The organism is Niabella terrae (assembly GCF_054783135.1).
Genome location: NZ_BAAGRD010000003.1, coordinates 519,043 through 634,385, shown reverse-complemented (window position 1 = coordinate 634,385; position 115,343 = coordinate 519,043). Strand labels below are relative to the sequence as shown.

Annotated in this window: 77 protein-coding genes (2 of these 77 only partly in view); 22 read left to right on the top strand and 55 right to left on the bottom strand. The window is 48.3% G+C overall.

The features are described 5' to 3' along the window. Both ACYVI9_RS05410 and ACYVI9_RS05405 read left to right on the top strand, forming a co-directional pair. Nucleotides 1–608, top strand: the 3' portion of a protein-coding gene (locus tag ACYVI9_RS05410; RefSeq protein WP_460761679.1) for a M20 metallopeptidase family protein. Its footprint begins 580 nt before the window's first position; only the last 608 of its 1,188 coding nucleotides appear in the window; the start codon falls outside the window, past its left edge; the stop codon is at nucleotides 606–608. Between the two features lie 40 nt (nucleotides 609–648). After that, entirely contained in the window at nucleotides 649–924 is a 276-nt protein-coding gene (locus ACYVI9_RS05405) for a hypothetical protein (protein ID WP_460761677.1), read from the top strand. Here ACYVI9_RS05405 and ACYVI9_RS05400 read toward each other — a convergent pair. Continuing rightward, nucleotides 921–2,414 (bottom strand): S41 family peptidase, encoded by a 1,494-nt coding sequence (locus ACYVI9_RS05400; RefSeq protein WP_460761675.1) that lies wholly within the window; start codon nucleotides 2,412–2,414, stop codon nucleotides 921–923. The two genes, ACYVI9_RS05405 and ACYVI9_RS05400, sit on opposite strands and share 4 nt — an antisense overlap. A 121-nt stretch (nucleotides 2,415–2,535) precedes the next feature. Between ACYVI9_RS05400 and rfaE1 the strand changes: the two genes are divergently transcribed. The 3 genes from rfaE1 (at nucleotide 2,536) to ACYVI9_RS05385 (ending at nucleotide 5,063) form a co-directional block, all read left to right on the top strand. Beyond that, on the top strand, nucleotides 2,536–3,525 hold the full coding sequence (rfaE1, locus tag ACYVI9_RS05395; RefSeq protein WP_460761672.1) for a D-glycero-beta-D-manno-heptose-7-phosphate kinase: 990 nt from the start codon (nucleotides 2,536–2,538) through the stop codon (nucleotides 3,523–3,525). Between the two features lie 26 nt (nucleotides 3,526–3,551). Further along, nucleotides 3,552–4,010 (top strand): D-glycero-beta-D-manno-heptose 1-phosphate adenylyltransferase, encoded by a 459-nt coding sequence (rfaE2, locus tag ACYVI9_RS05390; RefSeq protein ID WP_460761669.1) that lies wholly within the window; start codon nucleotides 3,552–3,554, stop codon nucleotides 4,008–4,010. 78 nt (nucleotides 4,011–4,088) lie between these two features. After that, complete coding sequence (locus tag ACYVI9_RS05385; protein WP_460761702.1) at nucleotides 4,089–5,063, top strand: glycosyltransferase family 9 protein; 975 nt, start codon at nucleotides 4,089–4,091, stop codon at nucleotides 5,061–5,063. Nucleotides 5,064–5,102: 39 nt separating this feature from the next. Here the strand turns inward: ACYVI9_RS05385 and ACYVI9_RS05380 are convergent, their stop codons facing one another. From ACYVI9_RS05380 to ACYVI9_RS05340, 9 genes are all read right to left on the bottom strand, one after another. Beyond that, complete coding sequence (locus ACYVI9_RS05380) at nucleotides 5,103–6,338, bottom strand: MFS transporter (RefSeq protein WP_460761667.1); 1,236 nt, start codon at nucleotides 6,336–6,338, stop codon at nucleotides 5,103–5,105. 60 nt (nucleotides 6,339–6,398) lie between these two features. Continuing rightward, entirely contained in the window at nucleotides 6,399–6,818 is a 420-nt protein-coding gene (gene aroQ / locus ACYVI9_RS05375; RefSeq protein ID WP_460761664.1) for a type II 3-dehydroquinate dehydratase, read from the bottom strand. Between the two features lie 186 nt (nucleotides 6,819–7,004). Next, nucleotides 7,005–8,156 carry a hypothetical protein gene (locus tag ACYVI9_RS05370; RefSeq protein WP_460761662.1) on the bottom strand — a complete coding sequence of 384 codons (1,152 nt, stop codon included), beginning with the start codon at nucleotides 8,154–8,156 and terminating at the stop codon, nucleotides 7,005–7,007. Nucleotides 8,157–8,316: 160 nt separating this feature from the next. Next, a complete protein-coding gene (locus ACYVI9_RS05365; RefSeq protein ID WP_460761659.1) occupies nucleotides 8,317–9,843 on the bottom strand; it encodes a sulfatase in 1,527 nt (508 codons plus the stop codon). Nucleotides 9,844–9,899: 56 nt separating this feature from the next. After that, nucleotides 9,900–10,502 (bottom strand): histidine phosphatase family protein, encoded by a 603-nt coding sequence (locus ACYVI9_RS05360; RefSeq protein ID WP_460761657.1) that lies wholly within the window; start codon nucleotides 10,500–10,502, stop codon nucleotides 9,900–9,902. An 8-nt stretch (nucleotides 10,503–10,510) separates the two neighbouring features. Further along, nucleotides 10,511–11,950, bottom strand: coding sequence for an FGGY-family carbohydrate kinase (locus tag ACYVI9_RS05355; RefSeq protein ID WP_460761654.1), 1,440 nt, complete (start codon nucleotides 11,948–11,950; stop codon nucleotides 10,511–10,513). Further along, nucleotides 11,951–13,396 carry an FGGY-family carbohydrate kinase gene (locus ACYVI9_RS05350; RefSeq protein ID WP_460761651.1) on the bottom strand — a complete coding sequence of 482 codons (1,446 nt, stop codon included), beginning with the start codon at nucleotides 13,394–13,396 and terminating at the stop codon, nucleotides 11,951–11,953. It abuts the gene before it with no gap. Between the two features lie 10 nt (nucleotides 13,397–13,406). Beyond that, nucleotides 13,407–14,375: an NAD(P)-dependent oxidoreductase gene (locus ACYVI9_RS05345; protein ID WP_460761649.1), complete on the bottom strand. Its 969-nt coding sequence runs from the start codon at nucleotides 14,373–14,375 to the stop codon at nucleotides 13,407–13,409. Nucleotides 14,376–14,435: 60 nt separating this feature from the next. Then, a complete protein-coding gene (locus tag ACYVI9_RS05340) occupies nucleotides 14,436–15,698 on the bottom strand; it encodes an MFS transporter (protein WP_460761646.1) in 1,263 nt (420 codons plus the stop codon). 106 nt (nucleotides 15,699–15,804) lie between these two features. Here ACYVI9_RS05340 and ACYVI9_RS05335 point away from each other — a divergent pair, with 106 nt between their 5' ends. Continuing rightward, on the top strand, nucleotides 15,805–16,566 hold the full coding sequence (locus tag ACYVI9_RS05335; RefSeq protein ID WP_460761644.1) for a DeoR/GlpR family DNA-binding transcription regulator: 762 nt from the start codon (nucleotides 15,805–15,807) through the stop codon (nucleotides 16,564–16,566). An 86-nt stretch (nucleotides 16,567–16,652) separates the two neighbouring features. Here the strand turns inward: ACYVI9_RS05335 and ACYVI9_RS05330 are convergent, their stop codons facing one another. The 7 genes from ACYVI9_RS05330 to ACYVI9_RS05300 all read right to left on the bottom strand — a co-directional run bounded on the left by ACYVI9_RS05330 (nucleotide 16,653) and on the right by ACYVI9_RS05300 (nucleotide 26,994). Continuing rightward, the gene (locus ACYVI9_RS05330; protein WP_460761641.1) at nucleotides 16,653–17,759 is read right to left on the bottom strand and encodes a metallophosphoesterase; all 1,107 of its coding nucleotides are present in this window, start codon (nucleotides 17,757–17,759) and stop codon (nucleotides 16,653–16,655) included. Between the two features lie 103 nt (nucleotides 17,760–17,862). Beyond that, a complete protein-coding gene (locus tag ACYVI9_RS05325) occupies nucleotides 17,863–18,780 on the bottom strand; it encodes an endonuclease/exonuclease/phosphatase family protein (RefSeq protein ID WP_460761638.1) in 918 nt (305 codons plus the stop codon). 43 nt (nucleotides 18,781–18,823) lie between these two features. Further along, complete coding sequence (locus ACYVI9_RS05320) at nucleotides 18,824–20,200, bottom strand: FAD-dependent oxidoreductase (protein ID WP_460761635.1); 1,377 nt, start codon at nucleotides 20,198–20,200, stop codon at nucleotides 18,824–18,826. Continuing rightward, nucleotides 20,178–21,446: an MFS transporter gene (locus ACYVI9_RS05315; RefSeq protein ID WP_460761632.1), complete on the bottom strand. Its 1,269-nt coding sequence runs from the start codon at nucleotides 21,444–21,446 to the stop codon at nucleotides 20,178–20,180. Before ACYVI9_RS05315 ends, ACYVI9_RS05320 begins: the two co-directional genes overlap by 23 nt. A gap of 109 nt (nucleotides 21,447–21,555) precedes the next feature. Continuing rightward, nucleotides 21,556–23,220, bottom strand: a complete 1,665-nt coding sequence (locus ACYVI9_RS05310) for a RagB/SusD family nutrient uptake outer membrane protein (RefSeq protein WP_460761630.1) — start codon at nucleotides 23,218–23,220, stop codon at nucleotides 21,556–21,558. Nucleotides 23,221–23,243: 23 nt separating this feature from the next. Next, entirely contained in the window at nucleotides 23,244–26,261 is a 3,018-nt protein-coding gene (locus ACYVI9_RS05305) for a SusC/RagA family TonB-linked outer membrane protein (protein ID WP_460761627.1), read from the bottom strand. Between the two features lie 298 nt (nucleotides 26,262–26,559). Further along, the gene (locus ACYVI9_RS05300; protein ID WP_460761624.1) at nucleotides 26,560–26,994 is read right to left on the bottom strand and encodes a hypothetical protein; all 435 of its coding nucleotides are present in this window, start codon (nucleotides 26,992–26,994) and stop codon (nucleotides 26,560–26,562) included. Between the two features lie 17 nt (nucleotides 26,995–27,011). Between ACYVI9_RS05300 and recN the strand changes: the two genes are divergently transcribed. From recN to ACYVI9_RS05285, 3 genes are all read left to right on the top strand, one after another. Beyond that, the gene (gene recN, locus ACYVI9_RS05295; protein ID WP_460761622.1) at nucleotides 27,012–28,667 is read left to right on the top strand and encodes a DNA repair protein RecN; all 1,656 of its coding nucleotides are present in this window, start codon (nucleotides 27,012–27,014) and stop codon (nucleotides 28,665–28,667) included. Between the two features lie 202 nt (nucleotides 28,668–28,869). Next, nucleotides 28,870–29,685 (top strand): phosphatase PAP2 family protein, encoded by an 816-nt coding sequence (locus tag ACYVI9_RS05290; RefSeq protein WP_460761619.1) that lies wholly within the window; start codon nucleotides 28,870–28,872, stop codon nucleotides 29,683–29,685. 123 nt (nucleotides 29,686–29,808) lie between these two features. Next, nucleotides 29,809–30,624 carry an enoyl-ACP reductase FabI gene (locus ACYVI9_RS05285; protein ID WP_460761616.1) on the top strand — a complete coding sequence of 272 codons (816 nt, stop codon included), beginning with the start codon at nucleotides 29,809–29,811 and terminating at the stop codon, nucleotides 30,622–30,624. Between the two features lie 163 nt (nucleotides 30,625–30,787). Here the strand turns inward: ACYVI9_RS05285 and ACYVI9_RS05280 are convergent, their stop codons facing one another. The 16 genes from ACYVI9_RS05280 to ACYVI9_RS05205 all read right to left on the bottom strand — a co-directional run bounded on the left by ACYVI9_RS05280 (nucleotide 30,788) and on the right by ACYVI9_RS05205 (nucleotide 61,635). Then, nucleotides 30,788–33,169, bottom strand: a complete 2,382-nt coding sequence (locus ACYVI9_RS05280) for a TonB-dependent receptor (RefSeq protein WP_460761615.1) — start codon at nucleotides 33,167–33,169, stop codon at nucleotides 30,788–30,790. A gap of 196 nt (nucleotides 33,170–33,365) precedes the next feature. Then, nucleotides 33,366–36,740, bottom strand: a complete 3,375-nt coding sequence (locus ACYVI9_RS05275) for a glycosyl hydrolase (RefSeq protein WP_460761612.1) — start codon at nucleotides 36,738–36,740, stop codon at nucleotides 33,366–33,368. Between the two features lie 50 nt (nucleotides 36,741–36,790). Next, nucleotides 36,791–40,045, bottom strand: a complete 3,255-nt coding sequence (locus ACYVI9_RS05270; RefSeq protein ID WP_460761699.1) for a glycoside hydrolase family 2 TIM barrel-domain containing protein — start codon at nucleotides 40,043–40,045, stop codon at nucleotides 36,791–36,793. A gap of 32 nt (nucleotides 40,046–40,077) precedes the next feature. Beyond that, nucleotides 40,078–41,433, bottom strand: a complete 1,356-nt coding sequence (locus tag ACYVI9_RS05265) for a bile acid:sodium symporter family protein (RefSeq protein ID WP_460761610.1) — start codon at nucleotides 41,431–41,433, stop codon at nucleotides 40,078–40,080. A 10-nt stretch (nucleotides 41,434–41,443) separates the two neighbouring features. Next, the gene (locus tag ACYVI9_RS05260) at nucleotides 41,444–42,106 is read right to left on the bottom strand and encodes an aspartate/glutamate racemase family protein (RefSeq protein WP_460761608.1); all 663 of its coding nucleotides are present in this window, start codon (nucleotides 42,104–42,106) and stop codon (nucleotides 41,444–41,446) included. A 33-nt stretch (nucleotides 42,107–42,139) separates the two neighbouring features. Continuing rightward, a complete protein-coding gene (locus ACYVI9_RS05255) occupies nucleotides 42,140–43,513 on the bottom strand; it encodes a four-carbon acid sugar kinase family protein (RefSeq protein ID WP_460761606.1) in 1,374 nt (457 codons plus the stop codon). Next, the gene (locus ACYVI9_RS05250) at nucleotides 43,461–45,020 is read right to left on the bottom strand and encodes a RagB/SusD family nutrient uptake outer membrane protein (protein WP_460761604.1); all 1,560 of its coding nucleotides are present in this window, start codon (nucleotides 45,018–45,020) and stop codon (nucleotides 43,461–43,463) included. The genes ACYVI9_RS05255 and ACYVI9_RS05250 overlap by 53 nt, the downstream gene beginning before the upstream one ends. A gap of 60 nt (nucleotides 45,021–45,080) precedes the next feature. After that, nucleotides 45,081–48,197: a SusC/RagA family TonB-linked outer membrane protein gene (locus ACYVI9_RS05245; RefSeq protein ID WP_460761601.1), complete on the bottom strand. Its 3,117-nt coding sequence runs from the start codon at nucleotides 48,195–48,197 to the stop codon at nucleotides 45,081–45,083. Between the two features lie 99 nt (nucleotides 48,198–48,296). Next, nucleotides 48,297–49,595 (bottom strand): ribulose-bisphosphate carboxylase large subunit family protein, encoded by a 1,299-nt coding sequence (locus ACYVI9_RS05240; RefSeq protein WP_460761599.1) that lies wholly within the window; start codon nucleotides 49,593–49,595, stop codon nucleotides 48,297–48,299. Nucleotides 49,596–49,637: 42 nt separating this feature from the next. Continuing rightward, nucleotides 49,638–51,653, bottom strand: coding sequence for an aceric acid hydrolase (locus ACYVI9_RS05235; RefSeq protein WP_460761596.1), 2,016 nt, complete (start codon nucleotides 51,651–51,653; stop codon nucleotides 49,638–49,640). A gap of 36 nt (nucleotides 51,654–51,689) precedes the next feature. Continuing rightward, on the bottom strand, nucleotides 51,690–53,924 hold the full coding sequence (locus ACYVI9_RS05230) for an alpha-L-rhamnosidase-related protein (RefSeq protein ID WP_460761594.1): 2,235 nt from the start codon (nucleotides 53,922–53,924) through the stop codon (nucleotides 51,690–51,692). Between the two features lie 25 nt (nucleotides 53,925–53,949). Continuing rightward, on the bottom strand, nucleotides 53,950–55,524 hold the full coding sequence (locus ACYVI9_RS05225; RefSeq protein WP_460761591.1) for a sodium:solute symporter family transporter: 1,575 nt from the start codon (nucleotides 55,522–55,524) through the stop codon (nucleotides 53,950–53,952). A 44-nt stretch (nucleotides 55,525–55,568) separates the two neighbouring features. Beyond that, entirely contained in the window at nucleotides 55,569–56,657 is a 1,089-nt protein-coding gene (locus ACYVI9_RS05220) for a Gfo/Idh/MocA family protein (protein ID WP_460761588.1), read from the bottom strand. A 19-nt stretch (nucleotides 56,658–56,676) separates the two neighbouring features. After that, on the bottom strand, nucleotides 56,677–59,199 hold the full coding sequence (locus ACYVI9_RS05215; RefSeq protein WP_460761586.1) for an L-rhamnose mutarotase: 2,523 nt from the start codon (nucleotides 59,197–59,199) through the stop codon (nucleotides 56,677–56,679). Between the two features lie 184 nt (nucleotides 59,200–59,383). After that, entirely contained in the window at nucleotides 59,384–61,138 is a 1,755-nt protein-coding gene (locus tag ACYVI9_RS05210; protein WP_460761584.1) for an aromatic amino acid hydroxylase, read from the bottom strand. An 89-nt stretch (nucleotides 61,139–61,227) separates the two neighbouring features. After that, nucleotides 61,228–61,635 (bottom strand): EVE domain-containing protein, encoded by a 408-nt coding sequence (locus ACYVI9_RS05205; protein WP_460761581.1) that lies wholly within the window; start codon nucleotides 61,633–61,635, stop codon nucleotides 61,228–61,230. A gap of 150 nt (nucleotides 61,636–61,785) precedes the next feature. On the opposite strand from ACYVI9_RS05205, the gene ACYVI9_RS05200 reads away from it, so the two are divergent. Beyond that, entirely contained in the window at nucleotides 61,786–62,898 is a 1,113-nt protein-coding gene (locus ACYVI9_RS05200; RefSeq protein WP_460761579.1) for an NAD(P)/FAD-dependent oxidoreductase, read from the top strand. A 142-nt stretch (nucleotides 62,899–63,040) separates the two neighbouring features. Here the strand turns inward: ACYVI9_RS05200 and ACYVI9_RS05195 are convergent, their stop codons facing one another. After that, nucleotides 63,041–65,119 carry an erythromycin esterase family protein gene (locus ACYVI9_RS05195; protein WP_460761576.1) on the bottom strand — a complete coding sequence of 693 codons (2,079 nt, stop codon included), beginning with the start codon at nucleotides 65,117–65,119 and terminating at the stop codon, nucleotides 63,041–63,043. A gap of 536 nt (nucleotides 65,120–65,655) precedes the next feature. Next, entirely contained in the window at nucleotides 65,656–66,546 is an 891-nt protein-coding gene (locus ACYVI9_RS05190) for an OmpA/MotB family protein (RefSeq protein ID WP_460761574.1), read from the bottom strand. Between the two features lie 302 nt (nucleotides 66,547–66,848). On the opposite strand from ACYVI9_RS05190, the gene ACYVI9_RS05185 reads away from it, so the two are divergent. Next, complete coding sequence (locus ACYVI9_RS05185; RefSeq protein WP_460761571.1) at nucleotides 66,849–67,925, top strand: NAD(P)/FAD-dependent oxidoreductase; 1,077 nt, start codon at nucleotides 66,849–66,851, stop codon at nucleotides 67,923–67,925. 171 nt (nucleotides 67,926–68,096) lie between these two features. Further along, nucleotides 68,097–73,424, top strand: coding sequence for a CHAT domain-containing protein (locus ACYVI9_RS05180; protein WP_460761570.1), 5,328 nt, complete (start codon nucleotides 68,097–68,099; stop codon nucleotides 73,422–73,424). An 86-nt stretch (nucleotides 73,425–73,510) separates the two neighbouring features. On the opposite strand, the gene ACYVI9_RS05175 is transcribed toward ACYVI9_RS05180, so the two are convergent. After that, nucleotides 73,511–74,359 (bottom strand): hypothetical protein, encoded by an 849-nt coding sequence (locus ACYVI9_RS05175; RefSeq protein ID WP_460761567.1) that lies wholly within the window; start codon nucleotides 74,357–74,359, stop codon nucleotides 73,511–73,513. Between the two features lie 234 nt (nucleotides 74,360–74,593). On the opposite strand from ACYVI9_RS05175, the gene ACYVI9_RS05170 reads away from it, so the two are divergent. Continuing rightward, nucleotides 74,594–76,498, top strand: a complete 1,905-nt coding sequence (locus tag ACYVI9_RS05170; RefSeq protein ID WP_460761565.1) for a sensor histidine kinase — start codon at nucleotides 74,594–74,596, stop codon at nucleotides 76,496–76,498. Here the strand turns inward: ACYVI9_RS05170 and ACYVI9_RS05165 are convergent. Together ACYVI9_RS05165 and ACYVI9_RS05160 are read right to left on the bottom strand one after the other, a co-directional pair. Next, nucleotides 76,490–77,167 carry a response regulator gene (locus tag ACYVI9_RS05165; RefSeq protein ID WP_460761562.1) on the bottom strand — a complete coding sequence of 226 codons (678 nt, stop codon included), beginning with the start codon at nucleotides 77,165–77,167 and terminating at the stop codon, nucleotides 76,490–76,492. The genes ACYVI9_RS05170 and ACYVI9_RS05165 overlap by 9 nt on opposite strands. A gap of 61 nt (nucleotides 77,168–77,228) precedes the next feature. Beyond that, entirely contained in the window at nucleotides 77,229–77,936 is a 708-nt protein-coding gene (locus ACYVI9_RS05160) for an endonuclease/exonuclease/phosphatase family protein (RefSeq protein WP_460761560.1), read from the bottom strand. A 199-nt stretch (nucleotides 77,937–78,135) separates the two neighbouring features. Here ACYVI9_RS05160 and ACYVI9_RS05155 point away from each other — a divergent pair, with 199 nt between their 5' ends. After that, a complete protein-coding gene (locus tag ACYVI9_RS05155; protein WP_460761557.1) occupies nucleotides 78,136–78,900 on the top strand; it encodes a DeoR/GlpR family DNA-binding transcription regulator in 765 nt (254 codons plus the stop codon). Nucleotides 78,901–78,921: 21 nt separating this feature from the next. Here the strand turns inward: ACYVI9_RS05155 and ACYVI9_RS05150 are convergent, their stop codons facing one another. Further along, complete coding sequence (locus ACYVI9_RS05150; protein WP_460761555.1) at nucleotides 78,922–80,079, bottom strand: galactokinase; 1,158 nt, start codon at nucleotides 80,077–80,079, stop codon at nucleotides 78,922–78,924. Nucleotides 80,080–80,111: 32 nt separating this feature from the next. Between ACYVI9_RS05150 and ACYVI9_RS05145 the strand changes: the two genes are divergently transcribed. After that, nucleotides 80,112–81,149 carry an aldose epimerase family protein gene (locus tag ACYVI9_RS05145; protein ID WP_460761553.1) on the top strand — a complete coding sequence of 346 codons (1,038 nt, stop codon included), beginning with the start codon at nucleotides 80,112–80,114 and terminating at the stop codon, nucleotides 81,147–81,149. A 50-nt stretch (nucleotides 81,150–81,199) separates the two neighbouring features. Here the strand turns inward: ACYVI9_RS05145 and ACYVI9_RS05140 are convergent, their stop codons facing one another. The 4 genes from ACYVI9_RS05140 to ACYVI9_RS05125 form a co-directional block, all read right to left on the bottom strand. After that, nucleotides 81,200–82,207 carry a GSCFA domain-containing protein gene (locus ACYVI9_RS05140; protein ID WP_460761550.1) on the bottom strand — a complete coding sequence of 336 codons (1,008 nt, stop codon included), beginning with the start codon at nucleotides 82,205–82,207 and terminating at the stop codon, nucleotides 81,200–81,202. Between the two features lie 16 nt (nucleotides 82,208–82,223). Then, on the bottom strand, nucleotides 82,224–83,006 hold the full coding sequence (gene rlmB / locus ACYVI9_RS05135; RefSeq protein WP_460761548.1) for a 23S rRNA (guanosine(2251)-2'-O)-methyltransferase RlmB: 783 nt from the start codon (nucleotides 83,004–83,006) through the stop codon (nucleotides 82,224–82,226). Between the two features lie 65 nt (nucleotides 83,007–83,071). Next, nucleotides 83,072–83,560: a DUF4112 domain-containing protein gene (locus ACYVI9_RS05130; RefSeq protein WP_460761545.1), complete on the bottom strand. Its 489-nt coding sequence runs from the start codon at nucleotides 83,558–83,560 to the stop codon at nucleotides 83,072–83,074. 5 nt (nucleotides 83,561–83,565) lie between these two features. Continuing rightward, the gene (locus ACYVI9_RS05125; RefSeq protein WP_460761543.1) at nucleotides 83,566–84,123 is read right to left on the bottom strand and encodes an NUDIX domain-containing protein; all 558 of its coding nucleotides are present in this window, start codon (nucleotides 84,121–84,123) and stop codon (nucleotides 83,566–83,568) included. 111 nt (nucleotides 84,124–84,234) lie between these two features. On the opposite strand from ACYVI9_RS05125, the gene ACYVI9_RS05120 reads away from it, so the two are divergent. Beyond that, a complete protein-coding gene (locus tag ACYVI9_RS05120) occupies nucleotides 84,235–84,828 on the top strand; it encodes a superoxide dismutase family protein (protein WP_460761541.1) in 594 nt (197 codons plus the stop codon). A 126-nt stretch (nucleotides 84,829–84,954) separates the two neighbouring features. Here the strand turns inward: ACYVI9_RS05120 and ACYVI9_RS05115 are convergent, their stop codons facing one another. The 4 genes from ACYVI9_RS05115 to ACYVI9_RS05100 are packed head-to-tail and all read right to left on the bottom strand — an operon-like array spanning nucleotide 84,955 to nucleotide 90,012. Beyond that, entirely contained in the window at nucleotides 84,955–85,626 is a 672-nt protein-coding gene (locus ACYVI9_RS05115; protein WP_460761539.1) for a porin family protein, read from the bottom strand. A gap of 53 nt (nucleotides 85,627–85,679) precedes the next feature. Further along, entirely contained in the window at nucleotides 85,680–86,699 is a 1,020-nt protein-coding gene (gene murB / locus ACYVI9_RS05110) for a UDP-N-acetylmuramate dehydrogenase (RefSeq protein ID WP_460761536.1), read from the bottom strand. Nucleotides 86,700–86,717: 18 nt separating this feature from the next. After that, nucleotides 86,718–89,216 carry a replication restart helicase PriA gene (gene priA, locus ACYVI9_RS05105; RefSeq protein ID WP_460761533.1) on the bottom strand — a complete coding sequence of 833 codons (2,499 nt, stop codon included), beginning with the start codon at nucleotides 89,214–89,216 and terminating at the stop codon, nucleotides 86,718–86,720. Nucleotides 89,217–89,238: 22 nt separating this feature from the next. Continuing rightward, complete coding sequence (locus ACYVI9_RS05100) at nucleotides 89,239–90,012, bottom strand: lysophospholipid acyltransferase family protein (protein WP_460761531.1); 774 nt, start codon at nucleotides 90,010–90,012, stop codon at nucleotides 89,239–89,241. 252 nt (nucleotides 90,013–90,264) lie between these two features. On the opposite strand from ACYVI9_RS05100, the gene mtaB reads away from it, so the two are divergent. After that, the gene (gene mtaB, locus ACYVI9_RS05095; protein WP_460761528.1) at nucleotides 90,265–91,536 is read left to right on the top strand and encodes a tRNA (N(6)-L-threonylcarbamoyladenosine(37)-C(2))-methylthiotransferase MtaB; all 1,272 of its coding nucleotides are present in this window, start codon (nucleotides 90,265–90,267) and stop codon (nucleotides 91,534–91,536) included. A 16-nt stretch (nucleotides 91,537–91,552) separates the two neighbouring features. Here mtaB and ACYVI9_RS05090 read toward each other — a convergent pair whose 3' ends face one another. From ACYVI9_RS05090 to ACYVI9_RS05055, 8 genes are all read right to left on the bottom strand, one after another. Beyond that, nucleotides 91,553–92,149: an OmpH/Skp family outer membrane protein gene (locus ACYVI9_RS05090; protein WP_460761525.1), complete on the bottom strand. Its 597-nt coding sequence runs from the start codon at nucleotides 92,147–92,149 to the stop codon at nucleotides 91,553–91,555. Between the two features lie 95 nt (nucleotides 92,150–92,244). Next, nucleotides 92,245–94,371 (bottom strand): cation:proton antiporter, encoded by a 2,127-nt coding sequence (locus ACYVI9_RS05085; protein WP_460761523.1) that lies wholly within the window; start codon nucleotides 94,369–94,371, stop codon nucleotides 92,245–92,247. A gap of 9 nt (nucleotides 94,372–94,380) precedes the next feature. Further along, nucleotides 94,381–94,968, bottom strand: coding sequence for a hypothetical protein (locus ACYVI9_RS05080; RefSeq protein WP_460761520.1), 588 nt, complete (start codon nucleotides 94,966–94,968; stop codon nucleotides 94,381–94,383). A gap of 137 nt (nucleotides 94,969–95,105) precedes the next feature. Beyond that, nucleotides 95,106–95,306 (bottom strand): dodecin family protein, encoded by a 201-nt coding sequence (locus tag ACYVI9_RS05075; RefSeq protein WP_460761518.1) that lies wholly within the window; start codon nucleotides 95,304–95,306, stop codon nucleotides 95,106–95,108. 196 nt (nucleotides 95,307–95,502) lie between these two features. Beyond that, nucleotides 95,503–95,988 (bottom strand): GNAT family N-acetyltransferase, encoded by a 486-nt coding sequence (locus tag ACYVI9_RS05070; RefSeq protein ID WP_460761516.1) that lies wholly within the window; start codon nucleotides 95,986–95,988, stop codon nucleotides 95,503–95,505. Nucleotides 95,989–96,196: 208 nt separating this feature from the next. Beyond that, nucleotides 96,197–100,489 carry a DNA-directed RNA polymerase subunit beta' gene (gene rpoC, locus ACYVI9_RS05065; RefSeq protein WP_460761513.1) on the bottom strand — a complete coding sequence of 1,431 codons (4,293 nt, stop codon included), beginning with the start codon at nucleotides 100,487–100,489 and terminating at the stop codon, nucleotides 96,197–96,199. A 97-nt stretch (nucleotides 100,490–100,586) separates the two neighbouring features. Next, a complete protein-coding gene (gene rpoB, locus ACYVI9_RS05060; RefSeq protein ID WP_460761510.1) occupies nucleotides 100,587–104,390 on the bottom strand; it encodes a DNA-directed RNA polymerase subunit beta in 3,804 nt (1,267 codons plus the stop codon). A gap of 268 nt (nucleotides 104,391–104,658) precedes the next feature. Continuing rightward, the gene (locus ACYVI9_RS05055) at nucleotides 104,659–105,786 is read right to left on the bottom strand and encodes a glycoside hydrolase family 88/105 protein (protein WP_460761508.1); all 1,128 of its coding nucleotides are present in this window, start codon (nucleotides 105,784–105,786) and stop codon (nucleotides 104,659–104,661) included. 150 nt (nucleotides 105,787–105,936) lie between these two features. On the opposite strand from ACYVI9_RS05055, the gene ACYVI9_RS05050 reads away from it, so the two are divergent. The 5 genes from ACYVI9_RS05050 to ACYVI9_RS05030 form a co-directional block, all read left to right on the top strand. Beyond that, nucleotides 105,937–108,099, top strand: a complete 2,163-nt coding sequence (locus tag ACYVI9_RS05050) for a hypothetical protein (protein ID WP_460761506.1) — start codon at nucleotides 105,937–105,939, stop codon at nucleotides 108,097–108,099. Nucleotides 108,100–108,250: 151 nt separating this feature from the next. Further along, nucleotides 108,251–111,445 (top strand): SusC/RagA family TonB-linked outer membrane protein, encoded by a 3,195-nt coding sequence (locus tag ACYVI9_RS05045; protein ID WP_460761503.1) that lies wholly within the window; start codon nucleotides 108,251–108,253, stop codon nucleotides 111,443–111,445. 37 nt (nucleotides 111,446–111,482) lie between these two features. Next, nucleotides 111,483–113,066 (top strand): RagB/SusD family nutrient uptake outer membrane protein, encoded by a 1,584-nt coding sequence (locus ACYVI9_RS05040; RefSeq protein WP_460761500.1) that lies wholly within the window; start codon nucleotides 111,483–111,485, stop codon nucleotides 113,064–113,066. Further along, nucleotides 113,053–114,300: an oligogalacturonate lyase family protein gene (locus tag ACYVI9_RS05035; RefSeq protein WP_460761498.1), complete on the top strand. Its 1,248-nt coding sequence runs from the start codon at nucleotides 113,053–113,055 to the stop codon at nucleotides 114,298–114,300. Before ACYVI9_RS05040 ends, ACYVI9_RS05035 begins: the two co-directional genes overlap by 14 nt. Nucleotides 114,301–114,326: 26 nt before the next feature. Beyond that, nucleotides 114,327–115,343, top strand: partial view of a glycoside hydrolase family protein gene (locus tag ACYVI9_RS05030; RefSeq protein ID WP_460761495.1) — the 5' portion only. It continues 45 nt past the right edge of the window; 1,017 of the gene's 1,062 nt are visible here — the first part of the coding sequence; it begins with the start codon at nucleotides 114,327–114,329; the stop codon falls past the right edge of the window.

Genomic DNA, 115,343 nt, shown 5'->3' with positions numbered 1-115,343 from the left:
TTAAAAGCAAAGGCGGCCATGCTGCTTCTCCTCATTTGACAACAGATCCGATATTAATTGGCTCCCAGCTGGTGGTAGCCCTACAGCAGATTATCAGCCGGAATCGGGAGCCCTTAAACCCTTCGGTACTTTCCATTACAGCATTCAACGGCGGCACGACGACCAATGTCATCCCTGAGGAAGTCAAGCTAAAGGGAACATTCCGGGCCATGGATGAAAGCTGGCGTTTCAAAGCCCATGAGCTGATTCGGGACCTTTCTCAAAATCTTGTGTCGGGCATGGGCGGGGAACTAGACCTTCATATCGACATCGGTTATCCCAGTGTATATAATAATGAACCGCTCACGGAAGCAGCCCATACTTTGGCAACGGAATACCTGGGTGCGGATTCGGTGGAACAAACTGAAATACGTATGGGCGCAGAAGACTTTGGATACTATACCCAACAGATTCCGGGTTGTTTCTACCGACTCGGGGTTATGGGCGACCCGGCGCATATCCGTAATGTACATACCCCCATTTTCGATATCAATGAAGCGGCTATTGAAACCGGTATGGGCATCATGGCCTGGCTGGGCATGACCGCGAACGGACCGGCCAACCCTTAGTGCTTTTTTTGCATCTTTCCGATAAGTTAAACAGCCGGTAATGAAACAACTTTTACTTTTTTTAGGATGGTGGCTGCTAATACACGCTCCTGTGGCAGCACAAACAAAAGAGCCTGCGGAAAAGTCCGCCCGGGAATACATACTCGAGCGGGAAGAGCAGCGATCGCAACCGCCTAATACTGTAAAACCCGGAGCCAAAACGATCAATTCGGCCCAAGACAGTACCTCGGGCCAGAAAGTAGTGAAGGAAAAAAAGCAAAAAAAATGCAGCTTGTTCTGCAGGAAAAAGAAAGTTAAGACCTCTACAACGGATTAATCCCTGGTAAATAACATATTGTCCATTAGCCGTTGACGGCGCTTCAGTATAAGTTTTTTAGAGACGACTGCTCTCGGAGTTGTTGTTCCAATAGTCGCTGAAATCTTCTTTCCGTCGAGATAATTCAATGCAGCCGCCAGGCACTCCTCTTTGGTATCACCCCAGGACTTATCCACCCCGTCATAAATTTTATACCGGGGTTGAAAACCCTCATAAGAGACCGAATCATTCCGGGCGTTGCGGGTCATAAAGGAAACGGTCCAGAAAGTCACTTTCTCAAACAAATCGACGGGGAAAAAGCCTACGGGTTTACCAAAAGTATTGTCATCTCCAATCAGTACCATATTAGCACTTTCGTAAGCCTGCGTCAGGTTATTAATCAGCAGCTCACTGGAAGAGGCCGTATAATTACTTATAATGACGATCAGTTTCTCCGGTTTCAACGCATCCGAAGGAAGATTGAATTTTACCACATTTCCACCCGAAGGGGCAAAATTATAATTCCCCCGGGTCTTCATCAGTGTGTACTTATTTGTCTGCAGGTTCTTGTTATAATAATACGTATACATGGTGCCGCTGGTACCACTGGGTGCCAGGTGATTGGTCAGATAATCCTGTGTGGCTGTATAGCCACCCCCATTATAACGCAAATCGAGTATTATATTCTTTATACCTGCTGACCGGAAAGTTCCCAGGGCCGCTGCCAGATCTGCTTGGGAATCTGCCAGCTTGTCAAAATAATTATAGGCCAGGTAACCTGCCTTATTACCTCCTGCACTTTCCAAAATTTCCGAATGAAGAATTGAAGTTGGGAAAAAGGAAGTATTAGAAATTGTCACTTTGAGTGTGTCTCCATTTTGCTGGATCAGCAGGGCCTCTACAGAATTCAGGGTCTGATAGTAAAACATATCATTCAACACATCAATCGCTGCATCAGTATAACCCATATTCGTATTGTTGACTTTCGCCAGCCGCATACCCCGCTTCACGCCTTTTTTACCCGCATCGGAATCGGGATAAACATAACTGACAAACCAGCCTGCAAAACTGGAAGGCTGGTAATCAGGATTAACGGAACGATCTTTCCAGGCCTCCTTGACGTCAAAACCGTATCCCTTTTCACTGGTCGCAGCGCTGCTACTGGCGGAACCCGAAGAATAATCTTCTGCATAACTGTACTGCTTTTCGTTGTCCCAGTAATTGTAGGTTCTTATCTGATCCATAACTGCCCTGGCGGTCGCCAAGGCATCGCTCTTCACATATTTACGGGGATTAAAACTGGCATAACTTACGCCTTCGATATCTTCCAGCCAGTAATAAATTTCTTTGGAAAATAAAAAAACCGAATCGGCCAGCAATTGCAATTCCTCCGCATCTGTTCCGGTGGTCGGTACGGTTTCAGTTTCTGCTTCCTGATCGGGGCCGGAAAAATCCTTTTTACAGGCAATCAAACTGGCGACCAACAACACTACGATTACAATTACTTTCATGAAAAGACGATAAAGTCCATAAAATTACAGTGTTTTAAATCGGGATACCCATTTTTAATTTTAATTTAAGAATTTTAGACTTAAAGCAAAAAAGCTATTTTAGCGGTGTTTTTCATAGCTGATGATGCATAAAGAACTGATACAGAAAATAGCAGCCTCCCGGAAACGACCGAATATACTGGTCGTAGGCGATATGATGGCGGACCGGTACGTATGGGGAACCGCCAGCCGGATTTCTCCGGAAGCACCGGTACCCGTACTTATGGCCCGGGAAGAGACGCTGTCGCTGGGGGGTAGTGCGAATGTCGCACGGAACCTCAGCCGCCTCAATGCGAAAGTGGCCATTGCCGGTATTACAGGCGCTGACCTGATGGGCGAACAGCTTACAGAATTACTTCGAAAGGAACAAATAGATACAACTGCCGTACTGGAAGACCATGAGCGGCCTACGACGATCAAAACCCGGGTTATGTCGGGTAATCATCAACTGCTGCGGGTCGATCGAGAAAGTACAGCTGAGCTTTCAGCCAACGCCAGTGCCAGATTACTGAAAAAGCTGGAACCCCGCATCCGTAAAGCGGATATCGTGATGCTTTCTGATTATAATAAAGGATTGCTGACAGCGGATTTCACACAAAAGCTGATCAAAATTTGTCATCGTCTGGATAAAAAAGTGCTGATCGATCCCAAGGGCCTGAATTATCGCAAATACAAAGGCGCCTGGCTGATCAAGCCCAATCGAAGGGAACTGGCCGAAGCAACAGTTACCGAAAAAATACAGTCCAGAAAACAAGTGACACTGGCAGCCAGAAAATTACTGGATCAGACGAAATCCACGCACCTGATTGTCACCCTTTCCGAAGAAGGGCTGGCACTGGTATCCGCAAAGAAAGTGCAATATTTCCCCGTAAAAGCCAGGGAAGTCTTTGATGTTACCGGCGCGGGAGATACCGTTTTTGCCTGCCTGGGATTCTTTTTGGCCTGCGGTGTGGAAATTGCAACAGCCTGTGAACTGGCCAATTATGCCGCGGCGATTGCCGTGAGTAAGGTAGGCGGGGTTGCCGTTACACTGGAGGAAATACTATCACTCATTGAAACCCATACATCCTGAATACGGTGGATATTCATAGTAAAATCATGTCCCAGACTGAGGCCCTGCAATGGCGAAACAGCTTACGGCAGCAAGGTCGGAAACTGGTCTTTACCAACGGTGTTTTCGATATCCTTCATGCCGGTCATCTTCAGTCGCTGATAACCGCCAGAAGCTTCGGAGCGGCGCTGATGATTGGGTTGAATACAGATGCTTCGGTCAGAAGACTCAAAGGGGAAAGCCGGCCAATCATCGGACAGCAGGACCGTGCCTTGTTACTGGCAGCTCTCGAATGTGTTGACGCCGTCGTTCTTTTTGACCAGGACACCCCGCTGGAACTTATCAGCAGTCTGTTGCCGGATGTATTGGTGAAATCTGCAGATTATAAAGTAGCAGATATTGCGGGCGCCAGTGAAGTGATCGCTGCCGGTGGCGAAGTCAGAATTACGCCTTTCACGGCCGGCCTCTCGACAACGAATATTATTCAGAAAATTAAAAATCAGTAATCCCCTGACTGGCTATGATTTGCCAAGCCTGGAGATGCATCCTATCTATTAACATTGTTCCGGCCTAAGAAAATATTGGTGATCCGTTTCAGCTCCATGGGCGATATCATTTATACGACACCGGTGGTACGTTGTCTCAAACAACAATTACCCGATGTCGAAATTCATTTTATTACCAAGCCACAGTTCAAATATATTTACGAAGGCAACCCCTACCTCGATAAATTACTTTTATTACAGGAAAGCCTCGGGGCCACCGTTGCGCAGATCAAGAAAGAAAACTATGACTGCCTGATTGATTTACACAGCAATCTGCGAACCCGAATCATTAAACTCCGTACTGGCATCCGTTCTTTCACCTATCAGAAACAAACCCTGAGGAAATGGCTGAGTCTTAAACTAAAGAAGCAACTACTGCCACCCATACACCTGGTAGACCGGTACCTGAAAGCGGTGGCGCCACTGGGCGTCGTCAGTGATCAAAAACCGATCGATTACTTTATTAAGGAAAATTATCAGATCGAAGACCTGCTGCCTGCCAGCCATCACCCCTCTTATATAGGCTTTGTGATCGGTGCCGCTCATTTTACCAAACGCATGCCCAACGAAAAAATAATTTCGCTCTGCCGTCAACTCGATCAGCCGGTTGTTTTGCTGGGCGGTAAGGATGTGCAGGAGAATGGTCAAATTGTGGCCGAAGCCTGTGGAACACAGGTATATAATGCCTGTGGCCGGACAAGTCTGGATGAATCCGTATTTCTGGTATCCCGGGCCCGGACGCTTATCGGATTCGATACGGGGTTGACCCATATCGCCGAAGCATTTAACCTGCCGATCGCTTCTATATGGGGCAGTACAGTGCCTGAATTACTGGGCGTGCAGCCTTATAAGGTCGACCAGGCCCTGGTCGCGGGAGTACCACTACCCTGCCGCCCCTGCTCTAAATACGGACTGGCCAAATGTCCGCTGGGTCACTTCAAATGCATGTATGAAATTAACGAGAAGGAAATTGTCGATTTTTGTGAAGACCCGCTGATCAGGCCCGACAGATAAACAGCGTTGACCGGGAACCTGTATTCCGTTTCTCTGCAATCAGGACTCTTCGAAGTCCAGGTCTTTGTGAAAGGTTTCCCGGGAACCGATGACCGCAACCGTAGAAATAACCATCACGATGATGCAGGTATACATCGCACCGTTTACATAGCCGATACCAGGCTGTTCGCGCAGAAAATTAAACAGTAGCAGCACCAGTGGAACTGTTCCCCGGACCATATTGGGAATGGTGGTAGCCGCTGTCGCTCTCAAATTGGTACCAAACTGCTCGGCGCCGATGGTAACAAAGATCGCCCAGAATCCTGAGGCCAGTCCCAGCGCCGTGCACAACACATACATCATCATCGCCGTACTGTTCCAGAGGAGGGTAAAATACAGCAACATAAACAAAGCGGTGAGCCCATAAAATATATACAATGCTTTTTTCCGGCTTTTTAACCATTGGCTGACGAGTCCGATCGACACGTCCCCCACAGCCAGGCCGAGATAGGCAAACATAATGGCTTTGCCCGGATCTATCGGTTCCGCTATGCCAAAAGCTTCCCCAAATTCGCGGCTGAACATCACCAGAATACCAATGACCAGCCAGGTAGGTACGCCGATTAGTATACTTTGGATATAGCGCTTCAATCGATCCGTATTGCTGATCAGCATCCAGATATTTCCCCGCGAAACCTTCTTGGTTTTCATGTGCCGGAACATGCCCGACTCCAGTACCGAAACCCTTAAAAGCAACAGCAACAGGCCCAGGCCACCACCGATAAAATAGCAGGTACGCCAGGCAAAATGTTCCTTGATGAAAAAAGCGACGACCGCCCCTAAAATACCGAAGCCAGCCACAATGGAAGTACCGATACCCCTTTTATGCCTGGGCAATTGTTCTGCCACCAGCGTAATGCCCGCACCCAGTTCTCCAGCCAGCCCGATACCAGCCAAAAAACGGATCCATTTATATTGTTCCACGTTCTGCACGAACCCATTTGCGATATTAGCCAGGGAGTAGAGCAGAATTGAGCCAAATAAAACACTGGAACGCCCTTTCCTGTCTCCCAGCACGCCCCAGAGAATGCCGCCCAGCATGAGGCCGGTCATCTGCCAGGACAAAATGGCCTCACCATCAATGGTCAGCTCTTCTGCCGTAAGCCCCATCTCTTTGAGACTCGGTATGCGAATGATACCGAATAATAGTAAATCATAAATATCTACAAAATAACCGAGGGCGGCGACCACTACGGTCAGCGTGAATACAGAAGTCGCTTTTTGAGTATCCTGCATATATCGAAGTTATATTGCTTTGAGGGTATGATCATTGTAAGGGGTGCACCCGGTCCTGGTTCATGAACGAATCAGATGCTCCAGCGCCAGACGGTAACCGTCCAGACCCAGTCCACATATGGTACCATCGGCTTTGGCACTGACATGGGATAATTTTCTGAATTCTTCCCGGGAATGAATATTACTGATATGCACTTCCACAACGGGCGCCTTGATCGCTGCCACACAATCCCCGATGGCCACCGAAGTATGGGTATAAGCAGCAGGATTCAAAATGATGCCGTCGGCTTCGCTCCCATATCGCTGCAGCGCGTCCACCAGCTCGCCTTCAATATTACTTTGAAAATAGTGAAAGTCGATATCAGGATAGTCGGTTTTCAGGCGCTGAAAATAAGCTTCAAAACTTTCCGAGCCGTAAATGCCAGGTTCCCGTTGTCCGAGCAAATTGAGATTAGGGCCGTTTATTATTGCAATGGTCATCCTTTTTGATTTTTGGGAAGTAAGTTCGTCAGGGGGGATTCGCCCCAAGACCGAACCTTCCGATTCCTATATTCAGGCTAATATAGGTCAATTGTACGAAGAATTTTTCAACACCTATAAAAATCCATCGACATCCGATGACAAGAAAGTGCCACTGGCTCTGGCGGGATGCGATGGAGCAGGCAATTAAGGTTTGGGACGCACAAAAGATTGTTTGTCTTTTCCGATCCACTTATAGGTATATAGGGTAGACTGTTGCTGCTTATCCGGTGTTTTTTCATTATGTGAAATATAAAAAAGGCCCTCCCCCAGCGGACAGAGGCCTGTAGCGCCCCAGGGGAACCGCCAGCCCCGAATTCCGGTCGCCGGATCCCGTAGACCGGCCTGGAGTAGTGACAATGCCTGTACCTTAACCTTTTTCTCCCCGTTACTGATCCGGGTTCGGTAGGGCGCGCCCAGCCCATCAATCACGAAAAGATCATAATTGGGGTAGTTAGTCTTCTTTCCTTTATAGACAGCCGCAAAAAAATTCCCTGAGCTCTTATCATAAGCCAGGCTCTGAATACCGTAATTGGTGCTGCCGGTAAATACAAAATATTTATTGCGGGGCCGGGCAGGTCCTGAATGATGCAGATGCTCCTGTGACAGCGGCTTCTCCAAATTTTTCCAGTCACGGAAATCATACTGCAGGATGACCTGATGATCATTATCGGTCCGATCGGTATCCCCATAGACCCCATAAGCTACATACAAATACTGCTGTTCCTTACTCCTGTGACCTATGGCTGGACCAAAGGTCAGGCCATCGATACCTGAACAACCATACCGGTGCGGGATCGTCCTTCCGGCTGCCTGGTATTCATCCTCATAATCTTTAGCTACTTCCGGCAGATAGACGGTACGCAGCAGGTCATCCTTTTCGGCATCCATATCCGGGCGGTTGATGCGGGATCCGTCAAAAATGGCTATATAGAACCCGTTTTCCGTATTCTGCTTCTTCCCCAGGGTTTTCAGAATCCCTTTTCCGATTGCATCGTTCTTGTATTCCAGCGAGCCATAGATTCGGCCATCTGCTTCATTAAAATCCAGATCACCCAGATGCCCGATAAATCCGGTTACACTGCCTATCAGCCTGCCTTCCAGATCCATCTTGATTAGTTTGTCAGTAAAAGAAAAATACACAAACCCATGCGCCTGGTCCACCGCAACTCCCTGCACATGAAAAGACCCTTGTTTACCGGTAAATATAGAATCCGGCCAGTTCCCGGATGCAGTCTGGCTCCGGCAAGCCAGTATCGTAAAAATCATAAGTAAAACCGCTAAAGAAATATGCTTCATCCTTTACATTTAATATTCAAACTGAAATTATCGTTTCCATGTACAAGTTTCCAGAAGGTTCTGTCCCAATATAGGAATTTTGAACACGCTGGAGTTTAATCCATTGATCCGTTCACCACCCCATTTTAAGAACGGGACAATATTCTTAAAAAAGGCTTCATCATAAGGCATCGGGCAGGGCTACTGATTTTCCAGTATTCCTTCGGATCGGCATAGGCGCCTGCCATTGTCTGAGTTGTTGGCCGAGCGCCCCTGCCAGTGCTTTTACTTTTTCGGGATACCGACCGGCCAGGTTATTTTTTTCGCTGATATCCGTACTGAGCTCGTATAATTCCAGTTCGCCGGTAAGCATTCTGTAGACCAGTTTCCACTTGTCCTGCCGAATAGCAGCAAGATAATCGATATCGCTCAGGTCTTTTTTCTTCCATTTATTGGGATAATGCCAGATGAATTGTCTGTGTGGATAGACATCCGGCTGTCCTTTCAGAATCGGAACAAAGCTCCTGCCATCTACCTCTTGTACCGGTTTGGCATCTTTCACACCGGCGATTTCCAGCAGGCTGGGGAAAAAATCTTCAATTATTACCGGCTGATCGTTTACTGTGCCCGCTTTTATTACTCCGGGCCATTTTACCAGCATGGGTTCCCGGATGCCTCCTTCGTACACCGAGGCTTTGCCCTCTCTCAAGGGTGCATTTGCGGTATGTGGCTGATCTCCTTTGGCAGGCGAAATGCTATTGCTGCCATTATCCGACATAAATAAGATTACGGTATTAGTGTCGACCTTCATTTCTTTCAGGTAGTCCATGATATCACCCAGGCTTTTATCCATGCCCTCGATCATACTGGCATATTTGGCCTGGCCGGAATCCAAACCGGCTGCCAGATATTTGTTGAAAAAACGCTGATCGGCATAGACGGGCAGGTGGACGGCATAATGTGCCAGGTACAGAAAAAAGGGTTGTCGGTGGCGGATGGGATAGTCCAGGGCCTTGAGCGCTTCCAGGGTCAATGCTTCCGTAAGGAAAGTATCAGTACCATAATATTCGGTCATATTCTGCACCGCATAATAGTTAGACTTACCCGGCTGGTTCCCATAGTGCTCCGTTCCCCAATAGCTTTGGGGCATGCCGGCCACATTACCGGCAATATTGACCAGAAAACCCATATTATAAGGACTGGCACCGGGTGTACCGGCCGCCGCCCAGTGTGCCTTACCCACATGTATGGTAAAATATCCGGCATCCTTCAGCAACTGACTGACTGGCGTTGCGTGGACCGTATGTTCGACACCCGCAACCGGACTCATCCCGTTGATATTCCAGTCAGGCCGGAGCAGTGTACTGTTTTTATTCTCATAATCCGAAGGAATATTCTTGAGTACCGATGTCCAGTTGGTTACACCATGGTGGGCTGCATTCATACCTGACATCAGGCTGACCCGCGAAGGGGTACATACAGGAGCGGCGTAAGCATTGGTGAATTTCATTCCCTGACGGGCCAAACGTTCCATATTCGGCGTTTGGAATCGCAGGTTCAAGCCCTCTTTCTCTTTCCCAAAAGGTACGGAACTGTCCATCCAGCCCATATCATCTACCAGAAAAACAATAATATTCGGCGGGCCCTGCGCCGCTGCGATTAGATTCAAAAAAAGACCGGTCAACAGAAGAGCTTGCTTCAGCATCATGATTCGTTTTTAAATGCCGAATCCACTTCAGTGTCGTGCCGTAAGTCAGGCACGAATCAGAGGGAAGCGGCGTTGAGTTTCTTTAAGATCATTGTCCCATCGTTTTCAAATTCCAGCAATGTAATCGCGGAATTTTCCTGCACCAGCGAACGATAATTACTCAGGGGCATCCCCAGCATGGCTGCCATAAACAGGCGGTTGACCCCATTATGGGCGACAACCATAATAGTCTGTCCCCTGTGCCGCTGCTGCATCTGTTGAAAAAAATCACTGACCCGGTCTACAACCTCCTGGCCATTATCACCGCTGCCACCTGCACGGGCTGTCGCAGGATCCTGCATCCATTGTTCCCAGAGCACCGGATTCTGTGTAATAAATTCTTCCTTGGTAAGCCCCTCCCAGGCACCAAAATCAAGTTCAATCAGCCGCTCATCCGTGATCACATCCCTGCCGCCCGAGGCGATAGATGCAGTGGTGCGCGCCCGTTTCAAAGGGGAGGCATATACGGCATCTGGCTGCAGGTCTTTTAAAAGTTCAGCGACCCGTTCCGCCTGAGACAGTCCTTTGGGTGTCAATTCGATATCGGTGTGTCCGCAGTAGCGGTTCCCATCGGCATTATAGGCGGTCTCTCCATGGCGGAGTAAAATTACTTTCAGCATAATTTTTTTTATTGGATAAATTGATGTGTCCGCATGGCCTCGATAAAAGCACCATACTGGTCTTCGTACTGTTGCCGCAGAAAAGCCCGTGGATAAGTCCATTTCTGTGCCTGGGTCAACGCCTTCGTCGCCGCAGTTATATCGGGGAAAAGGGTACCTGATGCCGCGACGATGGCAGCGCCCACTGCGCCTAAAGTGTGTCGCATTTTACAGATCGGCCGCTGCATCAGATCACTGCGGATCTGTAACCAGCTCTCACTGTTGCTGGCTCCACCTGCAGTATAGATGACCGTAACCGGTTCTTCCGACAATGTTTCAATCATTTCGTAAGCATATCGTTCTGCACAGGCGACTCCTTCCATATTCGCCGTATACAACTGTTCCCTGGAAACAGCCGCCGGCCCAAAACCTAAGGCATCAGGTGCAGAAAATGGAAATCGCTCCCCTTTTTGCAGCAGCGGATATGCCACCAAACCGGTTGGCGTCAGCGCTGCCGCAGCAGCATTCAAGCTTTCCTTATCCTCATTAAAATCCCGGCTCACCCAATCGGCACCAATATTGCCGGCTCCCCCAGGCATCCAGTAGCCGGCCGGATGTCGATGACTGTACAGACGTTCCTGCGGATCGATCAGTTCCTCCCGGGTAACCCCCTTGATCACCAGGGTTGTCCCGATGGTTGTATTCCATTGTCCCGGTTGCATCGCCCCTGACGCAACCTGAGAGGCGCAACCATCGGTAATCCCGGTCGTAATCCGGACTTTTTCAGACAATCCGAGACGTTGGGCCAACCCGGGCAATAATTGTCCGATCACCACACCGGAAGGCTGCACTTCGGGCAGCCATTCAGGTTGAATATCCAGATCCTTTGACAAATATTCCGGCCAGCGCAGTGCAGTTAAATCATAACCGGATTTCAGGGCATTGGTATAATCGGTCACACCCCACTGCCCGGATAACTTTCCGGTGATAAAATCGGCCGCATGAATCCATTTGTAAATCTTATCCGCAGCTTCTGGAAATTGCTCCATATACCACACCATCTTTGCCAGACCGGTAGAAGTACTAAAACCCGTAAATCCTTTCTTTACATGGTTTCGGGCGACCTCAGTACATTTTTTTGCCTGCCGGGCACTGCGTTGATCACTGTACATGATCGCCGCATGAAGCGGTTGACCCGCCTGATCGACAGGCAGTACGGTCCCCGAAGTGGAATCCACGGTAATGGCCGTTATTTGTTGCCGCTGTGCCGGCGTCAACCGGGTAGCTATTTCTTCCAGACAATCCAGACAATGCCGCCACCAATCTTCAGGATCCTGCTCCTCCCGCATCTTGGCGGAGAGCGGAAAACCCTGCTCACTGGAGGTCACAATGGCACCGGCTGCATCCAGAACGATGACCCGAAGTCCCTGTGTTCCCAGATCAATACCGATAAAAAGTGCTGAATCCATCTAAAAAATATCTTTTAATAAGGCCCTGGTTTCTTTCCAGCGTTGATAATGTTGCTGATGGTTGGCTCCCGGATCCGGCAGGACCTGATCATAGGGATCCTCTTCGCCAGAGGACATTCCCAGGGCCTGGTTACAAATCATCATACCGCCCATGACTGAAGCATGCGGGTAACTTTTTCGGAATCGGACCGGACAACCGGTCAGATCAGCAATACATTGCTGCAACAGCCGGCTCTGCAGGCCACCACCACAGGTCCAGATAAATGGCTGGTCATTGGCAGAAACGGCTTCCAGGGTTTTATAATTCTCATAAATACTACAGGCGATATCCCAAAGTGTCGCCCAGACCAGACTGGCCCGCGTCAATTCATGGTTGACCGGCGTTTGAAATATAAACCCTCCTTTGATCAATGGCTTTCTTTCATCGGCCACCAGGGAACCCAGTGCTGCCACGCACTGAAAATCCTGCAACCCGGCCAACTCGGCCTCAATCACCTCATAACCTTCGTTGGGATAGAATATCTTTTTTAGTCTTTGGTAGTTCAGGCCGGTCACCCCGGCATTGGTTTCTACCATATAACTGTTTTCATCGATATAACGCCCCGTCCAGGTACGCTGTTGCCCGTCGAGGTCATAAGTCGAAGACAATTTAATAATAGGCGTAGTGGTTCCCGAAACAATCACCATTTCTCCGGCGCCTGCGCGGGTACTGTAAACTGCGAGTTGGGTATCGGCGCCGCCCACGATAACTTTTGCATCCGGAGGGATGCCGAGCCCGGCAGCCAGTTCCGGTTGTATATTACCCAGAACCGTTCCCGAATCTGCCAGGGGCGGCAGCATGGACCGATCTAGGCCGAAGCTATCCAATAACTCCTGCGACCAGGATTTCTTTTCAATATCATAGACCAGGGTCTCTGAGGCCTGTGAATGTTCATAGTGCCTTACGCCGCTGAACATGTATTCGACCCAGTCACTGATACTCATCATGCAATCGGCTTTTTTCCACCACTCGGTCTGAAGCTCCCGGAGCCCTACCATTTTCATGGCAGAGAACAAAGAGGTAGGATAACGACCCGTCAGGTGATAGATCCTAGATGGATCGACAATCAATGATTCAAAGTCCCGACCGCGGTGATCAATATTGGGCATACCCACCAGCGAGCCACCTTCTTTGTCCAAAAGCACAATGCCTTCCCGCTGACTGGTGGCAGTAATCCCTGCTATCCGGACAGCCCCTGCTATTTGCAAAGCGGTCCGGGTGAGCGACAGAATACGGTCCCATAATTGTGAGGGTTCAAAATAAATCGAATCCTCATAACGGGTATCCCGCTGATAAGGTATGTCCTCTCTGGACACGCCCAATAATTCACCCGCGGTAGATAGTACTGCTACGCGCAGGTTACCGGTACCAAAATCTACGACAATATGTGCCTGTTTTTCCATCATTGCGAAAGGGTTACATTAATTTTTCAATGGCCTTTTTATTAGCCCAGTTCATTAATTGCTCATGCAGAATGTCCACATGATGGTCTTCGACCTCATCTGTTGCACCGGCCGTGTGTGGCGTAGCGAGCACATGAGGGTGGTCGATCAACCGATAATCGATTTCATCGGGTGGCTCATGATCAAACACATCCAGGATGGCGCCCCGGATCTTATTCTGCTCAATCGCCTGCAACAAAGCTTCTCTTTTCACAACACTGGCCCGGGCGGTATTGACAAAGATGGCATCGGATTTCATGCGACTGATCAGCGATGTTCCCACCATGCCAATCGTCGAATCATTGACAGGTAAATGGATGGAAACGATATCCGCCTGTTCAAATACCTGCTCGAGCGACAATTTTTGATATTCTTCAAACTGATCCTCCACAAAAGGATCGTAGAAAATGATCTTACAGGGAAAGGATTTCACCAGTCTGGCGATCCTGCGCCCAACGGCACCAAATCCCACCATACCAATGGTTTTTCCCGCCAGCTCATTGCCTTTGAACTGCAGATAGGAAAGATGTGCGCCCTGCTGCCAGTTGCGCTCTTTCAGCCACTGTACCGAAGGTATCGTCTTTCTCAGAAAACTGATTACATTAGCGATAAACATTTCTGCTACTGCCTGCGCATTTCTGGCAGGCGTGTTGAATACAGGAATACCCAGCTCTCCGGCTACTTCTACTGCCACATTCGAAGGCGTTCCCCGACAAACGCCGATAAAACGAAGCCCCGGATGACTGCGAATAACTGACTCACTTACTTCGTCATGTTCCGTGATCAGGGCATCCGCTCCCGTTTCGTCCAGAAGCGCGGACAGTTCAGCCGCCTGATACGCCCTGCCATGGTCTTTCCATACTTTATAAATCACCTTACCGAAATCTGCTTCCAATTGCTTTCTTCCCGCCTCATGATAAGGCGCCGTTACTAAGATCGTCATATATTGCTTTTGTTTTTCTTTATTTCATGTTGTAGCGTTCCCTGTTCCTTTCTGAGCGCATCAGGTATTCAAGACCAGTTCTGCTTCCTCTGGCTGCTCTCTGGGCAGGGTAATCATACGGGTTAGTATGGCACTCAGCAGGTACAATCCTGCCAGAATCCAGATTACACCGGCATTGCCCATCGGACCGATAAAAGCCCGGACGATAAGCGGTCCTGCGAATACCGAGAGGCCGGCCCCCAGGTTCAGGAAGGCCATCGCCGCTCCCTTTCCTTTAGGGACCAGGGAAGGGACCAATGCCGACAGCGGCACATAGCCCGCCAGGAAGGCACCCCAAAGCACCCCACAAATCATCACGATGGTAAAACTGCCATCGAACCATTGCGGTGCATAAAAAAACAGTAAAGTAGTCAGGGCACATCCTACGCCGCCAAAAATGGAAATGGTATTGCGCCAGCCAAACCAGTCGCCCACATAGCCGAAGATCAGATTAAAGGCAATATTGGCGGTAAAAATGGCACCCCAGATCTTCAGCCAGTCACTGGTGCTGAAACCGAAATTTTCAAAATACAGGGGCATGAAAACCGGAAAGGCAAACTGCGCAGTCGTATTGATGGTACGGACAATCCCCCCCAGAAATACTTTGGGTTCATTCACGGCAATCTTAATACTTTCGGTCAGCTCCTTCAGTTTATTCACACTATTGGATTTGATCACTTTATCCCTGTTAATAATCAGGGTAAAAACGGCACCAAGGGATACCCAGAAAAGGGAGGTCCATAGGGTATTGATATGCCCCAGTCGTTCAATCGCCCAACTGGAATAGTAGGCGCCGAATACATTCAGCCCGCCGGTAAACACGAACCAGAACCAGCCCACGGCAGTCCCGAGCCGGTTTTGCGGTGTCCGGTAGGTTATCCAGACCAGAAAAGTGTAGGCAAATAAAGGGTAACCAAACCCCCGAATGGCATAAGTCAGTAACATCACACCGAAATTCAGGTCCTGCAGGCCAAGGCCCACAAATCCGAAAGTTCCCGCAATAAAAAGAAAGAAACCGGCCCACATCGCTTTTCGGATGCCCAGGCCATCGGCCAGAATACCTGACAAAAAAGAAGATAGCGCTACTGTGAGACCGTAAACGCTGAAAAGCGTGGCGGACTGCTCGATGGTAAGGCCTCTATCATGTATTAAATAAGGGCTGAGCCAGCCCTGCTCAACACCATCACCCATCATAAAAATCAAAACGCCCAGGTAACCCCAGGCTAAATTAGATGGCAATCCGATCTTTTGAAAAAATTTTTCATTGGACGAAGCTTGGTTCATATAAAAGTTGTTTGAAACAAAATTAAAGGAAAATAAATATAATTAAATAAATTAAATTATTTATTTTTCAGCTTAAAAACCACATCTTTAACCTAAAACCAAGTTTATGACGATTACGGAAAGGCATGAGTATCTATTGAGTAAAATCAATAAGGAAGGCAAACTCACGATCGATGACCTTGTAAAAGAGATGAAAGTATCGGGGGTCACCATCCGTAAGGACTTAAAAATGCTTGAAGAGAAAAACCTCCTGTTCAGAACCAAGGGAGGGGCCTCGGCCAATAATCCTTATGCCACTGATAAACCGATCAATGAGAAAGAATTCATCAACATCGATGAGAAGAAAAAGATCGCCAAAGCTGCGCTTGGATTGATTAAAAATGTAGATTCCATTATGATAGGGTCCGGCACCACCGCCTTTGCCCTGGCCACAGCCCTGCACCCACCGACCAAGATTACGGTAATTACGCCGGCCCTGAAAGTGGGCCTGGAACTCAGTAACCGGACGAACGTGGAAGTACTGCAGCTGGGAGGTGTCATCCGCCCGAATTCCTCATCAGTTGCAGGAGGTTACGCTTTCCAGGTACTGGAGGATATTTCCTGTGAACTACTGTTCCTGGGTGTCGACGGCATCGAACCCGATCATGGCGCCACCATATCCAATCTGACTGAAGCAACCCTGAACCGCAGAATGATCGAGGTATCCCGGAGCCTGGTTCTGCTGGCGGACAGCAGTAAGTTCAACCGACGCGGCGTGGGTAAAATCTGCTCGATAGAACAGGTAGATTATATTGTAACAGATGATAAAATTTCTGATCGTATCGCGAAACAATATGAGGATAAAGGCATCAGAATCGTTATCGGATAATCAAGGTTGAGTCTGAAAAATACTATAGCAAATGGCTGCTTTCACAGGCGGCCATTTGCTATAATGCGTACTACCACCGTACCCGGTTAATCAAAACTCAGGGTATATTCATTACGGGCATCTTTTCTCCAGGCCAGATGCCGGGTGGATGGAGAGATACCAAACAGCGGTGAAAAAGTGCTGACTTTTACGGTTTTGTTATCCGGAAAAAATTCCAGAATCCTGATCCAGCCATCTCCCCCATTGCCATAGCGGTGTCCTCCGCCTTCGGATTGAGCATCGAAAAGGATCTGATGTACGGTTTTACCCGCCTGATTCTTGTCCTTGCGATAGCCCTCACCGGAAATATGGCCGCATAAAACCATTTCTATATTTGAAGAAGGTTGGACCAGCTTTTGCCAGATCTGAGCGCCGTTATTGGCATGGGGAATCGTGACCCTGGGACCTTTTTGAATCTGGTTGTCAATATTATAGGGTTCCCAATACAACCATTTGATGGCCGAAGTTGTGTGTTCATCCTTATTACTGATATAATTATGGGTCAGCAGAATGGTCCGGTGGTCCTTGTATTGCGCTAAACCTGCTACTTTCTCCGCCCAGTTTAGCACCGTATCCCTGGCACCGTATTCCACCGTCATGAACAGATAATCTTTTCCGTTGAGATTTTTGAGTTCGTAGGCAGCATTCTCAATGGTAGGCTTGCCCTGTTCATTGCGGGTATTCTGTACCAGGTATTGCTGATTGAGATAATTGGTTTCAGGTTTAAAGAACTCACTGTACCGGGAACTACGGTTGCCTTTGGCATCTGTACTGTAATCATGATTACCTGCAGCAGCGATATAAGGAACTTTCCCATTCAGGCGTGCGAAACTGTTCGCCGCAAAGGCCCACTGCTGGTCTGTAGTCTGATCTCCGTCATAATCATTAGTGATCTTTTCATTGTTTTCCACCAGATCTCCGGTGCAGACCACCATTTTGATATTTAAGGAATCAATATGGGTCTCAATCCAGGACATCATAATATCCATAATGCCCTGGTTTCTTTTCCATTTCACATAGTTCTGTATATCCGGGACCATGATCAGCGTCCAGGATTGCGCCTTCTCGAGTTGGGGTGACTGATATGCTTCCTGCGCCTTAATGGGGCCGGTCAGCCCCCCAAATACAGCGATCAACAGAATAATTTTCTTCATGGTAATGATGCTTTTATTTTTTTAGTTTTTGTTTGCTCTGGATCCTGCTGCCGGTGGCTGGCGGCAGGTTTGGAAATAATTTTACATTCAAGTTCAAGGCACACTAGCGCTTAAATACAGCAAGTACCGGATAATGATCTGATAGTCGGTCGGTAACCGTATCCTGGAGGATATCGGCTTTTATCAAACGGGGGGCCAGATTCTCATTTACCCATATATAATCTACACGCCTTAAAAAAGAATTCTTTTTCATACGACTTTTTACCGGCACACTGTTTTTAAAGCTTTTGTGCAGCAGGTAATATGCGTCCTGGAATCCTGCGGCCAACATCTGGTCGGTTACAGAAAAATCTATTGCACCCTTATTCAGGTTATTGCGATAAATAGTCTTGTACTTTACAATGGCAGTTCCGCTTTTTGGCTCCAACCTTCCTTCTAAACGTGCCATGGACTTTCGCAGGTCCGCACCGTAATGGCTGCTGTCAAACCGGGCAAAGGCGTTGAAGTCTCCAGCAATCATCAGCGGGGCTTCTCGGGGAAGGCTGTCGATACGTGCCAAGATCCTTGTGATATCTTGTTGCCGGTCTTTGAGGGTAAAAGGCGCCAAATGCGTCACCAGACAATAGATACCCGCCACTTTGGCGAGCAGGTAGCCATGCCACATATTCTCATTTGCCATTTCCAATTCCTGGATGGGGTAACGAGAACTGATAGCCAGCGGATGCGTTACATCATGTCCGGTTTCGGGACTCATAATAGCCGAAAAATGATGACCAAACCCGGCAGCAAATTCCCGGAGCTCGTTTACAGAAAATCCAATCATCTCTTCGAAGACGACGAGGTCAGGATCCTGACCCTTTACCCATTTTGTAAATTTTAACCGGGTCGCACTGTCTGACGCAAACCCATGGAGCGTATTATAATTTATTACTTTAAAAGTCTGGTTTGATGCCTGGCTCCGGCAATGATGAAAGCTCATCAGACCCAGCCATATAAAACCGCAAATTAATTTCAATCGCATAATGCCCATTTAAGTGGTAAACGAGATCAGTTAAGCGCTACGCTCAATTGCGCAGGTAAGCGCCCGTATCCATTAATTCTTTCTGTAACAATTGCACATCAATATCAGATGGCTGTTGTTCATACTTAAGTGCCATTTTTGCTGCCCGACCCGCAGCTTCGCCCATAGCCATGCAGGGTGCCATCACCCGGATCGCTGACATCGCTTCATGGGTAGTGGAAATGGCCCTGCCTGCCACTATCAGATTTTTAACCTGCTGTGGAATCAAACTGCGGTAAGGAATATCATAACAATCGCCGCACCATTCCAGGGTACAGCCACCACCTATCGGGTGATGGATATCCAGGGGATAGCTGGCAACGGCTATCGCGTCATCAAAATGGCGACAGCTCATAATATCCTCCCGGTTCATTGTATATTGCCCATGAATTCTTCTGGTTTCACGGATACCCAGAAAAGGAGCCGTCTTGAGAAAATAAGCCTGCTGAAATCCGGGTACATATTTAATCAGGTAAGCCTGGACATTTTCGATCTGTTGACGCCCCTGTATTTCCCCATCCGTCAGACTGGCGGGATCCGTACCATTTACGCCGTTAACGCGGGTCATGTTCACCCAGACTTCGCCTTTTCGCAGACCGGTAATTAAAATCGTCCGCTCGGTCGGCAGTGTTAATCCTTCCTGCTGTGCCTGTTGAATCAGATTCCGCATACCGACCAGTACAAACTGATTGTTTTGGCCGAAATATTCCGCCGGTATAAAATCTGTCAGATAAGTCCGGGGTTCCTCAGCGATGCTAAGCCTTAATTTTTCGGTGTCGACGCCGCCCATACAAAACATCAGCGTCGGAGGTTGTACCCCACCCTGTTCATTCCCGTATGCACAAGGAACGCCGGCACGGAAAGCGACATCGGCATCCCCCGAACAATCAATCACCAACCGGGCCAGTAACGCTTCCCTGCCCGCCTTGCTTTCGATGATGATCCCCTTAAGTGCATCGCCATCCATGATTACATCTGCACAAAAAGTATAAAACAGCACTTCAACACCCGCTTCCAGCAGCATTTCCAGGGCTACCGTCTTCACCGCTTCCGGTTCGACAAGGGTCAGACTCATATGTAAGGGACAGGGGCGGTGTTCGCTGGCAGCCTGTACGACTTTCAGCCGATCAATAAACTTTTGAGGTAACCCTTTGATGATCTGATTCCCTTTCTGACCTAGAAAGCCGAGTATCGGAAGTCCGATGGTCATATTACCACCTACAAAGCTCCTGCTTTCTACCAATAACACTTTATGACCTTCCTGTGCTGCAGCAATAGCTGCCATGATACCGGACGGACCTCCGCCTATAACCAGCACATCGACATCCTGTCTTACCGGAATCTCCCGGGCAGGTTCTTTAATAGTCTTTTGCGATTTCATTTTTTAAATCATTTATTTTATGGGGATTTTCTTTTTTCACCATGGTCCATAATAAAAGTACCGCAACCGGATGTAGAAAAGCCATCATCAGAAATATCTTTTCCGCACCCAGCGTACCAATAAACTGTCCCACAAAATAATTGAACAGGACAGCTCCTGCTGCTCCAAATCCCCCGGAAATACCCAGTACGCTCGCTACATTTTTTACGGGGAATACTTCACTCATGACCACGGGTGTATTGAATACCCAGGTCAGACACATCAAAGCAACCACGCTGAACAACAGGATCGTGAGTGCAGCATTATTTGAAACATAGGGGATGATGAGACATAAAGGAGCGGCAATCGAAACAGTGGTGAGCATGATTTTCCTGGCTTTCAGAGAACCGATACCCTTTCTTACCAGCCTGTCTGACCAGGCAGAAGTTCCCACTGCACCGAGATCCGCAAACAAAAAAGGAATCCAGCCAAACATGCCTACCTGAGCCAGGCTCAATCCGGAATTCTCCTGCAGGTATCCCGGCAGCCAGAACAAACAAAAATACCAGACAGGATCACTGATAAAACGTATCAGCAGAATTCCCCAAAGGCTGCGGGTTTTCCAAAGGCTGGCCCATTTAAAAGTTCCGGTAGCCACCGCGGCTGTGGCTTGAGCAGGCTGCACAAAACCAGCGGGCGGATCCCGGTAAATCAGTGCCCAGAGTAAAACAATCAAAAGCCCCACGGCACCAGATACTATAAATGCCATATGCCAGCTGTGTGAAAGGGCCAGCCAGGCTATAAAAGGTGGGGCGATAATGGCACCTACTGAGCTGCCCGCAACACAGAGACTGTTGGCAGTAGCCCGCATCCGGTCCGAAAACCAAACCGTTACCACCCGTATCTGTGCCGGAAAATTAGAAGGTTCCGCTACGCCCAACATCCCTCTAAAAAACGTAAACTGTCCCAGCGTTCTTGAAATCCCGCCGCCGAGACAGGCCACTGTCCAGGTCAATATCCCGTAAAGCATGACTTTGCGGGGTCCAAAACGATCCACCAGCCATCCCGAAATCGGATACATCAGGGCATAACAGATCGTAAAAACATTCAATATAAAGGCATAGCCGTCATCACCGATTTGAAACTCATCTTTGAGCATCGGTTTTAGAATGGAAACAATCTGCCGGTCTACATAATTAAAAACTATGGCCAGAAATATGATTCCTACAATTAGCCAACGTCTTTTTTCAGGCTTCAGTCGCATCATTGTTACATCTGTTAATGGTCCCAAAGTTATCAGTTCAGATCTTTTTGAACACATTCCTTTCCGACCTCGGTACTATTAAAAAATCCTTCTGTTCTCAGTCACGGCATTTTTACCACTTGTCGTTCTGAATCAGCGCCGTGTTGGTCTGCAGCTCCACAGGATGAATGGGCCATAAATAATGTTTTGCTGTATCAAAAACCATAGTTTCTATTACTCGAAGAATATTTTTATTAGAGATGGTTGAATAATCCGGTGAAGTATTCTCATCTAATTTTGGCGGCGCATTCAAAAAAGTGGTCTTGCTGTTTCCATAACGTGCTCCATTCATCACCTTTCCGGCAATCCGCCAGCGTCGAATGTCAAATAAGCGTCTTCCCTCCATTGCCAGTTCAACTTTTCGTTCCCGGCGCAATACTGAGCGCAGAAAAGCCTGTGAACTTCCCTTGGGAACTGCCGGCATATTCACCCGACCCCTAACCGCATCTAAAGCATCATAGACAGAATTATCGATTTCATTGGCTTCTATTTTAGCCTCCGCATAAATTAAAAGGAGATCGGCATATCGCATAAGTATAATGTCACCTTCGCACTCCTGAGTATAATTAAGATCATTGATGTCCATCCATTTACGCCACAGATAACTGGTAAATGTTGCATATGTATTTGTGGCATCGGTATTATTAATACGAGCAGGAGGACTTGCATTAAAGTTCCAGATTTTTAAACTATCCGGGTGGGTTTCAAACTGAAACCCCATGTAGACAGTACCCGGAACCGCGATCGTCATCTGAAGACGGGGATCTCGGTGCTCATATGGGTGGGTGGGATCATACATATCAGATTGATCAATTGGCTTTCCATCCAGGCATTCATATGAGTCAACCATAGCCTGGGTGGGAACCTCATTCGAAACCCCTGCGGCCAATCTGGAACCGAACTGACGGAAAATGATGTGGGTATTTACGCCGCGCGTATATTGCATTGTAAATATCCGCTCGAGGGAATTTTCGCCAGCATAAGTAAACAACTCTGCGTAATCTGGATGTAATTTATAGTGACCCAGATCAATAGCCTGCTTTGCTGCCTGGGCGGCAACATTCCATCGGCTGGCGCATAATGCCGTGTAAGCTTTCAGAAAATACGCCGCAACGCTAGTCGCCCGTCCCGAATGCCCTTCATAATACAAGGGAAGATTCGGCGCCGCTGCGTCCATCTCACTCAGAATCCAGTCCACAATTTCGGACTTGGGTGTGCGGGGCATTTTGGCTTCCTCAAGAGAAATACTTTTGGTAATCAGGGGTACATCGCCAAAGAAGCCGGTCAAATAGAAATAACTATAAGCCCGGATAAAACGCGCCTCGGCCACGACTTGATCTATATAACTATCGTCAACCACTCCCCGCGCGTTTTCTATATTATCAAGTAGAAAGTTGGTCCGGGCAATCACCGCATAGAAATCCCCCCAGGCATTTCTGGCACTGGCATTATCACTGGCAGCGGTTCCATTGCCTAAAGCACCGATCGGCGAAGCATCGCGATTCCAGTTGATATCCGTAGTACAATCAAGCGATACAATCCAAGGCATGGCACCTTTAAGTCCGATCCGGCTCACGATTCTCTGATAGCAACCCAGAATCCCCATTTCTACTTCAGTTTGATCATTAAAAAACGAGGCCGAAGAAGGACTATCCAGTGGAAGCTTATCCAATAATTTCTTACACCCGGGTCCCAGTAACAAGACCGTAACTATAATAAAATAAAATACTCTTTGCATGGTTCTCTGTTATTAATCGTTAGTTAAAACTTTAAATCAACACCTACACTATATACCTTTGTCATAGGATAATTCGTTCCGGTACCTACCGGAGTCTCAACATCAAAGCCGTCCCAGAAGCGATCTATAGTTAAGAGATTTTGTCCATTCACGTAAATACGTGCCTGTTCGACTTTCACCCTGTCCAGCAATTTCCGGGGAATATTATACCCCAATTGAATATTCTTCAGCCTAATATAGGAGGCGTCTTTCATCCAAAAACTAGAATGCTGATAATTGTTACCTGCATCTCCCCATGTTAACCTGGGAAAAGTGGTTTGTCGGTGCTCCGGTGTCCAGTAATCCTTATGTTGTTCATATGCTGAAGCACCGCTGTAAAAAGGTTGAATGGCCCTTCCATATAGATATCCGTCGGCTTTACCCACTCCCTGAAAAAATGCGTTAAAGGTAAATCCCTTAAAGCCCGCATTCAAATTCAGGCCATAAGTAAATCTGGGTATCGTGCTACCGATAATGGAATAATCATCTGCATTAATTAAATTATCTTCTTGCGAGTTTTGGTTCACGTATTTAATATCACCTGGCGCCAATACACCGATCTGTTCTGCATGAGCCTCGATCTCCTCTGTCGATTGAAAATATCCGTCCGCTTTGAGCGCATAGATTGAATTTATTGGGAAGCCCTCCCTGCTAACCAGTAAACCTGATTGGCTAACTCCCCTGAGATCCAATACTTCGTTCTTCACATCCGAGATGTTAAAATCAACACCATAATTGAATGCTCCAGTCTCTCCTCTATAGCCAATACTCGCCTCCCAACCTCGATTTCTTACCTTGCCGGCGTTCTGGTAAGGTGCATTCAAACCTATACTTTGAGGAATATCCAATTTCAGTAGAATGTCGTAAGTAATCTTATCGTACCAATCAAACTTCAAGGTTAACCTTTCCTTTATCGTCATGTCCAGTCCCAGATCAAGCATCTCCGAAGTTTCCCACGATATCAGTTCATTGCTCATATCATTCAGAGCGGCAACTTGAACAATTTCTCCACCAAGAGAATAAGACCCGAGACTTAATGTTGATGCAAAAGGATAGGTCCCAATATTCTGATTCCCCAGTCTTCCCCACGAAGCCCTCAACATCAGATTGGTTAATCCGGGAATAGCCTCCATAAAAGTTTCGGATGATAATCGCCAGCCCAGCGATACAGAAGGGAATATACCATATTTATGTCCTTTTGAAAAACGGGAGGAACCATCTCTTCGCACGTTGGCTTCTAACAGGTATCTGGAATCGTAATTGTAATTCAGTCGGGCAAAAATTGACTGCAGGGCCCATTCCGATGCAGATCCACTGGCTTGTTGATTTTCAAGTTCTCCAGCATCCAGCACCCGGTAATCTGGAAACGTAAATCCATCCCTTGAAGCTCTGAAGTTTTTTGTAACAAAGGTTTCCAGCGAGGAACCGAGCAAAAATTTCACTCCATGCCTGTTAAACTTATGATCTGCTGTTAGATATCCATAGAAATTATTATAAAGATTACGGATACTGCGGTTGGCCAGTGTACTTCTTTCCGGCCTTATGAACAGAGGGCTACCATCCAATTGATAAGTTTGAATCGCTTTATCAAAATTGTCATTATACAGTTCCTCATATCTGGGCTGGGCAAGTAATTGCGCACTCAACCATTCAAAGGGTTTATAATTTAAAACAAAGCGACCGATCAATTTTGTAATCTCTTCCACCTGAGAACCACCATCGGGCCCTGAAAATGCGATAGGATTCTCTCCATTCCAGCCTTCACCGAAAAGCCCGTTGGAATACTTGCCAGGCTGTATGGCGGGAATCCGGTTCATTTGTAAAAATACTGAGCTCAATCCTGGCCCAGGTTCAGTGGTGTGTTCTTTAATATATTGAACATCCACCTGCATGCTGAGTTTGCGATTGAAATTTATATCTGTGTTATTTCTGAACGAATACCTTTTATAGCCTGAAGTTTCAATAATTCCTTTTTGATTGAGATAACCCGCAGCAGTCAGGAATCTGACTTTACCGGTGCCCGAGCTTACTGATATATTATTATTATGCATAAGTCCTGATCCCCGAAGTACCTCTTTCTGCCAGTCTGTATTGGGATATTTATCGGGATCCGAGATCATATTGGCAGCATACTCAGTGATATAATTCTCAGTATACAAAGGATCTGCCCCGGAGTTTTCGAGCGCCAGGTTTATCATATTCATATGATCTATGGCATTCACTTTTTGGGGCAAATCAGTTGGACGCTGCACTCCGACATAGGCGTTATAGTTCACTTTTAATTCTCCGGCGGCTCTTTTGGTTGTAACGATAATAACACCGTTGGCGGCGCGGGAACCGTAAATGGCTGCCGACGCAGCATCTTTAAGAATACTAATTGAAGCAATCAGATTGGGATCAATAGCGTTCATATCCCCCTCTACACCATCAATCAACACTAAGGGATTAGCATCATTCAGGGTACCGATGCCTCGAATACGTATTGCTCCCCGGCTACCTGGCGCGCCTGATGAACGGGTTACTGTTACACCGGAAGCTACTCCCTGAAGGGCACTTGATGTATTAGCAAACGGTCGAGATGCGAGGTCTTTGGTTTCTATTACTGCAACTGAACCCGTAAGGTTCACTTTTTTCTGGGTACCATACCCAACCACAACGACTTCGCCCAAACTACTAGCATCCGGCTTTAAAATTATATCAATAAAACTTGTATCGCGTACAACATATTCCTGAGTAATATAACCTACTCCCGAAAAAAGCAAACTGGGGGAACCTTGCTTTGTGAATAACTCAAAACTACCGTCTGCAGCAGTAGCCACTCCAGTCGTTTCTCCTTGAGGAACTACATTAATGCCTTCTATTGGTTGGCCATTTTCATCACCTACCCTGCCCTTGAGCAATCTTTCGTTCTGACAAAAAACCGATAAAGCAGATCCGAAACATATTACCAGCAAGAACAGACTGACTCGATATTTCCGTGAAATTTTGACACTTATATTCATAACAGAGAGTTTTTAACTGCCCTACAAAGCGTTTTAAGCAGTTTCTATATGAACCCAGCTACTTAATTAAGTTTGCAAATAAATAAAACCTATTTAAACAGATATTTAATATAATAATATCAAATTATTAAATCCAGTTACGAACGCTATAGACGAGAGATTGTCGTATAGCTTGGCATAATCGTTCCAATCTTAAAACTAATACAGCACGAATATAAAGAATAATTAATAAATAAAAATATATTATTTAAGTTATTTTAAGATAATTAAACCATAAATGTGCTAATGGCTAAAAAAATCATCTTCGGTTCCGCATAAGAAAGGCCATCGGTTTATAAAAACCCAGTAGATCCCAGATCCAGCGGTTTCGGTCTTTAGGGGATTCCCCACATTCGATAATGCAGGAACGATAGGCAATCAGTCGGAATAGGCCCCGTGGAAAATATTTTCTGAGCACCAGACAAAGCCGGTAAGTATATACATGGCCGAGAATTTCAATAATCAGTGAGTTTTGATTGATTTGCAGTGCTTCTTCATACAGGGCCTGGTAGATAACCAAAAGCTTTGCAGAAAGCTGTTCCACAGCCGCCCAGTCCTTTCGAACCAGTTCCCGGAGGGCATGGTCCGCCTTCAGCTGAAGGATCCCTTTCCTAAACCGGACCCGGATTAAAACATCCTCCATCTGAATTAGCTTTTCCACATAGCAATAATACAGTTTCCCGACTAAATCCATATCATTAAATTTGTCGCGTGTTGCAACATTTGTCCATCGTCAATTACGCGATTATCAGCGAACTGGAGATCACTTTCTCTCCGGGAATGAATATCATTACGGGTGAAACCGGTGCGGGTAAATCCATCATCATCGGCGCCCTGAACCTGATCCTCGGAGAAAGAGCCGACAGTTCCGCCCTGGTCGACAAGTCCCGAAAATGCGTGATCGAAGGGCTTTTCAGTTCCGAAAACAATGAAAAAATCAGCCGGTTTCTGCAGGAGAATGATCTGGATGAACAGCAGCAATTACTGGTTAGAAGGGAAATCACCAGCAATGGCAAAAGCCGGGCCTTTATCAACGACACCCCGGTTAATCTCTCCCAGCTACATGCATTGAGCCAGATGTTGGTGGACCTGCATCAACAATTCGATACCCTTTCGCTTAGTGACCGTGATTTTCAAATCAATGTACTGGATGCGCTGGCCAATAACCAGCAGCAGTTGCGCAGTTATAAAACAGGCTATCAACAGTGGCAGGAGCAGGTCAGGAACCTTGCCAACCTGAAATCCCAACAGGAGCAATTCGAAAAAGAAGCCGATTATAACAGGTTTCAATATGAGGAACTGGCTGCACTTCAGTTAAAGGACAATGAGCTCGAGGAACTGGAAGCCGAATTAAAATTACTGTCGAATGCCGAGGGGATAAAATCTGCGCTGGATCGCAGCTATGCAGCGCTCTCAGAATCAGAACAGCCGATCACGCAACAACTCAGGAGTCTGCTTCATTTATTGAACGGATATCGTGATTATCATACCGATCTGGCAGAAGTCATCGGACGCCTGGAAAGCGCCCAGATCGAACTGGACGATATCGCCGGTGAACTTAGCCGCCTCAACAATAAAATTGATTGGGATCCGGAAAAGTTAGACCAGTTCAACGAAAGGTTATCTGCGGGTTACAAACTGCAGAAAAAACACGGGGTAAGCTCTACCCGGGAATTATTGGACCTGCAGCTGAGCCTGGAAGAAAAACTGCAGGCGGTGCTGCAGATCGGTGATCAGATCGAAGGTCTTGAAAAGGCGACAGCCGAACAGCAAAATCTGGTACTGAAGCAAGCCCAGGCAATTTCAGAGGCCCGTAAAAAACAAATTCCTTCACTCGAGAAAAAGGTCAATCAGTTGTTACACCAGGTCGGCATGCCCAATGCCCGCCTTAAAGTAGATTTACAAATTGCCGCTGCGGGTCCGACGGGTATCGATGAAATCTCCTTCCTCTTTGATGCCAATAAAAGCGGGCAGTTTAAACCGGTAGGAAAAGTGGCGAGCGGCGGCGAACTCAGCCGGCTGATGCTTTGCATCAAAAGTCTGGTTGCCCGGAAAATGGATCTGCCCACACTCATTTTTGATGAGATTGACACCGGCATCTCCGGAGAAGCCGCAAGGCAGGTGGGTCTGATCATGAAGGACCTTACTGCCAACCGACAGATCATCTGTATCACACACCAACCACAAATAGCCGGAAAGGCGGATGCACATTTCTTCGTATACAAAGAGTTAAAGGCCGATCAGGTAGCTACCCTGATCCGACAACTGGACGAGGAACAGCGGGTGACGGCGATTGCCAAAATGCTGAGCGGTGAACAACCCACGGCAGCCGCAATACAGAACGCCAGAGAGATGATAACCGGATGAGCCAGCGCAGACCGGACAGTTTCGATTTCATTTAACGGTCGTCTCTTCAACGGCAGGCACGTAACAGATTGTAGACAATGCTTAGCTTCATTTTGGTGATTTTTTTGTTGCAGCAGGGTTCTATGTTTATATTGCGGGCTCACCTTTTTCGAAAAACTTGAAAATTCAGGATATTTCCAGCTTCAGATTTCGCTGCAGCATAATGCTGTTTGTATTGGTTCTGAACCTGCCCCTTCAGAGCCAGGCGAAAATTTCGCTGCCTGTAACTCATGCCCTGCCATTGTTATCCGTTGCCTCAGATACCGTTCCGGCGGCAAAAACAGACAGTCTGGCGCCTGCCCGATTGAATAAAGATTATTTCATCAACGGAATTCAGGATTTTGAATATACCCTCACCCGGCCAGTCCATTGGCAGAAAAAAGACTGGTTCAAGTTTTCAGCTATTTCCGCCGGCATCGGAACCTTGATGCTACTAGACCCCTCAATTAAAACATTTAGCGACGATCACCAAAGCCGCTGGCTCAATACGGGGGCAGATATTATAAAGCCACTGGGGGACTATTATGGGATGGCCCTGTTTCCCGCGATCTATGTTGCCGGACATTTCTCCCACAATGAACGCCTCAGGTCGCTGGGGCTGAACGGTAGCAAAGCGGTGGCTATTTCTTCCCTGATTACCCTGACCGCAAAAAACCTGATTCGACGGAACCGCCCCCTTGCGACCGACAATGCCTATGACTATGCCCTGCCATTCAGTAAGAATGGATTCACCTCCACGCCTTCGGGACATGCGGTGATTGCCTTTACCCTGGCCACCAGTCTTGCAGAGGAATTTCCTGAGAAGAAATGGGTGGCGCCGGTCGCTTATAGCATTGCTACCCTGATTGCCGGATCCAGGATTTATCAAAATAAACACTGGTCCAGCGATGTACTGTTGGGCGCTGCGTTGGGTCATTTTGTTACCAGGGCTGTCTATGCCAGCAGTAAAAAGCGCCATCGATTGAGGCGAACTTTCTAACAGATTCCGCCGATAGACATCCGCTATCCCTGAGCCCGCCTGGTACAGAATTCCTTTGTTGCGCTGGAATAACCCCCAAAATCAAAAAATCATCCTTACTTTTACCCCATTAAAGAAAAACGTATGTCTTATAATCTTTTAAAAGGGAAAAAAGGAATAATATTCGGTGCATTGGACGAGAAATCCATTGCCTGGAAGACCGCACAGAAATGTTATGCGGAAGGAGCTGAAATCGTATTAACCAATGCGCCGGTTGCGCTCAGAATGGGGACCATCAACCAGCTGGCGGCTGAATGTGGCAATGCACCGGTCATTGGTGCCGATGTCACCAATTTGGAGGACCTGAAAAACCTGATTGAAAAATCAACCGAACATTTCGGTGGTAAACTGGATTTTATACTCCACTCTGTGGGTATGGGGCTTAACGTAAGAAAAGGCAAACCATATACCGATCTCAATTACGACTGGGAACAGAAAACCTTTGATATTTCTTCTGTCAGTCTCCATAAAATACTGAAAACCTGCTGGGACCTGGATGCACTTAACGAACATGCCAGCGTCGTAGCCCTCACTTATATTGCCGCACAAAGGGTATTTTCAGATTACAGCGAAATGGCGGATGCCAAATCCCTGCTGGAAAGTATCGCCCGTATGTTTGGCTATTATTACGGTGAAAAAAAGAAAGTGCGGGTAAATACAATTTCCCAGTCTCCTACCCCCACTACGGCAGGCAGTGGTGTAAAAGGCTTTAACAGCTTCATCAGTTACGCAGAAAAAATGAGTCCCCTGGGCAACGCAACGGCCGAAGCCTGTGCGGCGTATATCTCAGTAATGTTTAGTGATCTTACCCGCTATGTCACCATGCAGAACCTGTTTCATGATGGCGGTTTCAGCTTTACCGGCGTAACCGATAAGGTACTGGCAACCATTACCGAATAGTTATCCAGCGGTGTAAAATTATATAAAAAAGGAATGGCCATCTGACCATTCCTTTTTTGTTGTGTTTTGCAAAAAAACCATTCACCAGATAGCATGCATTAAGTCGAGAATCGATTTCTGTTTCTATTATGGGAATATTTTCAAATACCCTTTTGAAGCCTGTTTATCTCCTGCGACCACCGGAATATGTCATGGCTTCTCCTTTACCAAATCCAAAGCTCAGGCCAAGGCTCATAAAGCGCCCCCTGAATCCTCTCCGATACTGGTAAAAATCCTCACGATCAATCTCACTTTCCGAAATCCGGGAACCAAAAACATCATTTACTGCCAGGCTGGCTACCAGCCGGCCTTTCCAGAGTTTTTTGCGTAATCCCAGGTCCATATAGGAGTAGTCCTTATTGTAGTCATTTACGGTTTCATAAGCAGAACGGTAATGTCCGCCTATTTCCAGATCAAACTCTGCCGGCAAATCCAGTTTGGCAACCAGGCGGGCGGACCAGCGGTTGCCGTCAAAATCAAAAACCCGGGACTCAAACTGTCCCTTGCGGTTGAAATAGCTGTAATTAAAATCTCCGTTAAAAGAAAGCCATTTCAGGGGATCGTACTTCCCGTTCAGCTCCAGCCCGGTAGATGCCCGGGTGCCGATATTATAGGGGCGGTTCGTCGTAATATTGTCTTCAAAAGTAGATACGTCCTCGATAACATCGCGGGTAAAACGGTGAAAAAGACTGGCGCTGAAACTGGTTTTGGGCACTTTGAATATGCCGGTCAGTTCATAAGCGTCACTGTATTCAGGATCGAGTTCTGGGTTACCGGTGCGGATATTATAATTGTCCCGCATATTCAGATAAGGATTCAGCTCCCAGAGCCTGGGTCGATAGATCCGGCGTGAGTAACCCAATTGCAGTGATGCCGCATTACTGAACTTATAGGAGGTATGTAAAGTTGGAAAAAAATCGGTGTAATTCCTTTGATTGTCTACACCGGTATTGATCAGTAAGGTAGACAGGTCGGTATTTTCCACCCGCAATCCGGCTTTCACACCCCATTGATTCAATTCATAACTACCTGTAGCGTAGACGCCGAGTACATTCTGATCAAATCGAAAATCATTGGTCAGGTTTTCATTGACCACCCACTGGTCTTCCTGCAGGTCTTTGACGGTGTAGTCATTACCGACCTCACTGATCAGGTATTGGGCGCCGGTTTCCAACGTAACCTGGTCCCCAAAAGGTTGGGTATAATCGAGCTTAAATGTATAATTAGCTTCCTTAAAATCTGTGACTGCCTGCTGATCGGTTTCATCGATAGCACCGGTACCAGCCAGATTGGTAAATACAGAGGACTGGTCCTTTCCAAAGAAACTTCCGATAGCACTTGCAATCAGATTATGCTTTTTATCATCACTAAACTGTTTTTCATAGTTGAGTTCATACTGCCATTTAGGATTGGTTGCTTCCGTTGTTTCCTTTCTTTTCCATTCCGAAACCAGCGCATCCGCCTCATAGGAACGATATTGCGTTGTAGCAGGCTGGTCCTCGATTTCATAGGCAAAACTACCTGATAGGGTAAGCACATTCAAAGCATTGATATGGTAGTCCGTACCCAGGGTAATATTATAAAACTTTTCGTTCCGGTAATTCGTTCCGGAGCTATAGAGTTCCGTTCCCGCAATCAGGTTTCGCCGATAAGTTTGATCATGACGGGGTAAGGAGCGCCGGCCCAGACCCAACTGGGTAAACAAATTAAACTTATTGGCCCGGCGGCTCATGCTGACGCCGACACTGTGGTTGTCTGGAATACCGGTGTTCAGCGATATGGAACCGTTAAAATCCTTTGATTGCTCCTTTTTTAAAATGATATTCAAAATTCCGGCAGTACCTTCTGCCTGATACTTGGCCGAAGGATTGGTGATCACTTCAATGCTCTCAATCATATCAGCGGTAATGGTTCCCAGTGCATTACTGCTTTCATCCGCAAGCACGGAAGGTTTACCATTGATCAGTATCTGGACGCCGCTACTGCCCCGCAGGCTGATCTGGCCATCGATATTAACCATCACAGATGGTACATTATTCAGCACTTCCAGGGCACTCATACCGGTGGAACTCAGGTCCTGTCCGACATTAAATACCCTTTTATCAAGTTTGAATTCTGTACTGGATTTTTCAGCCCGCACCACTACTTCCTCCAGGGTAATATCAGCTTTCGACAGTAAAACGGTACCGAGATCAATTTGCCCGTCTGCACCTGCTTTACCGTTTATATTTTTTGTGGTGTGACCTATAAAACTAATGCGGACCATTATATCAGACTCGGATACATGGGTACTGAAAACACCGGAAGCACCCGTATTAACTGTGGACAGCAGGTCTTTACTGGTTTGACTGCGTATTTCCACCACGGCGTGTTCCAGGGGCCTGCCCTCCTTTTCATCCACTACTTTTCCATTCACCGAAACCTGTGCTTCCGCCCAGGCGGTGAGCATCACTAAAATCGCCAATAGTTGCCATTTCTTCCATTCTGTGCTCATAATTTCTTCCATTATTCGCCCCTTTTTACTGATAATTAGGGGGCTGAAGCCTGATTAAATACTGTCTATGATGCTGTGATTTCCGGAGCTGAAAACATCCACCGGATTGACCTGCATTCGGAACGTCCTACTGCTTAGACGTCAATAAGCCTGGACAATTGCGGAAAAAGTCTACAAATCTGATCAATTTTAAAATGGCGCACCTGTCCTATCGTTGCATGATCAGGCGAATGGGGCCCTGTAGGCCCGCAGGAGCCAGCGGCTGGCCTTCCAGAAAATTCAGCGGTGCCGTGGTCCAGCTAATCCTTTGGCGCTCTGGCAGCTGCAGATCGCCGATCAACCGATTGGCCCAGGTATTGGTCACCCGGATTTCAATGGTATTTTTACCTGTTTTCAGCGCGGCACTAATATCGAGCCGATAGGGTCTGGTCCAGAGTGTACCACAGTCCCGGCCATTTATACGTACGGAAGCGATATCGTAAATATGGTCTATATCCAGGTAATAAGTACGTTTCCGGTTTACAACGGGCAGCGTGAAATTGTTTCGATAAACAGCCGTTCCCGAGTAATACCGGATGGCATCCAAATGATGTTTGTTCCATAGATTCAAGGTAGAAAACGACTGCGTGGTCCGGGGACCACCCATAGCGGTGTCAAACTGCACTTTCCAGTTGGTATTGATGGCCAGCAACTGTTTTTCCTTTAAAGGAGGCTGATGAACAGATCGGGTCCGCGCTTTCCTGCGAAAAACTACAAAAACAGCAGCGGCGCCATCCAGCTTCAAAGACATAAAAGTCCGTCCCCCGCGCTGCTGCCAGTTACGGGCATCGATCTGTCTGCCCGTCACAGGATCCCAGATTTCCGGCATACGTCCTGAAACCCGGAAAGAAAGTTCAAAGTGTTGCGGCAACGCACGCTGATTGGATATAAAGTAGATATCTGCTGCTGCTGTGCTGCGATGGGTCCAGGCAATCGCATTCCCTGAACTGCCTGCATCCAGATCCCTTTCCAGGCCCATAGCGCTAAAATCGCCAGACCAATAAGGTAGCGGTACCAGACTTTTATGGCCTCCGCTTAGCAGCTGTTTCCAGATATCCCGTAAAGCTGCTTCGGACTGGTGGAATCCGATGGGTTGCTTTTCGGTCGTATCAATAAGTATATGGGCACCGGCCCGGGCCAGTTCCAGCACCTTCCGGGCGACCGGCAATGACATCCGGGTATTTTCCGGCTGCATCAGCAACTGTCCGGGAAAGACCAGTAACGCATAACTGGCACCGGAGGCAAAAACGACACGCCCATTGACGACCCGGGCATCTTTCAGCACATCGGGATTGAAGCAATCGTATTTATAGCCCCGGAGGCCGTTGGTCCAATCTTCAGGGTCGGCCATATTGGCCGAATGGGTCACGCCCACAGGAACCGTGCGCTGAGGCTGGCCGGCATTCGCCAGCCGCTTCGTTTCCTGCAGTAAACGTTCTTTACCGAATAGGCCCGGGAGGCTGCTGACCAGCCTGTCCGGCAGTATCGAACGACGGGGAATTTCTTCACCGGTAAATACAGCAATATCGGTAACCGGCCGGCCCAGTTGTAACATGGCCGAGCTCCGGGCCATATAATCTATCCAACCCTTGCTCTGACTGAACCAGGTCTGATCCCGTTGATAAAACAGACCGATACTGCCCAGGGTCATGCCGGGCTTCCGGTCCAGCCATGGATTATGGGTCGTCACATGAAGAATCATCTTATTGATGCCTGCCGCAAAGTTCCGGTCACCCACTATTTTGATATTCCCGGGATTTTCCGTCCAGGCCATCCGCAAATTGGTATACGCTTCTGCCTGAATACGGTTCTTACCATAAATATGCCCCCCACTGACCGCATCAAATATATCGTTGGGCTTGTCATGCGTCGGACTGTTCAACCAGAATTCCCCTGTGGGATAATCTACTGTTTTAAAATGCAACAAGCCGTCGCTGACCATTGTAGGTGCCACATTCTCGGCCATAAAATCACAGCCTTTGGCTGCGGATAGTTTTCTGAGTGTAACATAAAAAACATCATTCACCAGTTCAGCGATCGTCGTCCTTACATCATGTAGTATCTGTTCCGACTTACCGACGTTATCAATTGGGGTGCCGGTCATCACCAGCAAATAGGGCATCAGGTCATAGCCCCTTCTTTTTTTAAACTCGGCAGCAAAGTTCCGGTTCCAGTTCTGACTGCCTGCTTCCCAGCTGTCGATATAAAAAGTCTTCAACACTTCATGGACAAGCGCTGAATCCGTATTTTCGAATACCTTACCGAACCAGTTGTCAAAATGCAATTGGATGGCAGCAGCGTCGAACTTGTCACATTCCAGGCCTTTCGCCGCACCACCGGTAGCATTGGTATGACCGGTGGAAGTGTGCCCAATGCGAACCACGACCCAGTCTCCTGCAGGTGCATTCCAGTTCAATTCTCCCTGGTCATTCATTCGATCACTCAGATTGATAATAGCGCTAAGGGGTACCGCCAGACTGTCGGGTACCATGTGCTCACTGGTCCAGGCAGCTACCCGCCAGACGCTGCCATTCTTGGCTTCGATCTGATTAATGACCGGCCTTTCGCTCAGCCAGATACCTTTTACTTTCAGTGAAGGTTTCCACTTGGCCGCATCCAGGTCTTCCGAGCCCGCTTCCGTGCCGGCTTTCTCGTATACCAGTCTGAAAAATCGGGCCCTGGTTTCCGGTACGGAAAAACTATAATCCTCATCGGTATCCTGCCAACCATGACGGGGCGGTACCAACCGCATCACCGTATCGAATCGGTTCCCATCATTGCCGGCTAAAAGTATCAGCCGCCTGGATTGATAATTTCCACTGTGAATTTTTAAGGAGCGGAGGGTAAATGGTTGCGGGTATTGATATTGAATCCAGCAACTGCTGTCTGCCCGGAATGTCTCCTTGTCTTCCCCAGGTGCTGCCAGGAAACCGGCTGCGGAACCATTACTGGCTGTAACTACGGGACGGGGGATTGGCGCGCCGAACTCCTCTCCGCTACCCGCAGGAAAGGCAAAGACGGCTACGTCCTTATAATAGCCTTCATTGGTTTCTGGCTGCGCCAAATGAATCGGTAAGGTACCACCGGCAGCAACAAGGGTCCTTGTCCAAACCAGCTTTTGCATGGATTGCTCAGGGCGGATCCAGGGTCCGCCCGCCAGTGCAAAACCATCACTCATATGCAATGACATTTTCATATCCAGCCTGCGGCATTCCTTCATGGCATGATGAATCATCGCCCACCATTGACTGCTCAGCTGCCGCGCAGGATTTGCGAAAGGAATACTTGCGACGGTATCATAAATACAGGCCAGGTAAACACCGCCGATACCATTTTTATGTAGTCCTTCGAGATCCGCCGTAATTCCTTCCCGGGAAACCGCCCCATGCATCCAATACCAGAGTACCCAGGGTTTTGCTGCATCCGGCGGGTTAGCAAATACCACTTCCGGGTTTAGATTCGTATTACGGGATTGTGCCATGGTTGCCAACTGCAAAAGCAACAGGCCCAAAACTACCAAGGGATATGTAACTGAAAAACGCATGTATAGCCTAAAATTTCTGTTCGTGGTCATGAAGTTACTGATCATCAGCCTTATCGGCGGGAATTCCGCACTTTGCCGCTAACGGGGACCATGTAAAATCCATAGTGATAATTGCCTGCAGGAATCTGGTATTGCTCCAGGGGCGCCGCTACCGGGCTCCAGCTGTCATTACCACCCACGCCCATTTGCAGCAGGTCAATATTCAAAGTAATCCGACCGGCAGGCTGCAGGTCTATTGTATGACGGGCCTCCTGAATATTGGCTTCCGTATAAGGCCAGGCACTCATACTAAGTAAGGAATCTGCCACTATCCGCAGCCCCCCGCCATAGGCGTCACTGAGTTGCATCCAACGGATATCCGTGCGGTTTCCATTCTCCTGTGGTACTACATAATGTTCCATAAACTCCTGCAGGTCCATTTGATAGTGCCCCAGATCGGCACCGTATCTTTTGTCGATATAATTTTCCATGGGTCCCAGCCCCAGCCAGCTGACCTGATGGCAATCCGCATCGATTCCCATTTGCATACCAATTTTTGGAATATGGGGTAAACTGGTATCGGCCTTGAGCTGATAATCCACGAAAAGGATTCCGTTTCGGTCTGCCGCATAAAAGACATCGACCGCTACGCTGTCACCGAGCATCGTATAGCTGGACAGCAGGCCGGATTTTCCATCGCGCGAAGCAGGCTGAACTGACTGCAGCTGCGGCTGATGATCATACCATTGTTTCAATAGTCGCTGCGGCTTCCAGCCCCGTTTATCATTATCAGTGAGTGGTCGGGTGAAATGGGGCAACAGGGGCGCTTTTACCAGTTGCCTGCCCTGAAACAGATAAGAAGACAAAGCCCCGGTTTTTTTATCGATCCGGATACTGAAAGCCTTACCCGCGGCTGTAAACGCATCCATTGATTCGATAAACGGCATGCCGGAAAACACGGGTGTCTGATGCTGATCGGCCAGTACCAACTGATTGGATGCCACAACAAAACCTTTTTCTGCCCAAGAACGGTCTTCCTTTAAACTAAAGGATATGGTTGCCGTATACAGTTTCTGTTTTTTGAATCCTGGAAAATACCGGGCAATATCCAGCTCCATACTGTCTGCAGGTGCAATCTCGATACCTGCCAAAGCCCGGCTGAAGACCGGCCGGCCATCCTCCCGGATCGTTAATTCCGCTTTATATACGTCGCTATTTATTACCTGCGAGCGGTTATTGATCCTGATTCGCCCCTTACTGCTGTCTGCCCAACTGACCTGTATGGGTTGAAAAATTCTTTTGCATTCATACATGACTCCCTTGGGCGTACCATCAGCATTTACAATGCCCTTGATGGTAAAATTATCGAAGTAGCGCTCCCCAAAATCCCCTCCGTAGGCATAGTAAGATTTACCGGTAGCCGAATCCAGTTTCAGTAGTCCCTGGTCCTTGAACTCCCAGATACAACCGCCAATTACCCGTGGCAGGCTGCGCCACTGATCCCAGAAATCCTTTAGGTTGCCACCACTGTTACCCATCGTATGGGCATACTCACAAAAAAAGATCGGCCGGTGGTCGCCATTTTGCTGGTTGACCAGGAGTGGCGCGGTATACAGGGCAGGATACATCCGACTGATCACGTCAACATAATACTGATCACGGGGATTCTGTATCCGGTGTGAATGATCATTGGATTTCAAATAGCGGGGATCCGAAGGGTCAATATAGCCGGAATCTTTTGGACTACCCATCGCCGGCTCGTAGTGCAGGGGTCTTGTGATGTCAAAATCCTTGATCCAACCCGCCATGGCAGCATGATTGGGACCACTGCCGGCTTCATTGCCCAGGCTCCACATAATGATGGAAGGGTGGTTTTTATCCCGCAGTGCCATCCGACTGATCCTTTCCAGATAAGCGCCGGTCAAACGGCTGTCATGACTTAGTTTACCGCCCAGTCCATGGGTTTCGAGATTGGCTTCATCTATAACCAGGATTCCGAAAGCATCACAGAGATCTAGTAAATAAGGGTCACTGGGATAATGACTCAGCCGGATGCAGTTAAAATTGAATTGCTTGATGGTTTTGACATCCTGCAAAATATCTTCGCGACTCAGGGCTTTTCCTTTAGTGGGATGATGATCGGGACGGTTGACACCATATAAATAGGTCTCCCGGCCGTTGATCAGCAGTTTGGCATCGCTGTCCCGGAATGCAATACTGCGAAAGCCCAAACGGCAACTTTTAGCTTCCAATACCGCACCCATACTGTCTTCCAGACTCAGTACCAGGGTATAGAGATAAGGCGACTCAGGACTCCATTTTTTCGGATTGGCAATGGTCGTTTCCAGCAATCCGAATTTAACACGGTCCAGCCTTGGATGTATTTCATTAATTACAGCATCCGCTGCGATGGCCAGGGGCTGCTCCAATACCGGTTGCCCTCCGGCATCAAATAATTGGGCGATTAACTGATAGCCCTTCTTCGCCTGGCCGGATAGGTTTTCCAGCCTTGGCCGGATACTTAAGGTCGCATCCTGATAATTTTTGTCCAGGCGGGTCTGATAGAAAAAATCAGCAATCCGCAAACGGGGCTCTGCCATCAGGTATACTTCACGGTGGATGCCGCTAAGCCGCCACTGGTCCTGATCTTCAAGAAAGCTGCCATCACTCCAGCGTATGACCCAAACAGATATGATATTCTCACCCGCTTCGAGATAGGGCGTGACATTAAACTCCGAAGACATAAAAGCATCTTCACTATAACCCAGGAATTTACCATTAATCCAGACCTTGAATGCAGAACTCACCCCGCCAAAATGCAGGGTAATATTCATATCCTTCCAGGTATCGGGTATAACAAAACTTCGTTGATAACAACCCACTCCATTGTAATCCTTGGGCACATTAGGCGGACTGACGGGCCGAAACGGATAAACGGCGCTTTTATAAATCGGGCGATCGTAGCCCTGCATTTCCCAATTCGAGGGCACCGGAATTTTTTCCCAGCCACTAACCCGGGTCTTATAAAAATCCACCGGCGCGTCCGCCGGTCTGGAGGCAAACCGAAAATCCCAGTTTCCATTTAGTGAAAGAAAACGACCGCTCTGTTCCCGCTGCTTATTCAGGGCATCAGCCACGGAAGCATAAGAATAGGCGGTAGCCCGCGAGAGGTCCCGGTTGATGCCACTGACCAGGGGATCTTCGTAAGGTTCCCTGTCATACACCGAAGGAATTTCGGGAATGGGTGCCGGTGTTTTATCCACCAGCTGGGCATTGGCCCTCAGCACCATCAACATAACCATCAGTATCCATACGATCCTTTTCATTCGTTTCACCTCCATTGCTTTAAATAGCTGTTTCAATGCCGCGCTGCATCTACCGGGCTATGATCCCCGGTGGGTTTCGATTCCTGGAAAGATGCGGCCGATACCTCAGTTACCGATTCGCGCACCGGATGCCGGCGCCAGTAATTCGCCAGGATACTGCCACTGATGTTCATCCAGGGGCTGAATACCGCCGGAGCCAGTCCAACGGTGCCCAACTTTCCCATGGCACCAGCCAGACCGCTGGCCATACCCCCGTTTTGCAACCCTACTTCAAAAGCGATGGTACGACTGTCCGTTTTATTCATACCCAGTATCCGGCTTAACCAGTAACCAAAAAAATAGCCGGCTGCATTATGGATCACGGAAGCAAGAAATAACAGAAATCCGATTTGCATCAGGTGATCCCTGCCCGCAGCCGTCGTAACAGTAGTAAAATAAATAATGCCGAACATCGATATCAGCGGCATCCATCGGTCCAGTCGTGGTAATGCTTTCCATAAGCGATGATACAAAAGACCAGCTACCAGTGCGGCGGCCAAAAATCCGGAAAGTTCCAGCGACTGCAGCGAGGCCGTTGACAGCTCCGCCTTTACGGCAGCTCCATAGGCCCAGAATGCTACTATCGATGCATATATCGCAGCGGCCAAAGCAGCCCATCCGATACGCCGGCTCACTGCCTTGCCGGCTGTTTTCAAATAATCGTGCAAGAGTGCAGCGCCTATGGGCACCAACACAATTTTTATGATTTCAATCATCATATCGGTGAACCTGACTTCAATCAGGGCGCCGGCAAAAGTCTTCATCAGCAGCGGCGTTAAAAAAGGAGCCGCCAGGGTAGCCATGGCAGTAACGATTACAGATAAGACCAGGTTCGCCCGGGCCAGGTACACCATGACATTGGAAGCCAGCCCGCTGCTGCAGCTACCGATCAAAATGATGCCGGCTGCAATCTCCGGTTCAAATTCAAATATACGGGTCAGCAACAATCCCATCAGTGGCATAATGGAAAAATGACAGAACAAACCCACTGCGACACCTTTTCCGGTACTGGCCAGTCCTTTAAAATCCTTCAGGCTCATATGGGTACCCATCCCGAACATAACCAGCTGCACAATCACCAGAATTAATACCTTATCCCGAAGATTGACCGGCCCCCATTGCATAAATGCTTCCGGATAAACCATACCCGCTACCACGGCGACGATGATCCAGGCGGTATATTGATACCCCTTGAGGCCCGGGCGACTGCCGAGGCCCAGCGCTAAAAATATGGCCGTCAGTACCGCCATTATTTTACTGCCCGCATGAAAGCCCGCAAAAACCATTATCAGTAATACACATGCGGCTACCGGCAGTAGCCAAAAAGCCCATTTGTATAATTTCAGCATACGCTATTATTTAAGTCAGTACGGTTGACAGATATTCCATGGCCAGGGGCGGACTTGCCAGTACGGGTATGGCAAGTTCTCCTGCCGCACCGCTTTCCACTACCCGGGCCATCGAAGCCTGTGCCAGTACAATCACGTCAACATCATGCGACAACGACTGCAGCGCGGCTGCCACCAGCCGGTCGTGGGTTGCCGCATCGCCACTCATCAGGGCTTCAAAAGCACCTTCACATAGTTTGCTGGTCAAACTGATCTCCTTACCGGCTGCTGCCGCTCGTCTTTGTACCAGATCTGCAGTAGGTTCCAGGGTCGTTGATAAAGTTGCGATCACACCGATTTTCTGCCCCAGGCGCACTGCCTGGTCTGCCATTGGCTGATCTACCCGAAGCACCGGAACCTCGCTCAACCCCGCTGCCGTTTCGACAGCACGACCAATCGAGGAACAGGTAAATAAAATATAATCGGCCCCTGCATCCCGGGCTGCTGCAGCATAGCCCACTACCCTTTTAGCAGTCTGTGGTGTCAGACTGCCACAGGCAATGGTATTTTTAATCAGACTATCATCTACAATATTGAAAATCTGTATCCCCGGCAGGTACTGTTTGCACAGGGCTTCAAATACGGGAACCAATGTCGCTGAAGTATGTACCAGTCCCAATGTTTTTTTTGCCATAATTTATCGTTTTTGATGGAGCAGGATGGCGCATCACAAACTGCCCCTGCTCAGTATTTCAAAATAATTTTCAGGACCCAGCTGACCGCCCTTAAAATTTACCTCCAACCCGTTAACCGCAGGGTCCCGGCTAAATGCCACGCATAAGGGGGCACCGGTTATCAGTGGCGCATGCATTTCCAGCGCTTCAATACCCATCGCCAGTGCAGTATAGCTACTGGTATCACCACCGGCAATGACCAGACGTTTAAGGCCCGACTCCTGAACAGCCCGAAGCGCTATGCTGCCCAACAACCTGCCCAGTTGATCGGCCGGTAAAGCTTGCTGCTGACGGTCACCTGTATGTACTATCAGGTGCTGACCGGTTTGCAGCCGTTCGGCCACCTGCGCATGGATCGCCTGGTCTTCAAGACCCGTTCTGAGTTGTTCCGGATCCAATACCAACTCTTGAAATCCATGGGCCAGGGCCCAGCTAATCTGTGATGCGGTTACCGGAGAACAACTACCCGATACCACCAGGAGCGGTTGGGCAGGACCGGGTGGGGGCCAGTCGCTACGCGGCTGCAGCTCTCCTGAAAGGTTCCAGCAAGTACCCAGTGCTTTCTCAACTGCCGAAGCACCGATGGAAAAAACACTGCCACCAACTTCCTGTTGGAGAAGATTCAGCCAATGCCCAATTTTCAGTAACTGCGCTTCATCGAGCGCATCGAGCAGGACCGCCTGGGATTCTATTCCGTCCAGCCAGTGTTCCATTTCCTGTTCCTGCTGCAGAAAATCAATCAGGCCAATCGGCCTTTCAGTTTGCCGGCCCAGATGAATTCTCAAATCGCTTTCGTCTGCGGGCGTAACCGGGTGTTGCCGCATAGATGGATGGCGGTCGAGCCGGTAGATGGCGCCTGCCGTTCCGATCCCCATACGGGCGAAAAGATTGCCGAATACACAGTAGCGCCCCAGGGAAGGTGTGCCGCCCAGTATGGGTATCACCCCCGTACTGCAGTTGTCCGCCATGAGGTCAATAACTTTCCCGATACTGCCACGCTCCAGTGAGGAATCAAAAGTCGAACATACTTTGTAATGGATATGACGGGCGCCGGAGCTTTGCATCTGCTTCAGGGCCGGCAGTAAAGCCTGCTCCATCTGTTCCGGCAGCAGGGCCCTGGTGGTACCTGCGATACCGTAGACATTCATTCCCTGAAAGGAACCGAGCAGGTCCGCATCAGGTATACCTGTAAACAATACCGCACGAGCCCCCGAGCGGCTGATGAATTCCAATGCATCCGTAGAACCGGTAAAATCATCACCGTAAAATGCCAGTAATATTTGATTCTGATCAGAAATAGCGTCTGTTTTATATTTACTTTTTATAATCAGCGTTCTGTTCCAGGCTCGGGTTATTATCCAATTCACTCTGCTGGAAAGGTAGCAGATAATTCTTCATCTCAAAAACCAGGGGTGTGCCGGAGGGCGTTTCCAGTGTCGGTAATTTTACATGCGCTATCTTCCAGCGTTTAAGATCATTGTACCGCTGCCCTTCAAATGCAAACTCCACGCGTCGCTCATGCTGGATATAATTTCGAAGACTGGATTGCGAACCATACAGAGTCCGGTTCACCGGCGGCATATTAATGCCTGCCCTGCCACGCACGGCATCGATAGCGTTGTAAACGGAAATATCCGGACCGCTAAGTTCATTTTTGGCCTCTGCAAACATCAGCAATACATCCGCATATCGTAAATGTATAAAGTCCTGATCGGTTTGCGTTGCCGTAGCTGCTGTAAAAGGCGCCCGGCTGAGGTCCACATACTTTTGCACCAGATAGCCTGTAAACGAATTATAACTACCACCCCATACCTCCCCTGTTTCAGGGTTTTTCCAGACTTCGTCCGTCAGTTTCACCGTAAGATCCAGCCGGGGATCCCGGTTGACAAATGGATGTGCGGGATCATAACCAGCTGCATCGGCAATAGGCACACCATTCTTCATTTCATAGTCATCAATCAGATCCTGATAGGGTTGCATCAGCGAATACCAGCCCAGCTCAATATCCATTCCTGCGGCACCGGGACTGGTACGCTGGGGATTACTCACTGCCAGATACTGCGTGGAAAACATGATCTCTGTATTCACCGCCGGATCGGCCTGGCCATCTGTGGTGAAAAGTGCCCCATAATTATTGGAAAGGGCAAATTTACCGGAACTGCCCGACATCAATTGTTCCAAGAGGGTTACCGCTTCCTGCCATTTCTGTCGGGTAAGCAATACCCGGGCTTTGATACCCATTGCCGATCCCCTGACCGCATGTCCATTGTATTTCACATCCGGCAAATGCGCCATGGCAAAATCCAGATCTTCTTCGATAAAGTCATACACTTCGTCCTGGGTACTTTTCGCGATTTTGGATTCATTAATGGTACTGGGGAAATTCCGGTACAGCGGCACCCCTCCAAAAGTCTGTGCCAGATCAAAATAACTTAATGCCCGGACAAAACGGACTTCCGCCTTATAGACTTCCAGTCTGTCGGTCGGCACGGGGGCTTTATCCACATTGTCGAGAAAATAATTACAGGAAATAATGGCCCGGTAGGGTGAACTGTACATATTGGCCATGGCGCCGGACAGCTCAGGTGTAATGCCACCGGTCGTCATCAATACAAAATTAGGCTGATTGGTATTGTCCCATAAAAAAGCATTATCAGAGAGGCCGTCCAGATATACCCGTTCGTAGCCCAAAAAATTCTGCTGAAGACGGGAATAGACACCAGCCAGTGCACTTAAAACATCATTTTCACTGGCCCAGAAAATAGAGGCCGCAACAGCATCCTCAGGATTCTTCTCCAGAAGGTTCTTGCCGCAGGAAGACCAACCGACACTCAGCACGACGAACAGCAGCAATAATTTATAGTTAGATTTCATACGAATAGTATTTAATTTATTAAAATCGGGTCCAAAAGGATGGCGGCTAAATTTCATCGTTTAGAATTTAAGGTTGAGTCCAAAATTGAAAATTCTTGCCTGAGGATAACGAACATAATTTCCGGTCACGCCCTCACGCTCCGGATCCGATCCTTCGTATTTAGTAAACGTAATCAGATTGTCTGCTGAAACATAGACCTGGATGGCCTGACTTTTAATCCGGCTGATTAATGTTTGGGGGAGATTATATGACAACATCAGGTTCTTGAGCCGGAGGTAGGATGCATCTTTCAGGTAGTAAGTTGAACCCCCATAAGCCGATACACCGGTGTATCCGGCAATATACAGCGCAGGCAGGGTATTAGATCTGTTTTCAGGGGTCCAGGCATCTCTCCACTTGGTGGTAGGCGCTGTGCCCTGCATAAAAGGGTCTATCCCCCAGTTATTCTCCCTGTATTTGAGGCCTTCTACTCCCTGGAAGAATCCCGTCAGTGCAAAACCTTTGAACTCCAGATTTAACCCAAAAGAATACATCAGATCCGGATAGGCGCCACTCACCACCTGCCGGTCATCGGCATCAACATCACCGTCCTGATCGATGTCTTTCATTTTAAGATCGCCAGGTTTGGGATTGGGATTCAAAGCATGCTCAGGTACATTGGGATTATCAATATCTTCTTCCTGAAAAATACCGTCCCAAATATAGAGGTAGTGCGAACCGTAGGGCAACCCTACTTCATTAATGGTGGTACCGTAGCCAGGAACACGGATCTGCACGACCTTATTCCTTGCAGTGGACAACTGCGCGTTTACACCATAGTGAAGTTCACCAATCTGATTTTGATGACGCAGTTCCAGTTCAATCCCTTTTACCCGCATCTGACCATTGTTAAAGACGGGCGCCGTAAGTCCCAGACTGGCAGGCACCGGTTGCGTAGCCAGGATATCATATGTATTTTTATTGAACCAATCGAAAGTGAGTCCGAACAATCCTCTTTTAAATTCCAGATCCAGTCCAAAATCCAGTGTGGTGGAGGACTCCCATTGAATACTCTGATCCCTGTAAGAGTTCAAAACTGCAGCCTGTGCAGGCGTCGTATTCCCAAAAGGATAACTGCCGCTGACGGTAATTACATTCTGATAAGCGTAATTGCCAATATCCTGATTACCCAGTGTACCATAAGAGGCACGCAGTTTCAAAACACTGATATCACTCAACTGGTTCCTGAAGAAATCCTCAGAGGAAATCAGCCAGCCGGCAGAGACCGAAGGGAAAAAGCCCCAACGATAACCGGGAGAGACTTTCGAAGTACCATCATAACGCATATTGGTTTCCAAGAGGTACTTTCCCATATAATTGTAACCGGCCCGGGCAAAATAAGACCTCAGTCCCCATGCGGTCGGCTGGGGCAGCGAAGGCAAACGGGGGTGCGTTGCATTGATCGCTTCGCCGGTATTATTATAGCCGGCCAGTTCTGTAATTGCTGAAGAAACACCGTTAAGCCGACGTCCCCGTAATCCCTGCATTCTATAGTATATCTGTTCATAGCCCAGTAAGCCAGTAATATTATGCTTGCCTCCCAGCTGGGTTTCATAATTTAAAACAGAATAAATTGTCGGATTAAGTTGTTTTGAATATTGATCCGTTACCCCCAGATAATCCGGCCCAAAGAACGCCGTGGATCCCGTTTGATAATCCCCGGTAGCCGGATCCATTTGTCGAAGCAGATAAGCTTCATACGGATGCTGATACATCTTATAGTATTCATCTACATAATTCAATGCTACTTTCGAAGTCCATACCAGTCCTTTGAAAATATTGACATCGGCATAGACCTGGCCATTAAAGTTGTACTCCTTTGTATTCTGCCAACCCATTTCCAAAGCTTCCTGCGGACTACGATTCCTTCCTTCGGCCTGATAAGCCCTGGAAACGATACGCCCGGATCCGTCAGGTAAAAAAGGTCCATAGAGCGGCCCGGCCGCATATACCATCAACGCAAAGTTTTGACTGGTAAATGGCGGTTCCTGGCGATCCTTATAGGTCAGGTTCATTACGGTCCCCACTTTCAACCATTGGGTTAATTTATTGGTATAGTTAAGTAACCCGTTATATCGTTTGAAATCATATCCAGGCAACATGGCCGGCTGATCCAGAAAACTTGTGGACAAGTTAAAACTGCTTTTCTCCGATCCGCCGGATACAGAAAGATTATGATTATTAACAACCGAATTTTTAAAATAATAATCTGAAAAATCAAAATTGGGATAGAGATTTCGATCGGTAGCATTCCGGTAAGCTTCAATATCAGCCGTCGGATACCGAAAGGCGACGCCGGATCGCTCCGCGGCCATATTATACATCTCCATATACTCCGCCGAGTTCGTAATAAAATCCGGTAAGGCTGTCGGCTGGTATACTCCTATATTCATTCTGTAATTGACGGTGGTCTTGCCCTTGCCTTTTTTTGTGGTAACCAGCACGACACCATTAGCGGCTCTTGATCCATAAATTGAAGCCGAGGCTGCGTCCTTCAGAACGCTCACATTCTCAATATCATCAGGAGATAAATTATTGATCGAGCCTGCCACTCCGTCAATGAGTACCAGGGGCGCACTGCTACCGCCAAAACTGCCTCGTCCCCGAATCAGAAATACCGGGTTATCACGTCCGGGTTCTCCGGAAGGCTGGGTTACCTGGAGACCCGTAATCCGACCCTGTAACAGATTACCGGCGTTGGGCGCAGGTCGTTTCGTAAGGGTGGCTCCTGATACCGAGGCAACAGACCCTGTCAAATTGATTTTTTTCTGGGTACCATACCCGACCACAACGACATCAGTCAGGGTTTCGGCATCCGGTTGTAAGGCAACGGTAATCTCTGAAATTCCCGCTACGGACCTTTCTTCCGTTTTGTATCCGACATGGCTGAATAGCAGGGTCTCAGTTCCCTGCGGAACGGAAATGCTGAAGCGCCCCGCGGCATCCGTCTGAACCGAAACGGCCGTCCCCTGCACTGTCACGGTTACGCCGGGAAGCGGCGAACCAAGGGCGTCGGTCACGGTACCTTTTACCGTTTCGAGCTGGAAATAGGCATGGTTTGACGCATCAGTCCGGGTGGGAACCAGATATAAAAAAAGAAAAACAAAAAGAAAGGGAAAAAAGGTTTGAACTTTCATATCAATCGTTTAATAGCGTAAAAATAATCAAGCATCAAACCTTGCTCAATGCCATTAACGACTGATATAATGTAAAATTTTACTACTGAAATGACAGAGCTATCGAGCGGAAAAAACGGCTACACTTTTTGAAAACTCCAAATATTTTTCAGCCGCCTGCTCCAGGCTTAGCCCTGATACGGCCCCTTCCCAGGCCTGTCGGAGTGCCACCACACCAGCAGCCGGACCCATTGGATGGGCCATTATGCCACCTCCTGCCATGTATAACAGATCCTGGGTATGGCAACGCCGCCAGGTCTCAAATGCCTGTCCGCCCCATTGTCCTGAAGATACTACCGGTAATATTTTCCTATGATCAAAGAAAGGAGCGAGACAAGCTTCGATCGAGGCCACCACGCTGTCATCAGATTCCCAGAATTTATTCTGAATCCCATTGACATGCAACTGGTCTACACCCGCCAGGCGCCATATTTTCTGATAGGCCCGGAAATCTATGCCCAGCAGCGGATGCCGGGAAAGCATTCCCCAGCCATTGCGATGGGCATGTATCGCCAGTTGGCCTTTCCCACAGATGTGCTGGACAGCACTCAGCCCCACACTGTTGATACTAATCATGGCTGCTGTTCCGCCGTGACGGACAATCGTTTCGTAGCGCTGCAGCATTTCATCAATCGTACCGCTCAGGTTAAAGGCATACATCACTTTTTTGCCTGTTCGGTCCGCATGACGGTTGATCACCTCCATCACTGCTGCTACCCGATCCTCAAATTTTGAATTCGCCGAACTGCTGAGCAGTTCATCATCTTTGATAAAATCAATACCTGCGCCGACCAGTTCCTCCACCATGGAGGCTGTCGCCGCCACCGTCAGACCCACCGATGGTTTTATAATGGTACCGATCAGGGGGGTCTCCCCAACACCGGTGAGCGCGCGGCAACCTTCGATACCGAAAGCGGGTCCCCGAAAGAAGGATCCGAAACTCTCCGGCAATTGGATATCCATCAGTTTCAAGCCGGTAAACTGCCGGATTTCATAGAGGTTGCCCTGTAAGGTAGACACCATAACCGGCAGGTTGAAGCCGAAGTTCTCCAGGTTCCAGGAAACCCGCACACGGGCACGTTGATACTTCCCATCCTTGCTGAGGGCCCCCGGGATGGCCGGCTGATCCACCGTCTCTATATAATCGACAGCTTCGACCCTGGCAGCAAATCGCTCTTTCAGGGATGCGGTTTCACCTGGTACCGCAATAAAAGTGCCACTGGATTGTTCACCGGCCAGCACCGCGGCGGCTTTTTCCGGATCACCGGGCGTTTCTATCAGATAATCTGCAATGACCCGCTCGGCCGGCAGCCTGGTATTCCCGCTTTCATCAGTAAAACTATTGTTGGTTTCCATCATCCATTTTAATTATTGTTCATAATTGATGCTGTGAACCCCGGTTCATCGCATTAAAGGCATCCAGACCGTCATATCTGAAGCACCCCGGTTGGCCCAGGCGTAATAAGGAATCAGTTTGATCGGAACCGGTACCGGTTCATTACTGATGGCCCTGTACAAAGTGTGCGACCAGCTACCGCTGTTCAGTCCGCGGGCCGCTCCGACCAGTGCCATAAACTTGCCATTATCGATTTGGTCTGCCTCAGGACGTAGTTGGATATCCGCGGGGATCGCAATATCAAAAACGTCTGCTCCTTTCAGATCAGGAGACTCCAGACAATATACCACAGGTCCTCGTTTAACCGCTACCTGATTGCGGGCAGCTTCTACCATGGGATTGGCGGCGATCAGGCTAACCGGCATATCCAAATTCAGTTCAATGCGATCGCCGGCCTTCCATTGCCGATCCAGTTTAAAGTATTGTCCACCTTGCAGGGAGGCCGCAATCTGCCGGCCATTGAGGGTAACGGAAGCCTGTTGACACCAGCCGGGGATTCGCAGGTGTAGCGGAAATTTGCCTGCCGGCGCCTGTTGCAACCGGATACTGACGGCTCCTTCCCAGGGATAATTGCTGACCTGTTCCAGGGCCAGTGTACTGCCATCTTTTAAACGGGTACGGAGTGTATTGCCACCATACATATTGAGGTATAATCCGTCTGCACCGATACTGTACATATAATTGTTAACCTGGGCGATGGTCCGCACCAGATTGGGGGGACAACAATTGGATTTGCTGATATAAGGAACCCGGCCGCCTTCCCAGCGCAGGTGATAAGGATAATCGCGGCGATGCGCCAGCGGATTGGTGTAAAAATAGTTATGTCCGTCGAGGCTGACGCCACTCAATACGCTATTATACAGTGCCAGTTCCACAATATTAAAATACTTTTCCGCACCGCTGAGCAGAAACATCCGGTAATTCCAGAGCACGTTGCCGATATTGGCACAGGTCTCATTATGTGCCGTCATATTGGGCAGCTGGTAATCCCGGCCGTAAGCCTGATGAACCTTCTGTACGGTATCGGGCTGGTAGGAAGTCCCGTCAACAGAGACCCCGTCATACAAGGCACCACAGGCGCCGGTAACATACATCTTCGTCTGAACGATATTCCGCCAGAGGGTATCCAGTGTTTCGCGCAGACGCTGGTCTCCAGCTTCCGCATAAAGATCGGCAACACCGGCCATCAGGTAATTGGCCCGTACTGCATGACCGACAATCCGTTTCATATCCCGAAAAGGCGCCCGGTCACTGTTATCGTCCGTTCCTTCCACCGTGCCCCGGATATCGATCAGTTTTTTAAGTAAGTTCAGGTATCGCTGTTGACCGGTCGTCCGGTAGAGTTCTGCGAGTCCCATATAATGGGAAGGACAGATGGCGTTGCGCGCCTGTTCAGGACTGGCCTTATCGTAAAAACCAATCAGGAAATCAGCTGCCTTCATGGCAACACCGAGCAGGCTTTTCTTGGAGGTAGCCCGGTAATGTACACAGGCAGCGGTCATCAAATGGCCAAAATTATACGCTTCAAAACTCAATTTATCATCAAACATTTTCTCGGTACCTGTCTTATGCTGTTCAATAATATTTTTCGTGTAGATATATCCGTCTTCACGCTGTGCATTCGCAATCACTGCAATTGCCTGGTCCAGCCACCCATCCAGTTGGGGATCCCTTGTAGCCGCATACATCGAAGCGACCGCTTCCAGTGTTTTATAAAAATCACCATCATGAAAAGAGGGACCTCTGAAACGTCCCGGTTGCAGTCCTGCAGCGACTTTAAAATTCTGAAATGCATAACAAATGGTATCGCTGGTATAGGTATACCACAGATCCGGTAGCATAGCATCTTTGCAAACCTCGAAACGATCGGCCCAAAATCCACGGGTCCATTGGACATCACCGAGCCCCAGATCGGAAAGCCTGGCAAAACGGCTTTGAGAAGTATTGATCAAACCTCCCTGTCCCAGCAGGGGCAATTGAAGGCTCAATAACAAGCATAAAAGTAAATACCTGGTCTTCATATTCATTTTTATTTATCTACAGTAATTGATTCTTTATCAGGTAGCCTGGTAGCTGATCTGATAGGTGCGGCCCGCCTCGATTTTCAACTCCCACCGGCCTTCACCCTTATCTATAAATTTCCCCTGGGCAGACTTTGGCGCTTTCCTGCTTTTCAGTATCAGGGTACCGGTACCTACGGGCGATAATACTTTCATCTCCCGGGTACTGCAATAAATTTCAATATTCCCCTCCGGCGTAGGCACTTTTCCTTCCATCCATTTCAAGCCGCCCAGGGCCGGTTCTATGGTATAGGTTTCATAGCCTGCTGTGACAGGCTTTACGCCAAGATAATATTTACCCAACAAATAAATCGGGCTGGCACCCCACGCATGACAGAGGCTTTTACCGTACCGTCGACCATACATGGCATAATGTTCTGCGCCTGACTTTTTCGGGTTATATTCTTCCCAGAACGAGGTGGCACCCAATCGCAGCATTCCGCCCCAATAAGCTTTCATCTCCCGGGTCACGTAATCCTGCTGCCCCAGGGCACAGAGCGCTTCTAATTCATAAAAGCGCATATAAGGCGTTGTTATGGGCGGTACCTGGTCATTCAATAATACTGCGTCTTTGATTCCATTGCGCTGCTCCGCATTCAGGTAATCAAAAAAGATCGCAAACATATTGGTATAACGGGTAATATTGGATGTAGGATGCCCATTGACCAAACTGTGTACAAAAGCCTTCTTCGACGCATTCCAGTACCGGTCAAACAATAGCTTTTTGACTTCACCTGCTAATGACCGGTACTTTTCTTTGTCCTGCTCCTTACCTACCAGATCGGCCACCAGGGCCATTGTTTCGAGGCTGCGGGCAAAGAGTATTTGTTCAAAGCTCACTGCACCCTGTTTACTCAGGCCGTCGGCCCAGTCAATAAATACCCAGTCTCCGGGCAGTCCTTCCAGCAGCCCCTCCTTATTACGACGACCCAGTACATAGGACATCAGGGATTCCATTCGATCATAATTATCTTTTACAAAACTGGTATCACCGCTATAGAGATAATAATCATACACGCCGAGAAACCAGTACAGGGTATAATCCATAATGGTATTGATATGGCTGGTGACCGGATCCTTGCCGCGAAGTGCCAGCGTCGTTCTTTTCACCGTAGCATTATCGTTGGTCAGGTAATAATTCATCAGGTAACTCTGATAGGCATCCCCGCTCCAGATCCAGCGGTCTCTTTTTATGCCATCGATGAAGAATTCCCGGCTGCATAAATGGAAAGTATATTTGGCTACTTCGTATATCCTGTTAATCTCATCGTCGTTGCAACGGAAATTACCCTTATCCTGTAAATCCGCGTATTCGTATAACATCGAGGCTTTCTCAAAACGCACCGAAGGATCAGCTACAATATTAATGTACCGGAAAGCCTTGGAACTGTTCAGGGTATAATCCCCGGAAGCCTGATCCACTGCCACCCGATCAAAAGTTTCCGTATGGGCCGTATCCAGCGCTTCTTCGCGGCTTTCCCCATAGAAAATGGTCAGCTGGCCCTGACCTTTTAGCTGGTGTAACTTTATAAAACCAAAGGTTTCCCGACCGAAATCCACCAGGGTACTGTTGGCCTTTCGTTCAGTCGCCACCGCCTGTTGTGGTTTCACCGGAAGTTTAAAATCGGAAGGCACTGCGTTGGGATCATCAAAATTCCAACTGCCTGCCTGCATCCATTTGGTCGTAGAGACGTCAGAAGTCTTTCCGGTCTCATCAATCCATTCTTTGTCTTCAAAAGTAACCAGCCAGCTGCTGTCGCTCTGGATGGTGGGTCCTTTCACATAAATAGCCGGTACTTCCTGCTGGTTAAAAACCTTGATATTGATCTTGTGCCGGCCGGCGGGCACCAGGATCTGCTGCGGCGCACCTTCATAAGCCTTACCATCGAGCTTTACATTGAAACGCCCCTGCACCCGGATATCGACGGTCTCGGGCTGGCTAAGCTCAAAAACCCGATGAAAATCAATCAGGGGATAATGATTGTCAATTTTCCAGAAGACGGGAAAAAAAACACCACGTTCTGTGCGACGGTTCTGCATCTGGTTCGATAACCAGATCTCATAATCCCCCGGATACCAGATCCAGGTTTGGGCATAGGTTTGCCCGCCCCAAAATAGTGCGAAAAGGAGGAGCAGAAACTGGAATGCGTTTTTATTTCGACGGCATGCAGAGCGATGGACCCTGGCGTTAAATGATAATAACTGGAAGCGCTTATTGGGGGTTACTTTCATAACAATTTTGTTTAATTCGAACTATTTAGTGAAACAGTATGTATAAGAAAATCATAACTACGGACAGTGCGATCCAGGCGTATTTAACCCTTTTGCTTGTTTTGGGCAGCTTCTCTTGCGGAAGCGCGGCTCGATGAGGCCGCGGATCTGTGAGTGAAATTACCATCGCCAAAATCCAGAGCAGGGCAAAGATCAGGAAGGATAAAAATAAGTAGTGGGGCCAGAAAGAATATTTACTTGCCGGAAATACCCAGAGATACAGCACGCCGATACCGAGACTGATACCGGAGCCCCAGGAAAGACTGAAATTTACCGCACGTCGGGTCAGTGGTTTCCAGAATACCGCCATCAGAAACACCACTGCCAGTGGAGGTGCAATAAAGCCCAGTACCGCCTGAAAGATATCAAACAGGTTCAACCCCTTGATACTGTCAATCGCAATTGCAGTAAGTACCGCAAAAAAACAACCCGCGATTACCGTGATACGACCGACCCGGATAAGCTGCTTGTTATCGGCATCCGGACGAATCTTCTTTGCATATATATCGGTAGTAAAGACCGTACTCAATGCATTCAGCGAAGAGCCAATGGTACCCACCAGTACGGCGATCAGCACGACAATAACCAGACCGTTCAGTCCGGGTGGAAACAGATGGGTCACCAGGGTCATATAGGCTTCGTCCGGGTTGTTTAAATTCGGAAATAAGACAAAACAGCAAATACCTGGTATGATAAAAAGTGGCAGCGAAAGTATTTTTAGCCAGCCTATAAAATTTACCCCCAGCTGGCCCTGTTGCAGGTTACGTGCACCCAGCACCGATTGGACCATGGCCTGATCGGTACAGAAAAAAGCAACGGCGGAAACGGGATATCCCAACAGAATGGCATACCAGGGATAAGCAGAATCTGAAGCGGGACGGATCAGGCTCCAGTAATCCGGATCTGTTTTATCCAATAACGCCCCGATACCTCCAACCTGCTGCAAGCCCATGATACAAAGCAGTATGGATACCAGGATCAGCAGGATCATTTGAAATACATTGACCCGTGCAATGGCTTTCAATCCGCCGGCAAAGGCAAACAGGCCGGCAAACAACACCAGTGCGATCACCGATTGCCACATCGGAATACCCAGTATCTGACGCACCAGAAATCCACCCGCAAACAATCCCAGCGTCAGCCAGGAAATCAGGATCTTCACCAGGGCATACCAGGCCAGGATGGTGCGGGTATTATCACCATAACGCTGGCCCATAAACTCGGGCATGGTCGTGACGTTGCTGGCCAGATAGCGCGGTGCGAAAACCAACGCCAGCAGCATCAGGAAGACAAATGCATACCACTCAAAATTCCCCGCTACAATGCCGGTGCTGTAGCCGATGCTCGCAAAGGCCAGCAGCATCGACGGACCGACATTCGTTCCCCACATATTAAATCCCACATTGTACCAGTTCAGTGATTTGCCCGCCAGAAACAGGGTTTCTTCCTTTTTCTGTTTCTTTCCAAAACTCGCCCGATAACCGATATACAGTAATACCAGTAGGTATGCGGCCACAATCAGGTAATCGACGGGCTGAAGTTTAGAAATTATATTGTTCATGCTGCTGGCAATTATTGTTCAATGGTCTGTATATCTATCAGTATTTAAGCTTCGGGGTTCAGGATCGATTCCAGCCCGTTTCGGGACAGGAGTTCTGGCAGAGACACCGGCCGGCCGGTTTTCAGGCTTTCATCCATGGCCTGCAACAGGGCTACTGTCCCGATGCCTTCCCGCATATCAGGATAAGCAATAAAATCCTGTTGGATGGCATCTGCAAAATATTCCAGATAGTTCTGGTACTCACCGGCGTGATGGCTCTGGCCTTCGAACCGGAAATAATATTTGATGGTACTGTCTGACCAGGTGATCGTCTTCTCCTCACCCCTTTTATCCGTAATAGCATAGCGGAGTTCATGATAATCTGCCTGACTGGCACCTTCCGTACCTCTTAATACCGTACTCATGCCACTCTCGCGGTAAGCCGGTTGTATGGGAGAAGTATAGACACCACTGACCCGGGCAATACGGCCATCCGCAGCTTTAAATATAAAATGCATGGTGTCTTCATTTTTCAGGCCCGCTTTCTTTCCGTTGGCGCTGATCATGCCGTATCCCATTACTTCCTGGATATCGGGCAGGTACCAGCGAATAAAATCTACCGGGTGACTCAGGCCGCCATACAACCACTTAAAAGCGTCTTCCAGTGCCCATTTCTTTTCCAGAAACCAGCGGTGGTCGGCATGGTACTGACTTTCAACTGTAATCAGTTCTCCGATTTCACCGGCTTCAAAATCCAGCCTTTGCCTTTTGGCGGGCTCAAAAAACCGGGAACTCTGACCCACGAAGACCTTCCTGCCGGAAGCCGCCTGTAATTCCAGTAATTCCCGGGCATCTTTAAGATCATCAATAAAGGGTTTGGTACACACGACATGCTTCCCTGCCCGTAACGCCTGAGCGACATGCCGGGCATGCAAATGATCGGGCGTATAAATCGCAATAATATCAATCCGGGCATCTTCCAGTAAATCCTCATACCGCGTTGTATAGGAAGGAAAGTCAAACTCCTTACAGCGCTGGCGGCACAGGGTCTCATTGGCATCGCAGATGGCAGCCAGTTCCAGCTTATCACTCTGTAACGCTGCACTCATCAGGCTTCGCCCTTCCCCCAACCCTAAAATTCCGATTTGTAACATCAGTATATATTTTAAAAAACTAGTACTGGGATGCTTTTACTTTTTCAAGAAAGACCCAGGTCTCCCCTTTTCGGGTTCCCTCAATACCTTCCTGGTACTGCGCCATCCGGCGGTTCCAGTCTACCACACGCGGATTGTTTTCGGTAGTTTTCGGATCCAGCTCCGCTAGCGTTTTGCCCCGGGGCACACTAATGACCAGCATCAGCTGGCGGCCGTTTCTGAAACAGAGCAATTCCTGAAACCCTGCCTGACAAAACCCCCGGGCCACTTCCGGCCATTTCTCAAACTGGCTGGCATGGTCCGCCAGGTACTGCTCCTGTTTTTCAGGGTCAGCAACCAGATTGGCCGTCAGCACAAAATGATCCCGGAGCTCCAGGCTCGAACGATCGGCACATCGACTACGGTCAAAACGATAATAACAGTCGAAATAGGGCTTTACCGTTGCCTCCGGAAATTTCTTCTGCAACCTGCTGCGCAATACGGTTATATCAGCCATCATACCCAGTATTACATAATGCTGTTTCCATTGATATACCTGTGAAGGATCCAGCTGGTTGTCTGCCAGAAATCGCTGCAGGGCAGCCAACATCGAATGGCGTTTTTTAGGGAATACAAGCTCGATCAGCTCCAGGTGCTGGCTGTTTACCGGCTGTCGGCTTAAATCATGCGGCCGGAAAGCTGTCAGGTACTGATAAGAAGCTTCCAGACCTGCTGCCATCCTGATCCGGTCTGCTACCGCCGGGCCGTTATCGGACCAATGATTATCGGGTCCGTTATTGTTCTGTAAATATTTTTTGGATGGTGTCCAGTTTTCTTTGACGGTAATACCCGAAGATCCCTCGTCCGTGTACAGATAGAACCAATGCCCGGGCAGGTGGGCATAAGGCGCTTTATATATACTGTCCACCCGGTTGCCCTGGATCAGTGAGCCGGGCTGCGCACTTAGGGTATAGATACCGGCGCAGTCATAATTATGTTTGCCGTAATGATGAATATAATTACTCCTGATCTGGTTATTATGCATGATATTCGGTGCCGGGCTCCAACCCCAGCCCATACTGATACCGGAATATCCCAGATTACTGATTTCGTTATGTAGAACGCTGCTGTTGCGGGTATAACCCAGGCCAATGCCTACGGCACCCCAGTCTTCGTTGGCCAGATCGGTCAACAGGTTATTGGCTATTGTAAGGCTGTCGCAGTATTCCCGCTTGTCAATGGGATTATAGGGCAGATGAATTTCCATTCCTTCATCAGAAAAAACACCGGCCTGGATGCCTGTGCCGCCGATATCCCGAAACAGGTTACCCGTGATTTTGTTGGCCTGTACGCCCCGATGATAATCCAGACCGACCGAAGCCAGGTGTTCGAACTGACAGGCTTCAAAGCTGGTATGGCGGGCGAAATTAACCGTCACCGCTGCACGGGGACGCGTAATCCAGGCTTGATTCTCCAGGGAAGCTTTTTTCGGCGTTCCGGCAGGTCTAAGCTTGTAAGCGTCGGTCATCGGCATTCCCGCCTGGTGCGGTACATGTCCCCATAGAGAAGGTCGTTTCCAGTTGGCATGTTGAAAAGCCAGCCCGCGCATTTCAACATATTGTACCGGCGTTTCTGCCGTCCCTTTGATTTCCAGCAGGGTTTCCAGGAAAGGGATCACTACTGCTGCCTGGTTCAGGTCTTCTCCCGGTCGGGGCCAGTAATAGAGTTGGTTCCGACGGGTATCAAAATACCATTCCCCCGGTTCATCCAGAAATGGCAGGGCATTGGTCAACCAGAAAGCAGAATTTCCTGTCTCGCCGGAGATCCACGGAGCGGGCCAGGGATGTTCATTCTGAATGCGACTTTCCGGTTCCTGAAAATACAGTCGGGCACTGTCACCACTTATTTTAATTTTACGGATCCGCAGTAGGGCAATTTCCCACCATTGATGGATGAACATTTCCGCTCCCTCAAGCAAATCAGTATCCATCACCTTTGGCAACGGAATAATCGCTGCAGCTTCCTGTTTGTCCCAGCCCAGGATCCGGTTCATTTCTCCGCCGTTCACCGAACGCGCCCGGATCGCTTTTTGATCATTGACCCATAGTTGCCGGAATACCGGTGGCTGGCCGTTATAATTTTTGAGGGATGCGGTCCATAACTTACCTTTTGCAGCTTCAGCCAGACCGGGCGGGTCACCGGAAAGCGGTTGCCAGTTGTTGATCCGTATACCGCCGCTGAATTCCGGTATCGAATCCGAAGCGTTTTCAATGATGAGCGGGGAGGATTCAGTACCACTGTCTTCCGGACGGATAAAAACGGGTTCCGTCAATGTATACTGCCCCCCTTTCACATAAATATGAGCACCGGTAGCAATCGTCGGATCCTTCAGTCTGCGGAGTTCCCGCACCTGACGGACTGCGGCCTGTAAACTGGCCTTGGGTGCGGCTTCGGTACCCGGGTTCTGATCATTGCCGTCAGGTGCGATATACACCTGTGCGCCGAGGCCGGTAAAGCCTGCACAACAAATACCTAAAAATATGATTTGCAAGAATCGTTTCACAGTATAATATGCGGTATTTAAAACCTGTGTAAATTTACTACTGTGCCCAGGCTTCTACATGGTGGTTTTTACGGCTTTGATGGAAATTTTTACTACAACTAGGAACGGCTCTCCATGGCATTTTCACCAACAGGCTGAAAGCAACGATGCTTCGGTCCATCCAAATTTCAATAAGCGCTGGTATTTATGACTTGCCTGGTAATACAGGGATATCTTTCATCGTTTTCAGGCCATCCCCGATCAATTTTTCCAGTTCCGGTTTCTGAGATTTAAGCTGGTGCAGGTAATGGAAGATTTCCTGCTGAAGGGCTTCGTATAATTTTCGTTCTTTCAGCAGCTCCAGCATTTCCAGAGACAGCAACCAATCACCCTGGTGCCGGGTCTGCAATTGATGCCAGATAGCGGGAATCTCCTCCTCCGGCGCAGATCCTTCCCTTACGAAACGGACCTGCTGATACTGCTTCTGAAGGTCCCGTTGTTCTGAACTGTATTGAGAGACCGGCATTTCTGCAGGCAGCTGTGCTGTTTGCTCAAAAGCATCTTTATCAGCAGCCCCGGCAAAAACAGAAACAATAGCAGCCCCTACCGCCATTGTCAGACTACCGGCATTAAATGTGTACAATTCCGCACCGGTGGCTTCGTCCTGCACGGTACCCTCGGACAATCGGATCAGCAGCAATTTTTCCTTTCGAAACAAGCATTGCCGGACGATGCCTTCTACCCGGATGCCGGTTTCAAAGGCTAACAGAATCCGCTTGCCGGTTTCAATTCCCAGTCGATGCAGGTCCTCCATTGAAGCATCAGCCGGATCACCCTCAAAATTTCGCAGTCTGCCTACCGGACTGAAAAATCCCCCGGGATATTGTTCGCGACCATGACCGGCCAGCTGCTCGCCTTCGACCGCCAGCGCAGCAGGGCCCTCCGTTTGAATATATTTTGCTTCCGGTGCCGCCTTGAACTGCCCTGTAACCTGCAGACCGGAACTGTAGACCGCCGTACAGGTCAGGCCGGAATCGATCGCCCGGTCCAGCCCCTGCTGTCCCCCCCGACGATAAGACAGGTCCTGGCTAAATGTATCCAGCACCCGGATCAGGTGGGGAAAATCAGGCGTTACAAATAATTGTGGCTGGGGTTGGGTAATGTCATAAGCATAGTTGACCGCATCCAGGGAATACATCAATTTTTTCACGTCGGGTTTCATACAACTGACGCTCTCTCCTATCGAAGAAAGTAAACCGGCCCCATAAATTTTGTAATTTTTCAGATCCCCAATCAAGCCATATTCTACGGTCCACCAATGCAACCGGGCCAGTAAGGCCATTTCTGAAGGCGGCCCCATATGGTTTTGGATATAGTTGAGTTGCTCTTCAGCCTCCCGGATCTGGTTTTCAGGCGTACCCGCCAGCTCTTTGAGTACCGCCAGATTCCGGATGGCTTCAAAGAGTTCCTGATCTTTTTTCGAACTCAGGGCCTTAGATCCAACTTCGCCGGTCAGCTGCAGGTAATCCGCATATTCCGGTTCACCGATAATGGGCGCATGACCGGCAGATTCATGAATAATATCCGGAGCGGGGGTATACTCAATATGTTCCAACTGTCGGATATCTGCAGCAATGATCAGTACCCGGTAAGCCTGAAATTCCATAAACGCCTGTGACGGAATAAAGCCGTTCACAGTGACTGCCCCCCAACCAATCTGCTTCAGGTTGTCGTTCATGGTTCGCAAATCAGGTATATGCTCGATCGTGAGTCCCGCCTTTTTCAGCCCGGGTATATAAGGATAATAGGCTACATGTCGCAGGTAATTGTAATTCTGCCGCATCACATAGCGCCAGACAGCATGATCCACCGGCGTATAGTGGGCATAATGTTGCGGCACGATATACTGCCGCAGGTGATGGGGCAGCCGATCAATAATAGGGTTGTTATAGATGTTCATACAGCATTCAGGCTGCAAAAATAGTAAAAACTAACGATCGTAAGTTTTCTTTTGCCGGATTCGAAGCTGCCGCTGCACGAAATTCGTACTTATTCGCCCGCCATTTTGAGCACCCATTCCCATTCCTCCGGTTTTACAGTTTGGGTGGACAACCGACCCAGGCGAACCAGATCCATCTGCTGCAATTTTTTTTCCGCTTTGATTTGAGCCAGCGTTACGGAGTTTTTAAGTCTTTTTACAGGAGCGACATCCACCGCCACCCATCGTTCATCTTCGGTAGTCGGATCCTGATAGGCTGCTTTAACAATCTTCGCAATGCCAACGATCTCCGTGCCTTCGTTACTGTGGTAGAAAAAAGCGAGGTCGCCTTTTTTCATGGCACGCAGGTTTAATCTGGCCGCATAGTTACGGATACCATCCCACACCGTTCTTTTGTCTTTTAGAAGCTGGTCAAAACTATATTTAAAGGGTTCTGATTTGATAAGCCAATATGCCATGGTAGAATTTGTGTTTTAAACGTTTATTTCTTTAATTTCATGTTCCTGAGCCCCGCTATTCCGGGGATTCCGTATCTGAAAACGAATTTATAACCCGCAGGGTATATGTTCATCTGATCCGGGAACTGGTGAAATTAAAAAAAATACGAGTTGCAGCAAATTAGCATTTGGGAAGCCGATACTTTTTATGCCCCACAGGACGTAGTTATCGTCGGTGCAGGCTTTACAGGTCTGTGGACCGCCTTCCATATCAAACAAAAATATCCGGCCAAAAAAGTAACGGTCATGGAAGCTGGTTCAACGCCCAATGGCGCCTCGGTACGTAATGCCGGGTTTGCATGTTTTGGCAGCGTCTCGGAAATTTTTTCCGACCTGGACACACTGGGCGAAGAAAAAACCCTCGAATTATTGCAATGGCGTTTTGAAGGGTTACAGACGATTAGACAGCATTTTAATGATGTCCAGTTTGACTATCAGAACTGTGGGGGTTATGAGCTCATCGATAATGAAAAATACCTGGACCAGGTCGCAACAATCAATAAGTTGCTATATCCGATCAGTTCGGCTACGGAGACCTTTGTGGTAAATAACGCGCAGTTGGAAAATTTTGGTTTTGGCAAGATCAGTCATATCATAGAAAATCGTTTTGAAGGAGCCTTACATCCGGGAAAGCTGATCACGGCCCTGATGCAAAAACTTATGGCCATGGACGTCCAACTCCTCTTTGGCACAGAATTAAAACAAATAGATCAACGTTCAAAGGAATTACGGTTACAAACGACAGACAAACGGATCTTCAAAACCCAACAGCTCATCTACTGCACCAACGCATTTTCCAAAAACCTGTTGCCAGACATACCCCTGATTCCCGCGCGGGGTCAGGTACTCCTGACCGCAGCACTGCCAAAGCTGCCATTTGAAGGCGTGTTTCATTATCATGAGGGTTATTATTATTTCCGGAACCTGGGTAACAGGGTGCTACTTGGGGGTGCCAGAAATACTTCGATCGAAACAGAATATACCCTGGACGCCTTTACCACTTTACCGATTCAGGAAGCGCTGGAAAAATTTCTTAAAACCGTAGTGTTGCCCGGCCAGGAACCGGTAATAGAAAAACGCTGGGCAGGTATCATGGCCATGGGAACTGATAAATACCCGATTCTCAGACAACTGGATGACCGCCGGCTTTGCGCCGTTCGACTGAGCGGCATGGGCGTAGCCCTGGCGCCTACTTTAGGGAAAATGCTTTCCGAAATGATTTGATATATACAGCAGCTTAAAGATTTTTCGACGTCGAAGAGGTAACACGAAGCGCATACGATAAAAATGTTATTTAAATTAGGTCTCAAAGATGCAAAGAGTACTTTGTTGACATTATAACTGAAAAGCCCTCTATCATACTATTTCAAAATCGTTTAGTTGAAAGATATTTGGAAAACAATTGAAATATTGATTTATCTCTGCCCACCATCACGAACTTATTCCAACTATCAAAATTTGTAGCAACTAAAATATTAACTATTTGGTTTTCAATTAGAACTGCAATGGTATTATTCTCTCTCAAAAAACTTTTAAACGAAGAAATTTCATTGGATTTAACAGAAAACTCTATTTCCCAGTTGTTATTTGCTGACTTAAATGGTGATACTTTCATTCTTTTAAATGAAAAAAATCGCGAACTATCAATGTAGTAAGGAGAAAGACCTTCAGCTTCAAATTTAATCCCGTGAGTATTAACCTTGTATAATCCGCTCTCTAAGTTTATAAATTTAGATGTAGAACTTATCTTATAAATAGGTGAGGGAGAGGATTCTTTCTTTTGAGCGGGAATGGCCTTCGAATTCAATACAGCTCTCATTTCACCAGGCAACGGAAGCATATGAATTGGAACAGTATTTTTAAAAAATAGTATCGCGTCTATATTGTCTTTCAAATTGTGAATTGGATAAAACTGTCTTTCTTCTGGTATAAACCCAAAAAATCGGATTAAAAAATCAGCAGAAAACAAAGAATCAATATCTTCAGAATTAATAAAATAACGATCATGCCGATTGATTGTATTTAAAAAACGTTCCAAACTATTCAGTACCGGATGCTTTAACTCGTAGCTGCCGCCCCAACTAAAATACTTTCCATTTCCAACAAGTTCCGCCAGCAGAAAATATTGTCCTTTATAATATCGTTTAAGTCGATTTCCCAAATTGAGAAAATTAACGGCATTCGATCCTTTAATTAAATGCGCAAGATGTGCCGATAAAATAACTTCTTCCTCACTATTGGTATTGTCAATTAGTTCCCTCGCATTCTCAAACATTAACGAATCCCGAAATTCATAAGAATTATTAACTAGATTCTTAGTGTACTTATTAAGCAGATCAATTGAACTTAAAAGATTTTCCACCAGAATATCAGAATATTTATTGTAGTGTCCTAATCTTTGTTCATTCTTTACATGAGAAAAAAGCAGGTCATAATGAAAACTTTTATTAAGCAATTTAATCGAAGCTGAATCTTTCATTTTGGCCAACATTTCGAAAACCGGAGTTTTATAATCATTATAAATATCAATGCCGGCTATATTAACCTTATTTTCAACTTTAGAATTATATTCTTTAAGCCATAATAATAAATCCTTAAACTCCTTTGTATAAAAATAAGGCTGTCCGATTAAACCTTTATTTAAATCAAGCGGGTCTTCTCCCCCCCCTTGGATATATTGATTTGCATTTCTAAGAAAATCATTCGAAACTTCAAACAACACGAGCCGACATTTTCTCTTTTCAATATAATACTTTATAATATCGTTTCTCCAAACATTAAAATCACTTGACGTGTGGAGACTTTCCCCTATCCCTATTACTTTATTTGACTTAACATTTCTAAAAATACCAGGAATCGTTGTATACTGTACATCATCAAATTTATTATACGGCAGTTGGTCTTTGTCAAATTTTAAGTGGTCCTCGTTAAAATCGCCCAAATTGCTCCCATTAATTTTTACTTCTAAATGGTCAATCCAGTAGGCTGAGACTCCTGAAATTTCGAGCTCTAAGTTTAAGATTCTTGATGGTGATGGCTTTAAATTTAATTCATATTTATTCCAATCTTTTCCATTTAATAAAGAAGTCGAATCCAAATTTATTTCACGACAACTGTGACCTGTATACGCCTTAAAATAGCCATTATCAAGCTTACCTTTTGAATAAATAGATATCTTAATATTGTGATTGTTGGTCGGTAAAAATATTTTCTGTTTGAGTTTAATTTCCGAAGAAGAATTTCTACCTCTAACAAACAAAGCCGATTTTCCAGAAAAATAATTTATACTATCCCTTTCATATTCTGCCGGACTCTTAACGTCAACAAACCAGTCACTCGCATAAATAACTCGATCAAAATCAAAATTGTAAACGTCTGGCACTTGGCAAAACGAGGATTTTGGAGCAATTAAGATTAACACAAAATATAAAAGCCAAATTTTCAATTCTTCCAATTTTAAATTCTCTGTAAAGAAAAAGTTTTGACATAGAAACATGTTTCCAGTTAAACTCGGGCATTAACGCAACTGTAACACTTACGCGGCAAACGCTATAGATAAAATTAATATGCTCCAGATTCAGGAGAAGTACTACACCTCTTCTATCTTATAATAGTAAAAATAACATTATATGTTTCCCCCCATGTTTTATTTGTATTCTAGTTAAGTCCGGCAAGTCGAATCAACTTGTCAAATGAAGCCTAATAATCGTTGTCTTAGCCCATTAAAAGCCTGAACAAAAATTGAAAATCAATTTAGTCACAGTAAATTTAAGGATTATGGCAAAACAAAACGACAACTCACACCTGAGGAGAAGTACAGCATCCTGCAGGAAGCCGAACGGGAGGGCACGACCGAGACAACCCGAAAGTATAATTTAGCTCATTCAGTATAAGCTATTGGAAAAAGAAGTACCTGACCAAAAAAAGGGAAAAGAAACAGAAGTTTCCTTTCCCTTTTAAGTTCTCGAATAGGTATATTGTTTATTGTGTTACCGTAGTACTATCCACGGTTTCACTTTCGGGCGCCTGATCGATCAGTTCCATAAACTGATCCAGTTTAGGCGTGATGATAATCTCGGTACGACGGTTACGGGTCCGTCCCTGATCTGAGGTATTATCGGCAACCGGGTTGTATTCTCCACGTCCGCCTACGGTCAGTCGTTTAGGATCTACACCGTAATTGTTTTGCAGTGCCTGTACCACTGACGAGGCCCTCAGGGCACTCAGATCCCAGTTGTTGCGGATATTCTCGCGACTGATAGGTACATTATCGGTATTACCCTCAATCAATACATCATAGTCTTTATAGTCCAGTATAATCTTGGCAATCTTACTCAGGGTCTCACCCGCGCGTTCAGAAATCTCGTAGCTACCGGTCCGGTACAGCATATTATCAGATAAAGAAATATATACCACCCCTTTCAGCACCTTAATATCCACGTCACGTAGTTCGTCGCGTGTAAGCGACCGGGTAAGGTTATTGGTCAGCACCATATTGAGTGAATCACTCTTGCTTTTTTCATTGACCAGATGTTGGATATACCGGTTGGAAGCGTTGATCTCATCCACGAGTTTAGCAATATTGACATTGCCCTGGGTATTTTGATTGATGCTTTTATCCAGGGTTGACTGCAGTGCAGCCAATGCTTTTTTAAGTGAAGCATTATTCGCACGTTCTGCAGCGAGTTGTTCTTCCAGACTTTTTACTTTGCTGTTGCTGGAAGCCAGTGCCACCTGGCTGGATTGATATCTTTGATTCAGATCTTTATAACTGTTCTGTAAGGCCGTATACTTCTTGGTACCTACGCAGCCTGTTAATACGAGGGCGCCGAACAATGCCAGTACCGGGGCCATAAATAATCGTCTTTTCATTATATCCTGTTTTAAATTTTCCTGTTAAGGTCGGGACCGCGGGCCATCGCCCTGTTCCTGAAAACCGGCGGGGCCTTTTTCTTAAATTACCGATGCCTGCTTCACAGCAGGCTATAAATCAATCGGTTTTAATTAGCTGACAGCCAAAAAAACCCGACCGCAACTCATAGATGACAAATTAAATGCCTAAGTTGCAATCTCTAACAGCAAGGGGGTTGAAAAGTTGGTAACTTTATCGGAATTTAAGTTATAATTAACTAATTTACAGAAACTTATCCTCCGTTTTAAAAAAAGATCAGCCGGTGGATAAAAGTCCATTAAAGATATTGATTGTAGGTCAGGGAATCTCTGCGACCCTGCTTTCCTGGTTTCTCCTGAAATCCGGTGCGGAAGTAACCGTTGTGGATGATCAGCAGACAGCCACCGCTTCCCGGGTAGCCGCAGGGCTGATTAATCCCGTTACCGGCAGAAGGCTGGTTACCGTCTGGATGGATCAGCAACTCCTGCCTTTTGCCGAGGATACCTATACTGAAATAGATGCCTATCTGGACATCCGGAGTTTTGTGCGCACCCGGATACTCAATATGTTTGCCAATCCTTTTATGAAAGAAGGCTTTCTAAAAAGGATCGGTGAAAAAGCGCCCTATCTGAGTGTCGTACCGGATCAGGAGCAGGAACTGGCACCTTATTTCAACTACGAATTTGGTTCCGGCAGTATCACACCGGCATATCAGGTACATACCAATCTGTTACTATCCGCCTGGCGCCAGCAATTGATTCGCGAAAACCGGCTCATCCAGGAAGCCTTTCATTTTGAACAACTGGAACTTCAGGATGGAAAAGTCCGGTATGGATCATTAGCAGCCGACCTGTTGATTTTTTGCGACGGCGCTTCGGGCAACAGCAATCCCTTCTTCTCGCTGCTGCCTTTTGCCCTCAATAAGGGTGAAGCCCTGATTATTGAATGTCCCGATTTACCCCAGGGACCCATTTACAAAAAATCAATCACCCTGGCGCCACTGGGAGAAGGGCGTTTCTGGGCGGGATCCAACTATATCTGGGATTTCGATGATGAAGCGCCTACGGCTGATTTTCGAAAAGCGACCGAATCGCATCTGCGCCAGTGGCTGAAACTTCCCTTTACCGTCCGCGATCATCAGGCCGCCATCCGGCCGGCCACGGTGGAACGTCGCCCCTTTGTGGGTTTTCATCCCCGTTTTAAGCAGGTGGGTATTCTGAACGGCATGGGTACCAAAGGATGTTCACTGGCGCCCTGGTTTGCCCGGCAACTGGCCGATCATATCCTGCACCAGCAACCACTGGCGCCCGAAGCAGACATCAGCCGTTTCAGCAGCATCCTGTCCCGTACCGTCCGGTAATCGGGTATATCCTCAAATCCAGGCTCGTCCCATGCCCTGCCCCATCCCCTATTTTGGGGATAGCCCTTGTCCAGAAAACCACTTCGGTTTTGCTACTTTAGTACTTCTTACTTTACCAAAATTCCTGATAAGGTCAAATTCTAAACCAACACAGGCATAAAATCCAATGTCATGGCTAAAGCAAATACCGCCAAAACAAAAATCAAACTGCATGGGAAAACGCTTCCCACCAGCGATCGAAGCATCGATGCCAGCAGGGTGCATTTTACCCTGACAGCCGCATATAAACTGGACAATTCCAGAAGCATCGAAGCAGAACACGAAATTGAAATCGGAGACAACGATTATATTGAACTGACTTTTCAGGATGATACGGTCTGGTTTGGGGACCGCGACACCCTGCATACTTTCTTTCCGGAAATTGAAGCGGCTACCCGTGCCGGCGGTGTGCCACATTTGCCAGTAGGCGTGGCTTCGGATGACAGTGCCCGGGGACTGGTCAGCCAGGCGGTACTCAAACTATTCAAGAAATACACCCGTACCGCCGTACAATCAACGATGACGAAACTGGCAAATTCGCTGGAGCAGAAATCACTGGAAGGGCGCCAGGGCCTGTATGCCATCGACGGGGATTTCAAACTTACCCCTTTCAAAAAACAGGACAGTACCAAACCGCTGCTGCTTTTTATTCACGGGACGGCTTCTTCCACGACCGGCTCTTTTGTCTCCCTGAAAACCAATACCCTCTGGACTGATATACAGGAACGTTATGGCAGCAACATACTGGCTTTCGAACATCAGACGCTTACTAAAAGTCCCCTGGAAAACCTCCTGGAGCTCCTGCGTCTCCTACCTGATTCCTCCCAGCCCATTGATATCATTACCCATTCAAGGGGCGGACTGGTGGGCGATTTGCTCGTACGCTTCAGCGAAAACCCTTCCGGCTTCCCTGCCGCCAGTCTCGATTTGCTCAAAGAAGAAAAACGAAGCGGGGATCTGAAATCAATTCAGGAAATCGGCAAGTTGATGTCGACAAGACAACTGAAGGTCGGGAAACTGATCAGGGTGGCCTGCCCGGCCCGGGGTACTTCTCTATTGGGTAAAAGAACCGATGTTTTTTTTAATGTACTGATCAACCTGATCAATGTTTCCAGCCCCGTACTGGCGCCGATCGTCGAAACCCTGAAAGCCCTGATCAGCCAGGCGCTGGAAACCCGTAATGATGCAGAAGTGCTGCCGGGTCTGGAAGCCATGAACCCCGAATCGGTTTTCCTGAAAGCGCTAAATACGGCCAGTTCCTATGCCGATGATATCGCAGCAGGTTTTAACAACCGGCTGCTGGTAATTTCTGGGAACAGCAAGTTCAGCGTCAGTCTGAATGGTTTAAAAGTCCTGCTGACCAAGTTCTTTTTTAAATGGGGTCCTAATGACCTCGTCGTGGATACGCCTTCCATGTATCAGGGTGCCCGGCGTAAAGCGCCGGTGCAGTACTTTCTGGATGATGGCAGCGGCGTGAATCACTTTTCTTATTTCAGTAATAAGACGACCCAGGACGCCATCGGTCAGGCTTTATTCAGCAAGGAGGACCGGGTGGCTGCTTTCAAAGAGATGGACATTGAGAATCTGGGGGCGCTTCAACGCGGCATTTTCGGACTCGAAGGCGGTAAACTGGCCATCCGGAAAGCCAGCGGACAAAAACCGATCGTACTGCTATTGCCGGGCATCATGGGCTCCTTCCTGGAAGACGGTAAAAAATCGCTTTGGATTAATTACCTGTCATTTGCTTTCGGTGGCCTTACCCGACTCCGTCTGGACGGATCCGATAAAATTGAAGCCACCGGACTGATTAAAACTGCTTACAAGGATCTTGTCGCCTATCTGTCGGCCACCTATGATGTGGAGGTATTTCCTTTCGATTGGCGTAAAAGCATCCCCGCGTCCGGGCGATTGCTCCACCAGCGGATTCTGGAACTGCAGCAATTGAAACAGCCCATACTGCTGGTAGGCCATTCGATGGGCGGTCTGGTTATCCGGGAACTGGCCCTGCAGTTTGAAGCGACCTGGCAATGGCTGAATGCCCAAACCGGTTTTAAAACCGTCTTGCTGGGAACACCCTGGATGGGTTCTTTCCGCATACCCAATGTACTGGCCGGCAAGGATTCGATAATCAAACAACTGGACACCATTGATTTTGCGCATTCCCGGACGACCCTGATCGATATGTTCTCGAAATTTCCGGGATTGCTCGGTCTGTTGCCCGTCATGCCCAATGACACGGATTTTGGTAATAAAAAAGTATGGGACCAATTTATCCAGGCTTCGGGCATGGACTGGGAAGCACCTGACCAGCAGCTGCTCGCAGATATTGCAGCATTTAAAAGTCGGGTGAATGAGGGCATCGCCACCCTGGATCACTCCAATATCATCTATGTGGCAGGCAAGGATGAAGAAACGGTAGACGGCTACAAAATCGAAAACGGTCAGTTGCTGTTTTCGGTAACGGCCGAAGGTGATCAGAGTGTCACCTGGGCCACCGGCATTCCCCAAAAACTCAATCGGGAAACGGCACTTTACTATACCCGTGCGACACATGGCGGTCTGTCCCTGAAAAAATACCTGTTTCAGGGAATTAAGGACTTACTGGACCGGGGGACCACGCAGTCACCTGAATTCAGTCGTAAACCACTGCCGCAGCTGCCTACCGGCAGAACCATCAGCCGGGAAGTCTATAATTTCGAAAATACCGAAGAAAGTATCGAAGCCAATCTGCTGGGACTGGGCCAGGATTTTACGGAAGATACAAGCACCCTCCCGATCCTGAAAGTGAGTGTCACCAAGGGGGATATGATTTATGCGGCCCATCCGCTTTTAATCGGACATTTTGCCAATGATGGTATTTACGGTGCGGAAGCAGTGGCGAATAAGTACCTTAACAACAGCCTCTATATGAAGCATCATCTCGGCATTTACCCGGGCGATGTGGGTACGCATAATTTTTTTGAATGCAAGGACGGCGGATTTAAAGGCGTACTGGTACTGGGGATGGGACAGGCGGAAAATCTGAATGCCTACCAGATCACCAAAACCACCGAACAGGCCACCTCGGATTACCTGCTGAGTTACTGCAGGAAGCAGCTGCAGCCTCAGAAAAACAAAATAGGACTCTCTTCATTGATCATAGGCACGGATTATGGCGGTCTGCCACTGGAGAGTTCCTGTCGGGCAATTATGCAGGGTATTGTCAATGCCAATAAAAAAGTAATGGCTGTCACAGGCATGGAGGATCTCTATGTCGATGAACTGGAATTCATCGAACTCTTCGAAGATAAATCGATCAGCTGCTTTTACAGCCTGGCCGGTTTTATCAATGGTAACAGTGACGGGATGAATATTGCCTGGAAAGAGAAAAGAATCAAAACCGTACCCGGAGGTCGCAAACGACTGCTGTCGGATGCTTCCTATAGCTGGTGGCAGCGACTCAGCATAATTGCTACCGAACAGCAACTGTCAAAAAAACCGGTCAGGGAAAAAGTTCTGTCTTACTATTCCAGCACCAATAATGCCCGGGAAGAAAAAAAAGAGCTGCATCATAATCTTCAATTGATTGATACACTGCTCAATGATATCTCGATCGGCAAGAACTGGTCTGCGGATAAGGCAAAGGCCATCTTTGAGTTGTTAATCCCCACAGAATTTAAGGAAAATATACGACGCAATTCACCCATCATATGGGTCCTGGATAAGTTTACTGCCTCTTTTCCCTGGGAATTGCTGCAAACCGGCGGGGACGGAGAAAAACCGCTCTGTGTCACAGCAGGTATGATCCGCCAGCTGGCCACAGAAAATTACAAATCGCGTACGCCGATCAAAGGCAATAATGTACTGATTATCGGCGATCCCGATCTGAATGGGTATTCCGGCGCAGGGCAACTGCCAGGTGCCGCCCGTGAAGCCGGGCTGGTGTATGAATTACTGAAAGGTAAAAACGAACTGAGTATTGACAATCCACTGATCCGGGCTTCCAGCGATGAACTGCTCACCGCGCTCTATAAACAGGAATATAAAATCCTGCACCTGGCCGGTCACGGATTTTTTGACGCAGATGATCCCGGAAATTGCGGTATGGTAATCGGCAAGACACCGGACGGGGACAGTCCATTGTTTCTAACGCCCCACCATATCAATCAATTGCCCAATACACCGGAATTTGTTTTCGTAAACTGCTGCTTTCTCGGCCGTATCAATCCCTACGCAGAACAACTTTCAGCCAAAAGGCATGAGCTGGCTGCAAATATAGGCACCCAGTTGATCGAAAACGGGGTAAAAGCAGTCGTAGTCGCCGGCTGGGAAGTCGATGACGGTGCCGCCCTGCGTTTTGCGGAAATCCTTTATGAAAAAATGCTCAGCAATTACAATTTCGGCGCGGCCGTTCAGGAAGCCCGGCGGGTAGTCTATAATGAATTTCCCAACAGCAATACCTGGGGTGCTTTCCAATGTTATGGCCAGCAACATTATACCCTGAATCTGAATCACTCGAATCAGGACAGCCCTTATACCTATGACATCCCCCAGTCCGCTGAAAACGATCTGGATAATTTGTTAAGCAATACCGAAGTGGCCTTTTATGAGGATGATTACCTGATGCAACAACTCAGAAAAATTTCCGACGGTATCAACAGGGCCGGTTTCCGCAATCCCGAACTGCGTCAGAAAGAAGCCATGGCTTATACCGAATTGAACGATTATGAACAGGCTGAAAAACTCTATAATGAACTGTTTAAAACCGAAGATGCCAGTTTTGATGTGAAAGCGCTGGAACGCTACCAACGCATCCGGATCAGAAAAGAAATCTCTTACTTTTTTTCCCATCCGGGCATGAAAGCGCCGGAAAGAACCGCCATCCTGGATGTTATTGAAGACGGTATTGCCAATCTGAAAAATCTGCTGCTGGTTTGGGAGACCGGCGAAAGATATGCACTGATCGCCAGTGCGTACAAGCGCAAGGGGCTGGTATTGACAGCACCTGCATCCAAACTCAAGGCCATGGAGCAGGCGACTGGTTTCTATTATAAAGCTTATAATAAACTCGGCAGTAGCTATAGTTTTTCGAACTGGGTTATACTGGAGACCCTGATCCAGAAATACAAAAAACAATCCTGGGGCCAGACCGTGGTCAGGGATGCCAAACGGCAACGTTTACTGCCGCTTACAGAAATCAACCGGCAACTGGCCGATCTGAAAAAAACAACGATGACCGACGAGAAGGACAAGAATTACTGGAATATGTCTGAAATTCTCGACATCCTGTTATGTAGTTATTTTCTGAAACCCACGGAAGCGGAATTTACTGCGTATGCGAAACAGCTCCGCTCCCTGTGGAAACATGAAGGTTCCAAGAACAAACAGCAAATGCAAAAAGACAACCTCAAAATTCTGGCAGATTATGCCCGGTTCGCAGGATTAAATCCAATCGCAGAAAAATTGCTGTCGATTACCTAAGCCCGGGCCAGGAAACAGGAGTTTACAAAATGAATAAGGCCGGCACCTGAGGTACCGGCCTTTCCCATGCAGGGATCCTGAAGAAGCTATTCCAGTGTCAGCTGGGTGCCCCCTGAAGTATAGGTACCCGGACTCAAATTAGCGGTCTGAGATGGCAGAAAGGTATCAGTCTGATATACCTGTTTTGGGTTCACGGTGGTATGGCTGGAACTACCTCCGAAACAAATAAAAAGGATACAAAAACCAGTGGCATTCTTGGTGGTCACTTTATTGGGTTCAATCAGGTCAATACTGAAACTGGTCTGTGCGTCATACACTTTGACCGGCACCCGGGCAATCCTTGCCGTATTGTTGGACTCGGTAGTACAGATATTTTGTATCGAGTTCTCCAGGTACAACGGCGCCACATTCAGAACCGGACTGCTGGAACTGATTCCTACTGCGACTGGACCGCAGACCGGTACCTTGGAATGGATGACCATCGAAATCGTCATTTGTTTATAGGCATACAATTGCAGGTCCCGACTGTGCTTTACACCTGAACCGGCTTCCGTAAAGGAAACATTCAGGTTGCCGGCACCCATCGTAGCCAAGGTTACTGCGACATTATTTCCGCTGGCGATAACTTTTCCGTTCAGGGTCCATTTCAGGTTCTTTACCGCCCTGCTAATTTCACTAATTTTCAGGGTTAGCCGGGTTTGTACCGGCAAGTAAATGGTTCCTTTTTCTTCGCGGACTTCAATGGTACTGCCGGCGGAGCCGGCCATGGCGGCACTCAGCCCGAATGCGTCATCCGGTAATCCCCTGTCTTCAAACGCATCTGCATTATCGATGTGAAAAGGATCGGGAAACAAACTGGATTTCTTACAGCTCATAAAAGCCAGCATGATCAAGACGAGCGAAATCGATTGTCTAAACGGCAAAGGTAGTTTCATAATGAAAGTTTTAATTGTTACAGTATTTACAATCAAGCCGGTAAACAGATCACCATTACCGGTATGTTAGAAATGCAACACAAAGAAACAGTATCCCGGAGCTGAAGTCAATCCCGTAATTGGTGATTTTCAGAAATACAGATTTTCAATTATCCTGCCCTGACACCGTCACCATTTTTGGGTATTTTTCCTCAGTGCGATGGTTTTTGCAGTCAATGTTTGTAATTTGGAACTATGTTTTTGACCCGTTGGCTACCTATTTGTTTGCTATGGTGCTGCCTGAGTGCAGGCGCATCGGCTTCAGCTACCGGCCATAGGATGGTGACCGGCAGTATCGTCCCGGAAGGCAGCCCCAAAAGCAACTATATCATCCATGAACCGATACAAACCGGATCCGCACTCGATCACAATGCGGCCTATGGTTTTAATATGTCGCTGGGCTATCAGCCGAAGTCCATCCTTTTACATTTATACAATCCCGATAGCGTTACATCCGAATCAGTTATAGAACTGACCAATCCTTTTCTCAGTGCCGTTCATTTCTATACGACTGACAACCGTGGCAATCAGGATAGTCTGCTGACCGGAGCCCGGTATCCCTTTAGCCGCCGTCCCAAAAACCATCCCAATTTTCAATTTCCGGTAAAACTCGCACCTGGTGCTTCTGTGGATTGCCGGATCACCATTGAAGTAGGCACCGCATCGGGAGATTTCCGATTGCTGGTATGGGACAAGGAAAAAAGAAATGAATACCAATTACTGGAAACAAAATACCTGAGTTACTTTTTTATCATCAATCTAAGTTTTCTGCTATTCATAGGTATTGCGATCCTGATGACACAGCAAAGATTTCACTGGTATTATTTTATATATGTGGTTTTTGGTTTTCTTTATATCTATGCAGAACTGGGGCTGGGTTTCAAGAATATCTGGCCGGAAAAACCCAGACTCCAGGCATCCAGCATCCTGCTGATCGCCAATATTTATCAGGTGTTCGGACTGCTTTTTGTACGAAAATATTTCAGCACCGCCAACCGACAACAATTCTGCGACCGCCTGCTCACCGGCCTCATAGTCGCGGCACTTTTATTTGAATGCATTGTTGCGGGCAACCTGCTATTGGCCCGGCATTTACCCAAATGGCTGGTGCAGGTCAACACGATATTGTTCATCCTTTCAGGAATCAGTGTATTTATTACCGCCGGCCTTTCCATGCGTAGCAAAAGTCTGAAATGGGACGCCGGCTGGTTTATCATTGGATTTACACCCCATGCGATCAGTATCCTGCAACTTTGCCTGCGACCATTCGGGCTTTTTAATAATACCAACGAAAGCTGGTTCCGCGGTATCGCGCCGGTATATTTAGATACCATTCATCCACCTAATTTTCTTTTCTGGTCTGTACTCTGGGAAGTGATTATTGTTTTCTGGCTGATCATCAAAAGACTCAGGCGGCTTTATGAAGTCAATATGAATATGACCCGTCAACTGGCTTTCCAAAGGGAAAGAAATATGCAGAAACTGCTTTCGGGCGTGGAGCAGGAAAGGCAAAGGATTGCCCAGGAACTACATGATGGCAGTGGCGTAGCATTATCTGCGCTGAAAATGAAGCTCCAGGTCCTCAAGGAACAGAAAGATCAGTATACCACCGATAAAATTACAGCGCTGATGAAAGAGGTCGACCGCATCTATGAAGACATCCGCGGCATCTCTCATAATCTGATGCCCAAAACCTTAAGCAAACTGGGTCTCTACCCGGCCATAGATGAACTGGTCAACCAGATCCGGATCGCTGCGCCCCAGATCAATTTCAATTATTATCGGAAAACCAGCACCAACCATTTCAGTGAAAATGCGAAAATCAATATCTACCGGATCATTCAGGAGTTGTTGACCAATGTTGTCAAACATTCCGGAGCGCAGGAAGTATCGCTGCAACTGATCAAACACAACGATAAGCTAATGATATCCATAGAAGATGACGGCAGTGGTTTTGACACCCGGGAAACCCGTAATGGTATCGGGCTTACCGGCATTGAATCCCGGGTAGAAATGCTGAGTGGTAATCTTTCCATCGATGCAACGCCGCAAAACGGAACTTTTATTTCGATCTTTCTGCCGCTGGAAAATTTAAATTAAGCCTTGTTTGTTTGCAAAGGAAATCAGTTCGGCTGTATTCTTTACCTCACATTTGGCCAGTATGTTTTTTCTGTGGGTATCCACTGTATTAATGCTGATAAAAAGTAGTTTGGCAATTTCAGCGCTTTTCTTTCCTTCGGCAATCATCTTAAGCACTTCCTGTTCCCGCTTGGATAAGATTTGCGGAGCGGTATGGCCCGTCTGTAGATCACCGTTCTGCGCGGCAGCAGTATCCGTAAAAGACTGAATGATCTTATCCTGTACCCGTTCATCAAGAAACCGGCTTCCGTTAGCTACCGCCATAATGGCTTTTACGAGTTCCTCCTTTCCGATATTCTTTAATACATAACCCGTGGCCCCCTGTTTTAAGGCTTCCCTGATCAGGGCAATATCATCATAGCCGGTTAACATCAGAATCCGCTGTCGGGGACGTTGCTCCAGCACCTCTTTAATACATTCAATTCCGTCCTTTTCCGGCATATTCAGATCCATTAAAATTACGTCCGGCTTGAGTTTGCCAACAACTTCAGACAATTCCACAGGTTCATTACAGCCACCGGCAATCTGTATCTGCGGGACATCACTGAGCAGTGCACTTAGCCCATCTATGATGATCTGCTGATCGTCAACAATCAGCACTTTTACAACCGTCGATGATTTTTTATCCATATGGCATCCGACTTTAGGTTTTCTAAATATACAGATCTGCCACCAAATTAGCTGTACGCTTTCAGTCTAAGAGCTGCAGTACGGCAACCACCGGCAGATGATCTGAAGCATAGGTTTCATTGATGACTTGATGGCTGAGGACGGAAAATTTATTTCCGGGCCTAAAACCAATATAGTCCAGGGTCCGTTTGGGATGTTCTACGGGAATTGTAAACGCACAATCCTTACAGGTGCGGGTAAAATATTTATCCAGCACTTTGATCACTTCATCCTGTTCCGCTGCATTAAAATCCCCGCCGATAATAAGAGGAAATAATGCTTTTTCGGCTACATGACCGATTTCTTCGATTTGCCTGAGCCGGTTGGTGCGTTCCCGTTGGGCATCCAAATGGGTGCTGGCCACTTCCAATTTTTTACCACCGGGCAGGGTTATTACCGCCAGGGCGATCACCCGCAGCTCCCCTCCCGTCCCTTCGACGGTAGGCAGCCGATGGGTACGCTTTTCTGTTAATGGGAAACGGGAAAGCAGGGCTACGCCATAATCCCCACCATCATGATCAATCGACTTGGCAAAATAGTAATAGGGAAATCCCGCTTTCTCCGCTAATAGCGCGGCTTCATCGATCTTTCCGCTTCTGGCAGTATGAACATCTACTTCCTGCAAGGCCACGATATCGGGGTGCTGCGCTTTAATTACGGTCGCCACTGCATCCAGATCAATAAAATCAGGTTTGGAAGGGGGATTGGCATGGTGAATATTATAGCTCATAAACTTCAGTTGCCGCTGGGTTTCCCTCAAAGAATTTGACTGTCTGGCCGAACAGCTAAATAAAAACAGTACTAAAACAGAAAATGATAACCGCATCATTTAAATTTGATATATCTTAAGCGTAAAGTATATTTAAAATTCAGAAAAATCCCTGATTTTTAATTTTTAAAGTCAACGCAATATACAATAAGCTGATAATATGAGTAATTTACTGGAACGTCACCAGCATATTCTGGATCTGATCCGAAAGGAAGGTAGTATTAAAGTAGCAGATCTTTGTGGCGCCCTTAATGTATCTTCGGTAACCATAAGAAAAGACCTCCAGTTCCTGGAAGACAAACAACTGCTGTTCCGGACCCATGGAGGTGCTACCTTGACAAATCCCTATATTACGGACCGCCACGTGGATGTCAAAGTGACCCTTCAGGCGATTGAAAAACAAAAAATAGGTGCTTATGCAGCCGGACTGATCGAACCAAATGACTGCATCCTGATAGCCTCCGGTACTACGGTACAGTTTTTTGCCCGCAACCTTTTTGAAAAAGAAAGTCTTACTGTCGTTACCTCTGCTTTGAACGTGGCATTTGAATTGATCAACCACCCGGGCGTGGAAGTTATCCAATTGGGGGGTGTGATGCGTAAAACCGCCGCTTCAGTAACCGGCATTTATGCAGAAAAATCATTGCAGGACTTTTCCTGCAGTAAATTGTTTCTCGGCGTGGATGGCATTGACCTGGACTTTGGGCTCACCACCTCCAATATGATGGAGGCCCAGCTCAATAAGCAAATGATCAATTCCGCTCAGCGAACCATTATTCTGGCTGATTCCAGCAAGTTTGGAAAAAGAGGTTTCGGAAAAATTTGCAATTTTGAAGACATTGAGCAAATCATTACCGACAGTAATGTACCCGAAAATACAGTAAAAAAGCTGGCCAGTATGGGTGTAGAAGTGACGATTGTCTGAATCACCAAGACCCGATCATGCTTAAACCAGGGTACGCACACCTTCGGCAATTACTGAAGAAAATACACCCGGCTGGTAACCGATACGCTCCTGATAAAAATCGCTCAATTGCTGACTGTAGTCATCAAAACTGTCTTTTTTCACCAGGGCAATGGCACAGCCCCCAAAACCGGCGCCAGTCATACGGGCACCAATACAATCTTCAAAAGACTTGCTGAACTCCACAATGGCATCCAGTTCTGCACCGGAAACCTCATAGAGTCGCTGCAGGGATTCATGAGATGCATACATCAGCTCGCCAAATCTTCTGATATTGCCCGCTACCAGGGCCTGTTTGGCATCCTTAACCCGTTTATCCTCGGTCACGACATGCAGGGCCCGATTGGCGACGACCGCATCCGTAATCAGTCCCCGATGCTGATCAAACTGCTCGGTCGACAATTCACAGAGATGGGTTATACTTAATTCCTGCTGCAGTTCCCGAAGGGCCGTACGGCACTGCTCAAAACGTTCGTTGTATTTGGATTCTACCAGTTTTCTCGGTTTATTGGTATTGATGATTGCCAGGATATAATCTCCAATTTCAAAAGGCAGGTATTCATATTCGAGGGTATCACAGTTAAGCAGTACCGAATGCGCATCCTTGCCCATCGCCACCGCGAACTGATCCATTATGCCACTGTTCAGGCCCATAAAGTCGTTTTCGACCCTTTTGCCCAAAAGTGCCAGTTCCACCCGGTCCAGGCCCGCCTGGTATCTTTCGTTAAGGGCATGGGAGGTAAGGACTTCGATGGATGCAGAGGACGAAAGTCCGGAGCCGATGGGCAGATTCCCGGAAAAAAGGAAATCCATTCCCGACAATTTCACGCCGGACTTCAGAAATTCATTGATCACGCCCAGGGGATAATTGTACCATTCCGGACCCGTTTTAACATAACGATCCTGAAGCGGTACTTCAATATGCTCAGGAAAATCGACCGCATGAAATCTCAGCATACCATCATTATTCGGCGCTACCAGCAGGGTGGTTCCCATCGTAATGGCACAGGGCATCACCAGGCCGCCATTATAGTCGATATGTTCGCCAATCAGGTTCACACGGCCTGGACAGAAATAAATATTTTCAACGGTTTGCTTATAAATTCTCTCAAATTCAGACTGAAGATGTTCGATAGTCATTTCAATTATATATTTTTATCAAAATTAAATTTATGGCTGAAATAGCAGAACAACAGTTTGGCAAACATCCGAACGGCAAAGATATTTTTGTGTATACCCTCACGAACAATGCAGGAACCATCGTAAAAATCACCAACTACGGCGCCATTATCATGGCGATAAAAATAAAGAAATCCGACAACACTTATAATGATATTGTTTTAGGCTTTGATGTACCGGAAAAATACTGGAGCCCTGACTACCTGGCCAACTACCCTTACTTTGGTGCCGCTATCGGTCGATATGGCAACAGGATCGATAAGGCAGCCATTGAAATTGACGGCCAGCAGTACCAACTGAATAGCCATAACCCCGGTTTCCAGCTGCATGGCGGCGTGGAAGGTTTTGATAAAAAAGTATGGGAAAGGCTCCCATCCGGTGAAGAAGAACTGGTATTGCAGTATATCAGTCCGGATGGAGAAGAAGGTTTTCCCGGAGCGTTGACAACCCGTATCATCTTCCGGCTCAATGATGCGAATGAACTCAGTTACGAATACCGGGCTGAAACCACCCGTGCCACCGCAGTCAACCTGACCCACCACAGCTATTTTAATCTGAACAATGGTCAGGGAGATATCCTGCAGCATCACTTAAAGATCCAGGCTTCCCAATACCTCGAGCAGGATGCCAACTACTGTACGACCGGGAATGTATTACCAGTGAAAGGAACCCGCAATGATTTTTCCGACTATAATGAAACCGGAAATATCGCGCAGCCCGAAGACGGCATAGACATCAGTTATCCACTGGACCAGCCGGGTATTGAGCGGGTTGCTGCTGAAGCCTATTGCGACGAACAGGACATCAAATTGCAGGTGTTCACCTCTGAGCCCCTCGTTCATTTATACAATGCTTACGGCGCCCCCAGTATTGAAGGAAAGGAAGGCACTCCCTATCATCCATTTTCAGGTTTTTGTTTTGAAACCCAAAAACATCCGAATGCCATCAGAATCGCCGGATTTCCGAAGACGATTTTGAGACCCGGAGAAGAATTTTATTCGAAAACCATTTATAAAATTGTCAACCGATAGTGAACCCGGGCATCAGGCGGGGCCATCGCTTTTACGCCTGTTAATGGGGTCTAAGCCTGCCCGGATCCGGAAAAATATTGCAGCTCTTCATTCAGATCCAGGAAGGGATACTGCAGCATCAGTGCCTGGGTTTTCTCCGCATGTGTTTTCAGAAACTGCAAATGTGCATTGGACCGGGGTTGGAACGGCCTGTGCTTTCGGGCAATCGTGATCTGACGCAGTTCTTTCATCAACTGCCGGGACGTTGCGTCAATACATTTTTCGGTAAACTGTTCCATTACGAAGCTGGTTGCCTGGTAATTGGGATGTGCCATATCCACATCGTAAAACCGGTAATCCCGCAATACATCAATGACCAGTTCATAAGCAGGAAAATAATGAACTCCGGGAAATTTCTCCACCAGGTGGTGTACGACTTCTATCAGGCGGGCCTTGCTTCGGTTGTTTTCTACTACGCCATCACGAAGATGTCGGACCGGACTGACGGTAAACAGTATATTGATGCCCGGATTCAGGGCCCTTAGCCGGTGATAGGTATTGTCCATGGCAGCGATCATCTCTTCCGTTGTCAACAGCTTCTTATAAAACCACTGTCCGGGCGCGCGGTGGCAGTTCGCTACATGTACATCCTGACGTTCCTTTTCCGGATTGTCCGAAGAAAGGATATAGGAAAATGCGGAACCCAGGGTGATGATCACCCAATCCGCCTGTTTCAGAAACGCATGTGCCTCGGTCACACTTTGATTGATACCGTCCAATACCGCCTGTTTATCCATGCCGGAAAACCGGGAATGATGATGCCAGCTGTGCCAGACTTCATTGAGATAAAACAGATCTTTTTCCGTATAGCGGCGATCCTCCAGGCAGGCGACCAGACTATGGCGGACACTGGCGGGTTCAAAAAGGATACCATGAGGATTCTGGAGGATATTGAATTTATGGTCTGCCAGGGCTGCGCCGATATGTTCCGTAAAGCAGGACCCGATCAGCAATATCTTATCCCTGTAACCTATTGGCCTGGGAAGTGCTTCAATATTGATGGTGGTCATAAAATCCATGGCGTTGGAATTTTAATTAGGATCGGTTCGGGACCCCCAGCGATCTTTGCCGCATGACTTCATAAAGTATCATACCGGTGGCGACAGAAACATTCAGGCTCTCAAAATTATTCTTCATCGGAATGCTGATGGACTGGTCGCAGATTTTCAACAATGCCGGATAAATACCTTTTTCCTCACTGCCCATCACAATGGCTGCCGGAACCGTGAAATCACATGTAGCAACAGGAACGGAACCCGTCATTTCACTGGCAAATACCTGAATCCCGTTCAGATGAAGTTCATCCACGGCTTTCATGAGACTATTGACCCGGCAAACCGGAATATGATCCAGCGCTCCGGCAGAAGTCAGCAGCGCATCCTCATTCAGCGCCCCCACCCCCTTATCCGGTATGATGAGCGCATGAACCCCGGAACACCAGGCAGTTCGGGCGATCCCTCCGATATTGCGAATATCGGTAATACCATCGAGTATCAGCAGCAGGGGCGGCTCACCGGATTCCACCACTAGGGAAATCACATCCTGCAGGTTCTGGTATTGTACCCGGGCGATCTGGGCAATATAGCCTCCGTGCTCCGGAATATTAAAACTATTGAGTTTTTGCGTCGGGACTACATTTACCGGTACGCCGTACCGTCCTGCCAGCTGCTTTAAATCCGCTATTTCCCGGCCCGGAAGCTTTGTGTCGATATAAATCCGGTCCAGGGCTTTACCGGCCTCCAGGGCGGTCGCAATGGCTTCCCTGCCGGCTACCAGTGATGACTTTTTGGGTCGTTGGGGAGATCTGAAATTTTTCACCAGACAAAGAAACTAAAAAGCAGCTAAACCACAAGAAACTACCTGGGGTGAAATACCGGTCGCGGCTACAAAACCAGTAAACCGTCCAGCCACCGAAACAGGTAAACCAGCAGCCAGATCATCAGAAAAAGCACCACCAGCATGGTCAACAGGATCGTAAGAATGACAGGCCAGGCGCTGCCCCGGTGTCTGCCCTCGGTATAATGTTGGGTCAGTAAATTGACATTACGGGTATTGGCCCGGTAAACAAAATCAAATACCCAGCCCAGGACAGGTATCGCCCCGATTAATGCATCCAGTGATGCATTGGCCACCATCCGGGCCACAACCCTGCCCGAAGCCCCGTGTTTGACCATGGTAATGATCAGCACGATAGAAATCAGATAAGATCCGATATCGCCTCCGAAGGGTATAAAGTTGAGGATAGGATCCAACCCGAATTTCAGTCCGCCAATGGTAAATTCTTCGTCCATCAGTTTACTAATCCGGCGGACCATTTTCAGCCGGTCGTCTGCAACAGGCGGTCCTTTTATTTTTTCAGGCGGCTTCAACATGGGATTTAAATTTTTCCCTGCAAAAGCAGGAGTTGTATTTTCTGAATGGCAATTATTGATAAGGCATCTGTAATCCGACCCTCCTCCACCATCTTGACCACCGTTTCAAAAGGCAGTTTTTGCATGCGGATGTCTTCGGTATCTTCCGGAGCGGCGGGGCCCTGCTTCAGGTTTTGGGCCAGAAAAAGTATGCCGTATTCATCGCTGACGGAATTCGACAAATGCATGCGCATCAGTTCGGTCCAGTTACCCGCCACCAGGCCTGTTTCCTCCTGTAGTTCCCTTTTGGCAGCGTCCAGGTAAGCCTCGCCTTCCGGACACCCCCCTTCGGGAATCTCCCAACTATAGGCATCCAACACAAACCGATGTTGTCCAACCAGATAAGTATACTTATCTTCGTCCAGCGCAATAACCGCGATTGCGGCATTTTTAAAATGCACTTTCCCATAGATGCCTTCGCCCCCGGCAGGATTGATGACATCGTATTCTGTCAATCGGATCCAGGGGTTATCATAAACAAGTTTCTCTTTTTTTATTTTCCAGGGATTCTGTGTTTCGCTCATTATTGGAGTAAAGTTTGCATTGTAAAAATAGCCGGAACCAGTTAAAAGACTAAAAAGAATATTTTTGTACAGCACTTTAAACGAATTGTTAAATTTAAAATCCATTTAATTATGAAAAATCTATTCCTATTTGCCGGTATAATTTCTACGGGTATGCTGTTTTCTTGTGGCAATGCAGCAGAAGGCGATGCAAACAGTGAAGACTCAGTCACTACGGAAACATCCATAGAAGCGACTTCGGAAGGTACGCAGGTGGGTCAGGCCAACCTGATGTCCACTTCAGATACAACACAAAGTATCGGGACTGCCAAGTTTTATCGCCTGGATGATGGCCAGATCCGTCTCGATCTGGAAATCAATGCCACATCCCGTGCCGATAGCAATGTAGCGGTACATTTCCACGAACATGGAGATTGCGGCAATAAAGGCGACAATACACACGGACACTGGAATCCAACCAATCAGCAACACGGCGAATGGGGTTCTGCTGCTTTCCATATTGGTGATATCGGCAACCTGCAGCTGGATGCTAATGGCCATGCGACAAAAACCTTAACCACGAATCTCTGGAGCGTTGACGATACAGCAAGCAATAATATCATCGGAAAAGCGCTGATTGTTCATGGTGGGACAGATGATTATGTATCCCAGCCTTCCGGCAATGCCGGACCACGCATCGGTTGCGGCGTTGTTACCGGTTTATAAAACATACCGTAAATCCCAATGGTCCTTAACCAATGGGTAGTTCACAATAGGCTCAGTTAGCACTAATATATAAAGGCTGCCCGCGGGCAGCCTTTATATATTAATATCAGGTAGTGTGGGACCGCACTAGAAGAATACCCCCAGCCTTAAGGCCCAGCGGTTCAGTGCGACTTTACCATCATTCCATTTCTTATTGGAAGTTACATCGGTAAAACCATTTTCAAATCCGATACCAAAATAAAGATCGGTTTTATAGCCGAGGTTATATTCACCACCGGCACCCAGCATTAGTCCCATGTTGACCTTATTCAGGTCTTTCATCACCCTTTCATTGGAACCGGAACCTTCCGCCGCTTCATAATCCATGCGGGCGCCGATCATGGCATCCAGATAGGAACCGAACTGACCCCACCAGCGGAAACCGTTGACGGGATTGGTTTTCAGTTTAACAGTCAGGGGGATTTTCAGGTACTGTAATTTCAGGTCATAGGTACCGGCGCCGTAACGGCCAATACCCTCTTCAGTGGTCTTGAGGGAACCGCCGGTATGGTCCACTTCTACACCGGTAGCGAATGCGCCGCGACCATCACTAAAAAGGATGTCGGCCATCAGACCATAATTGAAACCGAATTTCCCGCCATCCTTTTCCACACCATTATCAAAAGGTTTCAGGGTATTGGAGAATACCGGGTCCAACTTAAAGCCCAGGCGTACAGAACGTCCGTAAACCTCATTTTGGGCAAATGCCGTAGCACCCATAGCAAATAGCAGGGTACCGGCTAACAGAATTTTTTTCATGCGATAAGATTTAAATTAACTGCGCAAATATAGCGTTATATAGAATATTTCTATTATACAATATTCACTTCAGGGGAAAGAGAAACCCCAAATTTCTGTAATACAGCTTCCTGCACCTGCTGACATAGCTCCAGAATCTCTATTCCGGTAGCCCCGCCATAGTTAACCAGCACCAGGGCCTGCTTTTCGTGGACACCGGCATCGCCCTTCCGGTATCCTTTCCAACCGGCCTGCTCGATCAGCCAGCCCGCTGCGAGTTTAACGGTACCTTCCGGGTTGGCATACCCGACAATCCCGGGAAATTCCGCCTGTAAGGCTTCAAAAACGGAAGCCGAAACCGAAGGGTTCTTAAAAAAGCTGCCGGCATTGCCGATTTTAGCGGGGTCTGGCAGTTTGGCGCTCCGAATGGCGATCACCGCCTGGGCGATGGCACGAATCGTCAGCTGGGTTACCTGTTGTTTTTCGAGCTCCTGCCGGATGGCCCCGTACTCAATTTGGAATTCCGGTCGTTTCAAAAGCCGGAAAGTCACATCGGTGATCACATACTGATCTTTATACTGGTTTTTGAAAACGCTCTCCCGATAGCCAAATCCGCAGTCCTGATTTGAAAAACACCGGATGATACCTTCACGCCGGTCCAGTGCATGGAGTTCATGCAACCGGTCCCGGATCTCAACACCATAAGCACCTATATTCTGCATAGGGGCCGTACCCGCCAGTCCCGGAATCAGCGCCAGATTTTCGACTCCCGCATAATCCTGTTCCAGACAGTACATCACAAAGCCATGCCAGGATTCTCCTGCGCCGACCCGGATATAAACGGCATCGGCATCCTCGCCTGTTTTTTCGATGCCCCGGATCTGGTTTTTCAGGACCAGCCCGGGCCAGTTACGGGTCAGCAGCATATTACTGCCCCCGCCTAAAATCAGTACCGGCAATTGCTCCTGCCCGGCCCAGGCCAGTCCCTCACGCAGGGTATCGACATTGTCGAATGCCATAAAATATGCCGCACGGGCAGCTATTCCAAAGCTATTATACGGTTGCAGAGAAATATTTTGTGCGAGTTCCTTCATGCTGTCCCTTCTAAAATTTTAAATAACATCTACATCGGGGATAACGACTACCGCGCGATAGCGCTTCTCCTGGTGCATGACGGCCACCTGATGGAGGATATCCGCCTTACATTGTTTTAACAGGCCGGTATTTCTGGAAAGCTTGATCAGCAATTCCATCAGGTACTGCCCGCGGATTCTGTTGACCACCGGTTCAGCCGGACCGTTGAGGTAAGGACCGTAACGGTTACTCAGACTCTGACTGAAATGTAAGGCGGCCTCCTGTACGACCTCTTTCACTTTATGGCGAAAGGTCAGTTTAATAATGCGGGTAAAGGGCGGATAGGAAAACTGCTCACGTCCGCTCAGTTCCTTTTCATACATGGCTTCGTAATCGTGGGCAGCTACCTGGAGCAGTACCGGATGATTGATTTGTGAACTCTGGATCAGTACCCTGCCAACGGTCTCCTTCCTGCCTGCCCGACCACTCACCTGTTCCATCAACTGAAAAGCCCGCTCGTTGACCCTGAAATCTGCAAAGGAAAGGATCCCGTCGGCATCCAGTATTCCGACCAGGTCTACCTGTTCAAAATCCAGTCCCTTGACCACCATCTGGGTGCCCACCAGTATATCCAGCTGCTGCTGCTCGAACTGCTGTATCAACTGATCATGGGCGTTCTTGCCGCGCACGGTATCTATATCCATACGGGCGATACGGGCCTCAGTGAACAGCTCCTGCAGTAACTCTTCGATGCGTTCTGTTCCGAACTTCTTCTGAGAAAAATCATGACTGCCACAGGCTGCACAGGTCTCCATGGGTGGATAACTGGTACCACAGTAATGACAGACCAGTTTGTTGTAAAACTTATGAAAGGTCAGTGAAACATCACAATGCCGGCACTGCGGGATCCACCCACAGGTATTGCAGCGCTGGTAGGGTGTATAGCCCCTGCGGTTCTGAAACAGTATGACCTGCCTTTTACGGTGGAGCACGGCGGAAATGGCCTCCCGCAATGGAGCAGTCAGTATCGCCTGTTCGGGCGTTGCGCCTCCATGGCGCCGGATATCTATCAGTTCAATTTCGGGTAATACCGATCCGCCGAAACGTTCTTTCAGCTGCACCAGACCATATTTTCCGGTTTTGGCATTGTAAAAAGATTCCACAGAAGGTGTCGCACTTCCCAGAACAGCTTTACAGCCTTCAAAAAGTGTGGCCATAAATATCGCCGCATCCCGGCCATTGTAACGTGGCGCGGGTTCCATCTGTTTATAGGAACTGTCATGTTCCTCGTCACAGATGATCAATCCCAGTTCGCTAAAAGGCAGAAAAACAGCGGAACGGGCGCCCAGTATGATTTTAAGTTCCCCGCTGCGCACTTTATTCCAGATTTCGATACGCTCATTCTGGGAAAATTTGGAATGATACACGCCAATATGGCCACCAAAATGCTTTTGCAGCCGACGGATGGTCTGTGAAGTCAGTGCGATCTCGGGTAACATATAGAGCACCTGTTTGCCGGTGCGCAACTGTTCTTCGATCAACCGGATATATACTTCAGTTTTACCGCTGGAAGTCACGCCGTGCAGCAGGCAGACATCCCGCTGCAGGAGACTGGATCTAATCGATTCAAAAGCGGACTGCTGTGCACCGGACAGTTCAAAATGCACCTGAATGTCTTTGGGCAGGTAACGGATTCGGTCCACCCTTCTTTTCTCAGTCGTCAGGATCCCTTTTTCCACCAGTCCCCGGAGCTGGGCATCCGTAGCACCGGATTTTTTCAACAGGCCGGATTTGGTGATTTCACCTTCGGTGCGCTGAAAATGCAGGTAACTGAGCAATAATTCCAATTGTTTTCCGGCGCGTTGCAGGCGTCGGTCTGAATCCAGCAGGACCTCCAGCGCCGCTTCGGACTGGTAATCCGGATGCAGGCTGATATAAGTTTCGTTTTTCGGTATATACGTCTCTTTCAGGGCCTCCCAGACAAAACAGATCCGTTGCTGAATCAGCCGGTTGATCACCGGATACACATGACTGAGTTCCAGGATCTGCTGTACTTCATCCAGCTTGAGCTCCTTTCGGATCGACAAAGCCTCAGCAACCAGATAGGCTTCATTATCCAGTTCGGTAAAATCGTCCCCCGCTTCTTCGTTGAACACCAGAATGGTCTCACTGCTGAGTTTGAAATGCGCCGGCAGGGCGGCGGCCATGACCTCACCCTGGGTACACATATAGTAATCTGCCAGCCATTGCCAGAGCTGCAGTTGCTCTTCATAAATTACCGGCGTTGCATCCAGTATATTGAGAATCTGTTTTGGCTCAAAAAACTCCGGCGTATCATGGTGAAGGCGTTTGACGATACCGGCATAACGTTTGTTTCTACCCAGGTTCACTTCCACCCGGCAGCCTTCACGAAGGTCTGCTGCCATGGCTTCCGGGACCTCCCAGGTATAATTCTGCGGTAGGGCCAGCGGAATGATTACCTCAGCATATAGCGGGCGGTCCGGCTTTTCGGGATGTGTATTTTGAATTGCTGCCATCGCCTGCAATTTAAAGTAAATACTATTTGTGCTCGCCATTTACCTGATCCGGCTGCACCCATTCGGCTTTATACTGCAGCAGTTTCTGCTCCATCTTTTCAAAAACCTGTTCTTTGAGCTGGGCTACAGCAGTGTCCCCTGCGACTGAAACGGGTACCTGTTCCAGATAGACCACCCGGCAGCGGCCCGGATTCAGCGAAAAAAGACTGCCATAATGCATCCTTCGATAGGTATCCAGAAAGAGGACGGGTTGTATCGGCGTGCCGGTTTCCACCGCCAGTTTAAATGCCCCGTTATAAAAGGATTTCAGGGGCTGACCGGTTTCATTAAATGTTCCTTCTGGAAAAACGAAAATGGAAATGCCTTTGCCAAGTACCGAGCGCAATAGCTTCAGACTGGCCGCCCGATGACTGGCATCACTGCGGTCCACGGTAACAATCGTATTTCGGTAGATGAATCCAAAAATCGGCACCCGGGTCATTTCTATCTTACCCAGGGGACGCAGGGGTTTTCGGAATGCCTTGACCAGGACCGGAATATCCAGATAGGAAATATGATTGGCAATTATTATCTGACGGCAATCCGGATCAAAAGGCGCTTCATAAATTTTCTTCATCCGGATTCCGCAAAGCGCAAACCAACAGTCTGCCCAAAACACACAGAGCCGGTAGATCATATTGCCGCCCCTGATCCGTCCGAAAAAACTGGCCAGGATCACGAAAGGAAAAATGAGTAACATCAGCAGTACAAACCAGAAAATGGCATACAAACTGAATAAAAAACGAATTAAACGCATCTGCCGGCAATTGAATTTTGAGCGTCAAAAATAGGCATCTGCTGCTGTATCACCACAACGATTGACCCGGTTGGCCTTTCTTACGTATACGCGGGACCAGATCCGGCTGTCCCGGTCAGGAATTTGAGCGTCGGAAAAGGGCTGAGATAGTGACCACCCCTGTTCAATCCTTCTACCAGGCTGAATATCAATTGCTTTCGTTATTAATCCACAAAACTTTACCTTTGCAGCCTTATGCAGGGCGCTAAAACAGTGGCATTTCATACTTTGGGCTGTAAACTCAATTACGCCGAAACCTCTTCCATCTCCAGAATGATGGAAAATGAAGGTTTTGTAAAAACAGCGTTTACAGACCGGGCGGATATTTATGTCATTAATACCTGTTCGGTCACCGATAACGCCGATAAGGAATGCCGGCAACTGGTACGACGTATCCAGCGGAAAGCGCCCGAAAGCATTGTTGTTATAACCGGCTGTTATGCCCAGCTAAAGCCCAAAGAAATCGCCACCATACCGGGTGTGGACCTGGTATTGGGTGCGGCAGAAAAATTCAATATTACCCGACATATCCGGGAATTATCAAAAGGTGATGCCACGAAGATCTGCAGTTGCGAAATTGAGGATGTCAGTGGCTTCAATGCATCTTTTTCCATCAGCGACCGGACACGCAGTTTCCTGAAAGTACAGGACGGTTGTGATTACAACTGCTCCTTCTGCACCATACCCATGGCGCGCGGCCGGAGCCGGAGCGACAGTATAGAAAATGTGCTGCGCAATGCCCGGGCACTGGCGGACAGCGGCGCCCGTGAAATTGTACTCACCGGCATCAACCTGGGCGATTTCGGCAAAGGAGCCGAAGGCCGGCATAGCCTTTCCTTTCAGCAGCGGGAGGAGAATTTTTTTAAATTAATACAGGCACTGGACGCGTTGGAAAGCATCGACCGGTTCCGTATTTCTTCTATTGAACCCAACCTGCTGACCAATGAAATCGTTGAATTTGTCGCCAACAGTAAACGGTTCATGCCGCATTTTCATATCCCGCTACAAAGTGGCAGCAATAAGATCCTGGGCATGATGCGACGGCGCTACAAACGCGAACTGTACAGCGAGCGGGTGGGATTGATCAAGACCCTCATGCCACATTGCGCTATTGGCGTCGATGTCATCGTGGGCTTTCCCGGCGAGACGGACGAAGATTTTAAGGAAACCTATGATTTCCTCCACCAGCTGGATATCTCCTACCTGCACGTTTTTACTTATTCGGAAAGAGACCATACCCAGGCCCTGGAAATTAAACCAGTGGTACCGATGGCAGTCCGACACGAACGCAACAAAACCCTGCGCAATCTGTCGTATATGAAAATGCAGTATTTCGAGAATCAGCATGCCGGACAGACCCGTAAAGTCCTGTTTGAAAATCACAATAAGAACGGCATGATGGAAGGTTATACCGACAACTATATCCGGGTCAGTACTCCTTATAAGGCGGCATGGGAGAACGCCATTCTCGAATGGCAATTATAGCCCGCTTTAATCCTGATTATTTCTTGCGCTGTTTATAGGAATCGTTCAGCCCGTTCAACACCTGGGAGGTGATATCGTAGGCCGTATCGCTGTAATAAAACAATCCCGGCTCATAGGAGAATATGAATGAATAAGCGCCGCGGGCATTAAATTTTTTCAGGTATTCCTGGATGTCTTTCATGACACTCAGATTCTTGGAGCTCAACCAGTGGCCAAATTCTTCTTCGAGACTCTGCTTGCGTTCACCCATCTGGCGCATGGTATTTTCCATGTCCCGGCGGGCCGCATCAGCTTCCTGTTCGGTCATGGTAGGCGCTTTTTTCTGATACCCGTCCAGTTTGGTACGGTAATTTTTTTCCATCCGGTTCAACTCGGCGTTCATGGCTTCTCTTTTCTTTTCCACTTCTGCCTGCGCTTCTTTGGCCAGTTGGTATTTATTCTGGATGGAATCCATGTTGATATAGGCGATCAGCACTTTTCCTGCGTTGGCGGAATCCTTTCCGTGAGGCGCTGCCACGGCGGAAACATTTTGGTTGCCGGAGAATTCCCGGAACAATAAGAAGGAAACCGCGATAACAAGTAAGGCATTGACTATCAATAGCGCCTGCTTCATATTTCACTACTTTTTTAGGTCCGCAATATAACAATCAATTGAACAAAAAACGAATATATATCTTTTTCTTAGGAAAGGCTTAACGGAAATCCCGACTACTTGAAAAGCTTGCGGACGATATTGCTGATCTCCACGAAATCGCCATGATTGCTCACGGACCGCCGCTCCAGTCCATTGTAGTCATCAGAATCCGTATGTGGGAATATCAGCAGGTAATTTCGTTTGGTAAAACTATGGTTGAGCATCTCGGGTACAAAACGCATCTGGGGCACATAAGAGACCATATTGCGCTTGGCCATTACAATGATCAATCCCTCATTATCATCGATTTCCTTTGCGGCATCTTCGACATCTTTCCATTGGGTAATCGGATGGAAGCTCGCTTCAATGCTCACTTTTTTGATGATCCGCTGTAGCAGGTCGATGGTGGGCTGAAAGGCATAAAAGTCCATCACCGCACCGGTGTTCTTGGCGATATTCCAGATCCGGAGCAACACATAAAAGAACCCCGCTTCCGCCTCTGCCTTCGGCGGCAGAAAAACAATATAACGGGTCATGGTGGACGCCGGCTGCACCGCATGATAAACGTACAGGTTTATTTTTTCATTTTGCAGATATCCGCTATAGATATTATATACCAGTGAGGGTGAAAAATGCTTCCCGGGCTGCACGGCGATCACCAGGTCGGTAATGCGCTTTTCCTTCACCACATTATTGATACCATTGATCACATCATTATCGAACCGGGTCAGGGGCTGCAGGGTTACGTCATTGGCCGCCGCATTGTGCACGGCTTCCTTCAACAGGGTCTCGGCATTCTTTACCGAAGACTCCCGCTTCTCTTCGTTAATTACATTGAGCGCAAATATATCGTCCGTATTGGACTCCTGTTTCAACAGCATGGCCAGGTTCACCATACGATCCACGGTATCGGCATGATTCAAAGCCAGCAGTATCTGCTCTTCCTCATGGGTATTACCCGCCACTTTGGCCTCATTATCGCTTTGGGCAATCTTACGTGCATTCGCCATCGATACAAAAGAGGAAATCGTACAGGAAACCAGAATAAGCAGGATGCTGCCGTACAGGACATGATCGTCCAGCAAACGCACCGGCTCCCCCAGTTCGTTCTCTGAGATAATGATATTGTAACCTACCATGACGGTCGCCAGGGTGGCCGCCGCTGAGGCGGAACTCAATCCGAAAATCAAACCACCTTCCGCCTTCGTCAGCCGGAATGTTTTCTGGGTCGCCATTGCTGCCAGGTATTTTCCGCCAATGGAAGCGACGATCATGATGCCGGCTACTTTAATGGTTTCCCAGCCGTTAAAAAACATCCGTACATCCACCAGCATACCCACACTGATCAGAAAAAACGGAATGAAAATCGCATTCCCGACAAACTCTACCCGGTTCATTAAGGAAGAAGTATGGGGAATCAGCCGGTTCAGTGCCAGACCGGCCAGAAAGGCCCCGATAATCGCTTCTACACCGGCAAGCTCGGCCAGCATGGCCGCCAGATAAATCATCACCAGTACGAAAATATACTGGGAAATCTTGTCATCTACCTTTTTAAAAAACCAGCGGCCGATTAAGGGAAAAACCAGCAGTACGATCAGCCCAAATGCAATCACCGAAACCGATAGCCGGATCCAGAACACCGAGTTGACTTCTCCCTGTGACATTCCAACGATAACCGCCAGTACCAACAGCGCCAGGACGTCCGTAATCATGGTACCCCCGACAATAATATTGACCGCCTTATTTTTTACAATTCCCAATTTACTGACCAGCGGATAGGCAATCAGTGTATGGGAAGAAAACAGGCTGGCAAAAAGGATGGCGGTAAATAAAGAATAATGCAGCAGAAACCGGCCACCGATATAACCGAGCGTAAAAGGAATCAGAAAAGTATAAATTCCGAAAGTCAGACTTTTCCACTTATTCTTCTTGAACTCTCCCATATCTATTTCCAGTCCGGCCAGAAACATGATATAGAGCAGTCCTGTAGTACCGGTCACGACGATACTACTATCGCGCGGTAATAAATTAAATCCACTGGGGCCGATGGCCGCACCGGCAATGATCAATCCCAGTAAATGAGGCACTTTGATTTTATTGAGCAACAGGGGCGCGCCCAAAATGATGATGAGCACCACCAGAAATTTCATTACAGGATCTTCAATAGGCAGCGACATGCCATGAATGTTCAGCCATTCCATAATAAAGACTTATTTAGGATTGTTCTTGTTTTTAGTCAGCTCAACCGAAAATTTCGCGGTACAGCTATTGTCTACCGTTACCGTCCTGGTGCCTTTCATTTTATCCGGACCAATTTCGTTAATTGTAATGCGCATGAGCACTTGTTTTGCCGCCGCAGAATCGGTCGCAAATACCAACCCGATGGTACTGTCGCGATAACTGCCTTGATAAATCCTTACCAGATGGTCGTTGCTATGCACTTTCGAAACCAGCCTTGTGGAATCATACCCGAATTCCCACTGATCGGACCGCACATCCCCTATTACATAATTGGTACAATCGGATTCAACACATACGACCTTGCTGTTCCACAGACCAATGACATCGGCCGGCCAGTACTCCTGGATCAGCGTATCGGTCTGGCTGGCCAGAATACTGTCGCGCATGCGGAGCAGGGATTGATAATCTGCTTCCTTCAAGGCAAACTGGTGCTCCCGTTCCAGCAGGAGTGATTCCCGTTGCGCCAGGCGGGTTTCCCGATCTTGATCGATACAACCGGAAACAAAGAGGATGGTTAACAAAACAAAAGACGAAACTCTGATCAAACTAAAAAACATGCAGTATTTATTTCTTGAACTGTTTTAAAGATAGTCTTTTATAGCCGGCTTTCCAAGCGATTCAGCCTCCATTCTGAAACGTGCCAACTAAAAGGGAGCAGTCAAGCTGCTCCCAAAAATATCTTTGATGCCTCGCATCAGTCCACCCTGAATGAAATCTTGCAGATACACCCATAGCTGGCAACCTTACCATCTTTTACATGGGCTTTAATATCTTTTACATATACAGAATCAATGTTACGGATGGTTTTAGATGCTTCAGCAACTGCCTGCTGAATGGCATCATCCAGTCCCTTTTCAGAAGACGCAATCACTTCGACAATTTTTACAATGGCCATAGGATAAAATTTTAAGTTCGCAATTTGTTATCTACTGAAAGGTATCGTTTTTTTATAATATATCAGATTTCGCGACTACCAAACTACCGAACTCATCAGCCAGCTACAGAGAATCAATGGATTAGCCGGGTCTTTTTCCAACGGGTTTTTCAATGGCGCCGCATCCGAAGCGACGCGCTGCGCCAGGGAAGGATTTTCAGCGCAGCAGAAAAATATACTCTTCAATGATGGTATCGCGGGCAGGGGCAAAACCCTTATCAGACCCGGTTTTAACAAATCCGGCCCTTTCCAATATTTTTTGCGAAGCGATATTGTCAAAAGCGACCCTGCCATAAATCGGTCTTGTGGATTCCAGATCGAGAAATGCCTTCAGTGCCTTACTGCCAATACCCTGCCCCCAACAGGACCTGTCCAGCCAGTAGGTAAGTTCAGCATCGCCTTCCACCATAAATTTCGCAATGGAACCCACAATACGGTCGTTTACCAGAATGGTCTGGTTGTTAATGGTGGGATCGGCTAAGTACCGGGAATGCCGGTCCAGCCAGGCCGATTGATCGAAGCGGTCCCCGGGCGTAAAAGCGGCCATTCGGCCGGCTGCTTCGTCCTTTTGAAATTCAAAAAAATAAGACAGGTCTCCGGCAACTGTCGGTCTGAGTCGGATATGGGCAGGCTGGCGGGTCATATACTAAGGAATTAATCTGTTAGGCTTTCAAAGCTACGTTAAGATGCTGACACCATCCGCAACAGGGGGGTCGTATTTTCCAGCAGCCTTTTGAAAGTGGCTGGCGCCGAATGACCGAAAACGCTGCGGTTGGCTTGCCCCTGACAGGGCAAGCAAAAAAAAGGAGCCATCCGAAGACAGCTCCTGTATTATTCTTTAAGTGTAGATCTTATTCTTCCTCATCGAAAGCCATGGCTTCGCGGGTCGTTTGCAGCAGTTCGTATTCTTCCTTGCTACCTACGATCATGTTTTCGAACTCACGTAAACCGGTACCGGCAGGAATATGGTGGCCGGTGATCACGTTCTCTTTCAGACCCAGCATTTCGTCCGCTTTACCGTGGATGGCGGCGGAAGAAAGCACCTTGGTGGTTTCCTGGAAGGAAGCTGCAGAAATCCAGCTTTGTACACCCAGTGATGCCTTGGTGATACCCAGCAATGTTGGTGCTGAAGTAGCGGGTTGGGCATCCCTGAAATCTACCGGTTTCTTATCGGCTCTTCTCAGCACGGAGTTTTCTTCCCGGAGGTCACGCAGGCTGATGATCTGACCCGCACGGAGTTTAGCAGAATCACCCGGATCGGTTACCACTTTCTTCTCGTATACATAGTCGTTCTCGTCAACAAACTCAAATTTATCCACCAAGTCATCTTCCAGGAAGCGGGTATCACCCGGATCCACGATGCTCACTTTACGCATCATCTGGCGTACGATCACTTCGATATGTTTGTCGTTGATCCTTACACCCTGCAGTCGATAAACTTCCTGAATCTCATTGACCACATACTGCTGTACAGCAAACGGTCCCTGAATGGAAAGAATATCCTGTGGTGATACCTGACCATCACTCAGTGAAGTACCGGCTTTTACGAAGTCACCATCCTGCGCCAGAATCTGACGGGTCAGCGGCACCAGGTATTTACGGGTTACCCCATCCTTGGCTTCAATGATGATTTCACGGTTACCGCGTTTTACGGCGCCCATGGTAACAACACCATCGATTTCAGAAACTACGGCAGGATTACTCGGATTACGGGCTTCAAAGAGCTCGGTTACACGCGGCAGACCCCCTGTAATATCTTTCAGTTTACCCAGGATCCTTGGAATCTTCACCAATACCTTACCCGCTTTCACCTCATCGCCATCATCCAGCATGATATGAGAGCCAGTAGGTAAGTTGTAGGATTTTTCAGTTTTACCTTCCACCAGGATCGAAGGAATCTTCGTCTTATCCCTGGTTTCGATTACTACTTTCTCGCGGTGGCCGGTTTGTTCATCGGCTTCCTCACGGTAAGTGACCCCTTCGATCACATTCTCAAACTTCAGCAAACCGTCGGTTTCCGCAACGATCACATTATTATAGGGATCCCATGAACAAATCGCGTCACCTTTGGATACTTTCTGCCCGTCTTTGACCAGTAGGGTGGATCCGTAAGGAATATTATTGGTAATCAGCAGACGGTCATTCTTGGTATCGATAATCCGGACTTCCCCGGTACGACCGATCACCACTTTCACATCGTCACCTTCGTTATTGGTAGTAACAACAGAACGTACACCGTCAAACTGAATGGTACCGTCGAATTTGGCAATCAGTGTGGAATCCACCGATGCAGAACCGGCAACACCACCCACGTGGAAGGTACGCAGGGTCAGCTGGGTACCCGGCTCACCAATGGACTGGGCGGCGATGATACCAACGGCGTCTCCTTTCTGTGCCAGTACGCCGGAAGCAAGGTTTTTACCGTAACACTTCACGCAACAACCACGTTTGCTTTCGCAGGTCAGTACGGAACGGATTTCTATGGATTCAATACCGGATTCTTCAATCTTCCGGGCAACCGCCGCAGAAATCTCTGTACCGGCTTCAATAATCAATGCATCCGATTGGGGATCATAGACATCGTGCAGTGAGGTACGACCTTCAATACGGTCGGCCAGATGCTCGATGATGTCCTCATTATCTTTCAATGCAGAAATACTGATACCTCTTAATGTACCACAATCCTCTTCCGTGATTACCACATCCTGGGATACGTCTACCAGACGACGGGTCAGGTAACCGGCATCCGCAGTTTTCAGGGCGGTATCAGCCAGACCTTTACGGGCACCGTGGGTAGAGATAAAGTAATCCAGTACGTTCAGCCCACCTTTAAAGTTGGAAAGAATGGGGTTCTCAATGATTTCAGAGCCGGTCGAGCCGGATTTTCTGGGCTTGGCCATCAGTCCCCTGATACCAGCCAGCTGCTTGATCTGCTGTTTACTACCCCTTGCGCCGGAATCCAGCATCATGTATACAGAGTTAAAGCCCTGTTTGTCTGCGGCCAGTTCACGGATCAGGGTTTCTGTCAGGCGGGTATCTACCCGGCTCCAGATATCCACAATCTGGTTGTACCGTTCGTTGTTTGTGATCAGACCCATATTGTAGTTATCCCACACTTCGTCTACTTCACCTTTCGCATTTTCCAGCAGCTCTCCTTTGATCTCAGGAATAATCAGGTCATTGATGCTGAAGGAAAGGCCACCCTGGAAGGCATTACGGAACCCGAGGGTCTTAATATCATCCAGGAACTTGGCGGTCTTCGGTACATTGGTAATTTCAATAATATCACCGATGATTTCCCGCAGGTTTTTCTTGGTCATCAGGGCATTGATGAAGCCCACTTCATGGGGTACGAACTGGTTGAAGATGACACGACCTACCGTGGTTTCGATCAGTTTGTTCTCAATCTCACCGTCTTCACTTCTCACCCTTGCCTTGATCTTGATCCAGGCATGCAGGTCTACACGTTTCTCGTTATAGGCGATGATCACTTCTTCAGCAGAGTAGAAAGCCTTGCCTTCTCCCCGTACTTTTTCTTCATCGGTGGATTTCTTACCCTTGGTAATATAATAGAGTCCCAGTACCATGTCCTGTGAAGGCAGGGTAATGGGTGTACCATTCTGCGGGTTCAGGATATTATGCGAGGCCAGCATCAGTAACTGGGCTTCCAGTACGGCTGCGTTGCTCAAAGGCACGTGTACCGCCATCTGGTCACCATCAAAGTCGGCGTTGAAAGCCGCTGTTACCAGCGGATGCAACTGGATCGCTTTACCTTCGATCAGTTTGGGCTGGAAGGCCTGGATGGATAAACGGTGCAGTGTTGGGGCACGGTTTAACATGACCGGGTGACCTTTCAGTATATTTTCCAGAATATCCCAGATGACCGCTTCTTTCTTATCCACCAGTTTACGGGCGGATTTAACGGTCTTGACGATACCTCTTTCAATCAGTTTACGGATGATAAATGGTTTGAACAGCTCCGCTGCCATATCCTTGGGCAAACCGCATTCATGCATTTTCATCTCAGGACCTACCACGATTACGGAACGACCGGAATAATCCACCCGTTTACCCAGCAGGTTCTGCCGGAAACGGCCTTGCTTACCTTTCAGAACGTCAGAAAGAGATTTCAGGGCCCGGCCACCCTCTGCTTTGACGGCATTGGATTTACGGCTGTTATCAAACAGAGAATCAATGGCTTCCTGCAGCATCCGTTTTTCATTACGCAGGATTACTTCCGGCGCTTTGATTTCCATCAGTCTTTTCAAACGGTTGTTACGGATGATAACCCGACGGTAAAGATCGTTCAGATCAGAAGACGCAAAACGGCCGCCGTCCAGCGGTACCAACGGACGGAGTTCCGGAGGAATAACAGGAATATACTGCATGATCATCCACTCGGGACGATTGGTAATCCGGGTATTGGCATCACGGAATGCTTCCACCACACTCAGTCTTTTCAGGGCGTCTGCCTTACGTTGCTGAGATGTTTCTGTGGCTGCACTGTTTCTTAAATCAAAAGAAAGCTGGTCCAGGTCGATGCGCTGCAGCAGATCATGCACCGCTTCCGCACCCATTTTAGCTATAAATTTCTGGGGATCATCATCGGCCAGATACTGGTTGTCCTTGGGCAGGGCATCCAGAATGTCCAGGTATTCCTCCTCGGTAAGTAAATCACCATAAGCCTGTCCCTTATCTTCACGTACGCCCGGCTGTATTACCACATAACGTTCGTAATAAATAATGGTTTCCAGTTTCTTGGAGCTCATACCCAGCAGGTACCCGATTTTATTTGGCAGGGATTTAAAGTACCAGATATGTACCACAGGCACCACCAGTTTGATATGTCCCATACGCTCCCGGCGTACTTTTTTCTCGGTAACTTCTACACCACAACGGTCACAAACGATGCCTTTATAACGGATGCGTTTGTATTTACCGCAGGCACATTCATAATCCTTTACCGGTCCAAAAATCCTTTCGCAGAACAAACCGTCACGTTCGGGTTTGTAAGTACGATAGTTAATGGTCTCGGGTTTCAATACTTCACCGAAGCTCCTTTCCAGAATGGTATCCGGTGAAGCCAGGCCAATGGTTATTTTTGAAAACGCTGCTTTGGGACGATTTTCTTTTTTAGTAGCCATAAATCAAAGTATGCTTTGTATTTTTTTTGACTGAAACTTTGCTTCAGTCAGTTGATAATTTTTTGATCCGCACGCGGCCCAGAGCCGCTGCCCGGGCTTATTCGAATGTCAGATCCAGCCCCAGTCCTCTCAGTTCATGCACCAGTACATTGAAAGATTCAGGAACACCCGCACGCGGTACGTTCTCTCCTTTCACAATACTTTCGTAAGTCTTCGCACGACCAATGATATCATCCGACTTGATGGTTAACAGTTCCTGAAGGATATTGGAGGCACCATAAGCTTCCAGTGCCCATACTTCCATCTCACCGAAACGCTGACCACCGAACTGGGCTTTACCACCCAGGGGCTGCTGCGTAATCAGACTATATGGTCCGATAGAACGTGCGTGCATTTTATCATCCACCATGTGGTGCAGTTTGATCATGTAGATCACACCCACCGTCGCTTTCTGGTGGAAACGTTCTCCGGTCTCACCGTCGAAGAGATAGGTATGTCCGAATTTGGGGATCTTCGCGTCATCACAATACTGCTCGATTTCGTAGGGTTCTGCGCCGTCGAAGATCGGTGTTGCAAATCGCACACCCAGTTCTTTACCAGCCCAGCCGAGTACGGTTTCATAAATCTGTCCCAGGTTCATCCGGCTCGGTACCCCCAGCGGGTTGAGCACGATGTCTACCGGCGTACCGTCTTCCAGGAAAGGCATGTCCTCCTGACGGACGATCTTAGCCACGATACCTTTGTTACCGTGACGGCCGGCCATCTTATCACCCACTTTCAGTTTCCTTTTCACCGCCAGGTAAACCTTGGCCAGTTTCAGTACGCCTGCAGGCAGTTCATCACCAATGGAAATATTGAATTTCTCTCTCTTATACCGACCCAGTTCCTCGTTGAACTTGATATTGTAATTGTGCAGCAGGGTGTTGATCTGATCGTTGATTTTTTCATCATTGGTCCAGTTCAACGGATTGATATTGGCATAGTCCAGTGCTGCCAGGTTCTTCGCGCTGAATTTGGCACCCTTACCTATAACAACTTCATCAAAACTGTTCATCACACCGGCAGATGCCTGGTTTTCCAGAAGGGTTCCCAGTTTTTCCAGCAATACGGCCAACAGGTCCTGCTCGTTCTTTTCATGCAGTTTATCCAGTTTTTCGACTGCCGCCTTCTCCCGCACTTTGGCGTTCTTGTCCTTCTTGGCGCGCTGGAAGAGTTTCTTGCCGATTACGACACCTTCCACACCATTGGGTGCTTTCAGTGAGGCATCTTTGGCATCACCCGCCTTGTCACCGAAGATGGCGCGCAACAGTTTCTCTTCCGGCGTGGGATCACTTTCACCTTTTGGTGTGATTTTACCGATCAGGATATCGCCTTCACGGATCTGGGCACCAATCCGGATGATACCGTTTTCGTCCAGGTCCTTGGTAGCTTCCTCGGAAACGTTCGGAATATCAGCGGTCAGTTCTTCTTCACCCAGTTTGGTATCGCGAACTTCCAGCTCGTATTCAGAAATGTGGATCGAAGTAAACATATCCTCTTTCACCACACGTTCACTGATCACAATGGCATCCTCAAAGTTGTATCCCTTCCAGGGCATGAAGGCCACTTTCAGGTTTTTACCCAGTGCGAGTTCACCGTTCTGGGTGGCATATCCTTGTGTGAGGAAATCACCGGTTTTCACCTTCTGCCCTTTCTTCACGGCGGGCATCAGGTTGATACAGGTCTCCTGGTTGGTTTTAATAAATTTGGTCAGGTGGTACACTTTCAGGTCTTCCTCAAAGCTTACCAGCTTTTCATTAACATCACGGTCATAGCGAACATGGATTTCGTTGGCATCCACAAATTCTACCACACCATTACCTTCTGAATGGATCTGAATCCGGGCATCCCGTGCTGCTTTACCTTCCAGTCCGGTTCCCACAACAGGGGCATCGGGACGCAGCAGCGGTACCGCCTGACGTTGCATGTTGGATCCCATCAGGGCCCGGTTGGCATCGTCATGCTCCAGGAATGGAATCAGTGAAGCACTCAAACCAACAATCTGGTTCGGTGCCACGTCCATATATTGTACGTCCGTTTTATCCAGTATCGGGAAATCACCGGTTTCGCGGCTGGCCACTTTATCATTGACAAAATTGCCGTTGTCATCCAGCGGCGCATTCGCCTGGGCAATTTTCGCAGAATCTTCTTCCTCCGCACTCAGGAAATCCAGGGATTTCATGTTCACTTTTCCGTCGCGCACTTTATGATAAGGCGTTTCAATAAAGCCCATCTCATTGATCTTGGCGTGTACACAAAGCGTGGAGATCAGACCGATATTCGGTCCTTCCGGTGTCTCAATGGTACAGAGGCGTCCATAGTGGGAATAGTGTACGTCACGTACTTCAAATCCGGCACGTTCCCGGCTTAAACCGCCTGGCCCCAGTGCTGAAATACGCCGTTTGTGTGTAATTTCGGACAGCGGGTTGGTCTGATCCAGAAACTGCGACAACTGTGAGGTTCCGAAAAAGGAATTAATCACTGAAGAAAGCGTCCTGGCATTGATCAGATCCACCGGTGTGAATACCTCATTGTCCCGAACGTTCATCCGTTCGCGGATGGTACGTGCCATCCGGGCCAGACCTACGCCAAACTGGGCATACAGTTGTTCTCCCACTGTACGCACCCGGCGGTTGCTCAGGTGATCGATGTCATCGATCTCTGCCTTACCATTGGTCAGGCGTACCAGGTATTTGATGATCTGAATGATATCGTCCTTGGTCAGGGTCTTTTGGGTCAGCAACGCATCAATACCGAGTTTGCGGTTGATCTTGTAACGACCTACTTCACCCAGATCATAGCGTTTGTCGCTGAAAAATAATTTATCGATAATGCCGCGGGCGGTTTCATTATCAGGCGCATCTGCACCCCGGAGCTGCCGGTAAATAAACTGTACCGCTTCCAGCTCTGAGTTGGAGGTATCCTTATTTAAAGTATTGTATATGATGGCATAGTCCCCACCGACATCTTCCCGCTGGATAAATACGGTATCGATCCCCATGTCCACGATGGTTTCGATCGCTTCTTCATCCAGTACGGTATCACGTTCCATTACGATCTCATTCCGCTCAATGGAAACGACTTCACCGGTATCTTCATCCACGAAGTCTTCAACCCAGGTTCTCAGGACCCTTGCCGCCAGTCTTTTACCAATATGGGCGTCCAGGGATTTTTTGTCACCCGGTACTTCATCCGCCATACCGAAGAGCTCCAGAATGTCCTTGTCGGTTTCATAACCAATGGCACGCAACAGGGTCGTCACCGGGAATTTCTTCTTACGATCGATATAGGCATACATGACATTATTAATGTCTGTTGCAAACTCCATCCAGGCACCTTTAAACGGAATCACCCGGGCAGAATAGATTTTGGTTCCGTTGGGGTGTACCGACTGGCCAAAGAATACACCCGGAGAACGGTGAAGCTGGGAAACCACCACACGCTCTGCACCATTGATCACAAAGGTACCGCGGGGGGTCATATACGGGATATTACCCAGGAACACATCCTGAACGATGGTCTGGAAATCCACATGCTCCTCGTCGTTACAACTCAGGCGCAGTTTTGCTTTTAAAGGAACGGCATAGGTCAGACCACGCTCCATACATTCCTCAATGGAATAACGGGGCGGATCGATGAAATAATCCAGGAATTCCAGTACGAAAATATTCCGGGTATCGGTAATCGGGAAATTATCCTTGAATACGCGGAACAGGCCTTCAATATTACGTTTATCAGGCGTTGTTTCTAACTGGAAAAATTCTTTAAAGGACTGGATTTGAACTTCGAGCAAATCGGGCGTTTCAGCTAAGTGTTTGATTTTCCCGAAGTTAACTCTTGATTGTACGCTTGTAGCAGACATAATATATTACACCGGTTTTTAAATGATTTAGACCCACAGCAACGCCAACAGGGATACCCGCATTATAGGACATCCCATTGAAATTCAATTACTTGAACATATGCTGTAAAGTCAAAATTTTATTGGCCAAAATAAAAGGACTGCAAAGTTAAGGGAATTCCCCGAGAAAAGACATAACATGTCCGCAATAATTTTGCCAAAAACTATCGGGTGAACAAAAAATCTGCGCTGCGGGGCCGCGCAGGCCTGATGGGTTAAGGTTTCCGATTTATCGCAGCCGGTATATTTCGGTACCCGCCAGTAAGAAACAGCCCAGGCCGTAATCTTCAAAATCCGGCCGGCTGGTATGGGTGACCGGCTGTCCGTCGCTGGGTTCCTTACCGGTACCCTGCACATATCCCAGGAAGCCGTTTTTATGCACCGCATCCCGGACCATGGCTTTCCAGGCCCGGCTGACGGCCGGCTTGTAGCTGGCGCCGTCCAGATAGCCTTTTCGGATACCCCAGGCAAATCCATAGGTAAACAGTGCGGTACCTGATAATTCCTTACCGCCAAAATGCCCGGCGTCGTGCAGACTGACATTCCAGAACCCGTCCGGACGCTGGACTTTCAATATCGCCGCCGACATATCCCTGAAATCCTGCAGGTATTCCTGGAAATGGGGATCGGTATCCGGTAATTCATCCAGTACCCTTACCAGGGCGGCCAGTACCCAGCCATTGCCCCGGCTCCAATAACAATCTTCGCCGTTGGGTTCCTTATAGGGCGGAACAAAATCCTTATCCCGCCACCATAAATGGTCCTGGCGGTTGTACAGGCCGTTTTGTCCATGCTTATTTTTGGAATAAGCGTAGATCTCATACATTTTATCAAAATACCTGGAATCCTTATTCAGTACGCCCAGTTTGGTAAATACCGGCATGGCCATTTGCAGGGCATCGATCCAGTGCCAGTCATCATTTTTGTCACCCGCCACAACGGTGTTGATACAGGCTGTAATCGCCTTTATTCTTTCAGGCCGGGGATCAATCCGGTACAGATCAATATAGGTCTGACCGCAACACTGGTTGTCCGCATTGCGGGTGCCGACACCGCCGTTCAGGCCCCATTGGTGTTTCTGGCCCCAATCCACCGCATAATCGTAATACTGCTGCTTCCGGTCGATCGCATACAATGCCATCAGCCCCTCATAATAGACGGCACGGGTCCAGATATTACTGGGCCTTTCCTTATTGGTAATAATGGTTTTACCCGGATCCGGCCATTTTTGCATAAAATATCGGTTGGTGAGCCGCATCGTTTTAAGCAACTTTTTCTTCGAAGGCAGTTGCTGGGCAGGGGCTGTAACCACGCCCAGCAGGGCGAACAGCAATAGCGAAAACTTCAATAATTTCATGACAAACTTTTTTGCGTTTCGGATCAATATTAAACCATTTGTACAGTACAGGCATCCTGTAGTATCCTGCGCCCCGGGCAGGATTGTACGGGATTGTTGTTTCCCGGGCATCCCTAGTTTTGCAATCGAACGCATAAGCATGCTCCAATTATGAAAAATTTATTATTCTGTTTACCGGCAGGTATCCTGCTGGCCCTCCTTTTTTCTTCCTGTCAGAACAGCCCTGCTGCTACTGCAGGTCGTATTGACAGAAAAGCCGTCGTGGAACGGCATACCGTTGAACTGAACCATACCGATACCCTGGCAGCACTTTCAGTGGGCAACGGTCAGTTTGCCTTTACGGTAGATATTACAGGGCTCCAGACCTTTCCGGATGCTTATGAAAATGGGGTACCGCTGGGAACACAGAGTGAATGGGGCTGGCATGCTTTCCCCAATATGCATCATTATCAATTCAAGGATGCCCTAAAAACCTATCAGCTTAACGGCAGACCGGTAACTTATGCCGTACAGAACGGTGGTGGCCCCCTCCTGGCACGTCAGACAGCAGATTATTACCGGATCAATGAACACCGCCTTCACCTGGCCAATATCGGTTTGGAAATTCTTAAAAAAGACGGTAGCCTGGCCACCCTGGCAGATATACAGGAACCCCGTCAACAACTCAATATGTGGACGGGACGGATTCATTCCCGTTTTAAAGTAGAAGGCAGTTTAGTGGAAGTCACCACCCTGGCCCACCAGCAACAGGATGCGATTGCGGTGCAGGTCCGTTCCGCATTGCTGGAGCAGGATCGCATCCGGCTGCGGATCCGCCTGCCCTATCTCTCCGGGGAATGGGGAGACCGGGGCAATCATTTTACGGATACCGCAAGCCATCAGTCCGGAGTGAGCGCCAGCACGGATCATGCGGCCCTTATCCGTCACGATCTGGATACTACCCGTTACTATATCAGCAGTGCCTGGACCGGTACCGCCCGGCTGAGCCGCCCCAAAGCCCATTATTACCGCCTCCAGCCCTCGGGTGCTGACGTATTTGAAGCCACGATTGGTTTCAGCCCCGATAGCAGCAATGCTGCGAAACTCCCGGATTTTAAAACGACAGTGAAAGAAAATGAAGAGCAGTGGTCCAGGTTCTGGAAATCAGGTGCCGCCGTGGATTTCGAAGGCAGTACCGACCCGAGAGCTGCAGAACTGGAACGCAGAATCGTATTGTCCCAGTACCTCACCAAGATCCAGTGTGCCGGCCATTATCCACCACAGGAAACCGGGCTTACCTATAACAGCTGGTACGGCAAACCGCATCTGGAAATGCATTGGTGGCATGCCGTCCACTTTGCGCTCTGGGGCCGGCCGCAGTTGCTGGAACGGACGGTAGACTGGTATTTTAAAGTCAGTCCGGTCGCCCGGGGCATCGCCCGGAGACAGGGTTACGAGGGATTGCGCTGGCAGAAAATGACCGATAATAAAGGTCGGGAAGTCCCTTCATCTGTGGGCGCCTTCCTGATCTGGCAGCAACCGCATTTCATCTACTTTACCGAACTGCTTTACCGCGCCCATCCCGAACCTTCTGTACTCGAGAAATACAAGGACCTGGTCTTCGGTACCGCAGATTTTATGGCATCCTTTGCCCGCTACGACAGTCTGACCCAAAAATATGTACTGGGCAAAGGCGTCATTGCTGCCCAGGAACGTTTTAAGGCCGAAGAAACTTATAACCCCACTTATGAACTGGTCTATTGGTACTGGGGACTGAATATTGCCCAGCAATGGAGGGAACGCCTGGGACTGGCCCGCGATCCGAAATGGGACAGTGTCATCCAACAGCTGTCTCCGCTGCCGGTTCAGGACGGCAAATACCTGTTTACCGAATCGGCGACCGATTCTTATACCAATCCGGTTTACCGTACCGATCATCCTTCGGTACTGGGCGCCCTGGGCATGCTGCCGGCTACCCCCCTGCTGGATACCACCATCATGAGAAACAGCTTTGACTGGATCTGGGCGAACTGGAACTGGAAAGATACCTGGGGTTGGGATTTCCCGATGACGGCCATGACTGCGACCCGGCTGGGCGCGCCCGAAAAAGCCATTGACGCCCTGTTGATGCCGATACAGACCAATACCTATCTGCCCAGCGGTCATAATTATCAGGAAGGCCGGCTGACCATTTACCTGCCGGGTAACGGCGGTTTACTAACGGCCATCGCCATGATGTGCGGCGGTTACGATCAGGCCGACGGCGTGCTGCCCGGCATACCCAAAAACGGCCGGTGGAAAGTTAAGGCGGAAGGCTTTGCCAGGATGCCTTAAACGGGTTCACCTGGTATTTGTCGGCTTTTTTCTGCCGCCGAACGGGAAATTTTAAAAATTTTCGGGTTCGCAAACGTTTGCGCAGGAAGGTGCAGGATGCGCTTACCTTACAATGCCTGTACTTTAGGCTTTCCAATTAAATCACCGCCATATGTTAGCAATATCAAATGCCCTGAAGGCCCTTCTGTTATTGGTTTTTTCCTGCAGCATTGCTGTATTTTCCTACGCACAACAAACCGTCTTGATTACGGGAACGGTACTGGACGAAACCGGCACCGGCCTCGAAGGCGTATCCATACAGGTCAAAGGCACCCAGACCCTGACATCCAGCAAAGCCGATGGCAGCTTTCAGCTCCAGGTACCGGCAGCCGATGCGGTACTGGTCGTCAGTTACGTGGGCTTTAGTACCCAGGAAATTTCAGTGGGCGACCAGAAAAATTTACAAATCGTACTTACACGGCAGAACAGTTCACTGAATGAAGTGGTCGTCATCGGTTATGGTACCCAGAAAAAAAGAGATGTGACGGGTGCCGTGGCGACCCTGCATGCCGATTTTGAAGAGCGTCCCGTACAGCGGGTGGATCAGGCCCTGGTGGGCCAGCTGGCAGGGGTCCATGTCAAACAGACTTCCGGCGCCCTGGGCAAGGGACTCAGCGTGCAGATCCGGGGTACCAGTTCGATCTCCGCCGGCAATGAACCCCTGTATGTGATCGACGGGTTTCCACTTACACCGGCGGCACCCAACGGCTCCGGTAATTATAGCAATGGCAACCCCCTGGACAATATCAACCCGAATGACATTGAATCCATTCAGGTCCTGAAAGATGCAGCTTCAGCGGCTATATACGGCTCCAGGGCAGGCAACGGTGTGGTACTGATTACCACCAAAAAAGGCCGGCTGGGCAAACCTGTCATCAGCATCAACAGTACGGTCGGCTTTATGGAAAGAAGCCGTAAACTGGATATGCTGAATGCCGAGGAATGGGTGGATCGGGCGGCTGAAATCATCAATGCGCAATGGGTCGCTTCCGGTCCCGGCCGGAGCGCTTCGCAGAGCAATGAAGAAAGAAGGCAGCTGCTGGGCCTGCCTGAAGGACAGGTCAATACCAGCTATATGACCGATGACCGCTGGTTTCAGCCGGGTCATCCCGGTCTGAATTTCATCGACTGGCAGGACGTCACTTTCCGCAGGGGGCTGACCCAGAATCATCAGCTTTCCGCATCCGGAGGAACGGAAGCAGTCCGGTATTTTATATCGGGCAATTATAACCGGCAGGAAGGCATGGTAAAATTTACCGATTATACCAGCTATTCGGCCCGGGCGAATGTAGAAGTTACGGCGATCAAAAAACTTAAATTCGGCGTCAATATTGCGCCGACTTACAGCATCAATCACGATCCGGGTGTGGAAGGCAAGGATAATATCCTCCACCAGCTGGTCAGCTTTACACCGGTACAGGAGGACAGTATGGGCTATTATCCGAATGTAGGGCTGAATGGTCAGTACCGATGGAGTGTCTCTCCCAATAGTCCGCTGGGCAAACTGGAAAATAAAATCGGTGAGACCAAAAGGTATCGGACCCTGGGTACAGTATATGCCGATTACGAGATCCTGCCGGGACTCAACTGGCGGACGACCCTTAATCTCGACAATACCGATATTACGGCTAAAAGTTATACCCCCTATATCGTGGCCAGCAGCCTGACGACCCGGCTGGCCCAGCTGAATGCGCTGACCTCCGGATCCTTTTCCACCATCAGAAAAAGAACTTTTGTTAATGAGAATACCCTCTCCTACAACAAAACATTCAATGAACTGCATGACCTCTCCTTTGTAGGTGGTTTTACGTACAGTTCCGATAAACTCGAAGTCTCTTCCCTGTCTTCCAGGGACGGATTCAAATCGGGATCCATCACCACCCTGAACGATGCGGTCGCGGTTACAGGCAGCACTTCCGAATCCAAAAATATCCTGCTGTCCTACCTGGCCCGGCTGCAATACGGCTATGACAATAAATACCTGTTATCCGCCAGTATCAGACGGGATGGTTCTTCCCGGTTCGGTGCCAATACCAAATGGGGTGTCTTTCCCTCCTTTTCCGTGGGCTGGCGGCTCAGCGAAGAAGCCTTTATGCAGCCGGTCACATTTATCAATGACCTGAAACTCCGCGCCAGTTATGGCACTTCCGGTAATTACAATATTCCCGATTATGGCAGCATTCCTTTGCTGGGCAGTTATTCCTATACGTTTAATGGGGCACAGGCCAATGGGTTTGCACCTGCAGGTGCCACCAACCCTGATCTGAGCTGGGAGAAATCCAAAATGATCAACCTGGGTCTGGACCTGACCATCGTCAACAACCGCATCAATTTCGCTTTTGATTACTATACCAAAAAGACCTCTAACCTCCTGTTCTATATCCCCGTACTGGCAGTAACCGGGTCGGGGGAAGTACTGGGTAATGCCGGAGAGGTACAGAACTATGGCTGGGAGGTAGAACTCAATACCCGCAATATTACCGGCCCCGATTTTCACTGGACGACCAATATCAATTTTTCACATAATCGCAATAAGCTCTTATCACTGCCCGGTGATCAGCAACAACTGCTCATTCCTTCTTCCTTCGATATCTCACATTCCATATTAAAAGTGGGTGAACCCCTCTACAGTATTTTCGTAGTTAAACAAATCGGCATCCTCTCTGAAGCGGATATCGCCAATGGTGCCGCGGTATATGGTTCAGAAACGGTGGGGGATCCCAAATACTGGGATTATAATGAAGACGGGGTGATCGACGCCGATGACCGGGTCATTGTCGGCCATCCCAGTCCGGATTATTCCTGGGGTATCACCAATACCTTCCGGTACAAGAACCTGGATCTTTCGGTATTGGTTCAGGGCCAAAACGGAGGATCTATCTATTCATTGCTGGGCAGGGCTCTGGGCCGGACCGGTCAGGGCTTTACGGATAATGCCCTCGGTTTCTACCGGGACCGGTGGCGTTCCGCCGCTGATCCAGGGGATGGTCGGGTATCCAAGGCCTATTCCACTTTCGGCCGGATCAAAAACACCGACTGGTTGTATTCCTCCAACTATATCCGGGTACGTAATATCACCCTGGGCTATAACCTGGGCAACCATTTCAAATCGAGCGCGGTGATCCGGGCTGCCAGGATTTTTGTAACGGCAGAAAATTTCTGGGGACATGACAATTATGATGGCGGCATGAACCCCGAAGCCACGAATACCAACCTGAGTGGTGACAGTAATTATCCCGAAGCCGGTGACTACGGCGGGTTGCCCCTGCCCCGTTCGCTGGTACTGGGTATCAATTTTAGTTTTTAACCGACTTCCGCATTCACGGAGCATAAATCTGATAATCATGCAATACAGCCATACCGCTTCCCGACATACTACTGATATTCGTCCGACGCTTCGAACTGCCGGTAATAAACGGCGCTTCGGTCGCTATCTCCTGGGATGGTGCAGTAGTTTATTCCTGTTGCTGTTCCTATCAGGATGCAGTAAAGACCTGAACCAGTTGCCGATCTCCGACCTGACGGATCAGAATTTTTACAATCAGCCCAATGATTTTATCCAGGGCATCAATGCCGTCTACAATGCGTTGCGCAGTTATCCCGACCGGCAATTGAATCTGTCCGAAACCCGCTCCGACAACCTCTATGCCGTATCTGACGGCGGCGTCCGGGATTGGGAGGGGATCAACAGCTTTCACAAAACCCTGGCGGGCAATCCTTATGTAATTGAGGGCTGGAGTACCGACTTCAACGGCATTTACCGCGCCAATGCCCTGCTTCGTGCGCTGGAAGAAAAAGGCAGCATCATCACCGATGCCGGATTGCGGTCCCGCATTGAAGGAGAAGCGCGCTTTCTGCGGGCTTTCTATTTCTTTGATCTGGTAAAACTCTATGGGGCTGTTCCGCTGGTAGATAAAGCTGTGAGCGCAGATGAAGCCCGCAGCCTGCCAAGGGTCGCTCCTGCTGAACTGTATAATTTAATTATCAGTGATCTGGAATTTGCAGCTGAAAACCTGCCGGAAATCTACACCAACGCCGGCGATAAAGGCCGGGCCACAAGATACGCGGCAAAAGGGATCCTGGCACTGGTCTACATGACCCGCAGTGCACCCGCCTATGATATCAACGGACCGGGACTGGGAGCTAATGAATGGAATAAGGCACTGCCACTATTGGATGAAATCATCGACAGCGGCAAATACACATTCAGTAACAGCTACACCGATATCTTCAGTTACACCAATGAAAACAATAAGGAAGTTGTTTTTGACATTCAGTACGCCACGGGATTTAATCCGGTGCTGGGCGCTACTTTCCCCTGGCTGCTGGCCCCCGACACCTGGTTCCAGTCACTGGGTAAACCGGTGCAGGGCGGACTCACCATACGGCCGGTTTCTCAGGACCTGTTGAACAGTTATGAAGCGGGCGATACCCGAAAAAACTTTACCATCCAGAGCGGCTTTGTTTATAACGGCGTAGCCGAAACAAGGTCTTTTATCAAGAAATATATTGACGTTAACTTTACCCCTTCCAACCGGATCGACTGGCCGATTAACTTTATCGTTTTGCGGTTCACCGATGTACTCCTGTTAAAAGCGGAATGTATCCTGCAGGGTGCTGCAGGTAGCGCCGGCTTCGCGGACAATACGGTCAGTCAGATCCGGGGTCGTGCAGGACTGGGTCCGGTAAGCGGGGTCACCCTGAGCCAGCTGTTTGATGAAAGAAGGCATGAGTTTGCCGGAGAAGGCCTGCGCTGGCAGGACCTGATCAGAAGCGGCAATATCCTGACCCGGATCCCGGCCTGGATTACCGCCGAAGATGTACAACATCAAATGCAGGCATTCAATAAGAATTTTATCATCTATCCGGTACCACAGCCTGAAATGGATGCGGCGCCCGGACTCTATATGCAGAATGACGGGTATTAAAACAAGGCATATTTTTCTGGCAGGGTTCCTGTTGTTGTCTGCAGGGACCGGCCGGGCCCAGCCCCTGCTGGCTACCGGGCCCGACATGCCTGATACCTGGATCGATAAAGATACCCGGCACCGGGTGGTTCGCCTGAGCAGGGACAACCGATCCAACCTGAGTTTTTATTTTCACAACAATCCTTTTGCCGGCGATCAGATGGTGTATTACAGTACCGCACCGGCACGCCCGACGGCTGCCAAGCAGGAAACCTACAACAGCTCCGCCCGGGACCGCCAGCTTTACAGGCTCGATCTGAAGACCTATCGCGCCGTCCGACTTACCGACCGGCAGTTGCCGATGCAGGGCGAAATCCTTTCCGTACCGCGGGGGGAGGCTTTTTTCCAGATCCGGGATTCCGTATTCGCCGTAAACCTCCGCAGCCGGCAGCAGCGCCTCATTTATGTTTTTCCGGAAGATTTTAAGGGTACCGTCACCACCATTAATGCCGATGGCAGTCTGCTGGCAGGTGTCAGGGCCACCGATCAGGAGAAAGAACTTTTTAAGCAACATCCCGATAAAAGCAATTATTTCAACCTGATTTATGAAGCCCGCCTGCCCCGTACCCTGTTCACCCTTTCGGTGGACAAAGGGACACTGGAAAAAATACACCGGGACAGTGCCTGGCTGAACCATGTGCAGTTTTCGCCTACCGATCCGAAATTACTGATGTTCTGCCATGAAGGGCCCTGGCATAAAGTCGATCGCATCTGGACCATTGATATCCGTACCCGTAAGATCCATCTGATTCATAAAAGAACCATGCCCATGGAAATCGCGGGACACGAATGGTTCAGCCAGGATGGCAGCACCATATTTTTTGACCTGCAACAACCCCGGGGTCAGCGTTTTTTTGTTGCTGGTGTGGATTTGAAAACCGGTCGGGAAACCAGATATGAACTGGACCGCAATAACTGGTCCGTACATTATATCAGTTCCGCTGACAACCGGTTTTTTGCCGGCGACGGCGGTGACCGAAGTTCCGTCGCCCGGGCACCGGATGGCAAATGGATCTATCTGCTGCGTCCCCGGGCAGGTCGGATGGTCGCAGAGAAACTGGTGAATATGCAACACCATGCCTATCGTCTGGAACCCAATGTACATATTTCACCGGACCAGCAATGGGTGATATTCCGCGCCAATTTTGAAGGCCGCGAAAATATCTACGCGGTGCGGATCGCTGCCGAGCCCTGAACAGGGGCGGCACAAGTTATTTGAATGTGAACCGGAAACAATTCATACAAGACAGCTTAAAGGGCGTCAGCGTCCTGGCACTCAGTCCCGCCAACTGGTGGTCGGCATCGGACCGCGCTGATGATTTCCTGCAGCGCCTGCGTCCGGTGGGGCGTATCCTGGAACTCGAAGGTTATTATGTGTGGTGCAATGCGCCCATCTTTGGACCGGATGGGAAGGTCCATGTTTTTTTCTCCCGATGGAAGGCAGCGAAAAAAATGAGCGGCTGGATCCGCGGCTCAGAAATCGCACATGCCGTGGCGGACCAACCTGAAGGCCCCTACCAGGTCCTGGGTACGGTTTTGGAACCGCGGGGCGGTGATTACTGGGATGCCACCACCTGCCATAATCCTTTTATCAGTTGCTTTGCAGGTCGCTACTATCTGTATTATATGGGCAATAGCAATGGCAGGACCAATACCAAAAGAATCGGCCTGGCCAGCGCGGATTCCTTATATGGTCCATGGACCCGGACGGACCAACCGCTGTTGCTGCCGGGAACCGAAGGCAGCTGGGACGACCATTGCACGACCAACCCCTCCGTCATTCAACACCGGGATGGTCGCTACTGGCTGTATTATAAATCCTGGAATACCCGGGATTATGAACAACAGACCGGTGCGGTAAGGGGCAACCGTAAATACGGCGTCGCTTTTGCCGGGCAGCCGGAAGGTCCTTTTACCAAATACAACGGCAATCCGATTATCGATTTTTCCGGTCATGGAGATAATGCCCAGCTGGAAGATGCTTTTGTCTGGCAGGAAAAAAAACAATTCCGGATGATCGCCCGGGACATGGGCTACAAGGATCATCAGCGGGGGATTATTATGCACTCCCGAAAAGGTTTGCACTGGAGCCGGCCGAAGACCGCCTTCTATCCCCTGCGTCAGTATGTCGACCTGCCGCCTGCTCCCGCTCACCTGCATAAATATGGCAGGCTGGAAAGACCGCAGCTCCTGCTCCGGGAGGGGCGACCGGTTTATCTGTTTGCCACTTCCCAGGGC

Coding starts and splice junctions, on each gene's coding strand:
- ACYVI9_RS05405 (WP_460761677.1), top strand. CDS start 649: ATGAAACAACTTTTACTTTTTTTAGGATGGTGGCTGCTAATACACGCT.
- ACYVI9_RS05400 (WP_460761675.1), bottom strand. CDS start 2,414: ATGAAAGTAATTGTAATCGTAGTGTTGTTGGTCGCCAGTTTGATTGCC.
- rfaE1 (WP_460761672.1), top strand. CDS start 2,536: ATGATGCATAAAGAACTGATACAGAAAATAGCAGCCTCCCGGAAACGA.
- rfaE2 (WP_460761669.1), top strand. CDS start 3,552: ATGTCCCAGACTGAGGCCCTGCAATGGCGAAACAGCTTACGGCAGCAA.
- ACYVI9_RS05380 (WP_460761667.1), bottom strand. CDS start 6,338: ATGCAGGATACTCAAAAAGCGACTTCTGTATTCACGCTGACCGTAGTG.
- aroQ (WP_460761664.1), bottom strand. CDS start 6,818: ATGACCATTGCAATAATAAACGGCCCTAATCTCAATTTGCTCGGACAA.
- ACYVI9_RS05370 (WP_460761662.1), bottom strand. CDS start 8,156: ATGAAGCATATTTCTTTAGCGGTTTTACTTATGATTTTTACGATACTG.
- ACYVI9_RS05365 (WP_460761659.1), bottom strand. CDS start 9,843: ATGATGCTGAAGCAAGCTCTTCTGTTGACCGGTCTTTTTTTGAATCTA.
- ACYVI9_RS05360 (WP_460761657.1), bottom strand. CDS start 10,502: ATGCTGAAAGTAATTTTACTCCGCCATGGAGAGACCGCCTATAATGCC.
- ACYVI9_RS05355 (WP_460761654.1), bottom strand. CDS start 11,950: ATGGATTCAGCACTTTTTATCGGTATTGATCTGGGAACACAGGGACTT.
- ACYVI9_RS05350 (WP_460761651.1), bottom strand. CDS start 13,396: ATGATGGAAAAACAGGCACATATTGTCGTAGATTTTGGTACCGGTAAC.
- ACYVI9_RS05345 (WP_460761649.1), bottom strand. CDS start 14,375: ATGACGATCTTAGTAACGGCGCCTTATCATGAGGCGGGAAGAAAGCAA.
- ACYVI9_RS05340 (WP_460761646.1), bottom strand. CDS start 15,698: ATGAACCAAGCTTCGTCCAATGAAAAATTTTTTCAAAAGATCGGATTG.
- ACYVI9_RS05335 (WP_460761644.1), top strand. CDS start 15,805: ATGACGATTACGGAAAGGCATGAGTATCTATTGAGTAAAATCAATAAG.
- ACYVI9_RS05330 (WP_460761641.1), bottom strand. CDS start 17,759: ATGAAGAAAATTATTCTGTTGATCGCTGTATTTGGGGGGCTGACCGGC.
- ACYVI9_RS05325 (WP_460761638.1), bottom strand. CDS start 18,780: ATGCGATTGAAATTAATTTGCGGTTTTATATGGCTGGGTCTGATGAGC.
- ACYVI9_RS05320 (WP_460761635.1), bottom strand. CDS start 20,200: ATGAAATCGCAAAAGACTATTAAAGAACCTGCCCGGGAGATTCCGGTA.
- ACYVI9_RS05315 (WP_460761632.1), bottom strand. CDS start 21,446: ATGATGCGACTGAAGCCTGAAAAAAGACGTTGGCTAATTGTAGGAATC.
- ACYVI9_RS05310 (WP_460761630.1), bottom strand. CDS start 23,220: ATGCAAAGAGTATTTTATTTTATTATAGTTACGGTCTTGTTACTGGGA.
- ACYVI9_RS05305 (WP_460761627.1), bottom strand. CDS start 26,261: ATGAATATAAGTGTCAAAATTTCACGGAAATATCGAGTCAGTCTGTTC.
- ACYVI9_RS05300 (WP_460761624.1), bottom strand. CDS start 26,994: ATGGATTTAGTCGGGAAACTGTATTATTGCTATGTGGAAAAGCTAATT.
- ACYVI9_RS05290 (WP_460761619.1), top strand. CDS start 28,870: ATGCTGTTTGTATTGGTTCTGAACCTGCCCCTTCAGAGCCAGGCGAAA.
- ACYVI9_RS05285 (WP_460761616.1), top strand. CDS start 29,809: ATGTCTTATAATCTTTTAAAAGGGAAAAAAGGAATAATATTCGGTGCA.
- ACYVI9_RS05280 (WP_460761615.1), bottom strand. CDS start 33,169: ATGGAAGAAATTATGAGCACAGAATGGAAGAAATGGCAACTATTGGCG.
- ACYVI9_RS05275 (WP_460761612.1), bottom strand. CDS start 36,740: ATGCGTTTTTCAGTTACATATCCCTTGGTAGTTTTGGGCCTGTTGCTT.
- ACYVI9_RS05270 (WP_460761699.1), bottom strand. CDS start 40,045: ATGAAAAGGATCGTATGGATACTGATGGTTATGTTGATGGTGCTGAGG.
- ACYVI9_RS05265 (WP_460761610.1), bottom strand. CDS start 41,433: ATGCTGAAATTATACAAATGGGCTTTTTGGCTACTGCCGGTAGCCGCA.
- ACYVI9_RS05260 (WP_460761608.1), bottom strand. CDS start 42,106: ATGGCAAAAAAAACATTGGGACTGGTACATACTTCAGCGACATTGGTT.
- ACYVI9_RS05250 (WP_460761604.1), bottom strand. CDS start 45,020: ATGAAATCTAACTATAAATTATTGCTGCTGTTCGTCGTGCTGAGTGTC.
- ACYVI9_RS05245 (WP_460761601.1), bottom strand. CDS start 48,197: ATGAAAGTTCAAACCTTTTTTCCCTTTCTTTTTGTTTTTCTTTTTTTA.
- ACYVI9_RS05240 (WP_460761599.1), bottom strand. CDS start 49,595: ATGATGGAAACCAACAATAGTTTTACTGATGAAAGCGGGAATACCAGG.
- ACYVI9_RS05235 (WP_460761596.1), bottom strand. CDS start 51,653: ATGAAGACCAGGTATTTACTTTTATGCTTGTTATTGAGCCTTCAATTG.
- ACYVI9_RS05230 (WP_460761594.1), bottom strand. CDS start 53,924: ATGAAAGTAACCCCCAATAAGCGCTTCCAGTTATTATCATTTAACGCC.
- ACYVI9_RS05225 (WP_460761591.1), bottom strand. CDS start 55,524: ATGAACAATATAATTTCTAAACTTCAGCCCGTCGATTACCTGATTGTG.
- ACYVI9_RS05220 (WP_460761588.1), bottom strand. CDS start 56,657: ATGTTACAAATCGGAATTTTAGGGTTGGGGGAAGGGCGAAGCCTGATG.
- ACYVI9_RS05210 (WP_460761584.1), bottom strand. CDS start 61,138: ATGAACATCTATAACAACCCTATTATTGATCGGCTGCCCCATCACCTG.
- ACYVI9_RS05205 (WP_460761581.1), bottom strand. CDS start 61,635: ATGGCATATTGGCTTATCAAATCAGAACCCTTTAAATATAGTTTTGAC.
- ACYVI9_RS05190 (WP_460761574.1), bottom strand. CDS start 66,546: ATGAAAAGACGATTATTTATGGCCCCGGTACTGGCATTGTTCGGCGCC.
- ACYVI9_RS05180 (WP_460761570.1), top strand. CDS start 68,097: ATGGCTAAAGCAAATACCGCCAAAACAAAAATCAAACTGCATGGGAAA.
- ACYVI9_RS05175 (WP_460761567.1), bottom strand. CDS start 74,359: ATGAAACTACCTTTGCCGTTTAGACAATCGATTTCGCTCGTCTTGATC.
- ACYVI9_RS05170 (WP_460761565.1), top strand. CDS start 74,594: ATGTTTTTGACCCGTTGGCTACCTATTTGTTTGCTATGGTGCTGCCTG.
- ACYVI9_RS05165 (WP_460761562.1), bottom strand. CDS start 77,167: ATGGATAAAAAATCATCGACGGTTGTAAAAGTGCTGATTGTTGACGAT.
- ACYVI9_RS05160 (WP_460761560.1), bottom strand. CDS start 77,936: ATGAGCTATAATATTCACCATGCCAATCCCCCTTCCAAACCTGATTTT.
- ACYVI9_RS05155 (WP_460761557.1), top strand. CDS start 78,136: ATGAGTAATTTACTGGAACGTCACCAGCATATTCTGGATCTGATCCGA.
- ACYVI9_RS05150 (WP_460761555.1), bottom strand. CDS start 80,079: ATGACTATCGAACATCTTCAGTCTGAATTTGAGAGAATTTATAAGCAA.
- ACYVI9_RS05145 (WP_460761553.1), top strand. CDS start 80,112: ATGGCTGAAATAGCAGAACAACAGTTTGGCAAACATCCGAACGGCAAA.
- ACYVI9_RS05140 (WP_460761550.1), bottom strand. CDS start 82,207: ATGGATTTTATGACCACCATCAATATTGAAGCACTTCCCAGGCCAATA.
- ACYVI9_RS05130 (WP_460761545.1), bottom strand. CDS start 83,560: ATGTTGAAGCCGCCTGAAAAAATAAAAGGACCGCCTGTTGCAGACGAC.
- ACYVI9_RS05125 (WP_460761543.1), bottom strand. CDS start 84,123: ATGAGCGAAACACAGAATCCCTGGAAAATAAAAAAAGAGAAACTTGTT.
- ACYVI9_RS05120 (WP_460761541.1), top strand. CDS start 84,235: ATGAAAAATCTATTCCTATTTGCCGGTATAATTTCTACGGGTATGCTG.
- ACYVI9_RS05115 (WP_460761539.1), bottom strand. CDS start 85,626: ATGAAAAAAATTCTGTTAGCCGGTACCCTGCTATTTGCTATGGGTGCT.
- murB (WP_460761536.1), bottom strand. CDS start 86,699: ATGAAGGAACTCGCACAAAATATTTCTCTGCAACCGTATAATAGCTTT.
- priA (WP_460761533.1), bottom strand. CDS start 89,216: ATGGCAGCAATTCAAAATACACATCCCGAAAAGCCGGACCGCCCGCTA.
- ACYVI9_RS05100 (WP_460761531.1), bottom strand. CDS start 90,012: ATGCGTTTAATTCGTTTTTTATTCAGTTTGTATGCCATTTTCTGGTTT.
- ACYVI9_RS05090 (WP_460761525.1), bottom strand. CDS start 92,149: ATGAAGCAGGCGCTATTGATAGTCAATGCCTTACTTGTTATCGCGGTT.
- ACYVI9_RS05085 (WP_460761523.1), bottom strand. CDS start 94,371: ATGGAATGGCTGAACATTCATGGCATGTCGCTGCCTATTGAAGATCCT.
- ACYVI9_RS05080 (WP_460761520.1), bottom strand. CDS start 94,968: ATGTTTTTTAGTTTGATCAGAGTTTCGTCTTTTGTTTTGTTAACCATC.
- ACYVI9_RS05075 (WP_460761518.1), bottom strand. CDS start 95,306: ATGGCCATTGTAAAAATTGTCGAAGTGATTGCGTCTTCTGAAAAGGGA.
- ACYVI9_RS05070 (WP_460761516.1), bottom strand. CDS start 95,988: ATGACCCGCCAGCCTGCCCATATCCGACTCAGACCGACAGTTGCCGGA.
- rpoC (WP_460761513.1), bottom strand. CDS start 100,489: ATGGCTACTAAAAAAGAAAATCGTCCCAAAGCAGCGTTTTCAAAAATA.
- rpoB (WP_460761510.1), bottom strand. CDS start 104,390: ATGTCTGCTACAAGCGTACAATCAAGAGTTAACTTCGGGAAAATCAAA.
- ACYVI9_RS05055 (WP_460761508.1), bottom strand. CDS start 105,786: ATGAAATTATTGAAGTTTTCGCTATTGCTGTTCGCCCTGCTGGGCGTG.
- ACYVI9_RS05050 (WP_460761506.1), top strand. CDS start 105,937: ATGAAAAATTTATTATTCTGTTTACCGGCAGGTATCCTGCTGGCCCTC.
- ACYVI9_RS05045 (WP_460761503.1), top strand. CDS start 108,251: ATGTTAGCAATATCAAATGCCCTGAAGGCCCTTCTGTTATTGGTTTTT.
- ACYVI9_RS05040 (WP_460761500.1), top strand. CDS start 111,483: ATGCAATACAGCCATACCGCTTCCCGACATACTACTGATATTCGTCCG.
- ACYVI9_RS05035 (WP_460761498.1), top strand. CDS start 113,053: ATGACGGGTATTAAAACAAGGCATATTTTTCTGGCAGGGTTCCTGTTG.